Genomic DNA, 112500 nt, shown 5'->3' on the forward strand with positions numbered 1-112500 from the left:
GTGGACAGCCATACCTCTGAACTATGGCAGCAAATTCTATCCATTATACAAACCAAGCTGAGTAAGCCGAGTTACGACACTTGGTTTAAGGCTACCAAGGCAGCGAAACTAAATGACCACTCCATTGTGATTTCTGCACCGACAACTTTTGCCGTGGAATGGCTTGAAAGCCGCTATACCAAGTTAGTCGGGGCAACGGTTTATGAGATTTTGGGCAAGCATTTAGAGGTCAAGTTCGTTATTGAAGAGAACAAGCCCGCCGAGGTCGACCTTCAGCAACAACCTCAGCAGCAGCCGGTCGTTCAAGAAGAAGCTGTGTCCCATATGCTGAATCCCAAATATACATTCGATACATTTGTCATCGGATCGGGGAACCGTTTTGCCCATGCGGCATCGCTGGCCGTCGCCGAGGCGCCGGCCAAAGCTTACAATCCGCTGTTTCTATACGGTGGTGTAGGTCTGGGGAAAACGCATCTGATGCATGCTATCGGACACTATATTTTGGAGCACAATCCGACCAGCAAGGTCGTTTATTTATCGTCGGAGAAGTTTACGAACGAATTCATTAATGCCATCCGCGACAACCGTGGGGAAAGTTTTCGGAATAAATATCGCAACATTGATATTTTGCTCATTGATGATATTCAATTCATTGCGGGCAAGGAATCGACGCAAGAGGAATTTTTCCATACGTTCAATGCGCTTCATGAGGAACGCAAGCAGATTATAATCTCAAGCGATCGGCCGCCTAAAGAGATTCCAACGCTGGAAGAACGGCTGCGCTCTCGCTTCGAGTGGGGACTGATTACGGATATTCAACCGCCGGATCTGGAGACGAGAATTGCTATTCTTCGGAAAAAGGCGCGGGCGGAAAATCTGGATATTCCTAATGAGGCCATGATGTATATCGCGAATCAAATTGATACAAACATCCGTGAGCTGGAAGGAGCGCTCATTCGCGTTGTCGCTTATTCTTCCTTAACCAATCAGGATGTATCAAGCCATCTCGCGGCTGAGGCGTTAAAGGATATTATCCCATCCAGCCGTCCAAAAATGATCACGATTCAGGATATACAGCATCAAGTCGGGGAATTTTATAATCTACGACTGGAAGATTTCAAAGCACGTAAGCGGACGAAGGCTGTGGCTTTTCCACGGCAGATTGCCATGTATCTTTCCCGTGAGTTAACCGACTATTCTTTGCCGAAAATCGGCGAAGCTTTCGGCGGACGTGATCATACGACTGTCATTCATGCGCACGAAAAAATCTCCAAATCCATTCAAGTGGATCAGGATCTATTTAAAGTTATCAACAACCTAATAGAAAAAATCAAAAATCCAACCTGAACAAGTTCAGAGCCTATACACAATTTATACACATGTGGATAGGCTTGATTTTATTAGGGTTACAGATAGTTATCCACATATTCAGTGCGCCTATTACTATTACTAATATATTTTAAAGATATACATCACCTATATAAGGCCCGCGTCAACGCGTGCTTGAAGGATTAAAACCCGTAGGAGGAACTTATGAAGATTAGCATTCTGAAAAACGTTTTGAACGAGGCCATACAACATGTATCCAAAGCGATATCCAGTCGGACGACAATTCCAATTTTGAGTGGTATTAAGCTCGATGTGAATCACCAGGGAGTCACACTGACCGCCAGCGATACAGACATCTCTATTCAATCCTTTATTCCGATGGAGGATGGTGACCAAACGGTCGTTCAGATCGAACAACCCGGCAGTGTAGTGCTACCCGCTAAATTCTTTGTCGAAATTATCAAAAAGTTGCCGTCTCAGGAGATCCGTATGGAGGTAAAAGACCAATTCCAAACCTTCATCTCATCCGGTGCTACTGAAATTCAGATCGTTGGTTTGGACCCTGAAGAATTTCCGGTGCTTCCCAACATTGAGGAAAATCAAGTGATCTCTGTGCCAGGTGATTTGCTTAAAAATATGATTAAACAGACGGTATTCTCCATCTCTACCCATGAAACGACACCTATTTTGACTGGTGTATTGTGGAATCTGGCTGAGGGCGAATTGAAATTTGTCGCAACGGACCGCCACCGCCTTGCCACCCGTAGCGCTCATTTGGAGACGTCTGAAGGCTTGCGTTTTAGCAATGTTGTCATTGCAGGCAAAACGCTCAATGAGCTGAGCAGAATTATTCCGGATCAAAATATGCTTGTGGATATCGTCGTAGCGGACAATCAGGTATTATTTAAGGTGGATCGCGTGTTATTTTACTCCCGCATCTTGGACGGCACCTATCCTGATACTTCTAGAATTATTCCGACTTCCTACAAAACAGAACTGATTGTGGACACAAAAAGTTTGAGCGAGTCTATTGACCGTGCTTATTTGCTTTCTCGTGAGGAAAAAACGAATATTGTAAAAATGCAATCGTTGGAAAACGGTGATCTAGAGATTTCCTCCAGCTCATCTGAACTTGGTAAAGTGCGTGAGGAAGTAAATGTATCCAAATTTGAGGGAGAGCCACTCAAAATCTCGTTCAACTCCAAATATATGCTCGACGTGCTGAAGGTAATTGACAGCGAGCAGCTGACGATTGCTTTTACCGGCATTATGAGCCCCATTATTTTAAAACCGGCAGATTCCAGCAATGCGCTGTATATCATCCTGCCATATCGCACAACCAACTAGCGTCACCCACCCGAACAAGCGAAAGGATGAACAAGCCTTGAAAGCAATATCTATACAGACCGAATACATCAAGCTCGATCAATTTTTGAAATTAGCCGATTGTGTATCCACAGGAGGCATGGCTAAAGCCCTACTGCAGGAGGGGCAAGTTCGTGTTAATGGTGAGCCAGAAGAACGTCGCGGAAGAAAATTGTACCCAGGCGATACCGTAGAAGTAGAGGACATTGGACGTTTCGAGGTTACGGCAGGAGCATGATCGCCTGAACGGCAAGGACTCCTTTTAGGTGCGGAATAACAAGGGGGACCCTATGTGTTTGTGAACAACATTGTTTTGCAGCAGTACCGGAACTATGAACAGCTGGAGCTGAATGAATTCGGGCCCGTTAATTTGCTGATCGGACAAAATGCGCAAGGCAAAACGAATCTGGTTGAGGCGATTTTTGTATTGGCTTTAACTAAAAGTCACCGAACGTCCCGCGACAAGGAATTAATTTCTTTCGGGGCTACTTCCACCCATCTGGCTGCCGATGTGGATAAGAAATACGGGAAAATCAGATTGGATCTCTCGTTATCCACACAAGGCAAAAAAGCAAAGATCAACGGGCTAGAACAGCGAAAGCTGAGCGATTTTATCGGTTCGTTAAACGTGGTCATGTTTGCGCCCGAGGATCTGGAAATTGTCAAAGGAACACCGGGGGTTCGCCGCCGGTTTCTTGACATGGAAATTGGACAAGTTGCGCCAGGATATTTGTATCATTTGCAGCAATATCAGAAAGTGCTGGTTCAGCGGAATAACCTGCTCAAGCAAGCTTGGGGTAAAGATATGGCGTCCGTGCAGCTGATGCTGGAGGTATGGAATGAGCAACTTGTTGAGCATGGTGTTAAAATTGTAAAAAAGCGGAAACAATTTATAACAAAGCTACAAAAGTGGGCCCAGGCCATTCATGAAGGGATTGCAGGTGGGACAGAAGAGTTAAAATTAACCTATGTTCCCTCTTTCGGTGAGCCAGAGGAAGAAGATGAAGCTGTCTTATTGGAGCGATTTATGATAAAGTTATCCCAAATGAGGGAACAGGAAATCCGCCGTGGCATGACTTTGGCGGGACCCCATCGTGATGATTTGGCCTTTGCCATTAACGGCAGAGAAGTGCATACGTATGGCTCTCAGGGGCAGCAGCGGACGACGGCCCTGTCTTTGAAGCTGGCCGAAATAGAATTAATTCATGAGGAAATTGGGGAGTATCCTATCCTGCTGCTGGATGATGTATTGTCCGAGCTGGACCCCTATCGTCAGACTCAGCTGATCGAGACTTTCCAAAGCAAGGTACAGACCTTTATCACGGCAACCGGGATTGAGACGTTGAACGCAGAACGACTTAAGGGTGCCCATATTTATCACGTCCACGACGGGCATGTGGAACACTAAGGAGTGAGTGACCGGTATGTATATTCATCTGGGTGGAGAAAAGATCATCCGCTCGTCAGAGCTTGTGGCTATTTTCGATATCTCGATTGAAAAATCCTCTAAAATCTCCAAACAATACGTGAACCACGCTCAGCAGCAAAAGCATGTCGAGATGATTGGCGAAGAGGAAGCCAAGTCCATCGTAGTGACTCAGAATACGGTGTATTATTCCCCCATCTCCTCAACAACACTCAAAAAGCGGGCAAACCAGTTTGTTGCCAATGCTTAACCATAGAAATCTATAGAAGTAGGTGAAAGGCATGTCTATGAATCAACCGTCTTATGATGCGGGCGAGATTCAGGTCCTCGAAGGCCTGGAAGCGGTTCGGAAACGTCCCGGGATGTATATTGGCTCCACGAGCGTCAAGGGGCTCCATCATCTGGTCTGGGAAGTTGTGGACAACAGTATTGACGAAGCGCTGGCGGGTTATTGTAACAGCATTCAAGTTGTCGTTCACAAAGATAATAGCATTACCGTTACAGATAACGGCCGCGGTATTCCGGTAAGTGAACACGCCAAAATGAAAAAATCAGCGCTGGAAGTCGTAATGACCGTACTTCACGCAGGTGGTAAATTCGGAGGCGGAGGGTACAAGGTGTCTGGTGGTCTGCACGGGGTTGGTGTATCCGTGGTGAACGCTCTCTCCAGCAAAATGATCGTTCATGTCAAACGGGATGGACATGTATATGAGCAGGAATACCATCGTGGTGCTCCACAGTATGATGTCAGAGTCATCGGTGATACAGAAGAGACAGGTACCCAAACGACCTTCTATCCGGACGAACAAATCTTTACCGAAACGACCGTATATGACTATGATACGCTGCAGACGCGGATTCGTGAGCTGGCTTTCCTGAACAAGGGCATTGCAATTAGCTTGACCGATGAACGGACAGGCGCCAGCGATACATTTCACTATGAGGGTGGAATCAGTGAATATGTGCAGTTTCTGAATCAAAAAAGAGAAGCACTGCATGAACAGCCGATTTATGTCGAAGGCTCTCGTGACATGATTCAGGTCGAAGTTGCATTGCAATATAACGACAGCTATACCGAGAATATTTATTCTTTTGCCAACAATATCAACACCCATGAGGGCGGAACTCATGAATCAGGTTTCAAGAGTGCATTAACCCGGATTATTAACGATTATGCACGCAAAAATGGCTTGATTAAGGATAACAACGCCAATTTGACCGGTGACGATGTACGCGAAGGTTTGACAGCGATCATCTCCGTCAAAATCCCAGAACCACAGTTTGAGGGTCAGACTAAAACAAAGCTCGGCAACAGTGAAGTGCGAGGAATTGTCGAGTCTCTGTTCGCAGAGAAACTCCAGGAATTCCTGGAGGAAAACCCGTCCGTCTCCCGCCGTGTGGTTGATAAATCATTACAAGCAGCTCGAGCCCGGGAAGCAGCGCGCAAAGCGCGTGAACTTACACGTCGCAAAAGTGCGTTGGAAATTAGTTCGCTCCCAGGTAAGCTGGCGGATTGCTCCTCTAAGGACGCTTCGATCAGTGAATTGTACATCGTCGAAGGTGACTCAGCAGGGGGATCGGCCAAGCAGGGGCGTGATCGTCACTTTCAAGCGATTTTGCCAATTCGCGGTAAAATCCTGAATGTTGAAAAGGCACGCTTGGACCGTATTTTGTCCAGTGATGAAATACGTTCGATGGTAACAGCAATGGGTACAGGGATCGGAGATGATTTTGACATCACCAAAGCCCGTTACCACAAGGTCATTATCATGACAGATGCCGATGTCGATGGTGCTCATATTCGCACATTGTTGCTGACGTTCTTCTATCGCTACATGCGCAAAATCATTGATGCGGGCTATATATACATTGCTCAGCCACCACTATTCAAAGTCGAGCGTAACAAAGTTGTTCGTTATGCGAACTCTGAGGCGGAACGTGACGAGATCATTAAGGAATTTGGAGAAAATGCGAAGTACAATGTACAGCGTTATAAAGGTTTGGGTGAGATGAATGCGACCCAACTTTGGGAAACCACGATGGACCCAGAGAGCCGTACAATGCTGCAGGTAACTGTCAGTGACGCGATGCTGGCTGATACGCTGTTCAATACCTTAATGGGTGACAATGTAGAACCTCGCCGCGACTTTATCCAAGAACATGCGAAGTACGTGAAAAACCTAGATTTCTAATGTGTGTTATTCCATCCTGATGGCTATGTTATCTGTTCATTAGGATTGTATAGGAAAGAGTGCACAAGGGGCGCCCAAATGGGGCGTCCCTTTTCTTGTCATTAACCAGCCCGGATGGATTTGAATATTTAATTTCAATGTTTTAGGCCTTTTTCTTAGAGCGTACAGGTTTACCTGTGGATGCCGTATACCGGCCGTAGCCTACTGCATATCTGAATATTTTATGATAGAGGCTTTTGTTTGGGAGAGAAGCGAACACTTTGATGGCTGGTCTTGTATTGACCTCCAAAATCCACGGATAGTTTTGCTGGTCCAATCCTACATCTAACCCGATTTCCCTTAAACGAGGGTATCTTTTTTGTAGCTGCCAAGCTACTCGCTCGCCCATTTTCGATAATTTTTGCTCCAGTCGAACGGCTTCCTTTACATCCATGTATGGAGCCACCAATTCATTGAAAAAGCGCGTTGTCCCACCGCTGTGATGATTGGTGACGACTTTGTCAGGAGCAGCTACACGTCCTACAATAAGCGTTGTTTCCCATTGATGCCTCAAGTTCATCTGGGTTAATACCCTCAGATCGAAGGGACGGGCTTCATGCTGAAGAAGAGGAATTCCGCGCTGTATTAGATATGGACGTTTCTTTATACGAGAAGAAACCACCCTATGCAACTCATCCAGACTTTCAAAGGTGAGGATATCTACTTCATAGCGAAGCACATACCAAGTTCTCTCCTCGATGATTCCTTCTTCTGTCGGCGGAAGCTGCTCTGTCTGCCTTTCTGCGCGCATAACCCCTTTACCATAAGTACCATTATCCGGCTTAATATAGACAGTTCCATACACCGCCAACATTTCATTCAGGTGCTCAAACGTGTACAAACGTGTTTCCGGTATATAAGCGGCCAATGTCGGATGGGGAAGAATGGCATTTGTTTTGGCCCACTTACTGGATACTCGCTGAATTGACAAGTATTCTCATCCCTTTCTTTTCGAAATATGAGTCATGTACCTGGAATACACACCCTTTAACAAAACAAGGGAAACTAAAGGACAAGCGCGTAAAACAATGATATAATAGAGAAATACGGCGTTTTTCGGAATTTTGCTAAGTAGAACCCTGACCGTATACGTATTGTATGTGGAAAAGGCCCTTAGGGTGGGGGCTAATCCCCAGTTCAGGGGAATTTGTTATAATCAGGGCTTGTAAGTTGTACAAGAAAATAGCAATCTGCTACAGGCAGAAGGGGAATGACGAGGGTTTTACGCTGTAAAGAGGACAAATGCGTTTAATTGTGCTCTTTTTGTGAAAGTAATATAATTATACAGATGAGGATTTCAGCCAAAATCCTGCGCAAGGAGCGGAGTATATAGGCAGTGTCTTGTTAGGCTTTTCACATAGAGAGCGCTGTATTGAAGGATGAGAAGGAGGACCAGCATGGCGGATCAAAATAACTCGCAAATCATCAATAGGGATATCGGAGTGGAAATGCGCGAATCCTTTATGGATTATGCCATGAGTATTATTGTTAGCCGTGCCTTGCCTGATGTGCGGGACGGACTGAAGCCGGTACACCGTCGTATTTTGTACGCGATGTCCGAGCTAGGCATGTCGCCAGATAAGCCTTATAAAAAATCAGCAAGAATCGTCGGTGAAGTTATCGGTAAGTACCACCCTCATGGTGATACGGCTGTGTATGATACGATGGTGCGGATGGCGCAGGATTTTTCCTTGCGTTATATGTTGGTGGATGGACACGGTAACTTTGGCTCCGTGGATGGAGATATGGCAGCAGCAATGCGTTACACTGAAGCACGGCTGTCCAAGATAGCCATGGAAATGCTCCGTGATTTGAACAAAGAGACCGTTGATTTTATGCCTAACTACGATGGTGAAGAGAACGAGCCTGTCGTATTGCCTGCACGTTATCCTAACTTGCTGGTTAACGGTGTCGGCGGGATTGCAGTTGGTATGGCAACCAATATTCCTCCGCATAACTTGGGAGAGGTTATCGATGGTGTACAAGCGCTGATCGAAAACCCTGACATTACGCCGATGGAACTTATGGATTACATTCAAGGGCCGGATTTCCCGACAGCAGGTTATATCTTAGGTCGCTCAGGCATTCGCCAGGCGTATCAGACTGGCCGCGGATCTGTGACCATGCGTGCGAAGACCACCATAGAAGAGATTGGCAATAAAGCACGGATTATCGTGCATGAACTGCCTTACCAAGTGAACAAGGCTCGTCTGGTCGAGAAAATTGCTGAATTAGTACGTGACAAGCGTATTGAAGGCATTACGGATCTTCGAGATGAATCCGACCGTACGGGTATGCGTATCGTTATCGAGTTGCGTAGAGATGTGAACCCGAACGTCGTTCTGAATAATTTGTTTAAACATACAGCCATGCAGTCCAATTTTGGTATCAATATGCTTGCGATTGTAAACAATGAGCCGAAGATTTTGAACCTGAAAGATGTCTTGTATTATTATCTCAAGCATCAGATTGAGGTTATTCGTCGTCGGACAGAATTCGATCTGAAAAAAGCCGAAGCTAGAGCACACATTCTGGAAGGCTTGCGTATTGCTCTTGACCATCTGGACGAAGTTATTTCCTTGATTCGTTCTTCCCAAACTGCAGAAGCAGCCCGTGAAGGACTGATTGAGCGTTTCTCGCTGACTCTTGAGCAGGCTCAGGCTATTCTCGATATGCGTCTGCAACGCTTAACCGGTTTGGAACGTGAGAAGATCGAGAACGAATATAACGAGCTAATTCAAAAGATAATGGAATACCGTGAAATTTTGGCGAATGAGCATCTGGTACTCAACATCATTAGTGAAGAGCTGAATGAGCTGAAAGGACGCTTCGCCGATGATCGTCGCACTGAAATTACAGTGGGTGAAGAAAGTATTCTTGATGAGGATCTCATTCCGCGTGAAGACGTTATTATTACTGTAACCCATACTGGATATATCAAACGCCTTCCTGTTACTACGTATCGCAGTCAAAAACGCGGTGGTCGTGGTGTAGTAGGTATGGATACCAAAGATGAGGACTTCGTAGAGCATCTGTTCATTACGAATTCACATCATCATTTGTTATTCTTTACGGACAAGGGCAAGGTATACCGGATTAAGGCTTATGAGATTCCAGACTTAAGCCGGACAGCTCGGGGGACACCGATTATTAACCTGATTCAGATTGAACAGGGTGAGTCGATCAATGCGGTAATTCCAATTGAGGAATTTGTGGAGGACAGTTATCTATTCTTTGCGACCCAACATGGGATTATTAAGAAAACACCTCTTGATGACTATGCGAATATCCGCAAAGGCGGCCTGATTGCCATTAACTTGCGCGAAGATGACGCCCTGATCGAAGTGAAGCTGACTGATGGACAGCAGGAAATGATTATCGGCACAGCACAAGGGATGTCTATCCGTTTCCCTGAAAGTGATGTACGATCTATGGGACGTAGTGCTACAGGAGTTAAAGGGATTAGTCTTGATGAAAGTGATGCTGTAATCGGCATGGATATCGTCAATACCGACCTGGATATTCTGATCGTAACAGCCAAGGGTTATGGCAAACGTACCCCTGCTGTGGATTATCGTATCCAGAGCCGTGGGGGCAAGGGGATCAAGACGATTAACGTTACCGATAAAAATGGTCCAGTTGTCGGCCTCAAGGTTGTAAAAGCCGAAGAGGACTTGATGATTATTACAGCTAGTGGCACCTTGATCCGGACTAGCATGGGGGAAATCTCCACGATGGGTCGGAATACGCAAGGGGTAAGACTGATTAATATTCGCGATGATGATTCGGTTGCAACGGTTTGTCGTGCGAACAAGAATGAGGAGCAAGATGAACTGCTTGAGGATTTATTAGAGGATGGAGGAACTGGTGAGGAGCCAACTCTATCATCTGCTGAACCAACTCTTGAAGTGAATACAGAAGATACGGAAGGTAACGATTCAGAATCTTCTGAGGACGAATAAGCCCTGAATATAGAAACAACAAATGTAGATTGAAGAGACTCTCTGGCTATTTGGTCAAGAGAGTCTTTTTTTCTTGTTCAGGCTGACCAATTCAGACCAGTACGTTTTTAAATGGCATAAAATGAATGTACAGGATCATTTCCAAGTAATATAATGACATCATAACTGGCAGCTGGAGCAGCTGTTGTGAGAACAGAGAGGTTGACCATGACAACTGTACCCGTATCCGAATTAAAAGCAGGACTTAAATTGCAAAGCGACGTTTTTACTGAAATGGGCAGCTTGCTACTACCGAAAGGGCGAATTCTGCTACCACGTGACTTAGAGATTTTAGAGGCGTTCCTGATTCAACAAGTAGAGGTAGGGACGGATGATATTGCAAAATCCGGTAGCGAGCCTACCACTGTTCGATCTGGGACAGCTGAATCGCAGGGAGCTTCGTTAGATGGGCGAGATGAATCTGAACAATTCCAGGATGAGTATGACAAAATGGTGATGCTTGTTAAGAATGCGTTTCAATCAGTGCTCGTCTCTAATTTATCTATATATGAGTTGCGGGGACAACTAGAGTCCTTGCTGGCGCATATCCAACGCTATAATGTAATGACCTATACTCCGCCTGCTATGATCGAAGTGGACTATATTTTTCACAATGCCGTGCTAACCTCCCTTACCTCTTACTCCATTGCACAATGGATTGGGTTGCCTCAAAAGGATTGGATGCAGGTGGCTTTTGCCGGATTGCTTCATGATATAGGAAATGCTAAGATGGACCCGTCCATTCTGTACAAGCCTTCCCAACTAACGCAGGAAGAGCAAGAAGAAGTACGCCGCCATACATCACTAGGATACCAATTGCTTAAAAATGTGAAGGCTATTAACGAAGGTGTGCGTTTGGCAGCTCTTCAACATCACGAGAAAGTGGACGGTACTGGATATCCATTGCGTCTTAAAGGGGAGCAAATCCACATATACGCTAAAATCGTAGGGGTGGCTGATGTATTCCATGCCATGACTCTGGAGAAAACATACCGACCTGCCCAATCACCGTATCTGGTTCTAGAGCAAATCAAATCAGAATCATTTGGAAAGCTGGACCCAAGTGTCGTGCAAGTCTTCATTCAAAAGCTAACCCAATTTAATAATGGGACCAAGGTGCGTCTCAATGATAACCGTACAGGGGAAATTATATTTGCTGATCGAGACCACCCGACTCGTCCGTTGATTCAAGTAGATGGCGAGATCATTAACCTGATGCTTCAAAGAGAGATTTATATCGAGTGTATTGTTACTTAACTGAGTTTTTTTAAAAAAACAGTTGCACAATATAGTGGATTTATGATATATTCTTTCTTGTCGCTTCAAGTGTTGAAATAAAAGAAGCAGAAAACACTCTTTAAAAAAAAGTGTTGACACAAACCTGAATAACATGATATACTATAAAAGTTGCTGAGGGGAACGAAAGAAAACCTAAAGCAAACAAAGAATGTTTGATCTTTGAAAACTGAACAACGAGTGAGTAAACTGATTTTGTTCGCAAAATCAAACAAGAGATATTTTATCTCGTCAGTTTCAACATGAGCTAATCGCTCTTTCTATAAACCAACTTCGGTTGGTCTTTAATGGAGAGTTTGATCCTGGCTCAGGACGAACGCTGGCGGCGTGCCTAATACATGCAAGTCGAGCGGGGTTATGTAGAAGCTTGCTTCTACATAACCTAGCGGCGGACGGGTGAGTAACACGTAGGCAACCTGCCCACAAGACAGGGATAACTACCGGAAACGGTAGCTAATACCCGATACATCCTTTTCCTGCATGGGAGAAGGAGGAAAGGCGGAGCAATCTGTCACTTGTGGATGGGCCTGCGGCGCATTAGCTAGTTGGTGGGGTAAAGGCCTACCAAGGCGACGATGCGTAGCCGACCTGAGAGGGTGATCGGCCACACTGGGACTGAGACACGGCCCAGACTCCTACGGGAGGCAGCAGTAGGGAATCTTCCGCAATGGGCGAAAGCCTGACGGAGCAACGCCGCGTGAGTGATGAAGGTTTTCGGATCGTAAAGCTCTGTTGCCAGGGAAGAACGTCTTGTAGAGTAACTGCTATAAGAGTGACGGTACCTGAGAAGAAAGCCCCGGCTAACTACGTGCCAGCAGCCGCGGTAATACGTAGGGGGCAAGCGTTGTCCGGAATTATTGGGCGTAAAGCGCGCGCAGGCGGCTCTTTAAGTCTGGTGTTTAATCCCGAGGCTCAACTTCGGGTCGCACTGGAAACTGGAGAGCTTGAGTGCAGAAGAGGAGAGTGGAATTCCACGTGTAGCGGTGAAATGCGTAGAGATGTGGAGGAACACCAGTGGCGAAGGCGACTCTCTGGGCTGTAACTGACGCTGAGGCGCGAAAGCGTGGGGAGCAAACAGGATTAGATACCCTGGTAGTCCACGCCGTAAACGATGAATGCTAGGTGTTAGGGGTTTCGATACCCTTGGTGCCGAAGTTAACACATTAAGCATTCCGCCTGGGGAGTACGGTCGCAAGACTGAAACTCAAAGGAATTGACGGGGACCCGCACAAGCAGTGGAGTATGTGGTTTAATTCGAAGCAACGCGAAGAACCTTACCAGGTCTTGACATCCCTCTGACCGGTCTAGAGATAGGCCTTTCCTTCGGGACAGAGGAGACAGGTGGTGCATGGTTGTCGTCAGCTCGTGTCGTGAGATGTTGGGTTAAGTCCCGCAACGAGCGCAACCCTTATGCTTAGTTGCCAGCAGGTCAAGCTGGGCACTCTAAGCAGACTGCCGGTGACAAACCGGAGGAAGGTGGGGATGACGTCAAATCATCATGCCCCTTATGACCTGGGCTACACACGTACTACAATGGCCGGTACAACGGGAAGCGAAGCCGCGAGGTGGAGCCAATCCTAGAAAAGCCGGTCTCAGTTCGGATTGTAGGCTGCAACTCGCCTACATGAAGTCGGAATTGCTAGTAATCGCGGATCAGCATGCCGCGGTGAATACGTTCCCGGGTCTTGTACACACCGCCCGTCACACCACGAGAGTTTACAACACCCGAAGTCGGTGAGGTAACCGCAAGGAGCCAGCCGCCGAAGGTGGGGTAGATGATTGGGGTGAAGTCGTAACAAGGTAGCCGTATCGGAAGGTGCGGCTGGATCACCTCCTTTCTATGGAGAATCGTTTCCTGCAATGGAAACATTCAAATATGAAGCGTAAGCTTCAAAACTCAGGTTTCGGCCTGTTACTCACTCGTTGCTCAGTTTTGAGAGTTCAAACTCTCAAATTGCACCTTGAAAACTGGATACCGAAACGAAATTGCGTTTTAGAATATTCCTTTAAGCTGATCTTGTGTAAACAAGTGAAATAAAGGTAGCTAATAAGGAAAGATATTTTGCTTATAGCAAAAATCATTTTCTTATTGAACATCGACATTTTCTTTCTGCGAAAGAAAAGTCTAGGTTAAGCTACAAAGAGCACACGGAGGATGCCTAGGCGCCAGGAGCCGACGAAGGACGTGGCGAACAACGATAAGGCCTCGGGGAGCTGTAAGCAAGCTTTGATCCGGGGATGTCCGAATGGGGAAACCCGGCTGTCTTCATCGACAGTCACTACTCACTGAATTCATAGGTGAGTGAGAGGCAGACCAGGGGAACTGAAACATCTAAGTACCCTGAGGAAGAGAAAACAATAGTGATTCCGTCAGTAGCGGCGAGCGAACGCGGATTAGCCCAAACCAAGGAGCTTGCTCCTTGGGGTTGTGGGACGTCTCACATGGAGTTACAAAGGAACCGGTTAGATGAAGAGGTCTGGAAAGGCCCGCCAGAGAAGGTAAAAGCCCTGTAGTTCAAAACCTGTTCCCTCCGAGACGGATCCCGAGTAGTGCGGGGCACGTGAAACCCCGTATGAATCCGGCAGGACCATCTGCCAAGGCTAAATACTCCCTGGCGACCGATAGTGAAGCAGTACCGTGAGGGAAAGGTGAAAAGCACCCCGGAAGGGGAGTGAAATAGATCCTGAAACCGTGTGCTTACAAGAAGTCAGAGCCCGATCGATGGGTGATGGCGTGCCTTTTGTAGAATGAACCGGCGAGTTACGTTCCCGTGCAAGGTTAAGGTGAAGAGCTGAAGCCGCAGCGAAAGCGAGTCTGAATAGGGCGACTGAGTACGTGGACGTAGACCCGAAACCGGGTGATCTACCCCTGTCCAGGGTGAAGGTGCGGTAACACGCACTGGAGGCCCGAACCCACGCATGTTGAAAAATGCGGGGATGAGGTGGGGGTAGCGGAGAAATTCCAATCGAACCCGGAGATAGCTGGTTCTCCCCGAAATAGCTTTAGGGCTAGCCTCGGAAAAAAGAATCGTGGAGGTAGAGCACTGATTGGGTGCGGGGCCCGCAAGGGTTACCAAGCTCAGTCAAACTCCGAATGCCATGGATTTAGTTCCGGGAGTCAGACAGTGAGTGCTAAGATCCATTGTCGAAAGGGAAACAGCCCAGACCATCAGCTAAGGTCCCCAAGTGTGTGTTAAGTGGGAAAGGATGTGGAGTTGCACAGACAACCAGGATGTTGGCTTAGAAGCAGCCACCATTGAAAGAGTGCGTAATAGCTCACTGGTCGAGTGACTCTGCGCCGAAAATGTAACGGGGCTAAACACACCACCGAAGCTATGGCTTGATGCTTTGCATCAGGGGTAGGGGAGCGTTGAATGCGGGTTGAAGGTGTACCGGAAGGAGCGCTGGACTGCATTCAAGTGAGAATGCCGGTATGAGTAACGAAAAGATCTGTGAGAATCAGATCCGCCGAAAGCCTAAGGGTTCCTGAGGAAGGTTCGTCCGCTCAGGGTAAGTCGGGACCTAAGGCGAGGCCGATAGGCGTAGTCGAAGGACAACAGGTCGAAATTCCTGTACCACCGTAATCCGCTATGAGCGATGGGGTGACGCAGTAGGGTAGTGACGCGGACTGATGGATGTCCGTCTAAGCAGTGAGGCTGATGTGTAGGCAAATCCGCACATCGTTAAGGCTGGGCTGTGATGGGGAGCGAAAATTAGAGTAGCGAAGGTCATGATCTCAGACTGCCAAGAAAAGCCTCTAGCCAGGAGAAGGTGCCCGTACCGCAAACCGACACAGGTAGGCGAGAAGAGAATTCTAAGGCGCGCGGAAGAACTCTCGTTAAGGAACTCGGCAAAATGACCCCGTAACTTCGGGAGAAGGGGTGCCTCGGTAGGGTGAATAGCCCGAGGGGGCCGCAGTGAAAAGGCCCAAGCGACTGTTTAGCAAAAACACAGGTCTGTGCGAAGCCGCAAGGCGAAGTATACGGGCTGACGCCTGCCCGGTGCTGGAAGGTTAAGGGGAGTGGTAAGCCTTCGGGCGAAGCTATGAACCGAAGCCCCAGTAAACGGCGGCCGTAACTATAACGGTCCTAAGGTAGCGAAATTCCTTGTCAGGTAAATTCTGACCCGCACGAATGGCGTAACGACTTGGGCGCTGTCTCAACGAGAGATCCGGTGAAATTTTAATACCTGTGAAGATGCAGGTTACCCGCGACAAGACGGAAAGACCCCATGGAGCTTTACTGCAGCTTGATATTGAATTTGGGTACGATCTGTACAGGATAGGTGGGAGCCGTTGAACTTTGAGCGCCAGCTTGAGGGGAGGCATCCTTGGGATACCACCCTGATCGTATCTAGGTTCTAACTTGGTACCGTGATCCGGTACGAGGACAGTGTCAGGTGGGCAGTTTGACTGGGGCGGTCGCCTCCTAAAGAGTAACGGAGGCGCCCCAAGGTTCCCTCAGAATGGTTGGAAATCATTCGAAGAGTGCAAAGGCAGAAGGGAGCTTGACTGCGAGACCTACAAGTCGAGCAGGGACGAAAGTCGGGCTTAGTGATCCGGTGGTACCGCATGGAAGGGCCATCGCTCAACGGATAAAAGCTACCCTGGGGATAACAGGCTTATCTCCCCCAAGAGTCCACATCGACGGGGAGGTTTGGCACCTCGATGTCGGCTCATCGCATCCTGGGGCTGAAGTAGGTCCCAAGGGTTGGGCTGTTCGCCCATTAAAGCGGTACGCGAGCTGGGTTCAGAACGTCGTGAGACAGTTCGGTCCCTATCTGTCGTGGGCGTAGGAAATTTGAGAGGAGCTGTCCTTAGTACGAGAGGACCGGGATGGACGTACCGCTGGTGTACCAGTTGTTCCGCCAGGAGCACCGCTGGGTAGCTATGTACGGAAGGGATAAGCGCTGAAAGCATCTAAGCGTGAAGCCCCCCTCAAGATGAGATTTCCCAATACGTAAGACCCCTTGAAGACGACGAGGTAGATAGGTTGGGGGTGGAAGTGCAGTAATGCATGGAGCTGACCAATACTAATCGGTCGAGGGCTTATCCTAAAGATAAGACGCAATGAGTTTCGGATCCAGTTTTCAGGGTGTAAGTTCAGTATATCATCAGCTCAAGTAGCTGAAGTTACACGAACAAACACACAGCATTTGGCGATGCTGATTCCTGAAAAAGAATTTACGGTGTAAATTCATGTTTGGTGGCGATAGCGGAGGGGTTCCACACGTACCCATCCCGAACACGACCGTTAAGCCCTCCAGCGCCGATGGTACTTGGACCGCAGGGTCCTGGGAGAGTAGGACGTTGCCAAGCAACAAGTAGAGAACCATGATCTTATTAAGATTATGGTTCTTTTTTTGCATATAGATGTAATTTGGAAATATCCTTACAAAAGGAAGGTAACATTTTTGTTACGGAATGTAAGAGCAAACCCTGTATAATATAGGTATTGAATCCCATACACATACGCTGCTATATTGCAGAATTATGCAAACTCCATTATAGGATTTTGTATAGTCAATCAGGCTGGTAAGGAGGGAAGATCATGCGGCGAAATAAATGGCTTGCTCTATTGGTGCTATTCAGTGTCGCTGTCGCGATTCTTACCGGGTGCGTGGAAGAGGAGCCTTCTTGGACATCGTTTGAGGGTGCTGCTAACGAGAAGACGTTTCCGGTTCCCAAAGAAGCTAGTAAAACCGATCGGGCCAGCAGCAATTCGGACATGGACTATGTACGCTATGCATTGCCAGCGTTGAAGGAAAGCGATAGTCTACCTGCTCCTTATCTGGAGGAGATTGCAGCCTGGGGCTGGACTGAGGAACCGAATTTATCTACCTCGAATCAGAAGGTGTTCCAGAAAAATAAACACATGGTACATTTGTCTGTGCATGATGGTTCTTTTACCGTATTGGTTCCAAAAGACAGAAAAGCTACCGTGAAGAGTAAAAGTGTAGACCTTAATTAAGAGTGCGATTTTCACTTAAGTATGCAACACAAGATGTATTGAAGGGTCATAGTTAACTCATAGTGTATTGGTTGCTGTACGGATAATGATGAATGATAAGATGGGGAAGCACTTGAAACTGCCGTTGTGTAGAGAGTGGCTTCCTTTTATATATTTGTGTATAGATTGATTTACTAATTTAACGACATATATAATGTGGATAAAGTCTAAGTCTATTTAGTGAGAGAATAAAGGGATTATAATTGTTAAATTACAAAAAAGGAGCAACCCGGGTCGGGTTGCTCCTTTTTATTATTCTTAGGCTGAAGCGTTGGAGATACATTAGTTGAAGTTTCGATCTGTACAGATAGGAGGTGAATTGATTTACTGTTGATAGTAGGAGGCTTCTTCATCGGTGAACTTCAACATGCCATCTTTTCTCTCCCCTGTAAGCCGACTCAAGACGTATAAACGCGGTGCAATGAGCCATAAGTGCCAGAAGAGTAAGGATACGGTAAAGGCTGGTGGAGACCAGAGAATGAATACGGCAGATAAGCAGATACCAATCCAGAGTGTATGTATGTGCACACGACGAAAAATCCTATAGCCTATGTACTGGTCTGTCATATAGCCTAGCCAAGGCAACCTGCGCTGGAATGCCCAGCGTTTGCGGAAGGCTGTCCCACCACCTATATATAGGACAGATCGCGAGATTACGAAGTGTACCCATAAGGTTAGGAAAAAGGCAAGAGCAAACAAAAATACACTAGTCCAGGAAAAGGCAAGAAGCAGAAAGAGAAGCATAATAACAGGCAGTGTGAGGTGACTCCATATCAGCTGACGCGGTATATTGATTTTTTTGATGAGCTTGTAGTGATAGTAGGTAGCTTTGGTTCCGGTTTCCTCTGTCATGCGAACAGTCCTTTCATTAATCTACTGCATCACAAGTGGCTTCCCGTCCACAGCCGGAAAAAGGGACGGTACTTCGCTCATGCCGCTTTAATAAGCATCAATTATTTTTTGTAAGAGTATAGAACGACGACATCTAGCGTTAGCTAACCTATTCTATAATTACAGGAAAAGCTCTCACTGATGAAGTTTACAAAGGCTTCGATGAAAGGGCATCCATACATAGAAGCTTTTCTTATTATATCGGCATATGCGGCTGTTTTTTTAAACATACGGGGTACAAACACCATAATAGCCCAAGGAGAATATATATAGAGTATATCGTCGAACTGGGCTATGAAAAGGTTTAAAATAGTAGAAAGTGACCCATACTAATAGTAAAAGAAACAAGGTGGGATGGATATGCATGATCAAGGTGACCACCGCTGCATCATATGCGGACAACACAAACATGAAGGCATTTTTATCGTTTCCGAGTTTATCTGTGATACGTGTGAAGCGGAAATGGTGCACACGGATGCAACTGACGCCAAATATCATTTTTTTATTGATCAACTAAAGCAAATTTGGGTACAGAAAAATGCATAATATCCTTCGCTAGCTAGTGTTTGAAGGATAGGCATTCCAAGGTCTGTCGATACGGGCCTTTTTTTCTGTGAGTAAAAGTAGGATTCCGCTTGATTTTACGATAAAATAGGGTAGATATAAAGCTTTGTTTGGAAGGATTGCAGAATGATGGGGAAAAAGACGGTTCATGCACCATTAGTGGAAGCTCTAATACGTTACAGTTCTCAGGGAAATGCTTCTTTCCATGTACCCGGTCATAAAAATGGACAAGTCTATAGGCATGAAGAAATGGCGTCTCTGTTGCAAGAGGTGATGTCTATTGATGCGACGGAAATTACCGGATTGGACGATTTGCATCACCCAGAAGACGTAATCCGTGAAGGTCAGGAGCTGGCTGCGAAGTGCTTCGGTGCAGAAGAGAGCTTTTGGCTTATTGGAGGCAGCACAGTCGGTAATTTGGCTATGATTTTGACCGTATGCACGAAGCCAGGAGATGTACTATTGGTACAGCGAAATGTACACAAATCTGTACTGAACGGTCTAATGCTATCAGGGGCCGAGGCCGTATTCCTAGATCCAGAAATAGATACACTAAGCGGGCTGGCGGTTGCTCCATCGACAGACACGATAAAGGCTGCACTCAAGGACTATCCTTCGGCTAAAGGAGTGTTACTTACGTTGCCTAACTATTATGGGATGGGGCGTGATCTGACTGCTACAGCTAAAGCTTGTCATGCAGCCGATGTGCCGTTGATGGTAGATGAAGCACATGGTGCTCATTATGGGCTGCATCCTCGTTTGCCATTCTCTGCTCTTTCCTGTGGGGCTGATGTAGTCGTCCAATCAACACATAAAATGCTTCCAGCTATGACTATGGGCGCCATGCTACATGTGCAAGGACGGAGAATTCACCGGGAACTGCTCCGTCAGCGGCTGGCTATGGTGCAAAGCTCCAGCCCTTCGTATCCATTAATGGCCTCGCTGGATTTGGCAAGATGGTATATTGATGCTTATGGCACGGATGCCTTTACAGAGGGCTTAGCGGCAGCAGACGCTTTTAGAAAGGGCCTGGCGCAGCTCCCACGCTTTCGCTTGGTAGAGCCTACACAGCAGGCAAGTGAAAAGTGTGACGCTCAGAAGGGGATCTCTGAGGCCCTGGAAAGGGCTGAGGAGAGGACAAATGGGTACTCAACTCAGGACCCTTTTAAAATGGTGCTGTATGATACATGGGGTGTACTAGATGGGTTTGGATTAAAACGTGAGTTGGAGACTTACGGATGTATTCCAGAGATGAGTGACGAGAAACATGTGGTTTTATTGTTTACGTTAGGCTCTATAGCTAGGGATGTGAGTCACCTGTTGCAGGCTCTTGTGCATATAAATAATGATATAAGATTTAAGGGGACGGCGGAGGAGCCGGAGTTAGCGGGGAAAGAGCAGCAGAGGCTAGAATTAGATTTTTCCACGTGGAACAATGATGGAATGAAGGCTTACTCTAGTCCGGTGCAGTTTGGGCTTCAACCGATTGATCCGGATCAGATGGAGATCGTGCCTGTAGAGGAATCAGCTGGTAGGACAGCTGCTGAAATGATTATTCCGTATCCTCCAGGCATTCCACTGCTATATGCAGGGGAAATGATCACAGAAGCGATTGCTCTGCGGATGGTTCGTCTACGTGAGCTGGGAGCTAAATGGCAAGGGGTAGCAGATGAAAGTATGCTTACGATTCGGGTATTCCGTTTACAATAAAGATTAATACTAGAGAATTAACAAATACAGAAGACTGGATAAAAGAAGCATACGCAGCCTGTGGGTGACTTTTATTTTTCAGGCAGGAAAGCAGGGAATAACATGAATCGCAAAGGCATTTTTATTACGCTGGAGGGGGGAGACGGCTCCGGTAAAACAACCATGATCCAACGACTGGCAAAGTATATGGAGGAAGAAGGCCATCCAGTCGTCACGACGAGGGAACCGGGCGGCATCGAAATTTCTGAAAAGATTCGTTCTATCATTCTGGATCCTGCTCATACCAGTATGGATGCCCGAACAGAGGCACTTTTATATGCGGCGGCGCGGCGCCAACATTTGGTGGAGAAGGTAAAGCCGGCTATTGAACAAGGAGCTATCGTATTGTGTGACCGTTTTGTGGACAGTAGCCTGGTCTATCAAGGGTTTGCAAGAGGAATCGGAATTGAAGAGGTAGCTTCGATTAATCGCTTTGCGGTAGATGATTGGGAGCCAGATGCCACGTTCTATCTGGATATTGAGCCCGAATTGGGGTTGGCAAGAATTAATGCGTCACGGGGAGAGGAAATGGATCGCCTCGATATGGAGAGCATATCGTTTCATCATAAGGTACGAGAGGCTTATCTGGAGCTGGCTCGCAAATTTCCGGAACGAATTACGATTGTGGACGCATCTCCCGCACCAGAGCAGGTAGAGCAAGTATTGAAGGATTTGCTGAAAAAGCGGTTTATTCAGAATTTTAGCGTATAATTGTCGAAGGATATACGGTAAAATTGAGCTAGGGACAAGGTGTCCCTAGTATGACTTGAAGGAGGAATACAGGATGAAGCTGATTATTGCGATTGTACAGGATAAGGACAGTAATAGATTATCCAGCGGACTGGTGAAGGCTAACTTCCGTGCTACCAAATTGGCCAGTACAGGAGGATTTCTGCGTGCAGGCAATACGACATTTATGATTGGTGTTGATGACAATCAGGTAGACTCGTTGATGAATGTCATTCGCAGCAGTTGCAAGGTACGTGAACAGCTGGTCACACCCGTTACCCCTATGAGTGGGACGACGGACTCTTATCTGCCGTTGCCTGTTGAAGTGCAGGTGGGTGGAGCGACAGTTTTCGTGATGCCTGTAGACCGTTTCGAGCATTTCTGAATCTACACAATAGAACCTATTTTGCCGATATGATAGTGGAAATGCCTGTTTCTCGCTCATGATGGGAATGAGGAGCAGATCCACTAAAACGGCAGCGCTACAGCGCAGCCCCCGGAAAGCCGAAGAGACTCCCGAGTTCTCTATTGAACTGTTCGTTGAGGGAAAAGGGAAGCATCCGGGGAGAAAGCAGGTTTATATGAAAATAAATCCGGGCTACCGCCCTTTACACAGTACATTGTCTACAAATGAAACGAGTGCTAAGCCAATTCAACCGAAAAGCTTCTCCGATGTTATGCAGCAAAATGGGGAGCAGGCTTCGAAGGAGGAATTGAACCGGCGCTTTAAGGAAATTCAAATGCAGGGAGATCGTCTTGCTCGCTCAATGACGATTCGTGAGTTGAAGGCCTATAAGATGCTGGTCAAACGGTTTTTGGAAGATACAGTTCGGCGAGGCGTGTCTATGAAGGACACAAAGGGATGGGATCGTCGGGGACGCAGCAAGCGTTATAAGCTGATTGATGAAGTGGATGAGCTATTGCTCAAAATGGCAGATGAGCTGCTTGATACCGAGCAAGGGAAGATAGAGCTTTTGCAAGGAGTCGGTGAGATTAGAGGTTTATTGATTAATCTTTCATTTTAAAATGCAGTCTTATGTTATAAATGAATACAAACGGGCTGTTGCCACGATGAAATAATCTGCTTGCTGATCATGCTGGCAGATTATTTTTGACTATGTACATGTGGGCGAACATAGTATGCATACAGCAGTACATCTTATACTGAAGAACCATGATTTGAGGGTGAGATCATCGGAACAGCAACAAACTCGCCCGGGGAAACAACGATTAGCTGATGGTTCATCGTTGTTTTCAGTGGAGAAAGTGAGGAAATATGTCTTTCCAACATATATTGGGGCAGGATGTAGCCAAAAAAATGCTGCAGAGTGCATTGCGGAATCACACAGTCAGCCATGCTTATGTTTTTAGCGGACCGCAGGGAAGCGGACAGATGAACATGGCACAGACCTTTGCCAAGGCTTTATTCTGTGAGAAACAGACGGATGATGCATGTGGGGAGTGCTTGTCATGCCGCAAGGTAGAGCACGGGAATCACCCGGACTTGCACATTGTAGAGCCTGATGGGGCAACGATTAAAATTGATCAGATTCGTGGGCTTCAACGAATATTTTCATACAAATCTGAAAGCTCCAACCCTAAGGTATATATCATTCGGCAGGCGGATACCATGACAGTGCAAGCTGCTAACAGCCTGCTTAAATTTTTGGAGGAGCCTCAGATTCCTGTGGTCGGTATACTCATTTCTGAAAATGGACAGGCGTTGCTGCCTACGATTCAATCGCGGACACAGCAGGTACCTTTCCACGCTTTACAGCCGGAAATGATGATGCAGGCGTTAATTGGGGAAGGCTATACGGCAGGACTTGTCCGGTCAGTGGTTCATATGGCTTCCGGACTGGAATCATGTAGAGAAATTCTCCAGCAGAATTGGTTTGCAGAAATTAGAAACGTAGTGTTACAATTAGTGAAGGAGTCCATGAGCCGGGGGAGTTCGTCAATTATTCTGGCTCAACAGAAGATTTTTAAAACTGGACTTTCTGATCACCTGGATATTCTGTTTCATCTGTTTCATTTGTGGTTCAAAGATATGCTTCATTTCCGTTACGGAAGGCACGAAAGCATTGTTTTCATAGATCATTTGGAGTCCGTCTCCAAATTGGCAATCACCCGCAGCACGGAACAATGGGTCTCTTATATGGATTTGGCCGCGAATTGCAGGAAGAAGCTCCGTTTTCACGTCAACGGACAATTATGCGTGGAGCAGCTTCTGATTGGGTTGTCCGATACAAGCGGTTCTATCACCGGCTAACAGGAAGGCGCGCTTGTTCCACTCTGCACAATCCGCGACGCCAGGTTCCCGGTTTGTGCGACAGTGAGACTTCAATTGCGGCCATTCGTACAATGTCGGCTACAAATGAGGTTTAGTGGCATACAAGGGGGTTAATTTTTGTATAGTGTAGTGGGTGTCCGTTTCAAGAAGGCGGGCAAGACTTATTATTTTGATCCGCTGGACCTTCCAGTGGAGAAAGAAAACTGCGTCATAGTAGAGACCGCACGCGGGATTGAATATGGCAAGGTTGTGGTGGGCAAAAAAGAAGTAAATGATTCGGATGTTGTCCTACCCTTAAAAAAAGTCATTCGTATTGCCGGAGATGATGACGCTCTTGTTGTAGAAGAGAATAAATTGGCGGCCAAGGATGCATTCGGTACGTGTTTAAATAAAATTAAAGACCATAACCTTAAAATGAAGCTGGTAGATGTGGAATTTACATTTGACCGCAATAAGATCATTTTTTATTTTACGGCTGAGGGTCGAGTTGATTTTCGAGAGCTTGTAAAGGATTTGGCCAGCATTTTTCGTACACGAATTGAGCTGCGGCAGATCGGAGTACGGGATGAGGCTAAAATGCTTGGTGGAATCGGACCTTGCGGACGTATTCTGTGTTGTTCCTCATGGCTGGGGGATTTTGACCCGGTATCTATTAAGATGGCGAAGGATCAGAGCTTGTCGCTGAATCCGACGAAAATTTCCGGGTTGTGCGGAAGATTGATGTGCTGTCTCAAATTTGAACATGATAACTACGAGAGCATGCGAGAAGAGCTACCTCAGGTAGGTAAGATGGTTATCACTTCTCTGGGAGAAGGAAAAGTGGTAGGTGTCAATGCAGGCCATCGTACGGTACATGTTCAACTGTTTGAGATCAGTAAGGTCAAGGAACTTCCAATGGACGATGTAGTCGTCAAGTAAACCATTAGGTTGCTTCGGGGTGGAAACTTGGATAAATTAAATGTTTTTGCGCGTATTCACGAAATGGAAACCCAAATGGGACAGTTGCATAGCGATCTGGGTGAATTGAAACTGGCAGTAAAAGAGCTGCTGGAGGAAAATCAACGACTAACGATTGAAAACGAACAGGTGCGCAAGATGCTCAAACGTGAAACCTCTGGAGAAGAAAAGACGGCAAGCAAGCCGAAACTTCCTCCTCCGATCGTCGTTAAGGATGAAGAGGAAACGGGTGAGGTCGTGGGCGAAGGCTACGACAATCTGGCAAGGCTGTATCATGAAGGATTTCATATATGCAACGTGTATTACGGACATTTGCGAACAGAAGGCGATTGCCTCTTCTGTCTGTCATTTTTGAATAAATAAAAACAAGCCGTAGGAGCAAGATGCCTACGGCTTTTTTGTAAGGAAGTATGAGTAAAAAGCGATTTAGGTTATAGGATGGGAGAGCATTATGTACGAAAATGAAAAGAAGTCTGAACGAATTGATGATCTGCTTTCACATAATCTGCGTATTATCCAAAGTGATGAAGTGTTCAGCTTTTCGATGGATGCGGTCTTGCTGGCACGGTTTGCAGGTATTCCGCTTCAGCGTGGGAAGATTCTCGATTTGTGTACGGGCAATGGGGTTGTTCCCATACTGTTGACGACACGCACCAAAGCATCTATTGAAGGAATTGAGATTCAACCACGCCTGGCAGATATGGCTAGACGGAGCGTGAGTTTGAATGGATTAGAAGATGCGATTGAGATTCGGGAAGGAGACTTGCGTGAACTGGTTCAAATCACGGGACATGGCGCGTATGATGCAATTACTGTGAATCCTCCCTATATGCCGCTAAATGGTAGCGATATCAAGCTGAATCCTCACCAGGCTATTGCGCGTCATGAAGTGAACTGCACACTGGAAGAAGTTATTCAGGCATGTACCCGGCTTGTCCGTAATGGAGGGAAAGTATCGATGGTTCACCGCCCACAGCGGCTGGCTGAGATTATATCCTTGATGCGCAGTTATAGCCTGGAACCCAAGCGGATACGTTTTGTTCACCCACGGATTCATATGGAAGCGAATATGGTACTTGTTGAAGCGATGCGTGACGGCAAACCGGAGGTTCGCCTATTACCCCCACTCATTGTATATCAGGAAGATGGGAACTATACTCAGGAAATAAGAGAAATCTATGGAGAAGTAAGTAAGGAGGATTCAGTGTGACAGCAGCTGTACAAAAAAGCTTTAGTAACCGTGAAGAGGAACGGGGAAAGTTATATCTCGTTGCCACACCGATTGGCAATCTGGATGATATGACCTTTAGGGCAATTAACACCCTAAAGTCATGTAATATTATCGCTGCCGAGGATACGCGACAGACACGCAAACTGCTCACACATTTCGACATCACGCCGGATATGCTCTTCAGTTATCATGAACATAATAAGGCTGCCAGTGGGCCTGAACTGATACGTTATATAATAGAAGGAAAAAATTTGGCACTGGTTAGCGATGCAGGTCTACCGGCCATTTCTGATCCTGGTTCGGATCTGGTCAAGCTGGCACTTGAGGCAGAAATCAGTGTTATTCCTATCCCAGGGGCAAATGCGGCACTATCGGCTTTAATTGCCTCAGGACTGGATACAGAGAGGTTTACCTTCGCTGGTTTCCCACCAAGGGAAAAAAAGGATCTAGAGAAGTTATTGTTATCATTTCAGGTATCCCACGGCACGATTCTTTTTTATGAATCGCCTCACCGTATTGTAAGGACATTGACAGTATTAAAGGAAACATTAGGATCACGCAAAGTGGTGCTTGCCCGTGAGCTGACCAAGCTGCATGAGGAATGGGTGCGTGGAACGGTGGAGCAGTGTCTTGCAAAATTAGAGGAAAATCCGCCGCTTGGTGAATACTGTCTAATCGTTGAGGGGAAAAACGAAGAGGAAGAAGAACAGGAGCGGCAGGCATGGTGGCAGGACTTATCTTTGGAGTCTCATGTCGCGCATTACGAGTCAGAGGGGCTTACTCGCAAGGATGCCATGAAACGTACAGCCACAGACCGTTCAATTTCCAAGAGGGACGTGTACAACGCACTCTTATGAATATGTGTCTAAACAAAAAAGGGCCTTCCAACGGTTGGGTTCAAACCGTGGAAGGCAACAAGGAGTATATATGAAAAAGGTTAGAATTAACAATCTCTGATAAGTCTATTATATACTAAAATTCTCAGTTTGTCACAGGTGTTGGGATTTCAGAAATGCAATCTTGGCAAACAATTTTCCCTTTGAAGTAAATTACGTTCTCAGCATTGCCGCAGAAGATACAAGCAGGCTCGTATTTTTTAAGCATGATGCGCTCGCCATCAACGTAAATTTCCAAAGCGTCTTTCTCTCCGATTCCCAGGGTACGGCGCAATTCGATTGGAATAACAACACGTCCGAGCTCGTCAACTTTTCTTACAATACCAGTGGATTTCATCATAATAAATCAGGCTCCTCTCGCCGTTTAAAATAATATAAGTGTCATGATTCGACAAAATTTTCTCTTTTCTGATATTTACTATACCAACGATTCCCAAAACAGTCAACCTAAAAAAAGTAGTAACAGCCTAATTATGCAAAAGTATTTAGAACAAAGAGCTTTATCCATGTACCTTACCTTATTTTACGGATGATTTGTCTTATTGTAGATTTGGAAATGTCGAAAAGTGATAATTCGACAAAATACGACAAACGGTGTCGAATAAGGGAAGATGTTTAGGATTTTATTGTATTTTAATCCATTATTCCGAATATTAAAGGAGCTGATATCTTGCACCAGCCACTCAGTGAAGAAAAAGTTTTTAAGGACCCGGTACATAATTACATCCATGTTCAGGATACTGTGATATGGCGATTGATCAATACGCCGGAGTTCCAACGGTTACGACGCATTCGGCAGTTAGGCACATCTTATCTTACGTTTCATGGAGCGGAGCACAGCCGGTTTTCACATTCACTGGGCGTATATGAGATTACGAGACGTATTATTTCTCAATTTGAACGTGGAGATTTTCCCGACTGGCCCAAGGAAGAAAGACTGATTGCTCTGTGTGCCGCTTTGTTGCACGATGTGGGGCACGGTCCATTTTCTCATTCCATTGAAGAAGCCTTTCATATGAACCATGAGGATTGGACATGCCGCATTGTACTGGGGGACACGAAGATCAACGCTGTGCTACGGCAAGTTGATGAGATGTTGCCCCACAAGGTCGCGGCGGTTATAGCCAAAACGTATGATAAGCCGATTGTTGTCAACTTGGTAACAAGCCCGCTGGATGCTGACCGTATGGATTATTTGTTGCGGGATGCTCATTCAACAGGTGTTAACTACGGAACAATTGATTTGGATCGTATTTTACGTTTGCTGCGCCCTCACAATGGGAGAATTGTCGTAAAAGAGTCGGGTATGCATGCAGTAGAGGATTATCTAATGTCACGCTACCAGATGTACTGGCAAATTTATTTCCATCCTGTAACACGCAGCTCAGAAATCCTGTTACGTAAAATTTTCAAGAGAGCTAAGGAATTGTTCAAATACGGATATGAGTTTGGTTTTCTGCTAGATCCGCTGCCAGATCTATTAAAAGGAGAGCTAACAGTGGAGCAGTATTTGATGCTGGATGAGTCTTTGATTCAGACGGTATTTAGCCAATGGAAACGAGAAAAGGACGAAATTTTAAGTGATTTGAGCAGCCGTTTTATGGATCGTAGATTGTATAAATATGTAGAGATTGAAAATATGGATACAGATACCGTTGACCATATTCGAGAGGCTTTGGAAAAGGCTGGCTTGCATCCTGAATATGATCTTGAAATTGATTTTCCGACAGATCTTCCTTATGATGTGTTTCGGCAGGGCGGTTCAACGGACAACCAGATTTTACTGCTTGGACGTCAGGGCGAGGTGCGGGAAATATCCGAAGTTTCAGAAATTGTACGCTCAATAAGTGGCATTCACCGAGGAAAATATCACATGTATTTTCCCCAGAATAAATTGAACGGGGTAAAAGAAAGGCTTCCTGCCGAAATAGGGAATTATTTTGTCAAACAATAGACAAATATATAGAAATGTAAGTAAGAAAAGGAGATGAAAACCTTGGATTTATTCGACACTCATACTCACCTAGATGCGCCACAATTTGACGAAGACCGTGAAGAAGTTATAGCACGTGCTGTCGAATCAGGAGTAACACGGATGATCAATATCGGATTTAATCGTGAGACCATTCCATCCACCATGAAGCTGGCTGAGACGTATGATTTTATTTATGCAGCCGTTGGATGGCATCCGCAGGATGCCATTACAATGCAGGAGGGTGATTTAGAATGGATTGCATCGTTATGCAGTCATAAAAAGGTTGTAGCGATCGGAGAGATCGGTCTGGATTATTATTGGGATACATCACCAAAGGATGTGCAGCAGCGGGTACTTCGAAATCAAATTGGCCTGGCACGTGAGCTCAAGATGCCAATTGTTATCCATAACCGGGATGCACATGAAGATATTGTGAGGATTTTACGTGAGGAAAAGGCGGGCGAGATTGGCGGAGTCATGCACTCCTTTTCTGGGAGTTGGGAGACAGCTAAAATGGTGCTGGATATGGGTTTCCACCTTTCCTTCGGCGGGCCCATAACGTTCAAAAATGCCAAGCAGCCAAAAGAGGTGCTGGCCCAGGTACCGCTGAACCGTCTGCTTATTGAAACGGACGCGCCTTACTTGACGCCTCATCCGTTTCGCGGGAAGCGAAATGAGTCGGCACATGTGAGATTGGTGGCAGAAGCAGCCGCCCAAATTAAGGGAATTACAGTGGAGGAATTGGTATCCATTACGACCCAAAATGCCTTGGAACGATTTGACATTCAGTGAAAAAGCGAAGAAATCAATCAAAATAAAGAGATAGACGGAGCTAATTATGATTTTGTTGCAGGAAACTCAAGAATATTACAATTTTTTAACCGAATATTTTGAAAAATGTACTTGAAACCTGCTTTACAACATGCATGGAAACAGGATATCATCTTTTCAGTGAATTGTTGTTGAGTGTAAACATCAACAAATCATTTCATGAACCAGTCTCGCTGAGTCCCTTTTACAGGGAACGGGGGAACCGATATGGCTTACAGTACGTCCGGTGTATGTGCAAGAGATAATATCTCTCAGTATCCGGCTCGACCGAAATTCATTTCCCGGATGGGATTGAACAGGTAGAGAAGCCGTATTTCGATTTCTTTCTGGGTCTTCGGGGTGAATGTGAAGGCGACCGCCATGAGCGGTTGACCTAAGCTAGGGCGACTCTCTACGTCCGAACCCGACAGCTAACCCCGTAAGCGTAACAAGAGAGAAGCCATCTCGTGCATGAGTTTTCCCGCATATTCACACATGTCGGAAGCCACGAAAGAGCTCTCTAGTCTCTTTCTTTGGCTTTTTTTGTTGTGAATAAAAGAAAATCTGTCATCATACTGTGGTTAAACAGGGGAGGACAGCATGCCGCGAAGACGGGTACATGGTGCAGGACAGTCGCAGTACGGGCTTGTCTTGTAGAAAATCTGTTATAGTCACGTCAACGATCAACTATGTCTTACTCCAGACGGCGGGCTATGTAAGGAGGACGGAGGAAATGGGCATTTTCCGAAAAGAGGAGACCCATGAGTCACGCTCATCCAGCATGTCTTACGTATTACGTTGGAAGCAAGAGAATGTGCGCCAGGCTGCTTTGGTTGCTATTTTTCTAATCGCACTAACGATTATGATTTCAATTCTGATGTACACGCAATCTAAAAAACAAGTCTTTTTTGTCATCGATGGTAAGGCATCTGCGGTAGAAACCCGGGAATCCAAGCTCCAAGATTTGCTCAATGAGCATTCTATTTCACTTCAGCCGCATGATACAATTTCCATGCCGCTAAACGGGGCAGTACAGGATGGGGATCGCGTAGTCATTAAACGTGCCAATCAGGTTAAAGTATCCTCAGGCAATGAGACGAAAAAGCTGTACACAACAGAAAATACAGTAGAGGGTGCCATTCGCACTTCGGGCTATAAATTATCATCAACGGATAAAGTTTACCCTGCGTTGGATGCCTCTGTTTCAGCTAACATGGACATAAAAATCGTCCGTGTAAAGAAACAGCAGGTCGAACAGAAAAAACAAGTGCCTTATCAGGTCATCAAAACGGCAGATCCAAGTCTCTATAAAGGCGATAATCGAGTCATTCAAAGTGGCAAATCGGGTGTGGTAGTCCAGCATGTTCAAAAGGTATACCATGATGGAAAATTGGTGTCCAAACAGCTGGTCAACAAGGAAGTCGCACAAAATCGTGTGGATAAGGTAATTGCGGTAGGGACGAAGAAAAAACCGGTCGTTCTAGCTGCTTCCATCGGCCCTAAAGATGCGGTTAAGGCTACAAAGGTTAGTTCGGGCAGTGCTGTCCGTAAAGCAGGTATTAATTTTAATTATAAAAAAGTTTTACAAAATGTCTCCATGACGGCGTACTCTGCCCAGGAGCCAGGTATTGGTACACGTACCGCCTCCGGCACGCGTGTCACGGAAGGACGCACCATCGCTGTCGATCCGAATGTAATTCCCATCGGCTGGTGGGTGTATATTGAAGGGGTAGGCTTCCGCCGTGCGGAGGATACCGGTGGCGCGATTAAAGGCCACAAAATCGATGTGTATTATGAGAGTTTAAGCCGGGCTAACCAATTTGGTCGTAAGCACGGTAAAACCGTATATGTTATCGGACCTGTAAAGCCGGAAATCAACTAAAACAGGTTGTGTATGTTGAGGACAATGCGATAGTATTAACAACATAGTTATGCCATGCTAAGAAGAGGATATCCTCTTCTTATTTTGTTTTCAAAAGCAGGGAAAGATAATATATGTTGCTGTGTAGCAGTGGAGGGAAACGAAGATGATCAAGGAAGTGATCGTGGTGGAAGGCCGGGATGATACGGTAGCCATTCGCCGTGCTGTCGAAGCAGATACGATAGAAACTGGCGGTTCAGCCATTAATAAAATGACGCTGCGGAAAATTGCATTGGCGCAGGAACGGCGGGGGGTCATTATTTTAACTGATCCCGATCATGCAGGGGAGCGTATCCGTAAAATTATCGCCTCCAAGGTCCCCGGCTGCAAGCAGGCTTTTATACCTGAGGCAGAGGCGACACGCAAAGGGGATATTGGCGTGGAGAATGCCTCCCCGGAAGCCATCAGACACGCTCTCGCGCGGGTACATACGACAGTGGAAGGCGCCGAACCGCTGATTGAAATGGCGGACCTGATTGACGCTGGACTTATTACTCACCCCAATGCTGCTGCACGCCGTATGGCCTTGGGGAATGTACTGGGTATTGGCTATTGTAACGGAAAGCAGCTACATAAGCGGCTCTCTGTATTTCAGATCAGTCGTGAGGAATTTGCCAGTGCGCTGGCACAAATCGAAAGTGAAGGATTGTGATATCCGTATGACAGGGATTCAAGATATAGCAACACCGCGGCGTACGAAGGAAATTATTCAAAGGCACGGTTTTTCGTTCAAAAAGAGTCTGGGACAAAACTTTCTGATTGATCAAAATATTCTGAGCAAGATCGTAAATGCTGCCGGATTGGATGATACAAAGGGCGCACTTGAGATCGGTCCGGGCATTGGAGCTTTGACCGAGAAGTTGGCGCAATCCGCTAAGGCAGTTACCGCTGTTGAGATTGACCAGCGGCTGTTGCCCATTCTTGAAGAAGTGCTGGCCCCTTACGAGCATGTAAAGGTTCGCCATGGAGACGTGTTAAAGCTGGATTTGCGTGAAGTGTTTGCAGCTGACTTTGCAGACGTGAGCAAAGTGAGTGTCGTCGCTAATCTGCCGTATTACGTCACTACACCGATTCTGATGCGTCTACTGGAGGACAAGCTTCCTTTGGAGAATATCGTCGTTATGATTCAAAAGGAGGTGGCTGAGCGCATGGCTGCGTCTCCTGGTACGAAGGATTACGGCAGCTTAAGCATAGCCGTGCAATATTACAGCGAGCCTGAGTTAGTCTGTACGGTGCCGAATACAGTATTTATTCCTCAGCCGAATGTTGATTCGGCAGTTATTCGGCTGCGTGTACGAGAAGTCCCTCCGGTGGAAGTGGTGGACGAGAAGCACTTTTTTGAAGTGGTTCATGCCGCTTTTGCCCAACGTCGTAAAACCATTTCAAATAACCTAAAAAGCCGCTTCTTCACCAAAGAGAACAGGGACACGCTGGAGCCGCTGTTGCAACAAGCTGATATTGAGCCCTCCCGTCGAGGGGAAACGCTGAGTATCGAGGAATTTGCGCGTCTGAGCGCCGTGCTATTGGAGGCTGGTATATCCTAAGTTGGAACCAAACTGTGCATTCACCCATACGATATAGGAGGGGTGATACAGTGTGATGAGTTTAGGAGACTTGGTCGTTCGGAAATCGTACGGCGGTGATGTCACGTTTCGCGTTGAAGACATCCAGCGGGATAAAGCGATCATTAAGGGGACGGAATTTCGGCTACTGGCCGATTCCCCGGTGAACGATCTGGTCAGAGTGCCTGCAGACCAGATTAGCGGTAAGACTCAACAGGCCCACATTAAGGCCGGGGAGTCTCTTAATCTTTTGCAACGGGCACGCCAGCAGCAAGCTGCCCGTAGCCAGGCGGCTCTGATTGGAGAGTGGAGTGATCCGGTAGAGTCGACGTATTTTGAAATGCCAGGAAAGGTTCTTCATCTGGATGGAGATCCTGGCTATTTAAGAAAATGTCTCAGTTTATATGAACAGCTCCGTGTTCCCGCTGAGGGACATCACGTTCACGAATCGGCAATGGCGGATACGTTATATCGACTGCTTCCCCGCATTCGTCCTGATATTGTAGTCATCACCGGACATGATGGTGTGCTGAAGCAGCCGCAACCTTACGATTTGTACAGCTTGAAAAGCTACAAGAATTCGCAAAATTTTGTGGCAGCGATTCAGGTAGCCAGACAATATGAGCGTCATCTGGATTCACTGACAATTGTAGCGGGGGCATGCCAGTCCCATTTTGAGGCGCTGCTACGTGCGGGAGCCAATTTTGCCAGCTCCCCAGGGCGTATCCTGATTCACGCTCTGGACCCCGTTTACGTGGCTGCCAAGGCCGCATTTACTTCAATCCGTGATACAGTCAATATGGGAGACTTATTTCATCAGACCATCAGTGGCAGCCGCGGAGTGGGTGGAATTGAAACAAGGGGAAGCTACCGCATCGGTTTGCCGAAGCTTGAAAATTTGTCAACGCTTAAAGTAACGCCTTCAGCGATCTGAGATTCAAATGTGCCTGGGTATATCTGAACAAAAGCCTCTTTTTAGAGGTTTTTTGTCATTTTTTATGCATATTATTCCTGTTCGCAAAAAATTAAATTGACAACTTATTTTTCGTGTTGTTATAATATTTAGCTTGATTTGACAATCCCTCTAAAATTCGTTATAATGGACAAGGAAAGAGGTGGTCGTTAGGCAATGGCTAAAAATACGCTGTTGGAAATCAAACGCAGTCTCGACGCACATGTAGGGCAAAAAATTTTGCTGCGGGCTAACGGCGGACGCCGTAAGACCGTCGAACGAACTGGTGTCTTGGAAGAAACGTACCCTTCTGTTTTTATTGTCAAGCTGGATCAGGAGCAACAGACGTTTAAACGTGTCTCCTACAGCTATGCTGACATTCTTACCGAGTCGGTGGAGGTCAGTGTATATGATCCCGACTCCCACACAAGTGTAGTCGAATATTTCGAAACACCTTAATTCTTTTTTACGTGATTTATACCAGCTTTGCAGGTTTAACGGCGACCTCGTCATTTTTAATGGCGGGGTCGTTTTGTATTTACAGAGCAGGATGAAGCATGATATCTCTGCACATACTAAGGCGGGAATGATCTTCCTTATTCCATTGCCGAAGGAGGCGTATGCATGAGCCGAAGAAGACGGAGTGTTATGTCGGAAGAGCTGAAGTATGAACTGGCCAAAGATCTTGGGTTTTACGACACGGTTAAGGAAGAAGGCTGGGGAGGCATTAAAGCCAAGGATGCAGGCAATATGGTCAAGCGGGCCATTCAGCTTGCAGAGCAGGCGGCTTCTCGCAAATCGTAGCCATCGGTGGTGCTGATAAAAAGCGGGGATATCCGGGGTCATACCGGGGCATCTCCGCTTTTTTGAACCTCATGACTTGACAGGCTGAGTCTGATATAATATGTTAAGCTGTCTTGAGGGAAAAGTTGAAGGTGGGTGAACGCCTTGAAAATATATGAAAAAGCACCGGCGAAAATTAATTTAATGCTTGATGTTCTACGTAAGCGGGACGATGGTTATCACGAGGTCGAAATGATTATGACTATGGTCGATCTATCCGACCGATTGACGATGTCCGAGTTACCGCGTGATACCATTATTATTTCAAGCCAAGCCGGGTACATACCGTTAGATGAAAAGAACTTGGCTTTTCAGGCTGCGCGTCTGATCAAAGAACGTTATAACGTGTCTACAGGCGTCCATATCCATCTGGATAAGCATATCCCGGTGGCTGCAGGATTAGCAGGCGGAAGCAGCGATGCTGCCGCAGCATTGCGTGGGCTGAACAAGCTGTGGAAACTTGGTATCTCGGATGCGGAATTAAGGGTACTGGGTGCTGAATTGGGTTCAGACGTACCTTTCTGTATTACAGGGGGCACAGCTTTAGCGAGCGGACGTGGAGAACTGCTTAAACCACTGCCGAATCCGCCACAATGCTGGGTGATCCTCGCCAAGCCGCCGATTAATGTATCGACAGCTGAAGTGTATGGTCGTGTCAAAGCGGATCAGATTACGCACCACCCGTCTGCCCGGCAGATGGAGCAGGCGATTCGTAATGCTTCTTTTACCGATGTATGCAATACCCTGGGGAATGTACTGGAGGATGTGACATTAAAGCTGTATCCAGAAGTGGAGCATCTTAAAAACTCCATGATCCGTTTAGGAGCTGATGGGGTGCTGATGTCAGGTAGCGGACCTACAGTGTTCGGACTGGTATCGAAGGAAGCCAAAGTGCCACGGATCTATAACGGACTAAGAGGCTTTTGCAAAGATGTTTACGCAGTACGACTTTTGACCTGATTTTAGATATTTTTTTCATATTATAGTGGCAATTGTTGTACAAATACGTACGAAGATGATATATTTACTATTAAATATTCGGATTTTACTACATCACTTACATTCCGCCAGCAACCGGCCAGTCCGCCGGTGCTTTATTGTACGAAGCGGGCGGCAGGAGAATAGATCGCGAGGAATTGTTGTGAAAAAACTTAAAAGAAGCTCACGATTGGTGGAAATGACGCAATTTTTATTGTCACGGCCGCATACATTGGTGCCTCTTACTCATTTTGCAGATCGATACGGGGCAGCTAAGTCGTCGATAAGCGAGGATCTGGCTATTATCAAAGAAGTATTTGAGGACGAGGGTACTGGCGAGCTTCTGACACTGGCGGGAGCGGCAGGGGGCGTCAAGCTGATCCCTAGGCTCTCCAAGCAACATGCGCTTGCGTTTGCGAACGACTTGTGCGCGCAGCTGGAGCAGCCTGATCGCATATTACCGGGAGGGTACCTGTATCTGTCCGATTTGCTGGGCCAACCAGCGATGATGAACGAAGCGGGTAAAATATTTGCGACCGCTTTTGCCGATCGTCAGATTGATGTGGTTATGACCGTGGAGACGAAGGGCATTCCGCTCGCATATGCAACCGGAGCACAGCTTAATTTGCCAGTCGTGCTTGTACGGCGGGACCATCAGGTGACAGAAGGCTCAGCTGTAAGTATTAATTATGTTTCTGGATCACAAAAGAGCCTTCATACGATGTCTTTATCCAGACGTGCAATGCGTGAGAAATCGCGTGTGCTCATTGTAGATGACTTTATGAAGGCTGGCGGCACGATACAAGGAATGGTCGACTTGTTAGCAGAGTTTGATGCTGAGGTAGCTGGTGTCGGTGTGCTGGTAGAGTCGGGCGAGGTGGAGAATGAAGAGCGCCTGTTGCACGATTATATTTCACTGGCAAATCTGACTGCAGTCGATTCTCGAAGCAAGCAAATAACAGTCAAGCTAGGGAATTATTTTGATGAGTTAACGGGGCAGTAAATTGTCACAATTCATCATAAAATACCTAAATATGTCGAAAAGAAATCTTTTCAAAAAAATTACCTGAATTTAGGATACGAATTGTCCAAAAAAAGAAGGAATTCGAAATGCTGTGTGGAATGTATACACCAAGTCCTATTTGGAAAAAGGTGGTGAAACACACATGCAGATTACGGATGTTAGACTCCGCCGAGTGAACTCAGAAGGAAGAATGAAGGCGATTGCATCCATTACAATTGATAACGAGTTTGTTGTCCATGACATCCGAGTTATCGACGGTAATAACGGGATGTTCGTAGCTATGCCAAGCAAACGAACCCCTGACGGAGAGTTTCGCGATATCGCTCACCCGATATCTTCAGGAACCCGTGAAAAGATTCAAGCTGCTGTATTGACTGAGTACGAACGTGCAGCTGTTGATGAAGAAGTTGCTATTGAAGAAGGCGCTTAATTCGCCTAAAGCAGGATTGGGGTATAAAAGAAAAAGAGAGCCACTAACTGTGGCTCTCTTTTCTTTTTGTCTGGAATGAGATATATTCTTTAGTGAGTTAACAGTCAGTTTTAAGGCAACTTGGAGCCATCCGGGCTGCCGAAGCGGCTTTTTCATAAGACAGGGACTAGGCAGCGATGCGTCCCGGGGATGAACGTCCAGCACAAGCTGGCCTGAAAAAATAGCCATTAACCAAAGGTTCGCCGTTATTTTTCAGGAGGATTGTGAAAAGTTAAGCAAAATCTGATCTGGGAATTAACGTTTTAGCCAAGGGGTAACTGTTATTTTCAGGATAGGAGGTTGGACTTGTTGGAAAGGTTGGCAGTCATTCTTGCCGCAGGGCAGGGAAAACGTATGAAATCCAAATTATATAAAGTTCTGCATCCGGTGTGCGGAAAACCGATGGTCGGACATGTGCTCGACACGGTTCGTGAAATCGGTGTGTCCCGAAGTGTAGTCGTCGTGGGTCACGGAGCAGAGGCGGTACAGTCTTATTTGGGACCGTCGGCAGAATATGCGCTTCAGGCAGAGCAGCTGGGAACGGGTCATGCTGTCAAGCAAGCCAAGGACCTGCTCGGCCAGGAACAGGGCACCACAATTGTCATTTGTGGAGATACTCCGTTGATCACAGCGGAAACGCTGGAAGGTTTGGTGCAACTGCACGAAAGCCGCGGAGCGGCAGCAACAATTCTGACCGCTGAGTTGGACAACCCGAAAGGATATGGACGAGTTATCCGTGATACTTCCGGGGCCGTGCTTAAGATCGTGGAACAGAAGGATTGTTCACCTGAGGAAGATGCTGTCCGTGAGATTAACACAGGCACGTATTGCTTTGACAATGCCAAGTTATTTGCAGCGCTGGACAAGGTAACGAACACCAATGCACAGCAGGAATACTACCTGACCGATGTCATTGGTATTTTGCATGGCGAAGGTGAGCAGGTTGAGGCGTATTTGACCAATGACGTGTCGGAATCTATCGGTGTAAACGACAGAGTTGCTTTGTCGGTTGCTGAAGGTTATATGCGCGAGCGTATCGTTCGCAAACATATGCTGAATGGTGTCACCGTCATTGATCCGTCTTCTACCTACATCGGGAGCGATGTTGTCATTGGTTCCGATACAGTATTGCACCCAAATACATGGCTGCATGGTCAAACACAAATCGGAGAAGATTGTGTGATTGGCCCGCAGGCAGAGATCCAGAATACGGTTATCCACTCAGGGGCAACAGTGAAACATTCGGTGTTGAACGAAGCGGAAGTGGGAAGCAGTACATCTGTAGGGCCGTTTGCTTATCTGCGTCCAGGCGCGAAGCTTGGCGAACATGTGAAAATTGGTGATTTTGTAGAGGTGAAGAATGCGACTATTGGAGATCATTCCAAGGTGTCTCATTTGAGCTATGTCGGTGATGCCAAGGTGGGTACAAACGTAAATATTGGCTGCGGGGCAATAACGGTCAATTATGATGGATATAATAAATCCATTACAGAAATTGAAGATGATGCCTTTGTTGGCAGCAATGTGAATCTGATTGCCCCAATTAAGATTGGAAAAGGTGCCTATGTTGTCGCAGGCTCCACTGTAACACATGCTGTCCCTGATAACGATCTGGCCATTGCCAGACCACGTCAAGAGAACAAAGCCGGATATGCGGACAAAATCCGCGCGCGTGCCAAAGCAAAGAAAAAAAGATCGGAATGACCTTAATCAGCAAGCTGTTGAATCTGTAATGAATGAACCAGCACGGAGGGTTTCTATTAATGACTTATTGCGATTCCAAACTCAAAATATTTACTTGTAACTCCAATCCGAAGTTAGCCCACCAGATTGCGGACTACATCGGAATCCCAATGGGGGAATCCCATACCACATCGTTTAGTGACGGTGAAATTCAGGTTAAGCTGTCGGAAAGTGTTCGCGGCTGCCATGTGTATATTGTACAGTCCACTTGTCTGCCAGTTAACGACAACTTGATGGAGTTATTGGTTATGATTGATGCACTTAAACGTGCTTCTGCCAAAAGTATCAATGTTGTTATGCCATATTACGGTTATGCTCGTCAGGATCGTAAGGCTCGTTCACGTGATCCGATTACAGCGAAACTTGTCGCTAACTTGATTGAAAAAGCGGGAGCTCACCGCGTAATCAGTATGGATTTGCATGCGATGCAGATTCAGGGATTCTTTGATATTCCAGTGGATCATATGCTGGGAGCGCCAATTCTGGCCCAATATTTCCGTTCCAAACAAATTGAGAACCCGATTGTTGTTTCACCCGACCATGGTGGGGTTGTTCGCGCGCGCAAGCTGGCGGACTTCCTGAGTGCGCCGCTCGCTATTATTGATAAGCGTCGTCCAGAGCCAAATGTCAGTGAAGTGATGAATATCATCGGGAACATTGAGGGTAAGACGGCTATTTTAATTGATGATATCATTGATACAGCCGGAACGATTGTATTGGGTGCAAATGCGCTTAAAGAAGGCGGCGTAAAAGATGTGTATGCATGTTGCACACATGCCGTGCTGTCTGGTCCTGCGATGGAAAGACTGGAGAATTCGCCATTAAAAGAGGTGGTTGTGACGGATACAATCCCGATCGTTCACCCAAATCCGACAAGCAAGCTGAAGGTACTGTCTGTGGCTCCATTAATGGGAGAAGCCATCATCCGTGTGCATGAAGAATTGTCGATCAGCAAACTGTTTGAAATCGAATAAGCACTGGCTCATTAAAAAAGGGGTTGCTTTTTCCATATGGAAAAGGTAACCCCTATCAGCATGTCAGGCTAAAAGCCTGGCCGAGATATGAATGTGAAGCGTTGACGATTGTATAGTGTGTCCTCGATTTCGACGAAATGCTCATTAAAACGCGCAACGATGCCAATTTGAACATGTACATTCCCGTCATAAATTTGGACAGGAACGGAATGTTTTAAATGATATAGAAAATGGCTGTCATATAAGAGGATATCACCTTGATTGAGCATATCGGCACGCACCTTCCTGTTCACTACAACTATTTTACCAAAAAATCAAGACTTCGAAAGAGGGTGTCAAGGTTAATGAAGTGGATTGTAGGATTGGGCAACCCCGGTCCCCAATACGAGAAAACGAGACATAATGTCGGATTTATGGCCTTAGATGCACTTGCCTTACGCCATAATATCCAGATTACCCAAAGCAAATGTAAGGCGTTGATTGGTGAGGGGCACATTGGTGGCGTGAAAACGGTACTGATTAAGCCTATGACATATATGAATCTCTCAGGCGAGTCTCTACGTGCATATATGGACTACTATAAGGCAGATATGGAAGATCTGATTGTCGTGTACGATGATCTGGATACAGAGGTCGGTAAAATAAGACTGCGTTATCAAGGTAGCGCAGGCGGTCATAATGGCATTAAATCGATCATTCAGCATACAGGGACGCAGTCCTTCAACCGGATTCGTATGGGCATTTCCCGTCCAGAGCCTGGACATGCTATTGTCGATTATGTTCTGGGCACCTTTCCAAAGAAGGAAAAGGAACTATTGACCGGAATGATAGAAGATACGTGCAACGCTTTAGAATACAGCTTGAATCATCCGTTTGAGCGGACGATGGCTGAATTTAACAAGTAGGTTCTGACGTTAGGTAGACGGGCTTAAATGGAAGATTGTTGGACATACTGAAAGGTATAGAAAACTTTCAGGAGGCATATACATTACATGGTTGTTAATTATGTATGCAGACATTGTCGAACTTTCTTAGGGCGAATTGACTCCGCTGTAATAACCGAAGAAAGGTTAGGCTTCCATTCCTTGACCCCTGCTGAACGTAGAGATATAATAGCGTATAATTCGGGTGGTGAAGTGACTGTTAAAGTCATTTGCGAGCATTGCAGTCAGGCACTGGAGAATAATCCGGAGCTGAGTCTGCTCGTAAACCCGCTCCAATAACAGGTATTCAACTGGTCTGATGTACCAGCTTGAGAGGTGAAGCGGTAGTTCCGCTTATGGAGCCTTGGCAGCATTGCTGAGGCTTCTTTTTCGGTTTACATGTAACTATTTATAAGCATAAAGGGGTGCCTTTTTTGTTACAAGCACTTATTCAGGCTTTTACGAAGGATGCTGATTATGCATCCATTGCGGCAGGTATATCCTCAGGCATGAAGGAACAGCTGATATCAGGCTTGTCAGGCTCTTCAAGACAGGTACTGATGGCCGCACTTGCTGAAGATACTGGACGACCGTTAATGGTCATGACGCACAATATGTTTGCCGCTCAAAAAATAGCAGATGATTTGCAGGAAGCGCTTTCTCCTGATCAGGTTTTATTGTATCCAGCCAACGAGTTGGTAGCTGCTGAAGCTGCCATATCCAGTCCAGAGACATTATCCCAACGAATTGATGTATTGATACGATGCGCCCAGGGTTTTCGTGGGGTTGTTGTCGTGCCGTTTTCTGGGGTCCGGCGTCTACTACCAATCCCGGAAACATGGCGTGAGGCTCGTGTTGAGCTGAAAGAGGGAGAAACGATTCAGCTGGAAGCATTTTTGCTGCATATGGTTGAGATGGGATACCAGCGTGTAGAACGTGTTGAATCCCGCGGGGAGATGAGTGTACGCGGGGGAATTATCGACTTTTACCCAATGACAACCCGTTGGGGCTATCGTGTGGAGTTGTTTGACGATGAAATTGACTCCATCCGTATGTTTGATCCGCAAGATCAGCGTTCGGTGGAAAAGGTACAGGAAGTTACTGTAACGCCATGTAAGGAAGTTATTGCAAGCCACCAGCGTATGGACCAAGCTGCCGATGCCGCTGCTATGTTGTTGGAGGAACAGCTGGACAAAATGACAGATCGTCAGGCTAAGCAGCATCTGAAAGAGGAAATTCATCGTGAAATTGAGCTGTTGCGGGAGCATGTGTATTTTGACGAAATCTATAAATATATCTCCCTGCTATATCCTGAACGTAAAACCTTGGCTGATTATATGCCGGCAGATACGATTCTGATCATTGATGAACCAGCACGGATGCTAGAAACAGCCAGGCAGCTAGAGCGGGATGAGTCTGAGTGGAATCTGCATTTGCTTCAAAACGGTAAAACTCTACCACAACTGGAGCTATCGGATAACTCGGATAATCTGCTGTATAATCGGAGATTTCAAACCCTGTTCCTGTCGATCTTCCTTCGCCAGGTTCCGCATACGCAGCCGCAAAATATTTTGAACTTCATTTGCCGGGGCATGCAGGATTTCCACGGTCAAATGAATGTACTCAAGGCAGAGATGGATCGTTGGCGCAAGGCAGGCACACAGGTTATGATGCTGGCGAGTGGAGATGAACGTCTGGATCGGATGCGGCGAGTGCTTCAAGACTACGGTATTGATGAGCCGACTATGGCGATTGGTAATCTGCAAAGCGGTTTTGAGATGCCGTCTATTCATCTGGCGGTGATTACCGAGGGTGAGATGTTCTCCCAGAAGCAGCGGAAAGCACGTAAGCAGGGCCGACATGTAGACAATGCAGAGCGGATTAAGAGCTATAGCGAGCTGAAGGTGGGCGACTATGTCGTACACCAAAATCACGGAATCGGGAAGTATATGGGAATCGGTACGCTGGAGGTTGGCGGTATCCATAAGGATTACATGCATATCCTCTATGCAGGCGGAGATAAGCTGTCTGTACCGATTGAACAAATTGATCTGATTCAGAAGTATGTGGGCTCAGAGGACAAGGAGCCCAAAATTTACAAACTGGGCGGCAATGAGTGGACACGTGTTAAAAGTAAGGTGCGCAGCTCGGTTCAGGACATCGCAGATGACCTGATCAAGCTATATGCGGAAAGACAGTCAGCACCAGGCTTTGCTTTTGAAAAGGATTCGCCGGAGCAACAGGAATTTGAGGATATGTTCCCGTATGATGAGACACGTGACCAGGTTCGGGCTATTGAAGAAATTAAGAAGGACATGGAGCAGAGTCGTCCAATGGATCGTTTGCTGTGCGGTGACGTAGGCTACGGCAAGACTGAGGTGGCTATTCGTGCTGCTTTTAAGTCTGCTATTGAGGGCAAACAAGTGGCTGTGCTGGTACCGACGACGATTTTGGCGCAACAGCACTATGAGACATTCCGTGAGCGCTTTTCTGGGTATCCGTTCAATATTCAGGTATTGAGCCGTTTCCGCTCGCGCAAAGAGCAGAATGAGACGACCAAGGGAGTTCGACAAGGTACGGTTGATATTGTCATTGGTACTCACCGTCTACTTTCACAGGATCTGGTGTTTAAAGATCTGGGGCTGCTTATTGTCGATGAGGAGCAACGTTTTGGTGTCACGCACAAAGAAAAGCTGAAAAAACTGAAAACGAATGTAGATGTGTTGACGCTAACGGCTACACCTATTCCGCGTACGCTGCATATGTCCATGCTGGGTGTACGTGATTTGTCAGTCATTGAGACGCCACCGGAAAATCGTTTTCCAGTGCAAACTTATGTCGTTGAGCATAGCCAGACTCTAGTTCGTGAGGCCATTGAACGCGAGATGGCACGCGGAGGGCAGGTTTATTACCTGTATAATCGCGTGCAGGGTATTCAGGAGATGGCTGCCGAGATCAATGCACTTGTCCCAGACGCCAAGGTGGGCGTAGGCCACGGACAGATGTCTGAAACGGAACTGGAGAAAACCATTTTGGATTTCCTGGATGGTGAATATGATGTACTGGTTAGCACGAGCATTATCGAAACCGGTGTGGATATTCCCAATGTGAATACACTCATTGTGCATGATGCCGATAAAATGGGGCTCTCCCAGCTTTATCAGCTGCGTGGGCGTGTAGGTCGTTCCAACCGGATTGCCTATGCTTATTTCACGTACCAGCGAGATAAGGTGCTTACAGAGGTAGCGGAGAAGCGACTTCAGTCTATCAAAGAATTTACGGAGTTGGGCTCCGGGTTCAAGATTGCAATGCGTGATTTGTCCATCCGCGGAGCGGGTAACTTACTTGGCGCCGAGCAGCACGGATTCATCGCATCCGTCGGTTTTGATCTTTACTCACAAATGCTGGCTGAGGAAATCAATAAACGTAAAGTCAGTGTGCTTGGAGAAGAGGATCAATCCAACCGGAATTGGAGTACATCGATTGATTTGAGCGTCGATGCTTACCTGCCGGGAGACTATATTTATGACAGCATTCAGAAGATTGAGATTTATAAAAAGGTTGCGGCAGTCAGTACCTTTGACGAGGCTTCCGAGCTGGAGGACGAACTGGTCGACCGGTTTGGCGATCTGCCAGAGGCAGTGCGTCATTTGCTGGCCGTGGCCCGTCTCAAGGTGTATGGACGGATGTATGGCATCGAGTCCATTGTTCAACGGGATGACAATATGGTGTTGAAATTTCACGAGGGGCGCCAGCAGGCGCTGCAGACTGCCAAACTTGCCGAGATTGGCAATCGCTTTGAAAGACGTGTACAATTTGAACAGGGTACTTCTATGAGCGTACGCATAAAGGGTAAAGGTCTAAATGATGCACAACTGCTAGAACTGCTGGAGCAATTTTTGAGTGCATTGAAAGAAGCATTCACATTGAAGGAGGAACTGCAAAATGTCACAACTAAATAAAAGAAAACCTTGGAGAATGCTCTCCTTGGGCATGGCAGCGTTGCTAGCTATATCGGTGCTCGCAGCATGTACGAAGCAAGCGGATGAGAATAAGGTCAAGGATGAGCCGAAAGACAACAGCAAGGTTGTCGTGACCTATAAGGGTGGAACGATTACCGAAAATGAGTTCAACCAAGAAATCAGCATGATGAAATTTCTGTACCCAGAGTATGAGGCTGCTTTAGCTTCTGATCAGGTACGTGAGCAAATTGTAAAGCAGGAAGTAGTGTACAAGCTTTTGGCAGCCAAAGCGGACGACAAAGCCAAGGAAGAGGGCGCCAAACAAGGAAACGAGCAGTTGGAGCAGTATAAAAAGTCGGTCGGAGAAGATAAGTTTAAGACATTTCTAAGTGATCAGAAGCTGACCGAACAAGGTGTGAAAGATTACTTCACGCGTGTAATGACGGTAATCAACAGCGAAACCAATAAAGTAACGGATGATCAGCTGAAACAGGAATTTGAAAAAAATAAAGATCAGTTCACGACAGCAACTGTACGTCATGTATTGATTAATTTTGAAGATCCAAAAACAAAGAAACAGCGTACAAAAGAGGCTACTCTCAAGCTGGCCAAAGAGGTAAAGGCAAAATTGGATGGTGGAGCGGATTTTGCAACGATTGCTAAGAAGTATTCGGAAGACCCAGGTTCCGCATCTAATGGCGGGCTGTATGAGAATGCATCTGTAGCGCAATGGGTACCTGCTTTTAAAGAGGCTGCCGAGACTCAACCAATTAACAAAATTGGTGAACCCGTGGAAACAGAATACGGATATCACGTGATCAAAGTGGAGTCCCGCAATGAGCCGACATTTGATAAATTGAAGGACAACGAAAAGGCTGCCCTGAAAAATAAACTAGCTGGGGAAAGTATCCAAAACTTTACCGAAAATGATTTGACGAAGCTTGATTTGAAAATCAATCTGCCGAAGGCACCTGCTACGCAAGAGAAAAGTGGTGCAACGTCCGGTGCGGGCAGCACAACTACGCCGAGCGGAACAACAAGCGGTACGGGCGATAGCAAAGCTGGAACAACTAAAGATGGAGCTGCAAACGAAGGTAAATAACTGAACATGCATAAGGAATTGGGAACAGATGAATACTATGGTCAGATATCACCATAAACACCATGAACGCGACGTTCTTCGTGACCGCTTCTGGGGGAGTGGAAGCGTCTTTCGATACCGTCAGTAGTTTACTAAATTCTTCTTGAGAAAGTGGGGCAACATGTGAAATGAAAGCTACTGGTATAGTTCGCCGTATTGATGATCTTGGGCGGGTAGTTATTCCAAAGGAGATTCGCCGCACCTTGAGAATTCGTGAAGGAGATCCGCTTGAGATTTTTGTGGATCGTGACGGAGAAGTCATTTTGAAAAAGTATTCACCTATTGGTGAACTTGGTGATTTCGCCAAAGAGTATGCTGAGTCCCTGTTTGAAAGTACTGGCCATATTACGATGATTACCGATCGTGACACCATTATTACGGTGGCTGGAGGCTCGAAAAAAGAGTTTCTGGACAAGCAAATCGGTAGCATTATTGAAGGTAGCATGGATAATCGCAAGACTGTGCTGGAGACAGCCAGCGGCTCTTACGAGCTGACGCGAGACCACGAAGAAACACTCTCGTCCTTTGTGACGGCTCCCATTGTTTCGGGTGGTGATCCCATTGGTTCTGTTATATTGTTGAACAAGGATGAAAATGTAAAAATGTCCGAAATGGAGGTCAAGATGGCTGAAACAGCCGCTGGCTTCCTGGGCAAACAAATGGAACAGTAACACCCCGTTTCACCCCTGTGTGACGTACAGAATGGCTAAAGCCGTTCAACGTTGTACAGGGATTTTTTTCTTTCCGGAAGAAGAGACGGTATAATAGGACTCGTAAAAATGCTTATTCCAGGTGGGAGTGGAGACGGAGAATGCAGGAAAATCGCGCCGCTTCGCGGCTGCTACGAGGCGCTGTCATCTTAACACTGGCAGCTGTAGCAAGCAAGCTGATTGGCACATTGCAAAAAATCCCGCTGCAAAATATTGGCGGCGACGGCGTGTTTGGCATTTATAATACGGTTTATCCTTTTTATACGCTGTTCATTACCATTGCAGCTGCTGGATTCCCGGCGGCTGTATCCAAATTTGTAGCTGAGTATGAGGCTGTGGGAAATCAGGCAGCGGGGCAACGTGTTGCCCGGCTATCTTCGCTTGTACTAGGCATATTCGGATTGATTCTGGGGCTGCTGATGTATACGTGTGCGCCACTAATCGGCCAGTGGATCGACAATGCTCACGTCATTCCATCGGTGAGGGCGGCGGCGATTGCCTTCTTGTTCGTGCCAGTTATGGCGGGACTGAGAGGCTATTTTCAAGGCTTGCAAAATATGATCCCAACGGCGGTCTCACAAGTGACGGAGCAGGCGATAAGGGTAAGCGTGATGATCATATTGTTGCTGTTCATGCTGTCACAAGGAGCAGGGGCGGATATGATTGCCGCCGGAGCAGTGTTTGGTTCAGCAGCAGGCGGAGCAGCGGGCCTGGTGATCATGCTGCTGTATTGGCGAGGTCACAGAAAGAGACTTAGGCGGCAAGAGACGGTCATGACAACAGTGCAGGCACAGACTGGTGAGCTTCACCCAGCGGAAAGCAGTGGTGCTTTGCTAAAGGCACTGCTACGTTATGCTCTGCCTGTTTGCCTTGGAGCGCTAGCCGTTCCGTTAATAAACCTGGTAGATACATTTACCGTCCCTCGCCTGTTAAAGCAGGAGGGCTTGGATGATACGGCGGTTATGGTGGCCTTCGGCGTGTATAACCGGGGGCTTCCGCTAGTACAGCTGGTCATGATGTTTGCCACCACATTGTCGGCATTGTTCATACCCTCGCTGGCTGAGGCACGGGTGACCGGAGGTACGGAGCTGGCACGTCGTCAGTGCGAGCAATCGCTGCGCTGGTTTTGGCTGCTGGGACTAGCCGCTGCAACAGGTCTGATCGTGCTGGCCGTGCCCGTCAATGTGATGCTGTATGCAGACGACACTGGCAGCACGGTTATGCGCTGGATGGCGCTGACCGCCGTAGGCGGCACGCTCAGCATCATCTCGGCTGCGCTGTTGCAAGGGCTTGGCGCGGTTCGTGCGCCAGCCCTGGCGATGCTCGCGGCCGCTGCAGCCAAGGGGCTGCTAAACTGGCTGCTCGTGCCGCAGCTCGGCACGGCAGGCGCCGCCATTGCGGGGGCTGTCGCCTATTTGCTGGCGGCTGTGATCAACATCGCGCTGCTGGCCCGCTTGGTGGGGCTGCGCGGGAGCTGGTCCGCCAGTGTGCTCAAACCGGCGGCATTGCTTGTCGCCTTGGCTGGTGCAGCCGGGGCGGCGATGTGGGGCACCAGTGCTGTGCTGGGTGCCCTGGGCTGGGCGGCCGGAGGTCGTGCCACGGCAGCGGCGGAGAGCCTGCTGGGTGTAGCGGCAGGCGCCGTGGTGTTCGTGATCGGCCTCGCACGCCTGAGGTTGATCACGGAAGCCGAGCTTGTGGCAGTGCCCAAGCTCGGACGCCCGCTGGCAGCTGTGCTGCGCAGACTGCGTGTACTGGCTTAGCCCGGGGTTATACGGCTTGCCGCGTGAAAGCTGCACAAGCCATTTTATGAGCCTATACCACTTTGTGGTATAGTAAATGCCAAAGCAAAGGAAGCGGAAGCTGGGCTGTGCCGGGTGTTTTTTCGGAGCATGCATCCTGCTTTTGCGGAACGGAGGATTGGATATGAGCGTAACATTAACGATCGTAGGTCTGGGCTCGGGAGATCCTGATCAGCTTACGATAGGGATATTGAACAAAATGCGGGGCGCTTCAGCGCTCTATCTGCGAACCAAGGAACATCCGGCGGTTCGAGTGCTGGATGAGTTTGAGGTGGCTTTTGAGTCGTTTGATGCGGTATATGAGACAAAGGATTCTTTTCCAGAGGTATATGAGGAAATTACCAGTCAACTGATGGAAAAGGTTGCTAAGGCGGCAGACGGGAGTGAAATCGTCTATGCAGTTCCCGGTCACCCGATGGTGGCGGAAGCAGCGGTGCAGTTGCTCAAGGAGCGTTGCCCTGCGCAAGGGATTGAACTAAACATTTTGGGTGGAGAAAGTTTTCTGGATGAGGCTTTTGTGCGTCTTGGTTTTGATCCGATTGAGGGTTTTCAGCTGTTGGATGCAGGTACACTTGATGCCAGCTGGCTCCAGCCTCAGTTGCATACGCTGATCGGACAGGTATATGACACCTTTACGGCTTCCGATGTGAAGCTATGTTTGATGGAGCGGTATCCTGACGATTATGAGGTGTATGTCGGCCACGCGCTTGGGGTAGAAGGTGAGGAAGCAGTCCACAAGGTGCCGCTGTACGAGCTGGATCGAGTAGAGGGCTATGGGAACCTATCCTTGGTATACATACCTCGTAGTGAAGATGAGGCCCTGAAACGGCGTTCTTTTGACCGTCTACATGAGATTGTCGATATTTTGCGCAGTCCGGAAGGCTGTCCATGGGATCGTGAACAGACACATCAATCGATCCGCAAAAATCTGATCGAGGAAACGTATGAGGTCATTGAAACCATAGATGAGGATGATCCTGAGCATATGAAGGAAGAGCTTGGCGATCTGTTGTTGCAAATTTTGCTGCATGCCCAAATGGAGGAGGAAGTCGGAACCTTCAATGTGTATGATGTGATCCAGGGACTGAACGATAAGCTTATTTTCCGTCATCCGCATGTATTCGGTGACAATCAAGCCAATGATGCGGAAGAGGCGCTGCAAAATTGGGAACAGATGAAGGCAGAGGAAAAACGGCTAAAAGGTACGGCGGCAGCCAATCCTTCCGTACTGGATGGGGTTCCCCGTGATCTGCCTGCTCTTATGAAATCGTATAAGCTCCAGAAGAAGGCAGCTAAAGTAGGCTTTAACTGGGATAGCATTGAAGGCGTATTTGATAAATTGGACGAAGAAGTGGCTGAGTTGAAGGAAGCGGTTCGTGAAGGGCATTCCATGGAAGCTCAGTTGCTGGAGTTGGGGGATGTTCTATTTGTTGCCGTGAATGCGGCCCGGTTCATGGATGTAGATCCGGAGGAGGCGCTGTCAGCCACTAATCGCAAATTTGTGAGCCGCTTCCAGTATATTGAGCAGAAACTACGCGAGCAGGGGCGTCGTCCTGAGGACAGCAGTGTAGATGAAATGGAGACCTACTGGCAGGAAGCGAAAAAGCTTCTTGACAGAGATTGATTCCATAGATTTGATCTTTGGCTGTATTGGACAGTAAAATGAGTCATATGCAGGGTTGAAAATACGCCCGGCTTGAGCAGACTTGCCAATGGGCAGAGTTTTGTAGTAGGATGTTGGCTTAACTGGGGTCGAATAAAAAACGCCTGTCATTGCAGGATTTTTAAGGACAAGCCAGAATAACTTGTAGTAATTCTGAAAATAACTGTAGCTAATAGTTGAACACGTTACAGTGGTATTCAGGAAGGGCTTCGGCCACAGTTGGACCTCACGTATGCTCCATTTAAGGACATGTAGCGTGATGATTATTTTTTGACATTTAGGAGGCTTTTATCTTATGAACAAGACAGATCTGATCAACAATATTTCCAGCAAAAGCGGTTTGAGCAAACGTGACGTTGAAGCTGTATTGAATGGCGTTCTTGGTGAAATTACAGATGCACTTGCTAGTGGTGACAAAGTACAACTGATCGGCTTTGGTACTTTCGAAACGCGCAAACGTTCCAGCCGTACAGGCCGCAATCCACAAACCGGCAACACGATTGAAATTCCAGAATCGACCGTTCCTGCTTTTAAAGCTGGTAATAAGCTTAAAGAAGCCGTTAACTAATGCGTCTTGATAAATTCTTGAAAGTCTCGCGGCTGATTAAGCGTCGTACAGTAGCTAAGGACGTCTCTGAACAAGGGAGAGTCGTGGTGAATGGACGCGAAGCCAAGCCGAGCAGTGCGGTCAAAGTAGGCGATGAAATTACCGTCCAATTTGGCCAGAAGCTGGTGACCGTGCGAGTGGAACGGCTCGCCGACACTACACGCAAGGACGAGGCTGCAAGTATGTACACTTTGGTAAAGGAAGAGCCTATTGCCAGGGACAACGGTTTGAACTGGTAAGCAGACATCTGATTTTCTCATAACGTTGTACATAGAAGCATTCCTTCATATTGTACGAAGGAATGCTTTTTTTTTATATGAGGAGCTTTTGTCTAATTGTCTAATATATGCTCGTGAATAGCCAAAGCGGTTCTAAATCATGCCCATCCCTTCATAAGCTAAGAACAGAAGGAGGGGTACATGCCATGATTGAACAAGGGAAGTCCAAGCACCATGATCTGCGCATGCAAAGCCGTAAGCAGCTCGACATTTCAGGCGTCAGCAATGTGGAGAGCTTTGACAGTGAAGAGTTTTTGCTTCAGACCGAGCTGGGCCATCTCACCATTCGCGGACAACATTTACATATCAAAAACCTCAGTCTGGAAGAGGGGCTACTGTCCATTGAAGGTCTGATTACTTCCCTCGTCTACCTGGAGCCTGGGGCCCCGGCCAAAAACGGAAAAAGCCTATTCGGCAAGCTCTTCAAATGAACCCTTACACACAATGGCTGACATTGACGTGGATGCTATTGTCGGGCATAACCATGGGAGTGGTATTTGACAGCTACCGGGTGCTGTCAATCCGCTTTCATTTTGCCCGTTGGAGTGTTCATTTGTTGGACGTGCTGTATTGGGTGGCCTCGGCTTTGTTTATTTTCCGTGTGCTGTACGCGAGTAATCGCGGTGAGCTGCGGTTTTATGTCTTTTTAGGACTACTTTTGGGGGTTTGGCTCTATTTTTGGGCCTTTAGTGTTACAACCCAACGTTTTGTGGTAATGTTAATAGAGATCGTTCGCAGACTGACGTTGATCGTGAACAGCATACTGCGCATCCTGATTGTTCTTCCGGTGTTAGCGCTGTATCGGCTGTTACGCAAGCTGGTCGGATGGACATGGGCACTTATTGTGCTCCTAGGAAGGATGCTGATATACATCCTGATGCCGGTTTGGAAGCCGATCCTTTGGTCGATCCGTCCGCTTATAGCGCGTTGGAAGACGCCAGATCCGCTCGTAAAGCTGGGTATCAGACTGAAAAATACAGCAAAAAGATGGTTTGGAAGGGGGTAGTATCATGCGTAATTCGTCTGTAGATCGCCATTCATCTCCTACGTCCAAGTCCAATGCGGGCGGGCGCAGGCGAATCATGATTTGGTTGCTATCGCTTGCCGCCTTTGGTAGTTGGGCCATATTCACCTTTTTTTCTCAAGGTATGATCATGGCCGATCGAAGTGAACAGCTCACCCAGAAGGAAAAACAGAAGCAAGCTGCTACACAAACGGAACAACAGCTTCAAACCGAAGTGAATCGTCTCAAGGACCCTGAGTACATTGGAGAGATTGCTAGAAGCAAGTACGGTCTTTACAAACCGGAAGAGACACCAATCATCGGAGATCAAAAATAGAATCATTATCGGGCCAATGCTTAGTTGACCTTGGTTCCGCCATTTTGTATAATCAAATCACCACAGCGGGATTTTTTTGCAAAAAAATCGGTTGTATATTTTAAGGGAGGATCATTTTATTCTATGGCAATTGAAGTGGGCACCAAGTTAGAGGGCAAAGTGACAGGCATCACGCATTTTGGAGCATTTGTGGATTTGTCTGGAGGTGTCACGGGTCTCGTTCACATCTCGGAAATCGCCGATAATTATGTTAAGGATGTTAACGACCACCTGAAGATTAATGATGTTGTGACGGTGAAAGTCATTAATGTTGACAAAGATGGCAAAATCGGACTTTCCATTAAGCAAACGATTGATAAGCCGGCAAGTGAAGCCCGTCCCCCAAGAGCTCCAAGACCGGAGCGTACAGGAGGACCAGGCGGAGGAGACCGTTTTGGCGGCGGAGGTTCAGGTCCAAGTCAGGGACGCGGTGGTGGTTTCAACCGCGATCGTGGAGGCCGTTCTTTCAAGCCTGCACCGGGTAAACCTTCATTTGAGGATAAAATGTCACGCTTCCTGAAAGATAGTGAGGAACGCATTTCGTCGCTGAAAAAGAACACCGAAGGTAAACGCGGAGGACGCGGCGCGAAGCGTGTTTAATTCACTTTGACAACCGTATCAACCATACACGGAAAACCGTACAGTCGAAAGACTGCTACGGTTTTTTTGCGTTCTACCGACAAGAGATGCGACAAGCCGTGGCTACGGGCAATATGTTTGGGTGGAGTTGTACGGGCACATTTTTAAGACTAGTAGTTTTATGAAGAAGAGAAGAAGCATCTACTGAAATGTTGGATGTTTTTTTTGTCGTGTGGACATAATCGTCCGACAAACTCCAACGGTTTTCCGTCTATCTTCTGTGCAAATCGCTAGATTTGGTATCAGGATGACTGACATAGAGAGGTCGCCCAAAGCGTAGAGAGAGACAACTTCCATCTGCTTCCATACGGGCGTAGCTTGAAGTACAGGGGAATGCTCTGTCCTTTCGCGCGGCACGTTTTTTTGTCGGAAATTTCTTGGAATAAGACGTGAGGTTCTGACAAACTTTCTCAATCGTTCCGGTTTAAGATGGGAACATCAAATTGATGAATGGGGTGCCTGACGCATGATGGAGAAATGGAACGTGGTACATTTTCCGGGGTTAAAATCTAGAAAGTCCAAATCCAAAGAGCGTACGGAAGGTTGGCCTTCCAGACTCAAGAAACGGCTCAATTCACATAAAGTAGTGCAATGGGTAACCGCGCAAAGATGGATGCTGCTATTGTCAGCTATGGGAGTTTTATTGGGACGCGCCACTATTTTGGACGAGCTTTCTCCTTTTGCCCTCGCTTATTTTGCGGTCATTACGTTCCTTCGGCGTGATCTGATGCTGCCTGTAGCTGTATCCGTTGTGCTAGGCAGCCTGTTAGCTCCTTACCCATCGTTATTCATGATTGGTGGTGAGTTAATCGTATTTTATCTCCTGTATCGCGGGCTACGCACCTTCGATCGTCTGGAATTATCCTATGCCCCGCTTATGGTCTTCTTGTCTGTGTTTATGGTCAATTTATTTAACGCCGTGATGGCTCCGGCTTTTACATGGTATGAGCTTGTCATTGTGGGAACGGATGCGGTACTCAGTTTTATGCTTACATTGGTGTTCACCCAGGCCATACCGCTGTTTACGTACCGCAAGAAGGCAAGCCAGCTCAAAAATGAAGAAATTTTGTGTCTTATTATTCTATTAGCCTCTGTGATGACGGGAGCAGTAGGATGGACCGTTCATTCACTGTCTGTCGATCATGTACTTTCACGATACTTGGTCTTGGTGTTTGCTTTGGTGGGAGGTGCTTCCCTGGGTGCTTCGGTCGGTGTGATTACCGGTTTAATTTTGAGCCTGGCCAATATGTCTGCAATTGTGCAGATGAGTCTACTTGCTTTTGCAGGTTTGCTGGCAGGGATGCTGCGTGAAGGGAGAAAAGGTGCAGTAGCCCTTGGTATGCTGCTAGGCTCTTCCATTTTGACGATCTATCTGGATGGGACTGGAGACGTGCTGACATCAACCTGGGAGAGCTGCGCGGCAATCCTATTATTTTTAATGACTCCAAAAAGTTTCTTTAAAGCGGTTTCTACCTATGTCCCTGGTACGCAGGATCACGCCAAGTCACAGCATGAATATGCCAAAAGGGTTCGTGATCTCACCGCCGAGCGGGTGACGAAATTTTCCCGTGTATTCAGCCAGCTGTCCCGCAGTTTCCATCAGATATCTGCGAGTGAGGGAGCAAAATCGGACGGAGAAATCGAACACTTTATGAATGCGGTGGCGGAAGGAACATGTGCCTCTTGCTTTAAGTGCGAGCAGTGTTGGGACGGCAAGTTTATGCAAACCCATCAGTATATGACGGAAATGATGAGTGCCATTGAGGACAATCCTGATTTAGAGCCAGAGCAGATGCCGCCGCAATGGAGCAAGGCATGTGCCAAAACGGGCGCTGTCCTGCAGGTAATGAAACAGCAGTATAGTCTCTACCAGCATAATATGCAGTGGAAGCGCCAAGTATACGATAGTCGTCAGCTTGTTGCTGACCAGCTATCCGGTGTATCGCAAATTATGGAGGATTTAGCGCGGGAAATTCAGCGGGAAGGGCAGACCATGCATCGGCAGGAAGAGCAAATCCGAGAGGCTCTTGATAGACTGGGCTTGTCCATCCAATCCATCGAAATTATTAGCCTGGATGCAGGCCAGGTTGAAATTGAGATTGTCCACGCCTATACAAGGGGATTTGATGAATGTCGGAAAATTATTGCTCCACTGCTGTCGGACATACTAGACGAGCATATAGCTGTCATGCGCGAAACGGCGGCAGATCGCCGCCAAGGCTTGGCTACAGTCATGTTCGGCTCTGCTAAAACATATGAGATTGCTACAGGAGTAGCTAGTGCCGCCAAAGGAGGCGATTTCTTCTCAGGAGACAGCTACAGCATGATGGAGCTAGGGAATGGGACTTTCGCAGTCTCTTTAAGCGATGGTATGGGGAACGGAGAGCGTGCGCAGCAAGAGAGCAGTGCAGCACTTAACATTTTGGAAGAACTACTGCAATCGGGTATGGACGAAAAATTGGCGATCAAGTCGGTTAACTCTGTCCTGATGCTGCGATCACCTGAGGAAATGTATGCTACGGTGGATATGGCGCTGATTGATCAGTATACGGCCCGGACAACCTTTATGAAGATTGGATCTACACCGAGCTTTATTAAAAGAGGGGAGGAGGTCATTCCCGTATCTGCCAGCAATTTACCGATTGGCATTATACAGGATATCGAAGTTGATTTGGTTTCGCTGCAACTCCAGCCGGGGGATATTCTCATTATGATTACAGACGGTATATACGATTCACCGGGTTATGCAGTCAATAAAGAGATATGGATGAAACGCATGATTCAGGAAATTGAAAGTGAAGATCCACAGCAATTGGCTGACTGTTTGCTAGAACGGGTTATTCGATACCAACAAAATCAAATCTATGATGATATGACTGTAGTTGTTAGTAAAATAGACCACTTTCACCCAGAGTGGGCAACTCTCCATGTACCCGGCATGAGGTGGTTAGAACGTCCACGGACGGTGAGCTAGACTGACATTGCCCGGGAAATTCCTTATACATTTTTAAAAATCCGCATCCTTCGTTTGAATCGTTCCGGATTAGGCAAAGATAGAATCTATCGGAATAGATTAAGAGGAAGCGGAGGTCAAAAAGCGATGAAGCAAATTTTGATCATTACAGATGGATGCTCTAACGTAGGTGTTAGCCCAGTTATGGCGGCTGCCCAAGCTTTACGGGAGGGAATTACAGTGAACGTCGCTGGAGTCATAGACTACGGAACCATCGGCGAGCTTGGGAGCGCAGAGATTCAGGAAATTGCTAAAGCAGGGGGAGGGTTTAGCCAAATCGTCGGTACGAAGCAGTTAGCGCAAACCATGCAGATGATGACGCGCAAAACAGTGGTTCAAACGATTCAGCAGGCGGTTAATAGAGAGTTAACGCACATTTTGGGTGAGGGCGGTGCCCGGCATATCGGTGAACTGCCTCCGGCCAAACGAGCCCAGGTAGTTGAGGTAATGGATGAATTGACAGAAACAAGCCCTCTGGAAATTGCTTTACTCATTGATGCAAGTGCAAGCATGAAGCCCAAGCTACCTGCTGTAGAGGACAGTATCCGCGATTTGCTGCTCAGCTTACAGTCCAGAAGCGGACTCAGCCGTATATCTGTATTTCATTTCCCGGGCGGACGAATGGGAGAAGACGCAGTCATGGATATCGGGTGGACCTCTGAGCTTGACCAGATCAAATCGATATTCGGACGCTTGCGGATGAAAGGAGCGACACCGACAGGACCGGCCATTTTACAAGTGATTGATTATTACCGATATGTTACACTAGGGGAACAGAAAGATCTGGAAGAATCCTATAGCAAAGGAGAAGGGATGCTCGGTGACTACGTCGTCTGATCCCGTTCTTGCACCCGGAACGGTCATCAAGGGCAAGTGGAAGCGGAGTAGCTATGTCATCCAGCGCTTGCTGGGCCGGGGAGCGAACGGAACTGTATATTTGGTAAAAGAAGCACAGGCCGATCGGCAATTTGCTCTCAAAATGGGAAAGAACACGCTTGATCTGCAATCGGAGATTAATGTGCTGACCACATTACAGTCTCAAGGGACTCAGGCTGCCCTCCAGCGTAATGGAAATCCTTCCTTCTTGTTTGAGGTGGATGATGTAGTGTTACGTAGTGGGGAGATCCCCTTTTATGTTATGCGATACGTCAAAGGAGATCCGCTTCATAAATTTGTGGCAGCCAAAGGGTCTGAGTGGTATGGTGTGGCTGGAACCGGCATACTGAATCGTTTGGCCGATCTCCATCAGGCAGGATGGGTGTTTGGCGACCTGAAGCCTCAAAATATATTGGTCAATGCCTATGGAGAGGCTGAGTTGATTGATTATGGCGGGGTGTCCCTTGCAGGTCGGAGTGTTAAACAATTTACAGAATGGTACGACAGGGGATTCTGGAATGCTGGTAGCCGAAATGCTGATCCCCAGTATGACCTGTTTGCCTTTGCTCTTCTAACGATTCATATATTAGAGAGCGAATCGTTAAAGGCAGCTGCGAGCAGGCTACCACAGCTACGTAATACGGCAGAATTGACAGTCATTATTCGTCGCAGCCGTATATTGCGCCCCTACGCCGAATGGCTGCTGGGTGCAGTGCGTGGAGAATATTCCGATACTCGTGCAGCGGCCCGAGCTTGGTCGCGTCTGGCTTCCGCACATGTCAGGCAATCATCTGTCAAAAGGGGAAATCCACGCTGGCTGGGATATGCTTTTACGGTATCGCTTTTGCTGCTTGCCGGAGCGCTCTGGATTGCGTTAAGGTAGCAGCATGACTTACATAAGATAACAGAGGATCATCATTTTTACGGTCGGGAGAAAAGAGGGTCGTAAATGGGAACAACAAAACCGACCGGTGTTGTACAGGAAGTACTCGCTTTGGCGCGAGAACATTCACTGTGGAGCCCCGGAGACCGCATTGTGGTTGCTGTATCCGGTGGACCGGATTCGGTGGCCCTTTTGCACATTTTACATGAAATATCCGTTATACATATGCCATTACAACTCGTCTGCGCTCATGTTCATCATGGCTTCAGGCCAGAGGAATCGGATGCGGAGGCTGAAGAGGTACACAATATTGCCCGAAAGCTCAAGCTTCCATTTGAAATGATTCGGGTGGATGCACCCGCTTATATGAAGGAGAGCGGTAAGGGTCCACAGGAAGCCGCCCGTGAGCTACGGTACAGCTTTTTACATGATACGGCTACGAAGTGGAAGGCACAACATATTGCTATGGCTCACCATGGCGATGATCAAGCGGAAACAGTTCTCTTGCACTTGCTGCGCGGTAGCGGACCGGCGGGTTTGGCGGGTATGCGTTTAGCACGAAATGAAAAAAATGTGCAACTCATTCGCCCGCTACTTCGTATGTACAAGGCTGACTTGATTGAGTACTGCAACTTTCATGGTTTTTCCTATGTGACAGACAGCACTAATTTATCGTCTAAATACCGTCGTAATGCTATCCGCATGGATGTGCTCCCTTTTTTGGGGCAATATAATGAGCAACTGACACCATCCCTGAATCGGCTGGCCGAAACGATGGCTGACGAAAATGATTTTATGGAGGCAGCTACACTGTCAGCATATGAGAAAATGGTGCACTTCAATAATGGCAGGTACATGTTTTCCATCGCTTCATATCGTAAGCTATCCGTTGCTTTACAACGGAGGTTGATTAAACTAATATTAAATTATCTGCCTTCGGGCAGTGAAAATTTTGATTTTCGTAAAATTGAGACCGTTCGACTAAGACTTCTCCAAGAGACATCTTCTACGTGGAGCTTGGACTTGGGCGGCGGTGCGGTTGGAGTCCGCGAATATGACCAGGCGGTTTTGTTTGACCGTACGCAAGTCGTTATGGGTGAATGGAGCTATGGACTGAGCGTATTGCCTATTTCCGGTGAGCTGGAGTTGCCTGAAGCGGGTGGTATACTTCGGTGGCGAAGAGCTTCCTATTGGGATGGACACCATCCGGCGAATGAGGAAGAAGCATGGTTCGACGCAGACGAATTGACTTTGCCGTTGACTGTACGTTCGCGATTACCTGGAGATACCATGTATGTAATGGGATTAAACGGAAGAAAAAAGGTTAAAGATATTTTTATTGATGAAAAAATACCTCCTTTAATGCGTTCCGTTATTCCGATCGTCTGCGACCACTCTGGAGTTGTTCTCTGGATTCCGGGCGTACGACGTTCTGTACATGCTGCGGTGCAAAAGCACACGTCTTCGGTTATATATATGTCATGGCAAAGACGAGAGAGTCCGGGGCACCAGTAATTGCGCAGGAACGGCTTTCATAGTATAAACTTAGGAGGTTTACACCGTTGCAAAATGATATTCAGGAAGTATTGATCAGTGAAGAAGAGATTCAGAGTAAAATCAAGGAATTGGGCGCACAGCTTAGCGTGAAATATGAAGGAAAAAATCCATTGGTGATTTGCGTGCTGAAGGGTGCGTTTATCTTTATGGCGGATTTGGTTAAATCCATTACAGTGCCGTTGGAACTTGATTTCATGGCTGTATCTAGTTATGGAGTATCCACCAAATCATCAGGCGTTGTTAAAATCATCAAAGATTTGGACGCTTCAGTGGAAGGACGCGATGTTCTGATTGTCGAAGATATTATCGACAGTGGTCTGACGCTGACACATTTGATTGAATTGCTTAAGAATCGTAATGCCAATTCGGTATGTGTCGTAACTTTGTTCGACAAGCCTGCACGCCGGACCGTTAATCTTGAAGCTGATTACACCGGATTTACACTTCCGGATGCGTTTGTTGTCGGCTATGGTCTGGACTATGCCGAGCATTACCGGAACCTCCCATACATAGGGATTTTGAAGCCGGAAATCTACACCAGCTAATCTCAGCCTCCAGTCCTAGGACTAAATAGGGTCCTTTGTTGAGAAGGGCTTACAGGCTATGGTAAAATAACTTAAGTGTCTCGAGAGGAGGTAGGGGATGAATCGGTTCATCCGGAATTCTGGTTTTTATTTGATTCTTTTTTTAGTTGTGGTGGGTATCGTTCAGTTTGTTAGCAACAGTAACGAAGCCTCCGATCTCCCTAGATATGACCAATTACGGCAAGAGGTTAAAGCTAATAACATCTCTAAAGTAACGGTCCAATTTGACGGTTACGCCTATCTTGTAACCGGTGCATATAAGAAGCAGCCGGCTAATGCTAAATCAACCAATTTTTCCGTATACGTTCCGCCAACGGATCAAGCACTAAGTGAACTGGTGAATGCCAGCGAAACGAACGGGTTTGAATACGTGCAGAAGAAAATGGAAGGCGAAAGCATTTGGCTGACATTTTTGACTTCTATCATTCCTTTGGTGATCATGTTCCTGTTGTTCTTCTTCCTGTTTAATCAGGCACAGGGCGGTGGCGGCAAAGTAATGAACTTCGGCAAGAGCAAAGCCCGTCTGTATAACGAAGAGAAGAAGAAAGTTACCTTCGAAGACGTAGCAGGGGCTGACGAAGAGAAACAGGAGCTTGTCGAAGTCGTAGAATTCTTGAAGGACCCACGCAAGTTCGCAGCTGTGGGTGCTCGTATTCCAAAAGGGGTTTTGTTAGTAGGCCCTCCAGGTACGGGTAAAACACTCTTGGCGAGAGCTGTTGCAGGTGAGGCCGGAGTGCCGTTTTTCAGTATCTCGGGTTCTGATTTTGTAGAAATGTTCGTAGGGGTCGGTGCTTCCCGTGTTCGTGACTTGTTCGAGAATGCGAAGAAGAACGCACCTTGTATCATTTTCATTGATGAAATTGATGCCGTTGGACGTCAACGTGGCGCCGGATTGGGTGGCGGACATGATGAACGTGAGCAAACGCTCAACCAATTGCTCGTAGAGATGGATGGATTCGGCGCAAACGAAGGCATCATTATCGTTGCTGCTACTAACCGTCCGGATATTCTAGATCCGGCCTTGCTTCGTCCAGGGCGTTTTGACCGTCAAATTACGGTTGACCGTCCAGATGTTAAAGGTCGCGAAGCAGTATTGCATGTACATGCACGCAACAAACCATTAACGAAGGATGTTAAATTGGACGTTATCGCGAAGCGTACAACAGGCTTTACGGGCGCTGATCTGGAAAACCTGTTGAACGAGGCTGCCTTGCTGGCCGCTCGTCGCAACCGCAGAGATATTTCGATGCGAGAAGTAGATGAGGCGATCGACCGCGTTATCGTAGGTACTGAAAAACGCAGCCGCGTAATCAGTGACCGCGAGAAACGAATTGTTGCTTATCATGAAGCAGGGCATACGATTATCGGTTACTTCCTAGAGAATGCCGATATGGTTCACAAGGTAACTATTATTCCACGTGGACGTGCAGGCGGATATGTCATCATGCTTCCGAAGGAAGACCGCATGCTGACAACCAAGCAGGAATTGCTGGACAAAATCACTGGATTGCTGGGTGGACGTGTTTCCGAGGAGCTGTTTATTGGTGAGATCGGAACAGGGGCTTATAGTGACTTCCAGCAAGCGACAAGCATTGCGCGTAGTATGATCGTGGAATACGGTATGAGTGAGAAGCTTGGCCCGATGCAGTTTGGAACTTCCCAAGGTCAAGTATTCCTTGGACGCGATATCGGTCATGAGCAGAACTACAGTGATCAGATCGCTTATCAGATTGACCAGGAGATGAATCGCTTCATCACTGACTCTTATGAGCGTGCTAGAGAACTCTTGACGAAGTATTCCAAAGAGGTTCATTTGATCGCTCAAACATTGCTGGAAGAAGAAACCCTGGAACTTGAACAAATCAAACGTTTGATCGAGACAGGTTCTTTGGACGGCAATACGAATGAGGGAGAAGGAACACCAGAAAACGGTGAACCTGTGATCGATAATATCGGAGATGTTCGTGTACGTATTCAAGGTAAGGATGACGAACCTAAGAATACAACGGATCAACCAAACGATATCCCTAATCTGAAAAAGCCAGAGGATGATAACAATTCAGGCAATTCCGGTGGTACTCCACCGACAACAACCTGATCATCTGATGGATAGTTGAATAAGCATATATGTAAGCTTCGGGGAACCAGATCCTATTGGTTTTCCGGAGCTTTTTTAAATATGGAAGATTATTGCTAACGTGATTTGACAGACAAAGGAACGTTGTGTACATTTATTGTTAAATAAACGGCTGTCGCCTTTTTAGCTTAAAAGGCCAACAGTCGTTGCAATCGACTTACTATCATTTTGAACATATTCCGTGAGCGCATACTGTACAATCTATGGTGTGCGCTATTCTTCTGTGAAATCAGGTGAAGGCATGATTCCAAGATATCTAGTTGATTTTGATGTAGCGGAATTGACCCAATACGAAGCCGACGTCTTGATTATCGGCTCCGGCATTGCGGGCTTATATACGGCGATTAAGGCTGCGGAGAATCGGAAAGTGTTGCTGATTACCAAGAAAACTTTAATGGAAAGCAACACACGTTATGCTCAAGGCGGCATTGCTGCTGTCACATCGGACGAGGATACACCGGCTTATCACATGCAAGATACTCTGATTGCTGGTGCAGGTCTGTGTGAACCCGAGGCGGTCAGAACGCTTGTTCATGAAGGCCCAGATGGCATTAAAGAGTTAATACGATTGGGGACAGCCTTTGACCGTGTGGATGGTGAACTAGCGCTGACCCGAGAAGGGGCGCATAGTCATCGTCGCATTTTGCATGCAAATGGAGATGCCACCGGTTATGAAATCGTGCGTGCCTTATCACAGCAGGTTGCTGCCCATCCCGGTATCGAGGTGTGGGAAGAGTGTATGGTCATTGACCTGCTGACTGAGCATGGTGAGTGTATTGGGGCCCTCGTCCAAATGCCAGATGGAGAAAGGTCGTATATCACTGCCAATGCAACAATTGTGTGTTCAGGAGGTAGCGGGCAATTATACCGTTATACAACTAACCCGGATATCGCAACTGGGGACGGTATTGCTATGGCATATCGTGCTGGGGCGGTTGTACGGGATATGGAGTTCGTACAGTTTCATCCTACGGCATTGTGCCATCCGGGCGCTCCAAGGTTTCTAATTTCTGAAGCCGTGCGGGGAGAAGGTGCCGTGTTACGCAACATTCATGGAGAACGCTTCATGGACAAGTATGATTCCCGGCAGGAGCTTGCACCCAGAGATATCGTAGCTCGTGCGATCATCCATGAGATGGAACGCACCCAGGCTACGTTTGTATACCTGGATATTACACACGAGCCGCCTGAGCGGGTAAAGCAACGCTTTCCAACGATTTATCGGACGTGTCTGTCATATGGTTTGGATATGACGACAGGCAGGATTCCCATTGCTCCTGCTGCCCATTATATGATGGGTGGTATCCAGACTAATCTATACGGGGAAAGCTCCATTAGGCGTTTGTTCGCCTGTGGTGAGACCTCTTCCACAGGTGTTCACGGCGCTAATCGTCTGGCGAGCAATTCGTTATCTGAAGCTATTGTGTTCGCCAGCAGGATTATCGAGCGGCTGCATTCATTGCCACCGCTGGTTGGCCATACTTTGATATCTTACAATGATAACCGTGCAGAGTTTCAGGCTTCATCCGTCGCGGAACAGCGGTATAAGCTGCAAGAAACGATGGTTCATTATGCTGGAGTTCGTCGGCATAGTGAAGGGCTACAAGCAGCTTTAGAAGAGCTGCGCGGGCTAGTGACTGCCTTTCAGGCTGTGATCACCAGTCGGGAAGAGATCGAATTCGCCAATTTGCTCACCTGTGCTTTATTAGTAGCAGATGGTGCGTTGCTGCGTGAGGAGAGTCGGGGGGCACACTATCGTGAGGACTTCCCTGAGACAGATGATTGCAAGTGGCGAAAGCATGTTCAGCAGCGACGTGAGCAAGGCATAACGGAGGAGAGCGTTCATGACATCTAACAGCGAGCTTTATGGTGAGTTTAGCGGATATCAGGAGGAACTGACGGCACAAATTCGCAGCTGGCTGCGAGAAGATACAGGTTCTGGCGATGTGACCACACGTTGGACGATTGAGCCGGGCCACCAATCCAAGGCTGTCATTCATGCCAAGGAGAGCGGCGTGATTGCGGGTTTACCTGTGGCGGAAATTGTATTTCGGGTAGTGGACCCTTCCTTGTCGTTCACTCCGTTGGTGACCGATGGTCAGTGGATTGAAAAGGGGAGCGTTTTGGCAGAAGTGAGTGGAAGTACTCATGCGATTTTGACCGGGGAGCGATTGGCGTTAAATTTACTCCAGCGGATGTCCGGTATTGCAACGCGGACGCGAACTTTTATAGATCAATTGCACGGACTTTCCACGCGCTTGGTGGACACACGTAAAACAACACCAGGGCATCGACTGTTGGAGAAGTATGCTGTGCGTGTAGGTGGCGGCTCGAATCATCGCTTTGGTCTATACGATGCTGTTATGATTAAGGATAATCATATTAAGGGCGCGGGTGGGATTGCACAGGCGGTGAGCCGAGCGCGCGCGCACATACCGCATACAATGACGATTGAAGTAGAGACGGAAAACATGACGCAAGTCCGGGAAGCCCTGGAGGCTGGGGCGGATATTATTATGCTGGATAACATGTCCGTCCCAGATATGAAGGAAGCCGTTCGCTTCATTCGTGAACAGGCCCCACACGTCAAGACAGAAGCCTCAGGCAATGTATCGCTGGATACAGTGCGTGAGATGGCTGAGAGCGGCGTAGATGTGATTTCTGTAGGCAGGCTGACATACTCTTTTCATAATCTGGATATCAGCCTTGACCTTAACGCTAAGAAAGATAGGTGACACCCATTGATTCTTGTAGTGGATGTAGGTAATACCAATATTGTTCTGGGGATCTATGAAGGGCGCGAGCTGTTGCATCACTACCGGATCAGCACCTCCAGACAGGCAACCGCAGATGAATACGGCGTACTCATACATAATCTTTTTAGTATGGGCGGCGTGTTAAAGGATGACATTCAGGGAGTTATTATTTCCTCTGTCGTTCCGCCATTGGTCCGTGTATTAGAGGAAATGTGCGATAAATATATAGGCAAAACGCCGTTAATCGTCGGACCGGGAATCAAGACCGGTCTTAATCTGCGTTATGAGAATCCGCGTGAAGTAGGCGCGGATCGGATCGTGAACGCTGTTGCGGCTGTAGAACGATTCGGTGGACCTCTCGTTGTGGTGGATTTTGGAACAGCGACCACGTTTGATTGTATTGATGATAAGGGAAACTACCTGGGTGGAGTCATTGTGCCCGGTATCGGCATTTCGACGGAGGCACTGTATCAACGGGCTTCCAAGCTCCCTCGTATTGAGTTGGAAAAACCCAAAAAGGTTATTGGTCGGAATACAGTCCACGCCATGCAAGCCGGGATTATTTTCGGTTATGCTGGACAAGTGGATGGCATTGTGAGGCGTATTAAGGAAGAAATGCAGGTGGAACCTACGGTTATTGCCACCGGAGGTCTTGCAGAGCTAATCGCATCAGAGACAGAGAGCATTCAGAAAGTGTTGCCGATGTTGACGCTCGAAGGATTACGCATCATTTACCAACGTAACGCCGAATAAAAAGTAGATATAAGTTGCCGCTGAGTCAAGCCGACGATCTTATCGGTTTGGATTAGCGGCGTTTTTCGTCTATACTGAAATATGTTACGTTTTTGAACAATTCGCGTGATCTGTCGATGCAGGTTGTTTATATAGTAGGAAATGATGCTTCAAGGATGAGGGAATACTAACGAAAATAAGCAGCATGGCTGCCTTGGATAATAGGGGAGGATATCAATATGGAAAATAAACAGGATCGACTTATTCGCGGCACAGCCATGGATGGAAGGGTCAGAGCTTTTGCAGTTCGGACAACTCAATTGGTAGAGGAGTTGCGGAGAAGACATGATACTTATCCTACGGCAACCGCTGCTTTGGGACGAACCCTCACAGCGGGTGCAATTATGGGTTCTATGCTAAAAGGCAAAGAACGATTGACCATTCAAGTCAAAGGCGAAGGACCGATTGGGCAAATTGTCGTTGATGCCAATGCTGTAGGAGAAGTGCGGGGTTATGTTACTGAACCACACGTGCATTTGCCGAGCAATAGTATGGGCAAACTGGATGTAGCGGGTGCCGTAGGTACAGAGGGATTCATTCATATTATCAAGGATTTGGGGTTAAAAGAACCGTACCGCGGTAGTATCCCGATTATTTCCGGTGAGCTCGGTGAGGACTTTACCTATTATTTTGCCAAATCCGAACAGACTCCGTCAGCGGTGGGTTTGGGTGTGCTGGTAGATACGGATAACTCCGTTATTGTGGCCGGCGGATTTATTATTCAATTGCTTCCAGGTCTGAATGATGATGAGATTACTGCTATCGAAAATGCAGTTGGCTCAATTCCACCCGTTACCGCTCTGCTGGATCAAGGGCTAGAGCTTGATGAAATGCTGCGTTGGATGCTGCCGGACGTTAGAGTTCTGGATGAAATGGATATCCATTTTCAATGTGAGTGCTCACGCGAGCGCGTGGAAAAAACATTGATCAGTCTGGGAGAAAGTGAATTAAAGCAATTAATTGAGGAAGAAGGACAGGCTGAGGTCGTGTGTCACTTTTGTAATGAGGCTTATCAGTTTAATAAGGATGAATTGCAAAATCTGTTAGATCAAGCCAAGGCCTAACCGGATAGGCGGTGCAAGCGATGACTACACGGGAAAAGGGATTATGGACAGCAGTCATTATTCTGACCGTTAGCGTCGCCGCTTTAGGTGGTCTTATCATGCTTCGGGGGCTGTTAAAGCCGGGTGATGTAAGCAAGGATGACGGCGATCATACTGTGGCGGAGATGGGTCAGGAAGGCATATCGGAGGAACAGTGGGTAGCGGAACTGAAAAAGCGATATGGAACTAATACGCTGTTGCAAATGTTGAATCGTAAAGCCGTGCAGGCTGAAGCCAAGCGTCTCGGTATTAAGATCACCCAAGAGGATTTACAGCAAGTGCTGGAGCAGGATAGTAAAGGGTACGACTCAGAACATGCCTACTTTGAGGAAATGCAGCGACAGTTTGGCTTAAATCCGGTTGACTTGCGGAATGAAGCGGAGTACCGGATTGGCTTGGAGAAAATAGCCACCCAAGGTATTCAGGTTGAAGAAACGGAGATTGACGAGTATTGGGAACAGCACCCCGAAGAGTTTGCCGTTGGTAAGCAGATCAAACTGGCAGCTATTTATGTGGCTAAAGCAGAGGAAGCAGAGACGTTGCTCGATCGGGTCAAGCAAGGAGAAAGCTTCGACATGCTGCTTCGGGAGCATTCAGTCTCAGGTAACCCTCTTGGCGAGGATCACAGCGGACAGTTGGGATGGTTGGATGAATATGATCCATTTCAACCAGAGGCAGTCATGAAGGCGGCGAGAGAACTAAGCTCCGGGGATGTTGCAGGTCCCATCTCTGTTAATGATGGCTATGCGGTCATTTATGTACAGGATGTCAGACTAAAGAATTCTCCCGATAAGCAGCAAATTCGTCAGCAAATCCGCCGCTCTCTTGCGCTTGCACAAGCCGCTCCTTTGGACGAGGTCGAAAAGAGTCTGCGTGATAAATATGGAGCTCGTATTTTATCTGGGAAAGAGGCGCCCTCTGCTTCTCTTTAGCATAGTGAGAGGATCTTGCTTTTGATGAAGATACGGTGCCGATAACGCGGGAGAACAGCCTATTGGCTTATTTACTTGTATTGACATTGGAATTGAAGATTGTTATGATTAGCGTATAAAACCAACTATTTTTATCGGAAATTAAATGAACGGCATAAAACTAAAATAGATTTACCTAGAATCATCTACAATATGTTTTCGCAATTTTTAATATATCATCACAGTCAGGGAGGAATTATCATGGCTAAAGTTGTTAATAACATCACCGACCTTATCGGGGAGACTCCCCTCGTTCGCCTCAACCGGATCGTACCGGAAGATAGCGCCGAAATTTATTTGAAACTGGAATATCAGAACCCGGGCTCCAGTGTAAAAGACCGTATTGCGATTAGTATGGTGGAAGAAGCTGAGCGTGAAGGTCTGCTTAAGCCGGGGGGTACCATTATTGAAGCAACTAGCGGTAACACAGGAATCGGCCTGGCTATGGTTGCTGCTGCGAAGGGATATAAAGCAGTAATTGTTATGCCAGAAACGATGAGTATAGAGCGTCGTAATTTGTTGCGTGCTTATGGAGCCGAGCTTGTGTTAACACCTGGCTCAGAGGGTATGAACGGATCTGTTAAAAAAATGGAAGAGCTATTGAGCGAAAACCCGGATTATTTCGCTGCCGAGCAGTTCAAGAACAAAGCCAATATCAAAATTCACCGTGAAACGACGGGTCCTGAGATCGTAGAAGCGATTCGCTCCATTGGTGGCACGCTGGATGCTTTTATAGCAGGTATAGGGACTGGTGGAACCATTTCCGGTGCTGGAGAAGTGCTTAAAAAAGAATTCCCTGATATTAAAATCGTGGCTGTAGAGCCCGCTTCTTCCCCATTGCTAGCAGGCGGCAAGCCAGGACCTCACAAAATTCAAGGGCTGGGTGCAAACTTTATTCCTGAAATTCTAAATCGTGATATCTATGATGAAATTATTCATGTAGAAAACGATGAAGCTTTCGAGGTAGCGCGTAGAGTGGCCAAGGAAGAGGGCATTTTGTCCGGTATTTCTTCTGGTGCGGCTGTTCATGCGGCCTTGAAGCTTGCTAAGCAATTGGGCAAGGGTAAGCGGATTGTTGTCATTATTCCAAGTAATGGCGAACGTTACCTGAGTACACCACTATACAATTTCGAGCTGTAATTATGTCGTAATTGTGTATACTATACGTAAGGAAACCCTCATTTCCCTGTAACCGGGGGGGATGAGGGTTTCTTTGTAGGGAGAAAATGCAGACTTTTGGCATAGTAAGGGAAGGGGTAGCACACACAGATGAAATGGACAGCTAGAGTGACGGAGGCGCAGTGGCAAACCTGGCAAAAGGAAGGCTGGAATGTACTTCCCTATATTGCTGAGTACCCTTTGCCCGTAGGCGGTTTACCTTCATCGTGGCGGAGGGCCTGGGAGGATTCGTCGCCATATGCCTTCTTGCTGGAGAGCGCTAAAGGTGGAAGGTATACCTATCTGGCCTTGAATCCGGTTGCTATATTAGAAGGCAAGGGAGAACAAGCAGTTTGGACTGATTTGCAAAGCGGGGAGCATGGTGATATACATGGACAACCTTTGACAATCATGAACGATTGGATCGCTTCTTACCGTGCGCCGCGTGTGCCTGGCATGCCTTTTTTCTCTGGGGGATTTGCGGGTTATCTGGGCTACGATGTAGCTCGCTCGCTGGAGCGTTTGCCAACTCAAGCTGCAGACGACACGGATATACCTGATTATGTGTGGATGCGGGTGAATGAGCTATGGATTTATGATCACGAAACATCATGCCTATATTGTGCTGTTCATATCCCCAATCCTGCCCGCTCCGGTGAATTCAGTGGCCAGACTGATTTGGCAAATGAGCTTATGGTGGATGAGACCACATCGATACTTGGCAAGCTTTATGCGGAAGCGGTCCAACGTGCAGAACGCATGCTGACTCAGTGGAAGGACATCATACATGCGGGAGAGACTGATCCAGCTCATCCTCGTCGTTGTGCTCGGTTGTCTGAAAAAGGATTAGAGGCTGCTCATCAAGAATCTGAAGGCTGGAAAATGGCATTCAGTCAACAAGATTTTGAACATGCCGTGAAACGTGTGCAGGAATATATTGCCCAAGGAGATGTATTTCAGGTTAACTTGTCGATTCGCCAGCAACGTACGCTTGCAGCCCTTCCTGAGAATATATATGAATGGCTTCGTCTGCTAAATCCATCTCCTTATATGGGGATGCTGCGTATGCCAGATTTACGGATCGTCAGTGGCTCACCGGAATTGCTGGTGAAGCTGGAGGATGGACGTGTGAGCGCTCGACCTATTGCAGGTACGAGAAGAAGGGGGCTAACACCTGATGAAGACGCCGCTATGGCTGCAGAGCTTCTATCAAGTGAAAAAGAACGCGCAGAGCATATTATGCTCGTTGATCTGGAGCGTAACGATATCGGACGAATTGCTGAATACGGATCGGTGCATGTTCCTGAATTGCTGACTGTCGAATACTATTCGCACGTTATGCATTTGGTTTCTCAGGTTGAGGGGAAGTTAGCCTCGGGTCGTACAGCTATAGACGTAATTGCTGCTACCTTCCCGGGCGGGACTATTACCGGAGCGCCCAAGGTGCGCACCATGGAAATCATTGAAGAATTGGAGCCTGTCCGGCGGGGTCCTTATACGGGGTCCCTTGGATGGATTGACTATAATGGTAATATGGAATTAAATATTATAATAAGAACACTAGCTGTTCAGGGCAATACTGCCTATTTACAGACAGGTGCGGGTATCGTCATTGATTCAGACCCGTACAGGGAATATCGGGAGTGTCGGAACAAGGCCAGAGCTGTCATGAAGGCGGTACAATGTGGCGAAGAAGAAGCCGCTTTGAACAGGAGCGGTATCACAGGAGGGTGAGTCAAATGATTTTGGTGATTGATAATTATGATTCATTTACGTACAATCTTGTTCAATATCTGGGTGAACTTGGCGAAGAAGTAACCGTAAAACGGAATGATGAGATTGATGTGAAAGGCATAGAAGAGCTGGCACCAGAGCATATTTTGATCTCGCCAGGTCCATGCACACCGAATGAGGCGGGAATATCGCTGGATGTAATCAGCCATTTTAAAGGCCGGATTCCGATTTTTGGCGTGTGTCTCGGTCACCAGGCCATCGGACAGGCTTTTGGCGGTAAGGTTATCCGCGCTGATCGGCTCATGCATGGCAAAACATCACCGATTCTCCATCACAATACCTCAGTATTCGAAGGCCTGCCTTCTCCATTTACAGCCACCCGGTATCATTCATTGTTGGTAGAGCGTGAGAGCCTGCCTGAATGTCTAGAGATTACAGCTGAAACCGCAGAGGGTGAAATTATGGGTTTGCGGCATAAAGAGTTTGCCGTAGAAGGAGTTCAGTTCCATCCCGAATCCATTATTACGGACTACGGGCATCAACTGTTGCGCAATTTCCTAAAACGCAAGGTAGGCGTCTGATTTATGAGATATATTGGAGTCAATGGCGTCCTCACGGAAGCCGCAAAAGCCGTGATTCACGTAAGTGATCACGGCTTTTTATACGGTATGGGCTTGTTTGAAACATTCCGAACTTATAAGGGTGTTCCATTTTTGCTGGATCGGCATCTACATCGACTGGAGGAAGGCTGCCGAATGCTCGGCATTCCTTTTCAACCGGATGAAGAGCAGCTTACAAAACACATCCAGCATCTGATGGCGGCAAATGGATTGAATGAAGCCTATATTCGCTACACTGTATCCGCAGGTGAAGAGGCTCTGGGCTTGCCATCTGGTGACTACACGCGGCCCAACCATATTTTGTTCGCCAAGCCGTTGCCCTCTATAAATACACAACCCGGGCAATCATCGGCGCTTCAGTTGCTGCGAACCCCCAGAAACACTCCGGAGGGTGAGGTTCGATTAAAATCGCTCCATTATATGAATAATGTTCTTGCGAAGCGGGAACTTCAGCAATATGCTGAGGCTGTTCGTTATAAGGCTGAAGGAATAATGCTTACAGCCAACGGTTTTCTAGCAGAGGGAATAGTTAGCAATCTGTTTTTTGTGCGGAATAATACGCTGTATACCCCTGACTTGTCTACAGGAATTCTGCCAGGCATTACACGTGAGTTCATTTTGGAGTTGGCGGACTTGCGGGGCATTCCATGGGAGCAAGGGCTATACCACTGGTACGAGCTGAAACAGGCTGATGAAATTTTTATGACCAACTCTATACAAGAAATACGACCTGTGGATTTATTGTTGGAGCCGGGAGAAGTGGCAAGCCATTTATCGGTTCCTTTGGCGCAGACCGAGTCCATAACAGCTTTGCTGTTGCACGATTATAGGCAGAAAGCAGGGATGAAGTGAATATACCAACTCTTTATCAACGTAGCTACCAAATGGGGGATGCCAAGCTTACACTCGGACACTCCACCCAGATTATGGGCATCCTCAATGTGACCCCGGATTCTTTTTCTGATGGAGGATTACATTATAATCCAGAGATAGCTGTTTTACATGCATTGAAACTAGTGGAAGATGGAGCGAATATCATTGACATTGGCGGGGAGTCTACTCGTCCGGGCCATGAACCAGTAGGTGTGGAAGAGGAACTGGCTCGGGTCATTCCGGTCGTCCAGGCGATCCATCGTATTGCACCGGACATCCCATTATCTGTGGATACTTACAAAGCAGAAGTAGCCAGGCAGGCGCTTGAAGCAGGCGCACACATCATTAATGATGTGTGGGGCTTTAAGGCAGATCCCGATATGGCACGTGTAGCTGCGGAATTCGATTGTCCGGTCATTTTGATGCATAATCGTCACGACCGTAACTATAGCGATTTGGTTTCTGATATGCTGTCCGATTTAAAAGAAAGTATCCAATTGGCGCTGGATGCAGGGGTTCGTAAGGAGCAGATTATTTTAGACCCAGGCATCGGTTTTGCCAAGGATTACGATGAAAATATCCATGCTATGACTTCTCTCGATACATTGAGTCAGCTGGGGTTTCCGCTGTTATTGGCTACATCGCGCAAAAGATTTATCCGTACAGCACTGGATTTGCCTGTGGATGATGTGGTGGAGGGAACTGCGGCTACCGTGGCCTTTGGCATTGCTCAAGGGTGCCAAATTGTACGTGTGCACGATGTGGCACAGATCAAGCGCACTGTACGTATGTGTGATGCGATGGTGTACGGGGCTAAAAATCCACTGAGTTATGGTGGGTGAAGCCCGCTTCACGAATCCTTTGATTCTACGATCGCTGTTGCAACGGGATTCTTTGAATTGATAAATTATATATCTGTAAGAATCTCGTTGCAAAGGCGAGCGCTACGCTTCTTCGAATTCAAATGATTCGCTCCGCTACCACCAGCATAAAGTCACTGTATTTTTAGGGAGAAGTATATGTAGGATGAAGGAAAAAACCATCTGACTGCGCAGTGGCACGATATTGAATTTTTAAGTGGAGCTTATATAGATAAAATCAAAAAAAAGGGGACTTACCTACAATGGATAAAATGAAATTGCATCGCATGGAGTATTACGGATATCACGGTGTTTTTCCAGAGGAGCGTAAGCTGGGACAGCGTTACTATATTGATTTGGAACTGGAGCTTGATCTGCGTGAAGCAGGGGAGCAGGATGCTTTGGACAAAACGGTTAATTATGCTGAGGTGCATTACACCGTGAAAGATATCGTAGAAAAGGAATCTTACCAATTGATTGAAGCTTTGGGCGAACGTATTGCATCTTCCCTACTGGACACTTATACTAGTGTCAATGCACTGACTGTCAAAGTGACGAAGCCACATCCGCCGTTTGATATTCATTTTCAGGGTGTGACGGTTGAGCTTTATCGCGCAAGAAAGTAGGAACGATACATGAATGCACATTCGACCTCTGAGGCATCAGAGGCTTATATTGCTTTAGGGGCTAATTTGGGGGAGCGTGAGCATACCCTGTATGAAGCCATTACCGCACTGGACGAACATCCGGCGATACGAGTGGTGCGCTGCTCCAGTCTGTACGAAACCGAGCCTGTTGGATATCTGGATCAGCCTTCTTTTTTGAATATGACAGTAGCCGTCTCTACAACACTTGCTCCAGAGGAGCTTTTGTTTTATATGCTGGAGGTGGAGAGTCGTCTGGGGAGGGTAAGACATATTCCTAACGGTCCACGAACCATTGATCTGGACTTGTTGTGGATGGAAGCGGCACAACTGGCTACGCCAGATTTGGAACTTCCTCATCCTCGTATGCTGGAGCGTGCTTTTGTGCTGGTTCCTTTGGCTGACATTGTTCCGAGCCAAGATTCGTCCGGTCTGTACAGTATCGTGCATACAGCATTGAATTCTGTGGATGGAAAGGACGGCATACAGCTTTGGAAAACTTGCAGCTGGCGCAACGACTCCGCGCCTTTCGGAAGCTAAAAGGGTTCACCCAGCAGGAGTTGGCAAACCGAACCGGCATATCTTTGACTGTATTAGGTGCTGTGGAGCGAGGTAATCGTACAGTAGAAGCAGACATGCTGAACATCATCGCCCAAACGCTAGAGATTGAAGTCCGGGAATTGACGGATTGACGATAAGTATACGATATAAAAGAAGGAATAAAGGGGTGAACAGATATGTTGAAAATCGGCGATATTGAAATGAAAAACCAAGTCGTCTTGGCACCCATGGCAGGCGTGTGCAATCCTGCTTTTCGCTTGATCGCCAAGGAATTTGGTACAGGCTTGGTATGTGCAGAGATGGTTAGTGATAAAGCCATCATTCACGGCAACAAGCGTACACGTGAGATGCTGTTTGTAGATGAGCGCGAGAAGCCGCTTAGCTTGCAAATTTTCGGAGGCGATCGTGAATCTTTGGTGAAAGCGGCGAAGGTCGTAGACCAAGAAACGAATGCAGATATTATTGACATTAATATGGGCTGCCCGGTTCCCAAAGTGACCAAATGTGATGCAGGTGCTCGGTGGTTGCTTGATCCAAATAAGATTTATGAGATGGTATCGGCAGTAGTAGAATCGGTGAGCAAGCCAGTTACCGTGAAAATGCGTATCGGTTGGGATAGCGAGCATATTTACGCTGTAGAGAACGCTCGCGCTGTTGAACGTGCCGGAGGTCAGGCCGTCAGCGTACATGGCCGTACACGGGAGCAACTGTATACGGGGCATGCGAATTGGGATATTATAAAAGAAGTTAAAGAAGCAGTATCCATTCCTGTCATTGGAAATGGTGATGTTGTAACACCGGAAGATGCTCGGCGGATGTTGGATTTGACCCATTGTGATGGCGTTATGATTGGACGCGGCGCGCTGGGGAATCCATGGATGCTGTACCGTACGATTGAGTATTTGCAGACGGGTAAGCTGTTGCCTGATCCATCACCGGAGGAAAAAATCCGTATTGCCATTCTGCATATGGATCGGCTGGTGGCGCTGAAGGGCGAAGCAGTAGCTGTTCGTGAAATGCGCAAGCATCTGGCTTGGTACCTCAAGGGCCTTAAAGATTCTGCACGTATTAAGGATGTAATTATGGAAGAAACAAAGCGCGACGATATGGTACGTATTTTGGATCAATTTGTATCTCAATTGCACATGGTAGAAAACGAAGGGCCTTCTACAAATGCTGCTTCTCTTGCTACTGTTGCGCAATAAGGAAGCTGTTCCGGCCTGCGCACGCGATTGACTTTTCCAATTGCTTGCCCTATAATCGTTCAGTATAAAATCTTGATGTATACTACAAATTGTATGCAGCTCTCAAGACAACAGCAGGAAATGTTCTCATTCCCTCAGAGTGGCATATTATGTTTTGAAAGCGTGCATTCCGATGCACTTTTAAACTTTTCCCATGACAGGAGAATCGGTTGAGATGAGCGATAAAGAAGTCATTCTGACACAGGAAGGCCTTAGAAAGCTCGAAGATGAGCTTGAAAACTTAAAGTCTGTCAAACGCCGCGAAGTGGCTGAACGGATTAAAGTAGCCATCGGATACGGAGATATTAGTGAAAACTCCGAATACGAGGATGCGAAGAATGAGCAGGCCTTTATTGAAGGCCGTGTAATTACGCTGGAAAAGATGCTACGCAATGCCCGTATTATCAATAGTGATGAAATTGACACCGATGTTGTGGGAGTAGGGGCAACTGTAACCGTTGAAGACTTGGAATTCGGGGATATTACAGAGTATGCTATCGTAGGTTCTGCCGAATCCGACCCGCTCCAAAACAAGATCTCCAATGAAAGCCCGGTTGGCAAGGCCATTCTCGGTAAGAAAAAAGGAACTGTTGTAGATGTAACCGTTCCAGCAGGAGTTATTCAATATAAAATCGTGGATATCAAGAAATAAAAACACGGACTTTGGAATTTAATGTAAAAGCTTCCTTGTGGAAGCTTTTTTTCTCTACACCCGAGACGGACCCCGGCCCGTCTATTCATATTGAAGGAGCTGATTTAGCACCATGTCGGATGAAACTACTAACCAGGAATTACAAGAAAATCGCGAGGAATTAAGTGAATTATTGCAAATTCGTCGTGCCAAATTGGACGAGCTTCGCTCATTGGGCATTGATCCTTTTGGACGCAAATACATACGCACGGCTGAAGCGGGCGTACTACTGAGCAAGTATGACAGCTTGACCAAAGAAGAATTGGAAGAAAAGAATATTGAAGTTAGCATAGCAGGCCGCATTATGGCTAAACGAGTTATGGGGAAAGCCAGCTTTGCTCATATACAGGATCTTAGCGGACGGATCCAAATTTATGTTCGTCAAGACACTGTACCTGAAGCAAATTATAAAGCATTTGGTATTTTGGATCTCGGCGATATTGTTGGTGTTAAGGGCGTGCTCTTTAAAACCAAGACAGGCGAAACGACGATCAAAGTGCTGGATATTGAGGTTTTGTCCAAATCCTTGTACCCATTACCGGAGAAATACCACGGTCTGAAAGATGTTGAATTGCGCTACCGTCAGCGTTATGTTGATCTGGTTATGAACCCTGAAGTACAAAAAACGTTCATTACACGGTCCCGTATTATTCAATCCATGCGTCGTTATCTGGATTCGCTCGGCTATTTGGAAGTTGAAACTCCAACATTGCATTCTATTGCTGGCGGGGCGGCAGCGAAGCCATTTGTTACGCACCATAATGCATTGGACATGCAGCTTTATATGCGTATTGCTATTGAACTCCATTTGAAACGACTAATTGTCGGCGGAATGGAGAAAGTATATGAGATCGGTCGTGTTTACCGTAATGAAGGTATTTCGACCCGCCATAACCCTGAGTTTACGATGATTGAGCTGTATGAAGCGTATGCTGATTATAAAGATATCATGCAATTGACGGAAAACATGGTTGCACATATTGCGCAGGAAGTACTGGGCACACAGCACATTCAGTATCAAGGTCAGGAAGTGGATCTGACGCCGCAATGGCGCAGAGTTTCCATGGTCGATGCTGTTAAAGAAGTAACAGGTGTGGACTTTAGTGCGCAAATGAGTAATGAAGAAGCTCATCGCCTTGCGAAAGAGCATAAGGTTCCGGTTGAACCGCACATGACATTTGGTCATATCCTGAATGCATTCTTTGAGCATTTTGTAGAGGAAACGCTCATTCAGCCAACCTTTATTACAGGACATCCAGTTGAAATCTCACCATTGGCTAAGAAAAACGAACAGGACCCGCGTTTTACGGATCGCTTCGAGCTGTTTGTGGTCGCTCGCGAGCATGCGAATGCGTTCACTGAGCTGAATGATCCAATTGACCAGCGTCAACGTTTTGAAGCACAATTGCTAGAACGTGAGCATGGTAATGATGAGGCTCATCAAATGGATGATGACTTTATCCGCGCCTTGGAATACGGTATGCCGCCAACAGGCGGGCTGGGCATCGGCATCGATCGTTTGGTGATGTTGCTGACAGATGCACCTTCCATTCGCGATGTGCTGCTTTTCCCGCATATGCGTAACCGTACCGTAGAATAACATATCATTATGAATATAGAGGATCAGCCGGGGTTCCCGTGTCTTGTTCCTCTTTTTCATAAGAACGGATGGAGAGGAATAGTTCTGATGAAACGCAGCGTCAAGCTTAGTCGGTTCGCATCGCCTCCTTTTATATTGGTCATCGGATATGTATTGATTATTGCATTGGGTACTTTACTGCTGATGCTTCCTATTGCCAATCATGGTGGACATGCTCCGCATTGGATTGATTCGCTTTTTACGTCCGTCTCTGCTGCTTGTGTCACAGGATTGGTCGTTGTTGACGTCGATTCGACCTATACGGTATTTGGAGAAACCGTCATTTTGGTGCTGATGCAGCTAGGCGGGTTGGGGTTTATGACCTTAGCGACCTTGTTTGCGCTGTTATTGGGACGACGACTATCGTTGAAGGATCGGCTGCTGCTTAAGGAGGCGATCAACGCCGATAGCATGGAAGGGATCGTGCGCATTATTCGCAAGGTGCTGATCTTTTCTTTTACCATTGAAGCGATTGCGGCTGTCGTCTTAGCTTTGCGGTGGATGCGAGAGATGCCGGTCGGACAGGCGATATATTATGGGATTTTTCATTCCGTATCCCTCTTTAATAACGGGGGATTCGATCTGTTTGGGACCAGCTTTCAACAATACGCTGGAGATTTTGTTTTCAATATGATTGCATCTGTGCTTGTGCTTTCAGGAGGATTGGGTTTCCTTGTACTAAGCGACTTGTTCGATTTTCGTCGTACCCGGAGACTGACTTTACACTCTAAAATGGTGCTAAGCGTGTCGGGAGCGCTCATTGTCATTGGTGCGCTGGTTATATTTATTTTTGAGTTTACCAATGCACGAACCTTGGGTGGACTGAACTGGGAAGGCAAAGTATATGCCGCTGTCTTCCAATCCGTCTCCACGAGATCATCGGGTACAAGCACAGTCGACATCAGCGGGTTAAGGCAGGCCAGTCAATTTTTTATTATGCTGCTGATGATTATCGGTGCTTCTCCAGGCTCTACTGGAGGAGGAATTAAAACAACTACGTTTCTGCTTATGGTAGGTGCGTTAATCGCCGTCATGCGAGGACAGAAGGAGATTGTGTTTTTCCGTCATAGGGTTCCTCAAGATATCATGATGCGGGCGTTGACCATCATTGTAATGGCGCTATTTATATTCTCGATTGTGGTTATACTGCTCTTAATGACAGAGGATGCTCCATTTCTCTCTCTTGCCTTTGAGGCGGCTTCTGCAATCGGAACGGTAGGGTTGTCTGTCGGAGTGACGCCAGGATTGTCTGACGCAGGCAAGCTGATTATTTGTGTGACCATGTTTATTGGTCGAATCGGTCCTCTTACGATCGCCTATGCCATTCGCCCACGTTCGACCAAGACGTTGTACCGTCGTCCTGAAGGACATATTGTAATTGGATAGCTTATCTATATAAAAGATACACCCGTGCTGATGACAGGGGTGCATCTTTTTTTATTACACATATCATAATCCTTTATTTGCAGCATATTATGAAAAATGCCCAATTTGAGAATAAGAGGAAATGGACTAAATAACCAAAATTCTTTTGTAAAAAAACGGCTATTTGTTTCCTTTTATGTAATTATAGACAAAATACTAGGAATATTATGTATAATATTGTATGATAGTGGGCATGAAGGGGGGGACTTAGGGGAATACCAATTTCAAATTTGAAAGGAATCGTCCATTATGTATTTATTTATTATTAGTGCTGAGGTTTTGTTTTGGGTTTTTGTTGTTGCAGGGTTAGTCGCAAGGTATATGTTTGGGTTGAAGAAATTAGGGGGCCTTCTTTTACTCTTTACCCCAATTATTGATATCCTGTTACTGATTGCGGTGTTCATCACGGTGAGAAGTGGCATGGAGATTACGACTGCTACTGGCCTGGCAGCCTGTTATTTTGGTATTACCGTAGCGTTTGGTCATAGGTTAATTAAGTGGGCGGATGTACGGTTCTCTCATTGGTTTGGTAAAGGACCTAAGCCTGAACGCAAGTATGGTGCTGCGCATGCAAAAGAGGAACGGATAGGTTGGCTGCTTCACCTCTTGGGCTGGGCTATAGGCAACGCTTTGTTGCTCGCCATCATTGTATATGTAGGTGATCCGCAGCGTACGGCGGCATTGGAGGGCATTATGCAAACATGGGCGATCGTTCTGGCAATCGACTTTGTTGTCTCCTTTAGCTATACGGTAGCTCCTAAAAAACATAAACATAAGGCTTAGCGAAGAAGAATAGAGCCTCAAGCTTGAACCGAATCAGGCTGGTCACTCAGAATGTTCAAATCGGGAGAGTCATTGCTGGTGAAAATGAAGTGGTTACTTTCGATAATGGGATGAGTCTATCGCTGGAATGGAAATATTTATAATAGTATGATATTTTTATGTTACAATCACTTTGACAGTCACCTTATTGTTGCCTCTCTACTTTTTTCACACGCATGGACTCCTTTCGATTTGGACACAGACCAATAAAAACAGCATTCACAATTTTTAAAATATTCTTGGCATCTGCCTAAAACGGCGCCTATATAAGTTTGGCAACTGACGAGATAATATTCCAGGAAAGATTATATATGTCTATATATGTAGACAAACGCAATTAAGTTGTTATTATGTTTAAAAATGTAAAAAAGAAAGGTGGTTTCTGTGGCAGTACTACTGAGTGGAAAAAACATTTTGATTATGGGTGTAGCTAATAACAGGAGTATTGCCTGGGGGACAGCCCAATCTTTAGCTGCGGAAGGAGCAAATCTCATTTTTACTTACGAAAATGAGAGGGTTGCAGAACGGGTGCTAAAGCTCGCTGAAACCATTCCGGGTTCAATTGTCTGTCCTTGCAATGTACAGAGCGATGAAGAATTGGACGCGCTGACGGATTTTCTTAAGGAGAAGGTAGGCGTCTTACACGGATATTTCCACAGTGTTGCTTTTGCTAAGGCTGAGGATTTGGAGGGCTTGTTCGTCGACACTTCTCGCGAGGGATTCGCAATTGCTCAAGAAATCAGTGCCTATTCTCTGGCTGCCGTATCCCGTCGCGTATATCCGCTGATGACTGAGGGTGGGAGTATCGTCACCATGACGTATATCGGTGCAGAACGAGCCATCAAGAATTACAACATTATGGGTGTAGCAAAGGCTTCACTAGAAGCCAGCATGCGCTATCTGTCGAATGATCTGGGTACTTATGGCATTCGTGTAAATGCAATTTCGGCTGGTCCTATACGTACTTTGGCCGCCTATGGCATTAAAGATTTTAACACAATGCTAAAGCATATTGAAGAAACTACGCCCCTACGCAAGACGGTCGATACGTCCGAAGTCGGAGATACGGCGTTATTCCTATTTTCCCATTTATCGAGAGGCATTACGGGTGAAGTGATCCATGTAGATGCTGGATACCATATTACGGGGATGTAAGGAGGGAACGTTGTGCTTATTACGCATACGGATTGCCGTATTATCTCACCTGAAGGAATTATGAGCAGGGAGCGCCTGGAACGGGACGTGGCGATCTTCTCACGGATGTTGACTCTCAGAGGAATTCCTGAAGACGGTAGAGTGATTCTAAAAGCGGCCAATTCCTATTGGTTTGTTGTATCTCTGTTCTCCCTGTGTCATCTCGCAGTCTCGGTAACTGTGGTGGACGAGCAGACTGTAATTGATGAGGTGGCCCAAATCTATGATGAAGCGGGTGCCTGTTGCATCCTGACGGATTCCGATTTAGAACTTCCTCATGCTCTCGTTATTCTGATTCAAGATCTCATTCAAGAAGAAGCAGTACACCCGTATTGGGTGGGAGAGCCAAAGTCCGAAGCCCTCGACTTTAACAAGTGGTGCGAGAGATCTGATGCGCTCATTCTGTATTCTTCAGGTACGACGGGAAAACCCAAGGGAATCGTGAAAGCTGGTTCAGCTTTTATGGAGAATATCAGGCATTCTATACACGCTATGAACTACATACCGTCTGACCATATGCTCCCCGTGGTGCCTTTCTCTCATTTTTATGGAGTTTCACTTATCTTCTCCTGGTGGTTAACCTCATGTTCTCTCATCATCTGCAATCCAAAAAACCTCTGGAGCGTCATTGCAAGTATTACGAAAGACCGGGCGACGGTCGTAGACGCTAACCCCTCTGCTTTTTACACCTTGTTGCGTATGCTAAGCCGAAAACCCGAACAGCTGGAATTGATCAAGCAATCTCCAGTCCGCATGTGGTGCGTAGGCGGTTCTCCACTTACCCAAGACCTCGAAGAGAAATTTAACAACATATTTGGACAGCCCCTGCTGAATGGTTATGGCCTTTCTGAACTGGGCAACGTTACGCTGGGGACGCTGGATTGTCCGAAGGGTTGTGGCAAACCATTACCCGGTGTGGATTTGAAAATACTTGATTCTACAGGCAACCAGCAGGCAGACGGTATCGTAGGCGAAGTGTGGATACGAAGTGCCGGATGTATGGAAGGTTATCTGAATCGTCCAGACCTGACACAATCTGTTCTACAGGATGGCTGGTTCAAGACGGGAGATCTAGGCTATCTGGATGACGGAATGCTGTATGTTATTGGTCGCAGCGGTAAGACGGTCAATCGGATGGGCTACATGGTTTCTCCAGTCTATATCGAAGACCGAATTGGTTCGCTAGGTTACCGATCCTGCGTGATTACTTTGGAGGATGAGGCAAAAGGGACTTTGCTTGTTGCATTCATCGAAAGTGAATCCCCACAGGTCTTACCTGTGCTCCGCAAAGAGATGAATCGGGTGCTCCCTTCTTACATGTTTCCCGATCTTTTGCTTCCACTCGATCATTTTCCTTTAAATCGCAATGGAAAAGTAGATCGTCTGGAGATGGAGCGGACTGCTCTAGAGAAAGCTGCTTCTCGCAAAGCATAACAAGATATTTATCAAAATCGCATATAGGAAAGGGAGAATGTGCCATGAGTATAAATCCAGAACTGGCAGAAAACACGCTGTTTTTGAAAAGGCATGAATCTATTCTGAAATGCCTCAATTATTTGATTGAAAATCGGCAAGAAGTGATGGATATTCTCACGCAGTTTTCATCCTATCGGGCCGCCAATGCAGAAATTGACTCCACGATCCTCACACTTCAAGGTGCATTGCAAGAAGTGCAGACCCATCAGCCAAGCTGGCAACGATCTATGGCTGTATTCATGCCCTCCAACGTCATTTTGTACTCCTATGCATTATACCTCTTGATTCCATCCCTGTACGTTGAAAATATAGACTTTCGCCCTTCTTCTCACGTAAACGAGTACGTCAATATGCTGCATGAAAAGCTTCAGGCTGTACATGAATTACCCATCTATATTCGTAAAGTTAGCCAGAAGGTGTTCATGGAAAACTCCGTGATGCCGGCTGATATTGTGGTGTTTACCGGAAGCTACACCAATGCGGAGAAGATCAAAAAGCAGATCCGCAAAGATCAGCTCTACATTTTTTATGGGCAAGGGATCAATCCTTTCATCATTGGGCCAGATGCCGATCTGGAGCTGGCGGTTACTGATGTGATCCGCATGAGATTGTTCAACTCCGGACAGGACTGCCTGGGACCTGACATCATCCTGGTACATCAAGAGGTGAGCGAGCCATTCAAAAACTTGCTGATTCAACGGCTTGACGAACTCGTATTTGGAGCCAACAATGACCCGAATGCGAACTACTCCCCTATATTCTATAAAGACACGCTATATTCGGTTTCTGAATATTTTAATACAAACGATAAGTTTATTATTTATGGCGGCGGCATTGATTTCCGTACGAAAAAGATGGAGCCAACGGTTGTATATAGCGAATTGGATCAGAACTTGGAGATTATTGAGTATTTTTCACCAGTGTTCAATGTAGTTAGCTACCAAGACGACGAGCAATTGATCAAACGCATTTCCTCCAGTTATTTCAGCGAACGGGCAATGGGTTGCAGCTTATACGGGTCGGAGCATCTGACTGATGTTCTACGAAAGAAGCACACATTGACCATTAATCAAACACTTGAGGATGTGGATCAGGGCAATAAGCCTTTTGGTGGCTATGGCACGATGTCGAACTATATTTTTTATGATTATAAGCTCGTTTCGAAGCCGATCTTGATCTCGGAAATTGTCGCAGAATATTTGTCAGAAAAGAGGAGTTTGGTATGACCGCAAGTATATCCCCCTGGGATGCCATCATTGGCTACTTACAGTCGGCTGGGGTTCAGCACCTCTTTGGATTACCAAGTGACGATCTCAATATCGTAGCGTCACTCCCCTCATCCGGTATGGATTTTATTCTCTGCAAAGATCAGCGTAATGCTGTATTTATGTCCGCAGGCTATGCGCTCACAACTAACCAGATGTCCGTGTGTGTTGTGGGGAAAGGCCCTGCGCTTAGCAATACACTTACGGGGCTGCTGGAAGCCAAGAACCTGGGTGCCCCGCTACTGCTTTTGGCGCTTGGCACCGGAGGAGACAAGCTGGGTACCCGATCCTTTCAAGAAGCCGATCAAATCTCACTCGTGAAGCCACTCGTAAAATGGGCTTACCGTGTCGAGCATGTGGATCGGCTTGTATGGGCAATGGAGCGGGCTGCCTTTTTGACTATCAATGGAGCACCGGGACCTGTCTATATCGAACTACCCGAAAACCTGATGGACCAGCCTGTGCCCACAGAGCTTCAGTTTGCCCCGCCAGAAAAGCTGTCGTGCTCTCCATCACTTCGGGAGTTGGATGCGGCATGGAGCATTATTGAGACAGCCCGCAAGCCACTTATTCTAGTGGGAGGCGGAATGAAGTCAGGAACAGGTGATGCCATTGAGCGGTTCGCCAGCCAACATGGAGCAGCCTTGTTCGCGACTGCCTCGGGAAGAAGCGTAATTAATGAAGATCATGCACTTTTCTGTGGTGTTGCCGGGCTTTATACCGATCTGAGTCTGAGGCAAATCTGGAATGAATCTGATGTAGTTATTACCCTGGGCAGCCGATTGGAAGAAACGGCTACATTCGAGTGGGATATTTTGCTGCAGGATACGCCTTTGATTCAAGTCAATGTAGAGCTGGAGGATTTCGCTCACGAATTCAGGGGCATTAAGTTGCTTGGTGACGGATATGCGGCAGTGGAGCAATGGCTTGAACGACGCGGGCAAGAGCCTGATGAGGCATGGCTTGAAACGATCGGGAGATGCAAACAGAAGGCTTTTTCTCAGAGGGCTAATTATCTGGAAGAGCTGAAAAGGGCCCCCGGCATCCACGTTCCAGAGCTGTTGGACATGATTCAGGCAGAGTTCCCTGAAGACCTGGTGCTTTTACAAGAGAACGGATTGCAGGATATGTGGTCTTACTTTTATCCATATTTCCGTTTTGCCTCAGGCTCACTTTCGATTGTTCCCAGTGATCAAACGAGTCTCGGCTTCGGTGCGGCCGCTGCTCTGGGGGCAAGTGTGGCGACAGAACGCCCGGTAGTAGCGCTTGTAGGTGACGGTGCATTCAATCTATTTTGTTCAGATTTTATGACGGCGGTACAGTATCAAATACCAGTAATTTATCTTGTACTTAATAATGGCGGCTACGGTTGGCTGCAAAATCAGATGAATTATAAGCATATCTCAGGACAGGACTTCCCATTTGTTTCGGAGGCGGTCAAAACAGGTATCCAAATTCCCCAGTATGAGTTTGTCGAAAGTCTGGCGATCCGGAGCAAGGGGGAGGCTCGGGAACAGCTTCAGCTTGCTTGGCAAAAGTACAAGGAGAACAAGCTTGTGGTCGTCGAGGTATTTGCTGATCTTGCAGATGTGCATGAGAAAATTAGTCATGTATATGGCGACTTTCCTCTCTACGAGCAACAGGCTTCCAAGAATTAATTTCAGCGAAGGACGTGGGTATGGTGAGAAGACGTGTTGTAGTGACAGGACAGGGAGTCGTAACGCCGGTCGGGCTTCATCTTACAGATTTCTGGAATTCATTGCTGGAAGGAAAAAGTGGAATCGGACCTGTCACTGTTTTCGATACAGCAAATATACCAACAAAAATTGGTGCGCAGGTTACGGGCTTTGACCCGTTGGAGTATATGAGCAAAAAGGAAGCGCAAAAGGTTGCGCAGTTCACTCAATTTGCCTTGGCGGCTGCCCGCCAGGCAGTCGAGCAATCGAAGTTAGTCATTGATGAACGGAATGCAGGTCGTGTGGGTGTTATCGTCGGTTCTGGGGCAGGCGGTCTTGATGTCATAGAGGAGAACTACCGGAAACTAACAGAGCTGGGTCCTAAAAGGGTTTCGCCTTATTTTGTTTCCTCAATGATGATTAATTCTGCGCCTGGCGAAATCTCTATTGCTATTGGAGCAAAGGGACCCTCGTTTGCCGTAGTTACAGCTTGTGCTACAGGAAGCAATGCCATCGGCGAAGCATTACGTACGATCCAGTATGGCACGGCTGATGTCGTAGTAGCTGGAGGAGCAGAGGCCAACTTTAGTCAGCTTGATTTGGCATCTTTTGCGAATATTCACGCTCTCTCCAGACGTAATGAAGAGCCACAGAAGGCCAGTCGCCCGTTTGATACGGATCGCGATGGCTTTGTCATCGGTGGAGGAGCAGGGGTTCTAGTGTTGGAGGAGTTGGAACATGCCTTGAACCGGGGGGCCACCATTTTGGCTGAAGTGGCGGGTTACGGATGCACAACAGATGCATATCATATCACGGCTCCAGATCCCTCAGGCTCCGGCCCGGCAGAAGCGATTAATATAGCACTGCAAGATGGCGGCTTGACACCGCAGGAGATTGACTATGTCAATGCCCACGGTACGAGTACGCCGTTTAATGACCGAATGGAGATTAACGCTATTCAAAAAGTATTTGGAGAGCATGCTCCCCGTTTGGCGATATCGTCTATTAAATCCATGACAGGCCATTTAATGGGCGGTGCAGGGGCAGTCGAATTAATTGCAACGGTACAGAGTATGATCCACAGCAAAGTACCACCGACACTCAATTGCGACAATCCCGAAGCCCCTGAACTGAATTTTGTACCGCATGTATATCAGGAACGTGAAGTCCGTGCGGCGATTAGTAACTCTTTTGGCTTTGGAGGGCACAACGTTTGTCTTGCCGTTCGTAAGTGGGAGGGGGTATAAGCCTGTGAGCGAAGAGCTAATCCGTATTGAGGATGTGCTTCCGCACAGGTACCCATTTCTTCTGCTCGATGGCGTGACCGGGTACGAAACGTCGCAATGGGCGAAGGGGTACAAGCTTGTTACCCGGAGTGAGTGGTTTATTACAGAGGCTAATCCATACATGCCTCCTATGCTGATCGTGGAGTCGCTTGCACAATTAGCGGCATTCGCTGCGATTGACAAAAGGGGTATTTCATATCTGACCAACCTCAATGGCGTTCGTTTCCATAGCTTCGCGAAGCCTGGGGACCGAATTGACCTCTATTTTGAAGTGGTCAAGCGTCGGCGTGGTTATATTCTCGGAAGTGGTCGGGCTACCGTAGGCGATCGACTGGTGGCTGAGGCGGAGGAAATTGTTTCACTTGATCAATGACGGAGTGGAAGCGCGCGTTAAACTGTCTTTTTGTCCTCCTGACTGCCAAGGTGCAGCGGGAGGATTTCACATCACGGATATAGGAGTGAAATGAGATGAATAACATGCAGTTATTTGATTTAACGAATGCGCAAAAGCGTATATGGTATACCGAATTACTCTACCCGGATACGTCCGTGTCACAGCTATCTGGTACAGCCAAGATGAAGGGTCATATTCATATCGCTGCCTTCATGCAGTCTATCAATTTGATTATCAAACAGTATGATGCGTTCCGCATTCGTATTACCTCAGTGGATGGAGTACCTAAGCAGTATGTCGTTCCTTATGAAGAGAGACAGTTGGAGTGTCTGGATCTTACCCACATCGAAAGCATTTCCGAGGTCGAAGCCTTGCTTGAGCAGCACAAAAGCAAACCTTTGCCATTATTGGACTCTGAACTCTTCCAGTTTTTAATTGTAAAGATTAGTGAGGAAGAATATTGGATTAATATCAAAATGCACCATATCATTTCTGACGGGATTTCTATGGTGGTCTATGGCAATCAACTGATAGCCTTTTATATGGATTTAATTCAAGGAAATGAACCTAAGCTGAGCGATGATTGCTCTTATATTGAATATATTGCAGATGAGAACGCCTATGAGCTTTCTGATAGATACCAGAAGGATAAAGCGTACTGGCTGGACAAATTTTCTGATTTGCCTGAACTGACAGGTTGGAAATCATATAATCCGTTATCGCTAAGTACCCAAGCTGTTCGGGAGCATTTTACTGTGCCAGAGGCGCTATATCGTGAGCTACAGGCATTTTGCCAGCAAAACAGGATTTCTCTCTTCCAATTCTTCATGGGTGCGATGTATATCTACATACACAAAGTGACGAATCAGCCGGATGTGGTGATCGGCACCTCGTTCGCTAACCGGGGGAACAAGAAAGAGAAGCAAAAGATCGGTATGTTTGTCAGCACGGCCGCAGCCAGAACATATGTTGACAAGGATGTAGAGGTGTTGAGCTTCCTGCAGGACGTAGCTAGGGATCAAATGTCAGTCTTGCGGCATCAGAAATATCCGTACAATCAGTTAATTCAGGATCTTAGAGAAATGCACGGCAACAAGGATATTCAGCGGCTTTTTGGTGTTTCCATGGAATACCGCCTTATCAACTGGGTCGATTTGGATGACGTGCGCATTTTGACGGATTATGATTTTTGCGGCGATGAAGTGAATGATTTTGTGCTTCATATCGTGGAGATCTTGGATGAAGGCGAGCTGGTACTGGATGTCGATTATCGGACGAAGCTGTTTGAGCGCAGTGAAGTAACGGACATGGTGTCCCAGCTGCTTACGATCGCCGAGCAGATCATTCATACACCGCAGCTTTCCATCGCAGAGGTAAACCTATTGGGAGAAGCAGAAGAGCAATCCATTCTGGCTCTTTCAGAAGGTGATGTAGTGGATTACCCGCGTGAGAAAACGATTCATGGCTTATTCGAGGAACAAGCCGCGCGCACGCCGGACCACGTAGCTGTGCAGATGGGCGAGCAGAGTATTACATACCTAGCTCTAAATGAGCAGGCTAACCAGCTTGCGAGATATTTACGCACCGAAGGTGTGGGTGCAGATGTACTCGTGGGGATTATGGCTGATCGTTCCCTAGAGATGGTCATCGGCATGTTGGCGGTTTTGAAGGCAGGAGGGGCCTATGTGCCAATTGATCCTGACTATCCTGAAGAACGTATTCGTTACATGCTAGAGGATTCAGGAGTCCGCTTATTGCTCACCCAAAGCCATCTATGGGAGAGTACCACGTTTGACGGGAAGCTTGTGAGTCTGGACGAAGCCGCAACGTATACAGGAGATGCTTCCAATCTGGAGAGCATTTCGGGACCAAACCATTTGGCCTATGTTATTTACACATCGGGTACAACTGGCAAACCAAAGGGAACGCTGATCGAGCATAAAAATGTAGTTCGTCTGCTCTTTAACGATAGCAATTTATTTGATTTCAGTTCCCAGGATACATGGACGCTGTTCCATTCGTTCTGCTTCGATTTCTCTGTATGGGAGATGTATGGAGCGCTTCTTTACGGAGGGAAACTGGTAATTGTCCCAGCCCTTACAGCCAAGAGCCCGGCAGCTTTCCTGGAGCTGTTGAAAGACAATCAAGTTACTATTTTGAATCAAACGCCGACCTATTTTTATCAGGTGATACAAGAAGAGTTAGCACACTCATCCACAGAGCTCAGTCTTAGAAAAATTATTTTTGGCGGAGAGGCCTTGAGCCCATCTCTTCTGAAAAACTGGCGGGCAAAGTATCCTGGTGTGCAATTGATTAACATGTACGGAATTACAGAAACGACGGTCCATGTCACCTACAAGGAAATCACAGAACATGAGATTGAAGCAGGCAAAAGCAATATTGGTAGAACCATTCCAACGCTTAGCGCTTATATTTTTGATGAACACAGACGCCTGCAGCCTGTCGGGGTTCCGGGGGAGCTATACATTGCGGGGGACGGTCTGGCCCGTGGGTATTTGAACCGACCAGATTTGACGGCTGAAAAATTTGTAGAACATCCGTATCGGGCGGGTGAACGCTTGTATCGAACCGGGGACCTGGCTCGCTGGTTGCCTGACGGCAATATTGAATATTTGGGCCGGATCGACCATCAGGTCAAAATTCGCGGCTACCGAATTGAGCTGGGCGAGGTCGAAGCCCAAATTCTCAAGGCTCCGAACGTACGGGAAACAATTGTCCTTGCGCGAGACGACGAACAGGGACAAAAATTGCTGTGCGCCTACTATGTAGCCTCCAGCGATCTTTCGCCAGGGGAATTGCGGTCTCAGCTGGCAACGGAATTACCAGCGTACATGATTCCCACTTATTTTGTCCGGCTGGAGCAAATGCCGCTTACACCTAACGGCAAGCTGGATCGCCGTGCGTTGCCGGCTCCTGAGGGCAGCGTGCAATCTGGTGAGGATTATCTGGCTCCAAGAACTGCAGTGGAAGCACAGCTGGTGCTCATCTGGCAGGATATCCTGGGAGCTGCCCGCGTGGGCGTCCGCGATAATTTCTTTGAGATCGGTGGTCACTCTTTGCGGGCGACATTGCTCGTTACGCGGATTCGCAAAGAGCTGGGATGCAGCATTTCGCTGCGTGAAGTATTCCAGTCGCCTACGGTTGAATCCTTGGCACGATTGGTGAAAGAACGCATTCCAACCGTGTACGAGTCTATTCCACAGGCTGAGAAAAGCGAAGCATACCCAGTGTCCTCAGCGCAAAAGCGGTTATACGTGCTGAGACAGATGGACGGGGGAGAGCTCAGCTACAATATGCCGGGGGCCTTCACCGTGGACGGACCGTTGGATCGCGTGCGGCTGGAGTCTGCGTTCAAAGCACTGATCCAGCGTCATGAATCGCTGAGAACCGGCTTTTATATGCAGGATGGAGAGCTTGTTCAACGTGTGCATAAGAATGTTCCGTTTGCGTTGGACTACACCGAGGCGTCGGTGGAGGAAACGGATACGCTCATTCACAGCTTTACCCGTGCCTTTGATCTGAGTCAGGCTCCATTATTGCGTGTTGGCTTAGTGAAGCTGCAGGAGGAGCGTCATCTGTTGCTGTTTGATATGCATCATATCATTTCAGATGGTGTTTCCATTCAAATACTGGTGGAGGAACTCACGCAATTGTATCAAGGAGAACACCTACCAGAACTGCATATTCAATATAAGGATTATGCAGTATGGCAACGGGAACAGTCTGAGAGAGAGTGGCAAGACCTTGAAGCGTATTGGCTGCAAGCCTTTGAAGGAGAGTTGCCGGTATTGGAGTTGCCTACCGACTTCCAGCGCCCTTCTGTTCGGAGTTTCGAGGGAAGCCGAATTGATTTTACATTGGACGAGTCTGGCAATAAGGCGATACAAGAGCTTGCATCCCGTACTGGCACTACACTGTATATGGTATTGCTGGCGGCTTATTCGGTGCTGCTGCACAAATATACGGGGCAGAAGGACATCGTCGTAGGATCTCCAGTAGCCGGCAGACCACGGGCGGAGCTTGAGGGCATCATTGGGATGTTTGTCAATACACTGGCCTTGCGCAGTTACCCGGCAGGAGAGAAAACCTTTCAGGATTATCTTCTGGAAGTCAAGGAAACAGCACTCAAGGCGTTCGAGCATCAGGATTACCCTTTTGAAAAATTGGTCGAAAAACTGGGCGTAGGACGTGATGTGAGCCGCAACCCGCTCTTTGACACCCTGTTGGTATTACAAAATACGGAGCAAGAAGAGCAGGACATGGATGGAGTGCACTTTACTCCTTACCCAATGGACACCGTCACAGCCAAGTTTGATTTGTCTCTTAATGTAGAGGAGAAGGGTGCTGAACTAGCCTTTGGCCTTGAGTATAGTACGGCTTTGTATCGGCGGGAAACTGTAGAGCGATTGGCAACGCACTTGCTTCGGGTTCTGCATGCAGTCGCGACTAATCCTCAGTTGCAACTGGCCGAGATTGAGATGATCACACCAGAGGAGAAAGTACAAATCATTGAAGTATTCAACGCGACAGCTACTCCTTATCCAAGGGATAAGGCTATTCATGAGTTGTTCGCTGAACAAGTCAAGCGTACGCCGGAGCAGACGGCACTGGTATTCGGCGATGTCCGATTAACGTACCTTGAATTGGAAGATAAAGCACGCCGATTGGCTCAAACACTGCGTCGTTTGGGGACACTAAGGGAGCAACCAGTGGCTATTATGGGCGGACGGAGTATCGAGATGGTGGTTGGTATGCTCGCAGTGCTTCAGGCTGGTGGAGCCTATGTGCCGATCGATCCTGATTACCCGGAAGATCGGGTTCGTTATATGCTCGAAGATTCCAATGCCAAGCTACTACTGGTACAAAAGGGCGAGCTTATAAATGTAGACTACGGTCTACCGATTGTTGACCTCAGCAGTGCAGAGGCTTATGCGTCTGAGCCTGTCCAAGCTGAGGAGGTAGTTCAGGGACCAGAGGGACTCGCTTATGTTATCTATACATCGGGTACGACAGGTAGACCGAAGGGCGTTATGGTTGAACACCGGAACGTGGTCCGTCTGGTCAAAGAAACCAATTATGTGGAACTAAACGAATCCACGCGAATTTTGCAGACAGGAGCCGTGGCCTTCGATGCATCGACCTTTGAGATATGGGGGGCATTGCTTAACGGCGGACAGCTTTATTTTGTGGAGAACGATGACATCCTGATTGCCGATCGGCTCAAAGCAGCTATTGCCAAGTACGGGATTACAACCATGTGGCTTACTTCACCGCTTTTTAATCAGCTTTCACTGCAGGATGAGTACCTGTTCAGAGGACTGAAAGCATTGCTGGTAGGTGGTGACGTACTGTCCATATCTCATATAAACCGTGTCATCGAGGCTAATCCTGATCTTGTCCCTATCAATGGCTATGGTCCGACAGAGAATACGACCTTCTCCACCACCTACAAGATTCCGGGTCGTGTTGAAGGGGGCGTGCCGATTGGTCGCCCGATTAGTAACTCGACCGCTTATGTAGTCAATGAATCGCTGCAATTACAGCCCATTGGTGCTTGGGGCGAGTTGATTGTCGGCGGTGAAGGTGTAGCGCGCGGATATCTCAATCGTCCTGACCTCACAGCAGAAAAATTTGTCCCTAGTCCTGTTAAGGAAGGGGAACGCTGCTACCGAACTGGTGATTTGGTTCGCTGGCTTCCAGATGGGAACCTGGAGTTTAAGGGAAGAATTGATGAGCAGGTCAAAATACGCGGTTACCGTATCGAACTCCCCGAAATCGAGGCTCAATTAGCCAAGGTGGAGTCAGTAGTTGAAGCCGTAGTCGTCGTTCGTGCAGATGAGCTTGGAGAGAAGCAGCTTTGCGCTTATTATGTGGCGGACCGTGCGCTCACGGCAGGCGAAGTACGCCTTGCCCTATCGCAGGTACTTCCGGGCTATATGATGCCATCCTACTTTATCCAGATGGATCGTATGCCATTAACATCAAACGGAAAAGTAGACCGCAGGTCTCTGCCAGCTCCGCAAGTAGGTGCGCATACAGGACGGAAGTATACAGCTCCTCGTACACCGGCTGAAGAAGCTTTGGCGTCTGTCTGGCAAGGGGTGCTGGGTGCTGAACAGGTGGGTATCCATGACAATTTCTTTGAATTGGGCGGAGATTCCATCAAGGCCATTCAGGTGTCGTCACGGTTACTGCAGGCTGGCTATCGGTTAGAGATGAAGCAACTGTTCAAATCCCCAACCATTGCCGAGCTAGGTGCAGAAATACAAACGGCTGTGCATATGGCTGAACAGGGAGTTGTGCGTGGAGCGACTCGCTTGACTCCAGTCCAGCAGTGGTTCTTTGGGCGGAATCAGGCAGAGCCTCATCACTTTAATCAAGCGGTCATGCTGTATCGTGAACAGGGATTTGAGGAAAAGGCTTTGCATCATGTGCTGAGAAAATTGGCCGAGCACCATGACGCCCTTCGTATGGTTTTCCGTCAGACCGAGCATGGCTACGAGGCTTGGAACCGTGATCTTGAAGAAGGAGAGCTGTATAGTCTGTTCACTGCTGATTTACGGAACGAATCCAATCCAGTTGCAGCCATTACAACGCTGTCGGACGACATCCAGCGCAGCATCAATCTGGCAGAAGGTCCGCTGATGAAGTTAGGGCTTTTCCATTGTCAGGATGGAGACCACCTGCTGATTGTGATCCATCATTTAGTGGTGGACGGAGTATCTTGGCGGATTTTGTTCGAGGATATCGCAGCAGGCTATGAGCAGGTGATTCAAGGACAAGCACTGACATTCCCGCAGAAGACGGATTCCTTCCGTGACTGGGGAGATGCCCTTGCCCGTTATTCGGAAAGCCCAGAAATCGAGATTCATCGGGCATATTGGAGAGAACTAGGGGATCAGCCGCTCGAGCAGTTGCCGAAGGATGAGGCTGTGGAAAGCCTTTTACTGAAGGATAGCGAAATGGTGACAGCAGAGTGGACTGTGGAAGAAACCGATCAACTGTTGAGAAAAGCCCATCGTGCTTACCAAACGGAAACGAACGATCTGCTATTGGCCGCTCTGGGCATGGCGGTATCTAAGTGGTCTGGCATTGGCAAGATTGCTGTGAATCTTGAAGGGCATGGTCGTGAACCGATTGTGCCGAATATCGATATTACCCGTACTGTCGGCTGGTTTACAAGTCAGTACCCAGTCATTTTAGACATGGGAAATAATACTGAATTGTCAGCCTTGATCAAGTCTGTGAAAGAGGGGCTACGCCGTATTCCGAATAAAGGTATCGGGTATGGGTTGCTCAAAACGATGGCCAGTCAGGAGGACGCAGACAGTTTCAACTTGCAGCCTGAGATTTCTTTTAACTATCTGGGGCAGTTTGATCAGGATTTGCAAGGAAGCTCGTTGCAGGTTTCTCCTTATCCAACCGGAAGCGCGCAAAGCTTGCTGGGAGAGTCAGCCTATACGCTAGATATCAATGGTATGGTGACAGACGGAGCCTTGACTCTGACGATGAGTTATAACGGAAAACAGTATAAGTCATCCACAATGAAACAGCTCGCTGGATATATCGAAGAAAGCCTACGGCTGCTGCTTCAGCATTGTGTAACCCAGGAAAGAACTGTATTGACGCCAAGTGACGTGCTTGCCAAGGGACTGAGTATTGCTGATCTGGAGGAGCTTTCTAAGCAGACCAATCACATAGGCGATATTGAGAATGTATACAGTCTGACGCCGATGCAGAAGGGCATGCTGTTTCATGATATGTTCGAGCCGCATACAGGGGCTTATTTTGAACAGGCCGCCTTTGACTTTAAGGGTAGCTTTGATCCGACCGCTTTCGGACACAGTCTGGATGCAGTGGTGGAGCGCCATGCTATCCTGCGTACGAACTTCTACAGCGGATGGGGCGGTGAGCCTTTACAGGTTGTATTCCGGCATAGAGGCGCCAAATTGGTGTATGAAGACCTGCGTGAGATGAATGCATCGCAGCGTGAAGCTTACCTGAAGACATTTGCGGCTAAGGATAAAGCGCAGGGCTTCAACCTGGCTGAAGATGAGCTTCTGCGTGTATCGATTCTGCACACAGATGAAGAGAGCTTCCGTCTCTTGTGGAGCTTTCACCACATCGTCATGGATGGGTGGTGTGTTCCATTAATTACACAGGAGGTGTTTGAACACTATTTTGCCCTCCTGGAAGGAAGAGAGCCTCAGCTGGCAGAGGTTCAGCCGTATAGCCGGTATATTGAATGGCTGGAACAGCAGGATGAGGCAGCTGCGGCCGACTATTGGAGCCGATATCTGGCCGGTTACGAACAACAGACGCTTTTACCTCAAGTCGATGGAGCAGCTAAAAGAGAAGGTTATGTAGCAGAGAAGCTGAATTATCCTGTCAGCAGGGAATTGACTGAACGCCTGGAAAAGGTGGCCAGAGATGCTCATGTTACGATGAATATATTGCTGCAGTCTATCTGGGGCGTTGCGCTTCAACGCTATAACGGTAGTCGGGATGTTGTATACGGAAGTGTGGTATCAGGCAGACCAGCTGAAATCCCAGGTATTGACCGGATGATCGGTCTGTTCATTAATACCATTCCAGTTCGTGTGAAGACGGAAGAAAATCTCCCCTTCACAGTTCTGATGAAGCGACAGCAGGAGCAGTATATGGCTTCTCATATGTACGATACCTACCCGTTGTTTGAAATCCAGGCTCAGACGGACCAAAAGCAGGATCTCATCTCTCATATTATGGTATTTGAGAACTATCCTGTGGAAGAGGAAGTAGAACGTCTGGGAGGTGGCGAGGCTGCCTTTGAGATTGAGGAAGCGGAGCTTCTTGAACAAACGAATTACGATTTTAACTTAATTGTTCTACCGGGCAAAGAGATGAGATTGTTGTTCCAATACAATGCGCTCGTCTATGATCCAGCCACGATCGAACAAATCAAGGGCCACTTGTTCCACCTGATGGAACAAATTGTGGAGAATCCTGCAATTTCCGTGGATGCTCTGGAATTGGTTACACCACAGGAGAGAGAGCAGATTCTGAACGTATGGGGAGACACGGGGGCCAGTTCCAAACACCGTACTACGTTTCACGGGCTGTTGGAGGAGCAGGCAGGTCGAACGCCGGACGCCACGGCCATTGTATTTGAGAACGAGGTACTGACCTACGCCGAGCTGAACGCAAAAGCCAATGGATTGGCGAGAAGACTGCGCGCTGAAGGAATCAAAACGGGAGACCTGGTGGGGCTGATTGTTGAACGGTCAACCGATATGATCGTTGGGATGTACGGCATTATGAAAGCCGGAGGCGCCTACGTTCCTATTGATCCAGAGTATCCGAAAGAGCGGATCAACTACATGCTTGAGGATTCGGGGACGAAGATGATCCTTGCTCAAGCTCATCTGCTGGAGCATAGAGGCTGGACGGGGAATGTCCTGTTGCTGGATGAACCGTCGACCTATGATGCCGACACTTCGAATTTGAAGGATACGGCCGACCCTGATGATTTGGCTTACGTGATCTATACCTCAGGCACGACAGGTCGGCCTAAGGGCGTATTAGTGGAACACCGGGGACTACAAAATCTGTCGGACGTATACCGCGGACTCTTCGAAGTTACACCGCAGGATCGGATTGTTCAGTTTGCAAGCCTGTCGTTCGATGCATCGGTTTCGGAAATTTTAACGACATTGAGCCACGGAGCTACTCTGTGTATTCCTTCTACACAAGAGATTTTGGATCATGCTTTGTTCGAGCAGTTCATGAACGATAAGGGGATTACGGTAGCGACTTTGCCACCAGCCTACGCTATCCATCTCGAGCCAGAGCGTCTGCCGACACTGCGATGCCTGCTAACAGCTGGGTCAGCCACATCGGTCGAATTGATCGAAAAGTGGAGAAAGCATGTACAATACTTCAATGCATATGGTCCAACTGAGGACTCCGTATGCACTACCATATGGAATGCCCAGAACAGTGAAGAAACCGTAGGAATCGTATCCATTGGACAACCAATTGCCAACCATCGTGTGTATATCTTGGATGAGCATTTCAGATTGCTGCCTGTCGGCGTAGCTGGAGAACTGTGCATTTCGGGTATCGGGTTAGCACGGGGGTACCATAACCGCCCTGAGTTAATGGATGAGAAATTTGTGGACAATCCGTATGCTCCAGGAGAGCGTATGTATCGGACAGGCGACCTAGTTCGCTGGTTATCGAATGGAACCATCGAGTACCTAGGTCGAATAGATCACCAAGTCAAAATCCGTGGCTATCGGATCGAGCTGGGCGAGGTCGAAGCACACATGCTCAGAGTGCCGTCCGTTCAGGAAGTCGTGGTTTTGGCTGTGGAGAGTGATGACGGCTACAAGGATCTAGTCGCTTACTTCGTAGCTGCTCAGAAACTTGAGGTATCCGAGCTCCGAGCAGATCTGTCGGAGATGCTGCCTGGATATATGATCCCTTCTCGCTTCATACAACTGGAGGACATGCCTTTAACGTCGAACGGAAAAATAGATCGAAAAGCGCTGCAAGGCGAGCGTGGATGGGCAGTGACTTCATCTGAGGCTCCAAAGACACCTATAGAAATCCAATTAGCCGAAATCTGGCAAGAGGTGCTCGGTGTAGAGAGCGCGGGAGTAAAGGATAATTTCTTCCATTTTGGAGGCCATTCACTGCGTGCAGCTCTGCTAGTCTCACGAATTCGTAAGGAGATGAATCGCGAGATTAGTCTAAGAGAAGTGTTCGAGTCGCCTACCATTGAAGGATTGGCTCGGGCCATTGAAGGCTATACACCGCTGAATTTCGAAGAAATTCCTACAGCCGAAGCACGCGAGCACTATCCATTGTCCTCAGCCCAAAAACGGCTGTTTATCCTTAGTCAGCTGGAAGGTGGAGAGCTGAGCTACAATATGCCAGGTATCCTTACGGTTGAGGGAGACCTGAATCGGGAACGGCTGGAGCAGGCATTCCGTCGTCTGATTCGTCGTCATGGTTCACTGCGCACCCGTTTTGTGACCGTTAACGGTGAACCTGTACAGCAAATCCTACCGGATGTTCCGTTTACGGTGGAATATGCGGAGTTGAGCGAGTCAGAGGCAGAAGCTACCCTTCAGCAATTTGTCCGTCCTTTCGATCTTGGTGAAGCTCCATTGCTGCGGGTGGGTCTGATTCGTATTGCACATGAGCGCCATTTACTATTGTTTGACATGCATCATATTGTCTCAGATGGGGTTTCTATGAATATTCTCATAGAGGAGTTTCTCCGTTTCTACCAAGAAGAGGACGTATTGCCTGCGCTACAAATCCAGTACGCGGATTATGCGGTATGGCAGCAAGAGCAGCTCGGAAGAGAGCGTCTCAAAGCCCAGGAAGCTTACTGGCTGGATGCATTCCGCGGGAGCTTGCCGGTGCTGGATTTGCCAGTGGACGAAGTTCGTCCTGCGGTACGAAGCTTTGCGGGAGATCGGATTGACTTCCAGATTGATGCTTCTCTGAGCGCTTCACTTCAGGAGCTGGCTACCCGAACAGGTTCTACGCTGTTTATGGTGCTGCTGGCAGCCTATACGACGCTCTTGCATAAGTACACGGGTCAGGAAGATGTCATTGTCGGTTCACCAGTGGCGGGAAGATCCCATGCCACACTCGAAGGTCTCATCGGTATGTTCGTAGGCACAGTGGCAATGCGTACTTATCCAGAGGGCGAAAAGTCCTTCGAGGCTTACTTGCAGGAAGTGAAGGAAACAGCCCTGCGGGCCTATGAAAACCAGGACTATCCGTTCGAGGAGCTGGTAGAGAAGCTGCAGCTTCAGCGTGACCTGAGTCGTAACCCACTATTTGATACTATGTTTGTTCTGCAAAATATCGAGCAGGGAGAACAAGAAATCGAGGGATTGCGTTTCACTCCTTACGATCATGTACATCCTGCTGCCAAGTTCGACCTCACACTGACGGTGAGCGAAGCGGATGGGACATTGAACTGCACGCTGGAATACGCGACTGCAATCTACAAGCGGGAGACCGCTGAGCGGATGGCAGGCCACTTTGTACAGCTTATTCAGGAAGCTATCGCCAATCCGGGAATGTCGTTGTCATCCCTGGATATCGTGACACCGCAGGAAAAATCGATGTTGATGAAGGATGCGGACGAAGCCAAAGCAGATTATCCTCGTGACAAAACGATTCATGCACTGTTCGAGGAACAGGCTGTTCGTAATCCGGATGCAGTAGCAGTCGTATGTGAAGAGGCAACCCTGTCTTATAGCGAGCTGAATGAGCGGGCCAACGGACTTGCCAGAACACTGCGCGAGCGTGGTCTGCAACCAGATGGTCTGGTTGGAATCATGGCAGATCGTTCCCTTGAAATGGTCGTTGGGATTTTAGCCATTTTGAAGGCGGGCGGAGCTTATGTCCCTGTGGACCCTGAATATCCAGAGGATCGCATTCGTTTTATGCTTGAGGATTCGGGAGCCAAGCTTCTGCTGACACAAGCACATCTGGAGACACGTGTCTCCTTTACCGGGGACGTCATCAATCTGGATGAGCCGGCTTCCTACAAGGAAGATATCTCAAATCTGGAGCCTGCAGCTGGACCGAATCATCTTGCCTACGTCATCTACACATCGGGTACGACAGGCAAGCCTAAGGGAACACTGATCGAGCATAAAAATGTAGTCCGCTTGCTCTTTAATGATAAAAATATGTTTGACTTCGGTTCTCAGGATACGTGGACGCTGTTCCATTCGTTCTGTTTCGACTTCTCTGTATGGGAAATGTACGGGGCATTGCTGAACGGAGGTCGTCTGGTCATCGTTCCGTCGTTGACCGCGAAGGGCCCTGAGCGTTTCCTGCAATTGCTTAAGGATCAGAAGGTTACCGTGTTGAACCAGACGCCAACATACTTCTACCAGTTGCTACAGGAAGAACTTAGTCATCGCGCGGCAGAGTTGAGCCTCCGCATGATTATCTTTGGTGGAGAGGCATTAAGCCCGGCCTTGCTCAAGGACTGGAGAGCGAAATATCCGCAAGTGCAGCTCATCAACATGTATGGCATCACGGAAACGACCGTGCATGTGACCTATAAGGAAATTACAGAACTGGAAATTGAGCAGGGCCGCAGTAATATCGGTATCCCGATTCCGACACTACGTGCGTACATTCTGGATGAACAACGCCGTCCACAACCGATTGGCATTCCGGGTGAACTCTACGTTGCGGGCGAAGGGCTGGCGCGTGGCTACCTAAATAGACCGGAATTGACGGAAGAGAAGTTTGTAGCTCATCCGTTTGAAGCGGGCGAGCGTATGTACCGCTCAGGTGACTTGGCACGCTGGCTGCCGGATGGCAGCATGGAGTATCTCGGACGGATTGACCATCAGGTTAAAATTCGGGGTTACCGCATTGAGCTGGGCGAAGTGGAGGCGAAGCTGCTCCATGCTCCGTCTGTAAGGGAGGCCGTTGTGCTTGCCCGAGAGGATGGAAGTGGACAAAAAGTGCTGGTCGGCTATTTCACTGCGGATCAGATGCTGACGGTAGGCGAATTGAGAAAAGCCTTGGCTGCTGAACTGCCGGCTTATATGATTCCGTCTTACTTTATGCAATTAGAACAGATGCCGTTGACGCCAAATGGCAAGCTGGATCGCAAAGCGCTTCCGGCTCCAGAGGCCAATGTGCAGACTGGAGCGGTGTATGAAGCGCCGAGGAACGCAGCTGAGGAAGCTTTGGCTTCCGTATGGCAAGGTGTGCTGGGAGCACAGCAGATCGGTATCCATGATCATTTCTTCGATCTGGGCGGTGACTCTATTAAGGCGATTCAGGTATCCTCCAGATTGTTCCAGTCCGGATATAAATTAGAGATGAAGGATCTCTTCAAATATCCGACCATTGCCGAGCTAAGCCCGTATCTTCAGGTAGCCGGACGCACAGCAGAGCAAGGTGAGATCAAGGGTGCAGCGGAGTTAATGCCAATTCAGCGTTGGTTCTTTGAACGCCACACAGCAGAGCCGCATCATTACAATCATGCTGTCATGCTCCATCGGAAAGACGGCTTTGATGAGGCTGCACTCCGGTTGACAATGGACCAAATTGCGATCCATCATGACGTGCTTCGTATGGTTTTCCGACCTACAGAAGCGGGATACACGGCTTGGAATCGGGGAGTTGACGAAGGTGAACTCTACACATTGGACATCGCCGATATGCGGCAGGCAGATGACGAGGTAGCTGCTGTTCAAGCCCAGGCCGATGCCATTCAGGCAAGCTTCCACTTGGAAGACGGCCCGCTGTTCAAGCTAGGCTTGTTCCATTGTAAGGATGGCGATCATTTGTTGATTGTCATTCATCACCTCTTGGTTGACGGCGTGTCCTGGCGCATCCTGTTTGAGGACATTGCAACAGGATACGAGCAGGCGTTGAACGGACAAGCGATTGTTCTTCCGCAAAAGACTGATTCGTATCTTGTATGGTCCGAGCAAGCGGCGAAGTATGCAGCAGGCCCTGCTCTGGACAAGGAACGTTCATACTGGCAGCAGATTGAGGAGACGGTTCTGACTCCACTGCCAAAGGATCAGGATCAGGAGCCGGGCACCATTCGGGATACCGAGTCGGTTACGGTAACTTGGTCTACTGAAGAAACCGACCTGCTGTTGCGACAAGCAAACCGGGCTTATCATACGGAGACGAATGATTTGCTCTTGACTGCTCTGGGAGCAGCTATTCAGCGCTGGACAGGCATGGAGCAGGTTCTGGTTAACCTTGAAGGGCATGGCCGGGAAATGATCATACCAGATCTGGATATTACCCGTACCGTGGGCTGGTTCACAACTCAGTACCCTGTTCTGCTGAACCTGCAAGATGGGCAGGAAGTATCTATCCGGATCAAGCGCATCAAGGAGAATTTGCGTGAGGTTCCGCACAAAGGTATCGGCTACGGTCTGCTGAAATATATGGCACCGGAAAAAGACACTCGATTCAGCGTAGAACCAGAAGTTTCCTTCAACTACCTTGGACAGTTTGACCAGGATTTGGAGGGGAATGCTCTTAGCTTGTCTACACATTCAGTCGGTAAGGCGCTCAGCGATTACACACCACAGCAATATGCTCTGGATGTGAATGGCATGGTTGCCGAAGGCCAGCTATCACTGACGATTACGTATAGCAATAGGCAGTACCGTAAGGAGACGGTAAGCCATTTTGCTGAATTATTACAGTCAAGCCTTAGCGAGGTTATCCGGCATTGTGTGGCTCAGGAGCGTGTACAGCTTACTCCAAGTGATGTTCTGTTCCAAGGTCTGACCCTGGAGCAGCTTGATCGACTCACAGCCCAGACGGCCCATATTGGAGAGATTGAGGATGTGTACAAGCTAACGGCAATGCAGAAGGGCATGCTCTTCCACAGCTTGCTGGAGCCGGACTCCTCTTCCTACTTTGAGCAGGCAAGTTTTGAGCTACGTGGCAGCTTCGATGTAGATACCTTCTTCGAGAGCTTCCAGGCTTTGGCGCAACGACATGCCATACTGCGTACCGGTTTTTACAACAATATTACTGATGTACCGCTGCAAGTTGTCTTTAAGCAACGGCCTATCCCTCTGAACTACGTAGATTTGCGTGCCGCTACGTTGGAGGAGCAAGAAGCCCAGATTCAGGCTTACACTACTGAAGATATGGCTAAGGGATTCAGCTTGTCAGAAGATCCGCTGATGCGAGTGACTGTCTTGCAAAAAGAACAAAGCCACCTTGTATTGTGGAGCTTCCATCATATTGTCATGGACGGCTGGTGCATCCCGATTATTACACAGGAGCTGTTCGATTATTATTCTGCCCTGCGTCAGCAAGTACAGCCTGTACTGCCGCCGGCTCAGCCCTACAGCCGTTATATTGAATGGCTTGATGCACAGGACGATCAAGAGGCTTCAACATATTGGAGTCAATATCTCGAAGACTATGACGGCAATACGGTATTGCCAGAAGCTAAAACGAAATCTCAAGCTAAAGAAGAGGGCTACGTTCTGAATGAGCATGTTCTCCATTTGGGTACAGCCTTGACCCGCAAAATGGACGTTGTCGCGAAGCGCAATCATGTGACGGTCAACACACTCATGCAGACAGCCTGGGGACTGATTCTCCAGCGTTACAATGCCAGCTCGGATGTAGTTTTCGGCGGTGTTGTATCGGGTAGACCTGCTGAGATTGCAGGGATCGAGAATATGGTGGGTCTGTTTATTAATACAGTACCTATCCGTGTACAGTCATCCAAAGACGAGGCCTTCGTCGAGGTGATGAAACGTACACAGGCACATTCGTTGGCTGGTCGTGCCTACGACACTTATCCGCTGTATGAGATTCAGGGGAAAACAACTCAAAAGCAAGACCTGATTTCTCATATTATGATCTTTGAAAATTATCCGCTCGACGAACAGGTAGAACAGTCGGGTAACCACACAGAGGACAATCTCGAAGTCGCCAACTTCGCCATGTTTGAGCAAACCAACTATGACTTTAACCTGGTTGTCATTCCAGGCGAGGACATTAAGGTCTGCATTCGCTACAATGCTTCGGTCTACGAGCAAGAAAGTATTGCGCGAATCGGAGGACATTTGTTGCAAATGCTCGATCAGGTAGCTACTCGTCCGCAAGCAACGATACAGGAGCTGGAGATTGTAACAACAGAGGAACGGACGAACCTGCTAGACTGGGGTGGCAAGGCTCATGTCTATCCAAGTGATCAGGGTCTGCACACCTTGTTTGAAGAACAGGTTGCCCGTACGCCGGATAAGATCGCGGCAATAAGCGGTGACATCCAGATCACGTATCGGGAGCTGAACGAGTGGGCAAACAGACTGGCTTCGACCTTGATAGCCCAAGGACTGCGGAGCGAACAAGTAGTGGGTCTATTGGCGGATCGATCAGTGGAACTGCTGGTTGCCATTATGGGCGTGCTCAAAGCGGGCGGAGCCTATGTACCGATTGATCCTGAATATCCGCAGGAGCGGATACAGTATATTCTGAAGGACTCTGGCGCTGAGATTCTGCTCACACAGAGCCACCTGACGAAGCTAGCGTCCTTTGAGGGAATGGTTATGGAATTGGATTCTCCGCACATCTACGGAACTGGAGTGAATAATCCTAATATTCCTGTGAGAGGAAACGATTTGGTGTATTTAATCTATACTTCGGGTACAACAGGAAATCCGAAGGGAACCATGATTAACCATAAAGGAATCGTGAACTACATCTGGTGGGCCAATAAAGTCTATTGTGCAGGGCAACCAACGGACTTCCCGCTGTATTCATCCATTTCGTTTGACTTGACGATGACATCAATGTTTACTCCGTTAATAAACGGAGGAATAGTACGGATTTATGATGGTATAGATAAAGCGGAGGTTGTTCAGCATATTTTGCGCGAAAATGCGGTCGATATTCTCAAGCTGACGCCGACACATCTCAGTCTCATAAAAGACATGACCATTCCAGCGGAAAGTCGCATTCAGCAGCTCATTGTGGGTGGAGAGAATCTGACCACGCATTTGTCAAAAACGATTACCGACCTCTTTGGTGGCAACATCAAGATTTACAATGAATACGGTCCAACCGAAACCGTCGTCGGCTGCATGATTCACCTGTACGATCCTGCGAAGGATACACGGGAATCCGTACCGATTGGATTGCCGTCCGATAACATATACATTCATATCTTGGATGAACAGCTTCGTCTCGTACCGTTAGGTGTGGAGGGCGAAATGTACATCGCCGGGGACGGAGTAGCCCGTGGATACCTGAACCGTCCGGATCTTACCGCCGAAAAATTCATTAGGAATCCGTTCGCCGCGGAAGGAAATATGTATCGGACCGGAGATTTAGCTCGTCGCCTTCCTAATGGAGACATTGAGTACATTGGGCGTATTGACCATCAAGTCAAAATCCGGGGCTATCGTATTGAGCTTGGTGAGATTGAGGCCAAGTTGCTGGATATGCCACTTGTTGAGGAAGCTCTCGTTGTTGCGTGGGCAGATGCCAATGGACAGAAGTCTCTATGTGCTTACTTTGTAGCGGATCGGGAAATGTCTGTCAGCGAGCTGAGAAATGAACTGTCTGCTGAACTGCCTGCATATATGATTCCGTCTTACTTTGTCCAAATGGACGTAATGCCTTTGACACCGAATGGCAAGCTGGATCGCAAGGCACTGCCTGAACCAAACGTGGGTGTGAAGGCAGGAGCCGCCTTTGCTGCTCCTCGGACGGATGTGGAGAACATTTTGGCTTCGATTTGGCAAGGTGTGCTCGGCGTGCCGCTTGTTGGTATACATGATAATTTCTTCGAACTTGGAGGCGACTCGATCAAATCGATTCAGGTTTCATCAAGACTTCTCCATGCAGGCTACAAGCTGGAAATGAAGGACTTGTTCAGCTATCCAACAATTGCTGAACTGGCTCAGCGCGTTAGCGCAGTCAGCCGAATTGCGGATCAGAGCGAGGTACACGGAACAGTAAAACTGGGACCTGCCCAGCGCAGATTTCTCGAAGAGCAGTCAACGGATCTTCATCACTTTAATCAGTCGGTTATGCTGTACCGACGTGAAGGCTTTAATACCGATGCGCTCGCCAAGGTTATTCAAAAAATTGCAGAGCACCATGATGCGCTGCGACTGGTGTTCCGCCAAGGAGAGCACGGAGTAGAAGCCTGGAACCGTAGCTTGGGAGAAGGTGAACTGTACAGCCTCCAAATCCACGATTTGCGGGATGAAAAGGATCCGGCTTTGGCAATAGAAGCAGGTGCAGAAGCCATTCAGCGCAGCATCTCTCTGGAGGATGGACCTCTCTTTAGACTAGGTCTGTTCCGCTGTACGGAAGGCGAACATTTGTTGATCATTATTCATCACTTGGCTGTGGATGGCGTATCCTGGCGTATTCTCTTTGAGGACCTACAGGAAGGCTACGAGCAGGCAGCACGTGGAGAAGCGGTCAAACTTCCACAGAAGACGGATTCGTACCGTGCATGGGTTGATGGAATCACGCAATACGCCAACAGCCCGGCGGCTGAACAAGAACGCAGCTTTTGGGCAGAGGTGGAAGGAGAGGGATTTGCCCTTCTTCCAAAAGACAAGGTGGACGGCGCTCTTCTTATAAAAGACAGCGAGGCTGTTACGGTAACATGGTCGGCAGAAGAGACAGAGCAGTTCTTGAAAGAGGCGAATCGCACTTACAATACGGAAGTTAACGATCTGCTCTTGACGGCCCTCGGTATGGCAGTTCAAGAGTGGACAGGGATCGAACGTGTAGGCATCCTGCTGGAAGGACATGGACGGGAGCCTGTAGTACCAGAATTGGATATCACTCGCACGATAGGCTGGTTTACAAGTCAGTATCCTGTCGCCCTTGAGATGGGAGGCGAAATGGAGATCGGCGCCAGAATCAAGCGTATTAAGGAAGATCTGCGTCGTATCCCGAACAAAGGTGTAGGATATGGTATTTTGAAATATTTGAGCGACGTATCGGATGGCTCCTCCTTCTCGGCAGAACCGGAGATTACCTTCAACTACCTGGGGCAGTTTGATCAGGATCTTGCAGAGGGAACGATGGAGGTATCACCTTACTCGGCAGGATCTGAGGTCAGTGAGCAGATGGTGCAGCATCAGGCATTGAACATCAATGGGCTGATTACCGAAGGACAGCTTCAGCTTTCGGTCAGCTATAACCATCAGCAGTTCCATGCAGATTCGGTAGAGAATTTTGTCGGTATCCTGAAGGAGCGTCTCAGTGAAGTTATTGGGCACTGTGTGCGCAAGGAAAGAACCGAACTTACACCAAGCGATGTACTCCTCAAAGATATCAGCTTGGAGGAAATCGAGGAGCTGGAAGAGCAGACACGGCACATCGGTAGCATTGAAAATATGTATAAACTGACACCAATGCAAAAGGGAATGTTGTTCCACAGCTTGCTGGAGCCTCATTCAGAGGTCTACTTTGAGCAGGCCACATTTGAAATTCAGGGAGTGTTCTATCCTGAGGATTTCAAACGCAGCTTACAGCATCTGATGAAACGGCATGCCATATTGAGAACGAATTTCCATGCCGGATGGGGCGATTTCCCCATACAGATTGTGTTCAAAGAAAGAGCATGCGATTTCGTATACGAGGATTTGCATGAGCTGGAATCCAGTGAAATAGAAGCGCGTCTTGTAGCTTACATTGCCCAAGACAAAGCAAGAGGCTTTGATCTTGCGAACGAAGCCTTGCTGCGTGTTGCTATTCTACGTACTGCAAAAGAGCATTACCATCTGTTGTGGAGCTCTCATCACATCATTTTGGATGGCTGGTGTATGCCGCTTGTACTTCAGGAAGTGTTTGAAACATACGGAGCTCTACGTGAGCAAAAGGAACCTGAGCTTCCTGCAGCAGCATCGTACAGCCAGTACATTCAATGGTTGGAGAAACAAGGCGAGGAAGAGGCATCCTCTTACTGGAGAGGATATCTGGAAGGCTACGAGCAGCAGACGAAGCTGCCACAGGCTTTTACACAGCCATCGGCCAAAGCAGAAGCCTACTTGTCAGAGAAGCTGGTATTCACGTTGGATGCGGAATTGACCGAGCGCCTGGAACAAGTGGCCAAGCAGCACCAGGTGACGATGAACACACTGATGCAAGCAGCCTGGGGAATCGTGTTGCAACGCTATAATAGAAGCCAGGATGTCGTCTTCGGAAGTGTGGTATCGGGCAGACCTGCCGAGATTCCGGGTATCGAAAGCATGATCGGTCTCTTCATTAATACAGTTCCAGTTCGAGTTCAAGCCGAAGGAAGCGAATCGTTCTCGCATGTAATGAAGAGACAGCAGGAATTATATTTGGCAGGACATGCTTATGATTCCTATCCGCTCTATGAGATTCAGGCACAGAGTGAGCAAAAGCAAGATTTAATTTCTCATATTATGGTATTTGAAAATTACCCGGTAGAAGAGCACCTGGAAGAGAAAATTGCCAATGATGAGGCTGAATACAAAATTACGGATGTTCAGATGTTTGAACAGACGAATTATGATTTTAACCTCATTGTGCTGCCGGGACGTAGTCTAGAGTTCTTGTATCGTTATAATGCTCGTGTCTATGACCGGGAGAGCGTGGAACGGATTCAAGGACACTTGACGAAAATTCTGACAAGCGTATCTGTACAACCTGCTATCCGTATTGATGAGCTGGAGCTGATTACGCCAGAAGAGAAATCACAAATTATAGAGGTATGGGGAGACACAGCAGCTCCTTATCCGCGTGAGAAGACCCTTCACGGTATATTTGAGGAAAAAGCTGCGCTCACACCGGATCATACAGCACTTATTTTCGGCGAAACGGAGCTTACCTACGGAGAACTTCATCAGCAGGCCAACCGCCTTGCACGTACGCTGCGTGCGCAAGGGGTCAGACCGGATCAGCCAGTCGGCATCATGGTCGAGCGTTCGCTTGAGATGATCATTGGCATCCATGCCATTCTAAAAGCGGGCGGCGCCTATGTACCGATTGATCCGGAGTTTCCGGAAGACCGTATCCGCCACATGCTGGAGGATTCGGGAGCGAAGCTTCTGCTGACGAAGAGTCATCTCATAGATCGTTTCCCATTCACTGGCACGATCCTGGCACTGGATGATCCGCAGGCGTATCATGCGGATGACTCCAATCTGGAGCCAATTGCAGGGCCAGAGCATCTGGCGTATATCATTTACACGTCGGGTTCAACCGGCAAGCCGAAAGGTGTAATGATTGAGCATCGCTCCGCCGTCCATACACTGAGCCAGTTGGAAGCTGAATATCCGATGTTGGCAGGTGATCGATTCCTGCTCAAAACGACATTCACCTTTGACTTCTCCGTGCCAGAGCTGTTCTGCTGGTTCTTTGGACAGGGGACGCTTGTGATCCTGCCGCAGGGCGTGGACAAAGACCCGGTGGCACTGCTGGAAGCTGTGGATACAAACCGAATCACGCATCTTAATTTGGTACCTTCGATGCTCAGCGTGCTCGTTCAATATTTGAAAGAAAGCAGTACCCAAGGATTCCCTACTCTGAAATATCTGTTTGCCTGCGGCGAGACGCTGCCTGCCAAACTTGTGGAAGAGTACTATAAAGTATCTCCTTATGCAGTACTGGAGAACATCTACGGTCCTACGGAAGCGGCTGTATATGCGACTCGATATACAACGAGTCCTGAGACCGCAGCTCTAACGCATGTGCCTATCGGCAAACCGTACGCTAACGTCCAAGTATGGATGATGGATAGCGCTGCTCAGTTATCACCAGTAGGTGTGCCGGGGGAACTCTGCATTGCAGGTGAAGGGGTAGCGAGAGGGTACTTCAACCAGCCGGACCTGACGGCAGAGAAGTTCATTCCTCATCCATACAAGCCAGGAGAACGGATTTACCGAACAGGCGATTTGGCCCGGTGGTTGCCAGACGGGAATATTGAGTATTTAGGGCGGATCGATCACCAGGTAAAAATCCGCGGTTACCGCATTGAGCTGGGAGAAGTGGAAGCACAAATCCTGAAGGTGCCGTCGGTGCAGGAAGCGGTTGTTCTAGCACTGGCTGACTCCAGCGGAAGTACTCAGCTTTGCGCATACTTTGTGGCCGAGGAAGGGCTCGCAGCGGGCGTCCTACGCGAGGCACTGGCCAGCGAGCTGCCAAGCTACATGATTCCATCTGCTTTCATACAGCTGGGACAAATGCCACTGAATCCGAATGGCAAATTGGATCGCAAAGCGCTACCAGCACCGGAAACCCTTCTGCGGAGTACGGCGGAGTATATCGCGCCGCGTACGCAGACAGAAGTAGAGCTCGCTCAGATTTGGTCCGAGGTGCTCGGTGTACAGGAAATCGGAATCAGGGATCATTTCTTCGAGCTTGGGGGCCATTCCCTGAAAGTATTGGGCTTGATTCAAAGGATCTCGTCCAGTATGGGCGTCCATCTCCCGCTCCAGGCCGTGTTTAATCTGCCGACAGTGGAAGAAATGGCACATGAAATTTTCAAGCTGCAGGCAACAGCTGCTGCGGATGAACAAGAAATGGAGATTATCCGCTTCCCAGGGAAAGGAACACTTAAAGTATTTTGCTTCCCTCCACGGGTAGGCCACTCTTTGGGGTACTATGAGATGGCCAAGGAGCTGGAAGGGCTTTGCGAGGTGTACGGGATGGAATTTATCGGCGATCGGTACCAGGGTCAGGATATGCTGGATCGATACATCGATGCCATCGTGGATATTCAAGCAGAGGGTCCATATGTATTCCTGGGATACTCACTTGGAGGAAATCTGGCCTTCGAGGTAGCTAAAGCCATGGAAATGCGAGGGTACCATGTTGGCGACATTATTATGGTAGATGCTATGAGAAAGATGTCCAAGGATGAATCGACACCAGAGGAGCTTGAAGAGATTGTCGAGACAGTGTTGGACAGCATTAGAGAGCAGTACAAAGCATTCCTCGCAGATCCAGCGGACAGGGAGCGAGTCATGGAAAAAATGCTAGTTTACTCCACCTACCGCGATGAACTTATTAACGCAGGTGAAGTTCATGCAAATATCCATGCTCTGATTGCAGAGGATGATAGTATTGGGCCGGATACATCATTAGATAAATTGTTATGGCAACAGGCAACACTTGGCCAATACAAAGAATACGAAGTCATCGGAACGCATGATGTGCTGCTTGATTCCGGTTTTGTCGGGGAAAATGCTAAAGTACTGAGACAAATACTTGGTAAAATTGCAGAAGCCTCATCTAAAAACAAGCCTATTTTGTCCTAAGATCAAACAACGAGAGTAGTAGTGAGCAGCAAAGACGCCCGGGTTCCTTTATGTAGGAGGGACCCGGGCGTCTTTTTTATTTTATGAAATCCTCAATATGCAGAGAGTAGTGCCTCTAATGATCAGTGTTTGTTTTAGCAACGGTTGACCGAGAATAATGGATATTGGAGATGAGCTCACGGATGACTTGAATGACAAGCTCTGGTTGATCATGAATAATCATATGCTCGCTCTTCTTGGCAACAATAAATTTACTATTGGTAGAGATATTGAGCATCTCGCGTTGCCCAATTTGCCAGCTTTGTTCGATCTGATCATTTCCACGCTTGCTAATACCAAACTGAGTCAAATCTTGCTGAATGCCTCGGGCTATCACACGCACAGGGAGGTTACCCAAATGCTGGCCGCGTATGGCATCTTCGGTAGTGCTCGCCAGATCACCCTCCTCGGCAACAGAGCGGAAGTACTTAGGGGAAGCAACAATATTCACAAAAGATTTTCTATCTCGATACTCCACCCGTCCGTTTAGCATAAAATTGGGAAACAGACGGAAAGCCCCTGCTTTTTCTAGGAGAATGGATATGAGTGGCGAGGGATTGCCCTTAGGTCGTTCTTTGGCATAGATCTTATTGGTCCGGCGAGCATCATTCTCAGGCCTAGCATCCACTAGAACCAGTCCTGCTACTTCGTTTCTGTATGTTTGTGCATAAAGCCTTGAGTACATCCCCCCGAGAGAATGACCTACAAAGATATAAGGAGGTTGGATGTCTGCATTCTTTAGAGCAGTATGAAGCTCCCGAACGATGTTTTCACCGGTGCGTGGTGTATTTGCCTCCTCGCTCCATGCATAGCCTGCCCGATCATAAGATACAACGGTGGCGAAGGATGACAGCTTCTCGGGAATATCCCTCCAGGACAGGCTACTTTCCCCGCTTCCTGATTCAAGCACGATCGTCGGAGAGCCAGCACCTATTTTATGAATATGGAGACGATAGCCTCCGGCGTCGACCATTCTCCCCAGAGGAGGATATTGCGACTTATCGTGTTTGGATGCAATCGACTCATACACAAATCCAGAGATAACGACAAGCAGTAAGCAAGAGATAACTCCAAATACGACTCTCGTCCAGGTTCGCCTTCGTTG

Annotated in this window: 81 protein-coding genes, 3 rRNA genes and 1 riboswitch (1 of these 85 only partly in view); of the genes, 79 read left to right on the forward strand and 5 right to left on the reverse strand. The window is 47.6% G+C overall.

Features of this window, described 5'->3' with window-relative positions; translation table 11 throughout:
* The 6 genes from dnaA to gyrB all read left to right on the forward strand — a co-directional run bounded on the left by dnaA (position 1) and on the right by gyrB (position 6312).
* Positions 1 to 1347 carry a chromosomal replication initiator protein DnaA gene (dnaA, locus tag PPM_RS00005; protein ID WP_013368644.1) on the forward strand — a complete coding sequence of 449 codons (1347 nt, stop codon included), beginning with the start codon at positions 1 to 3 and terminating at the stop codon, positions 1345 to 1347.
* Positions 1348 to 1533: 186 nt separating this feature from the next.
* Entirely contained in the window at positions 1534 to 2676 is a 1143-nt protein-coding gene (gene dnaN, locus PPM_RS00010) for a DNA polymerase III subunit beta (protein ID WP_013368645.1), read from the forward strand.
* Positions 2677 to 2713: 37 nt separating this feature from the next.
* Complete coding sequence (yaaA, locus tag PPM_RS00015) at positions 2714 to 2932, forward strand: S4 domain-containing protein YaaA (protein WP_013368646.1); 219 nt, start codon at positions 2714 to 2716, stop codon at positions 2930 to 2932.
* A gap of 54 nt (positions 2933 to 2986) precedes the next feature.
* Complete coding sequence (gene recF / locus PPM_RS00020) at positions 2987 to 4102, forward strand: DNA replication/repair protein RecF (RefSeq protein ID WP_013368647.1); 1116 nt, start codon at positions 2987 to 2989, stop codon at positions 4100 to 4102.
* A gap of 16 nt (positions 4103 to 4118) precedes the next feature.
* Entirely contained in the window at positions 4119 to 4370 is a 252-nt protein-coding gene (gene remB, locus PPM_RS00025; RefSeq protein WP_007433255.1) for an extracellular matrix regulator RemB, read from the forward strand.
* A 31-nt stretch (positions 4371 to 4401) separates the two neighbouring features.
* Positions 4402 to 6312 carry a DNA topoisomerase (ATP-hydrolyzing) subunit B gene (gene gyrB / locus PPM_RS00030; protein ID WP_013368648.1) on the forward strand — a complete coding sequence of 637 codons (1911 nt, stop codon included), beginning with the start codon at positions 4402 to 4404 and terminating at the stop codon, positions 6310 to 6312.
* A 142-nt stretch (positions 6313 to 6454) separates the two neighbouring features.
* On the opposite strand, the gene PPM_RS00035 is transcribed toward gyrB, so the two are convergent.
* A complete protein-coding gene (locus PPM_RS00035; RefSeq protein WP_013368649.1) occupies positions 6455 to 7282 on the reverse strand; it encodes a YheC/YheD family protein in 828 nt (275 codons plus the stop codon).
* Positions 7283 to 7748: 466 nt separating this feature from the next.
* Here PPM_RS00035 and gyrA point away from each other — a divergent pair, with 466 nt between their 5' ends.
* The 6 genes from gyrA (at position 7749) to PPM_RS00065 (ending at position 17617) form a co-directional block, all read left to right on the forward strand.
* Positions 7749 to 10313 (forward strand): DNA gyrase subunit A, encoded by a 2565-nt coding sequence (gene gyrA, locus PPM_RS00040; protein WP_013368650.1) that lies wholly within the window; start codon positions 7749 to 7751, stop codon positions 10311 to 10313.
* Positions 10314 to 10520: 207 nt separating this feature from the next.
* Positions 10521 to 11609, forward strand: a complete 1089-nt coding sequence (locus tag PPM_RS00045) for an HD-GYP domain-containing protein (protein WP_013368652.1) — start codon at positions 10521 to 10523, stop codon at positions 11607 to 11609.
* Positions 11610 to 11932: 323 nt separating this feature from the next.
* Positions 11933 to 13486, forward strand: a 16S ribosomal RNA gene (locus tag PPM_RS00050).
* 290 nt (positions 13487 to 13776) lie between these two features.
* Positions 13777 to 16703: ribosomal RNA gene (locus tag PPM_RS00055) — 23S ribosomal RNA — on the forward strand.
* Between the two features lie 145 nt (positions 16704 to 16848).
* Positions 16849 to 16965 (forward strand): 5S ribosomal RNA (gene rrf, locus PPM_RS00060).
* The 16S, 23S and 5S rRNA genes sit together here, the layout of an rRNA operon.
* 232 nt (positions 16966 to 17197) lie before the next feature.
* Positions 17198 to 17617, forward strand: coding sequence for a hypothetical protein (locus PPM_RS00065; RefSeq protein WP_013368653.1), 420 nt, complete (start codon positions 17198 to 17200; stop codon positions 17615 to 17617).
* Positions 17618 to 17980: 363 nt separating this feature from the next.
* Here the strand turns inward: PPM_RS00065 and PPM_RS00070 are convergent, their stop codons facing one another.
* A complete protein-coding gene (locus PPM_RS00070; RefSeq protein WP_013368654.1) occupies positions 17981 to 18508 on the reverse strand; it encodes a hypothetical protein in 528 nt (175 codons plus the stop codon).
* A gap of 399 nt (positions 18509 to 18907) precedes the next feature.
* On the opposite strand from PPM_RS00070, the gene PPM_RS00075 reads away from it, so the two are divergent.
* The 10 genes from PPM_RS00075 (at position 18908) to rsmI (ending at position 26927) form a co-directional block, all read left to right on the forward strand.
* Complete coding sequence (locus tag PPM_RS00075; protein ID WP_013368656.1) at positions 18908 to 19093, forward strand: sigma factor G inhibitor Gin; 186 nt, start codon at positions 18908 to 18910, stop codon at positions 19091 to 19093.
* A gap of 144 nt (positions 19094 to 19237) precedes the next feature.
* Complete coding sequence (locus tag PPM_RS00080) at positions 19238 to 20821, forward strand: aminotransferase class I/II-fold pyridoxal phosphate-dependent enzyme (RefSeq protein WP_013368657.1); 1584 nt, start codon at positions 19238 to 19240, stop codon at positions 20819 to 20821.
* A gap of 102 nt (positions 20822 to 20923) precedes the next feature.
* Positions 20924 to 21571, forward strand: a complete 648-nt coding sequence (gene tmk / locus PPM_RS00085; protein ID WP_013368658.1) for a dTMP kinase — start codon at positions 20924 to 20926, stop codon at positions 21569 to 21571.
* 73 nt (positions 21572 to 21644) lie between these two features.
* Positions 21645 to 21974 (forward strand): cyclic-di-AMP receptor, encoded by a 330-nt coding sequence (locus tag PPM_RS00090; protein ID WP_007427998.1) that lies wholly within the window; start codon positions 21645 to 21647, stop codon positions 21972 to 21974.
* Between the two features lie 196 nt (positions 21975 to 22170).
* Positions 22171 to 22614 carry a YaaR family protein gene (locus tag PPM_RS00095; protein WP_013368659.1) on the forward strand — a complete coding sequence of 148 codons (444 nt, stop codon included), beginning with the start codon at positions 22171 to 22173 and terminating at the stop codon, positions 22612 to 22614.
* A gap of 251 nt (positions 22615 to 22865) precedes the next feature.
* Positions 22866 to 23861, forward strand: coding sequence for a DNA polymerase III subunit delta' (gene holB / locus PPM_RS00100; RefSeq protein WP_013368661.1), 996 nt, complete (start codon positions 22866 to 22868; stop codon positions 23859 to 23861).
* A gap of 138 nt (positions 23862 to 23999) precedes the next feature.
* Complete coding sequence (locus PPM_RS00105) at positions 24000 to 24800, forward strand: PSP1 domain-containing protein (RefSeq protein WP_013368662.1); 801 nt, start codon at positions 24000 to 24002, stop codon at positions 24798 to 24800.
* Between the two features lie 27 nt (positions 24801 to 24827).
* Positions 24828 to 25202 carry a DNA replication initiation control protein YabA gene (gene yabA / locus PPM_RS00110; protein WP_013368663.1) on the forward strand — a complete coding sequence of 125 codons (375 nt, stop codon included), beginning with the start codon at positions 24828 to 24830 and terminating at the stop codon, positions 25200 to 25202.
* 88 nt (positions 25203 to 25290) lie between these two features.
* Complete coding sequence (locus PPM_RS00115; protein WP_013368664.1) at positions 25291 to 26049, forward strand: tRNA1(Val) (adenine(37)-N6)-methyltransferase; 759 nt, start codon at positions 25291 to 25293, stop codon at positions 26047 to 26049.
* Positions 26046 to 26927 (forward strand): 16S rRNA (cytidine(1402)-2'-O)-methyltransferase, encoded by an 882-nt coding sequence (gene rsmI, locus PPM_RS00120; RefSeq protein WP_013368665.1) that lies wholly within the window; start codon positions 26046 to 26048, stop codon positions 26925 to 26927. The genes PPM_RS00115 and rsmI overlap by 4 nt, the downstream gene beginning before the upstream one ends.
* Positions 26928 to 27051: 124 nt before the next feature.
* Here rsmI and PPM_RS00125 read toward each other — a convergent pair whose 3' ends face one another.
* Positions 27052 to 27306, reverse strand: a complete 255-nt coding sequence (locus tag PPM_RS00125) for an AbrB/MazE/SpoVT family DNA-binding domain-containing protein (protein ID WP_007428005.1) — start codon at positions 27304 to 27306, stop codon at positions 27052 to 27054.
* Between the two features lie 330 nt (positions 27307 to 27636).
* Between PPM_RS00125 and PPM_RS00130 the strand changes: the two genes are divergently transcribed.
* The 13 genes from PPM_RS00130 (at position 27637) to PPM_RS00190 (ending at position 40217) form a co-directional block, all read left to right on the forward strand.
* Positions 27637 to 28920, forward strand: coding sequence for an HD domain-containing protein (locus tag PPM_RS00130; RefSeq protein WP_013368666.1), 1284 nt, complete (start codon positions 27637 to 27639; stop codon positions 28918 to 28920).
* Between the two features lie 42 nt (positions 28921 to 28962).
* Positions 28963 to 29733 carry a TatD family hydrolase gene (locus PPM_RS00135; RefSeq protein WP_013368667.1) on the forward strand — a complete coding sequence of 257 codons (771 nt, stop codon included), beginning with the start codon at positions 28963 to 28965 and terminating at the stop codon, positions 29731 to 29733.
* Between the two features lie 200 nt (positions 29734 to 29933).
* A riboswitch (cyclic di-AMP (ydaO/yuaA leader) is annotated at positions 29934 to 30213 on the forward strand.
* 271 nt (positions 30214 to 30484) lie between these two features.
* Positions 30485 to 31633, forward strand: coding sequence for a 3D domain-containing protein (locus PPM_RS00140; protein WP_013368668.1), 1149 nt, complete (start codon positions 30485 to 30487; stop codon positions 31631 to 31633).
* A gap of 145 nt (positions 31634 to 31778) precedes the next feature.
* Positions 31779 to 32324 (forward strand): ribonuclease M5, encoded by a 546-nt coding sequence (gene rnmV / locus PPM_RS00145; protein WP_013368669.1) that lies wholly within the window; start codon positions 31779 to 31781, stop codon positions 32322 to 32324.
* A gap of 7 nt (positions 32325 to 32331) precedes the next feature.
* Positions 32332 to 33216: a 16S rRNA (adenine(1518)-N(6)/adenine(1519)-N(6))-dimethyltransferase RsmA gene (rsmA, locus tag PPM_RS00150; RefSeq protein WP_013368670.1), complete on the forward strand. Its 885-nt coding sequence runs from the start codon at positions 32332 to 32334 to the stop codon at positions 33214 to 33216.
* A 55-nt stretch (positions 33217 to 33271) separates the two neighbouring features.
* Positions 33272 to 34168: a sporulation peptidase YabG gene (gene yabG / locus PPM_RS00155; RefSeq protein WP_014599339.1), complete on the forward strand. Its 897-nt coding sequence runs from the start codon at positions 33272 to 33274 to the stop codon at positions 34166 to 34168.
* Positions 34169 to 34363: 195 nt separating this feature from the next.
* Positions 34364 to 34645 (forward strand): biofilm formation stimulator Veg, encoded by a 282-nt coding sequence (gene veg, locus PPM_RS00160; protein ID WP_013308120.1) that lies wholly within the window; start codon positions 34364 to 34366, stop codon positions 34643 to 34645.
* Positions 34646 to 34810: 165 nt separating this feature from the next.
* A complete protein-coding gene (locus PPM_RS00165; protein WP_007428013.1) occupies positions 34811 to 34990 on the forward strand; it encodes a small, acid-soluble spore protein, alpha/beta type in 180 nt (59 codons plus the stop codon).
* 144 nt (positions 34991 to 35134) lie between these two features.
* Entirely contained in the window at positions 35135 to 35989 is an 855-nt protein-coding gene (ispE, locus tag PPM_RS00170) for a 4-(cytidine 5'-diphospho)-2-C-methyl-D-erythritol kinase (protein WP_013368672.1), read from the forward strand.
* 181 nt (positions 35990 to 36170) lie between these two features.
* Positions 36171 to 37010, forward strand: a complete 840-nt coding sequence (gene purR, locus PPM_RS00175) for a pur operon repressor (RefSeq protein ID WP_013368673.1) — start codon at positions 36171 to 36173, stop codon at positions 37008 to 37010.
* A 163-nt stretch (positions 37011 to 37173) separates the two neighbouring features.
* Positions 37174 to 37461, forward strand: coding sequence for a septation regulator SpoVG (gene spoVG, locus PPM_RS00180; RefSeq protein WP_007428016.1), 288 nt, complete (start codon positions 37174 to 37176; stop codon positions 37459 to 37461).
* Positions 37462 to 37806: 345 nt separating this feature from the next.
* A complete protein-coding gene (glmU, locus tag PPM_RS00185; protein ID WP_013368675.1) occupies positions 37807 to 39204 on the forward strand; it encodes a bifunctional UDP-N-acetylglucosamine diphosphorylase/glucosamine-1-phosphate N-acetyltransferase GlmU in 1398 nt (465 codons plus the stop codon).
* A 59-nt stretch (positions 39205 to 39263) separates the two neighbouring features.
* Entirely contained in the window at positions 39264 to 40217 is a 954-nt protein-coding gene (locus PPM_RS00190) for a ribose-phosphate diphosphokinase (RefSeq protein ID WP_013308125.1), read from the forward strand.
* A gap of 68 nt (positions 40218 to 40285) precedes the next feature.
* Here the strand turns inward: PPM_RS00190 and PPM_RS30470 are convergent, their stop codons facing one another.
* Complete coding sequence (locus PPM_RS30470) at positions 40286 to 40486, reverse strand: hypothetical protein (protein ID WP_013368676.1); 201 nt, start codon at positions 40484 to 40486, stop codon at positions 40286 to 40288.
* Between the two features lie 75 nt (positions 40487 to 40561).
* Here PPM_RS30470 and pth point away from each other — a divergent pair, with 75 nt between their 5' ends.
* The 44 genes from pth to PPM_RS00415 all read left to right on the forward strand — a co-directional run bounded on the left by pth (position 40562) and on the right by PPM_RS00415 (position 111356).
* Positions 40562 to 41122, forward strand: coding sequence for an aminoacyl-tRNA hydrolase (pth, locus tag PPM_RS00200; protein WP_013368677.1), 561 nt, complete (start codon positions 40562 to 40564; stop codon positions 41120 to 41122).
* An 87-nt stretch (positions 41123 to 41209) separates the two neighbouring features.
* A complete protein-coding gene (locus PPM_RS00205; RefSeq protein ID WP_014599341.1) occupies positions 41210 to 41440 on the forward strand; it encodes an anti-sigma-F factor Fin family protein in 231 nt (76 codons plus the stop codon).
* Positions 41441 to 41574: 134 nt separating this feature from the next.
* Positions 41575 to 45102: a transcription-repair coupling factor gene (mfd, locus tag PPM_RS00210; protein WP_013368679.1), complete on the forward strand. Its 3528-nt coding sequence runs from the start codon at positions 41575 to 41577 to the stop codon at positions 45100 to 45102.
* The gene (locus PPM_RS00215; RefSeq protein ID WP_013368680.1) at positions 45086 to 46204 is read left to right on the forward strand and encodes a peptidylprolyl isomerase; all 1119 of its coding nucleotides are present in this window, start codon (positions 45086 to 45088) and stop codon (positions 46202 to 46204) included. Before mfd ends, PPM_RS00215 begins: the two co-directional genes overlap by 17 nt.
* Before the next feature lie 167 nt (positions 46205 to 46371).
* A complete protein-coding gene (gene spoVT, locus PPM_RS00220; protein ID WP_013368681.1) occupies positions 46372 to 46914 on the forward strand; it encodes a stage V sporulation protein T in 543 nt (180 codons plus the stop codon).
* Between the two features lie 140 nt (positions 46915 to 47054).
* Positions 47055 to 48713 carry a putative polysaccharide biosynthesis protein gene (locus PPM_RS00225; RefSeq protein ID WP_013368682.1) on the forward strand — a complete coding sequence of 553 codons (1659 nt, stop codon included), beginning with the start codon at positions 47055 to 47057 and terminating at the stop codon, positions 48711 to 48713.
* A 163-nt stretch (positions 48714 to 48876) separates the two neighbouring features.
* Entirely contained in the window at positions 48877 to 50376 is a 1500-nt protein-coding gene (gene mazG / locus PPM_RS00230; protein WP_013368683.1) for a nucleoside triphosphate pyrophosphohydrolase, read from the forward strand.
* Between the two features lie 334 nt (positions 50377 to 50710).
* The gene (locus PPM_RS00235; protein WP_007428028.1) at positions 50711 to 50983 is read left to right on the forward strand and encodes an HU family DNA-binding protein; all 273 of its coding nucleotides are present in this window, start codon (positions 50711 to 50713) and stop codon (positions 50981 to 50983) included.
* Positions 50983 to 51261 (forward strand): RNA-binding S4 domain-containing protein, encoded by a 279-nt coding sequence (locus PPM_RS00240; protein WP_014599342.1) that lies wholly within the window; start codon positions 50983 to 50985, stop codon positions 51259 to 51261. Before PPM_RS00235 ends, PPM_RS00240 begins: the two co-directional genes overlap by 1 nt.
* 185 nt (positions 51262 to 51446) lie before the next feature.
* A complete protein-coding gene (yabP, locus tag PPM_RS00245; RefSeq protein WP_013368685.1) occupies positions 51447 to 51731 on the forward strand; it encodes a sporulation protein YabP in 285 nt (94 codons plus the stop codon).
* Complete coding sequence (gene yabQ / locus PPM_RS00250; protein ID WP_013368686.1) at positions 51728 to 52306, forward strand: spore cortex biosynthesis protein YabQ; 579 nt, start codon at positions 51728 to 51730, stop codon at positions 52304 to 52306. Before yabP ends, yabQ begins: the two co-directional genes overlap by 4 nt.
* Positions 52307 to 52310: 4 nt before the next feature.
* Positions 52311 to 52640: an FtsB family cell division protein gene (locus PPM_RS00255; protein WP_013368687.1), complete on the forward strand. Its 330-nt coding sequence runs from the start codon at positions 52311 to 52313 to the stop codon at positions 52638 to 52640.
* A gap of 123 nt (positions 52641 to 52763) precedes the next feature.
* Positions 52764 to 53279 (forward strand): S1 domain-containing RNA-binding protein, encoded by a 516-nt coding sequence (locus PPM_RS00260; protein ID WP_013368688.1) that lies wholly within the window; start codon positions 52764 to 52766, stop codon positions 53277 to 53279.
* Positions 53280 to 53784: 505 nt separating this feature from the next.
* On the forward strand, positions 53785 to 56292 hold the full coding sequence (gene spoIIE, locus PPM_RS00265; RefSeq protein ID WP_013368689.1) for a stage II sporulation protein E: 2508 nt from the start codon (positions 53785 to 53787) through the stop codon (positions 56290 to 56292).
* A gap of 126 nt (positions 56293 to 56418) precedes the next feature.
* Positions 56419 to 57168, forward strand: coding sequence for a vWA domain-containing protein (locus tag PPM_RS00270; RefSeq protein ID WP_013368690.1), 750 nt, complete (start codon positions 56419 to 56421; stop codon positions 57166 to 57168).
* Positions 57152 to 58090, forward strand: a complete 939-nt coding sequence (locus PPM_RS00275; RefSeq protein ID WP_013368691.1) for a protein kinase domain-containing protein — start codon at positions 57152 to 57154, stop codon at positions 58088 to 58090. The genes PPM_RS00270 and PPM_RS00275 overlap by 17 nt, the downstream gene beginning before the upstream one ends.
* Positions 58091 to 58156: 66 nt before the next feature.
* Positions 58157 to 59605, forward strand: a complete 1449-nt coding sequence (tilS, locus tag PPM_RS00280; protein WP_013368692.1) for a tRNA lysidine(34) synthetase TilS — start codon at positions 58157 to 58159, stop codon at positions 59603 to 59605.
* Between the two features lie 47 nt (positions 59606 to 59652).
* Positions 59653 to 60192, forward strand: coding sequence for a hypoxanthine phosphoribosyltransferase (hpt, locus tag PPM_RS00285; protein ID WP_013368693.1), 540 nt, complete (start codon positions 59653 to 59655; stop codon positions 60190 to 60192).
* A gap of 97 nt (positions 60193 to 60289) precedes the next feature.
* Entirely contained in the window at positions 60290 to 62329 is a 2040-nt protein-coding gene (ftsH, locus tag PPM_RS00290) for an ATP-dependent zinc metalloprotease FtsH (RefSeq protein ID WP_013368694.1), read from the forward strand.
* 280 nt (positions 62330 to 62609) lie between these two features.
* Positions 62610 to 64223, forward strand: a complete 1614-nt coding sequence (gene nadB / locus PPM_RS00295; protein WP_013368695.1) for an L-aspartate oxidase — start codon at positions 62610 to 62612, stop codon at positions 64221 to 64223.
* Complete coding sequence (nadC, locus tag PPM_RS00300; RefSeq protein WP_013368696.1) at positions 64213 to 65103, forward strand: carboxylating nicotinate-nucleotide diphosphorylase; 891 nt, start codon at positions 64213 to 64215, stop codon at positions 65101 to 65103. The genes nadB and nadC overlap by 11 nt, the downstream gene beginning before the upstream one ends.
* 6 nt (positions 65104 to 65109) lie before the next feature.
* Positions 65110 to 65877 carry a type III pantothenate kinase gene (locus PPM_RS00305; RefSeq protein ID WP_013368697.1) on the forward strand — a complete coding sequence of 256 codons (768 nt, stop codon included), beginning with the start codon at positions 65110 to 65112 and terminating at the stop codon, positions 65875 to 65877.
* 218 nt (positions 65878 to 66095) lie between these two features.
* Positions 66096 to 66980: an Hsp33 family molecular chaperone HslO gene (hslO, locus tag PPM_RS00310; protein WP_013368698.1), complete on the forward strand. Its 885-nt coding sequence runs from the start codon at positions 66096 to 66098 to the stop codon at positions 66978 to 66980.
* A 20-nt stretch (positions 66981 to 67000) separates the two neighbouring features.
* A complete protein-coding gene (locus PPM_RS00315; RefSeq protein WP_013368699.1) occupies positions 67001 to 67951 on the forward strand; it encodes a peptidyl-prolyl cis-trans isomerase in 951 nt (316 codons plus the stop codon).
* Positions 67952 to 68191: 240 nt separating this feature from the next.
* Positions 68192 to 69130: a cysteine synthase A gene (gene cysK / locus PPM_RS00320; protein ID WP_013368700.1), complete on the forward strand. Its 939-nt coding sequence runs from the start codon at positions 68192 to 68194 to the stop codon at positions 69128 to 69130.
* A 129-nt stretch (positions 69131 to 69259) separates the two neighbouring features.
* On the forward strand, positions 69260 to 70882 hold the full coding sequence (locus PPM_RS00325) for an anthranilate synthase component I family protein (protein ID WP_013368701.1): 1623 nt from the start codon (positions 69260 to 69262) through the stop codon (positions 70880 to 70882).
* Positions 70883 to 70887: 5 nt separating this feature from the next.
* Positions 70888 to 71463, forward strand: a complete 576-nt coding sequence (gene pabA / locus PPM_RS00330) for an aminodeoxychorismate/anthranilate synthase component II (RefSeq protein ID WP_013368702.1) — start codon at positions 70888 to 70890, stop codon at positions 71461 to 71463.
* A gap of 3 nt (positions 71464 to 71466) precedes the next feature.
* Entirely contained in the window at positions 71467 to 72354 is an 888-nt protein-coding gene (locus tag PPM_RS00335) for an aminotransferase class IV (RefSeq protein WP_013368703.1), read from the forward strand.
* Complete coding sequence (gene folP, locus PPM_RS00340) at positions 72351 to 73217, forward strand: dihydropteroate synthase (RefSeq protein ID WP_013368704.1); 867 nt, start codon at positions 72351 to 72353, stop codon at positions 73215 to 73217. Before PPM_RS00335 ends, folP begins: the two co-directional genes overlap by 4 nt.
* Before the next feature lie 281 nt (positions 73218 to 73498).
* A complete protein-coding gene (folB, locus tag PPM_RS00345; protein WP_013368705.1) occupies positions 73499 to 73861 on the forward strand; it encodes a dihydroneopterin aldolase in 363 nt (120 codons plus the stop codon).
* 9 nt (positions 73862 to 73870) lie between these two features.
* Positions 73871 to 74419 carry a 2-amino-4-hydroxy-6-hydroxymethyldihydropteridine diphosphokinase gene (folK, locus tag PPM_RS00350; RefSeq protein ID WP_014599343.1) on the forward strand — a complete coding sequence of 183 codons (549 nt, stop codon included), beginning with the start codon at positions 73871 to 73873 and terminating at the stop codon, positions 74417 to 74419.
* Positions 74371 to 74571 (forward strand): helix-turn-helix domain-containing protein, encoded by a 201-nt coding sequence (locus PPM_RS00355; RefSeq protein ID WP_013368707.1) that lies wholly within the window; start codon positions 74371 to 74373, stop codon positions 74569 to 74571. Before folK ends, PPM_RS00355 begins: the two co-directional genes overlap by 49 nt.
* A 45-nt stretch (positions 74572 to 74616) precedes the next feature.
* Positions 74617 to 75645 carry a tRNA dihydrouridine synthase DusB gene (dusB, locus tag PPM_RS00360; protein WP_014599344.1) on the forward strand — a complete coding sequence of 343 codons (1029 nt, stop codon included), beginning with the start codon at positions 74617 to 74619 and terminating at the stop codon, positions 75643 to 75645.
* A gap of 214 nt (positions 75646 to 75859) precedes the next feature.
* The gene (gene greA / locus PPM_RS00365; protein WP_013308160.1) at positions 75860 to 76336 is read left to right on the forward strand and encodes a transcription elongation factor GreA; all 477 of its coding nucleotides are present in this window, start codon (positions 75860 to 75862) and stop codon (positions 76334 to 76336) included.
* Between the two features lie 112 nt (positions 76337 to 76448).
* Positions 76449 to 77975, forward strand: a complete 1527-nt coding sequence (lysS, locus tag PPM_RS00370) for a lysine--tRNA ligase (RefSeq protein WP_014599345.1) — start codon at positions 76449 to 76451, stop codon at positions 77973 to 77975.
* 87 nt (positions 77976 to 78062) lie between these two features.
* A complete protein-coding gene (locus tag PPM_RS00375) occupies positions 78063 to 79400 on the forward strand; it encodes a TrkH family potassium uptake protein (RefSeq protein WP_014599346.1) in 1338 nt (445 codons plus the stop codon).
* Positions 79401 to 79688: 288 nt separating this feature from the next.
* Positions 79689 to 80222, forward strand: coding sequence for a hypothetical protein (locus PPM_RS00380; RefSeq protein WP_013368711.1), 534 nt, complete (start codon positions 79689 to 79691; stop codon positions 80220 to 80222).
* Positions 80223 to 80645: 423 nt separating this feature from the next.
* Entirely contained in the window at positions 80646 to 81416 is a 771-nt protein-coding gene (gene fabI / locus PPM_RS00385) for an enoyl-ACP reductase FabI (protein ID WP_013368713.1), read from the forward strand.
* Positions 81417 to 81428: 12 nt separating this feature from the next.
* Entirely contained in the window at positions 81429 to 82889 is a 1461-nt protein-coding gene (locus PPM_RS00390; RefSeq protein WP_013368714.1) for a class I adenylate-forming enzyme family protein, read from the forward strand.
* 44 nt (positions 82890 to 82933) lie between these two features.
* The gene (locus PPM_RS00395) at positions 82934 to 84157 is read left to right on the forward strand and encodes an aldehyde dehydrogenase family protein (RefSeq protein WP_013368715.1); all 1224 of its coding nucleotides are present in this window, start codon (positions 82934 to 82936) and stop codon (positions 84155 to 84157) included.
* Positions 84154 to 85854 carry a thiamine pyrophosphate-binding protein gene (locus PPM_RS00400; protein WP_013368716.1) on the forward strand — a complete coding sequence of 567 codons (1701 nt, stop codon included), beginning with the start codon at positions 84154 to 84156 and terminating at the stop codon, positions 85852 to 85854. Before PPM_RS00395 ends, PPM_RS00400 begins: the two co-directional genes overlap by 4 nt.
* A gap of 20 nt (positions 85855 to 85874) precedes the next feature.
* Positions 85875 to 87119: a beta-ketoacyl-ACP synthase II gene (fabF, locus tag PPM_RS00405; RefSeq protein ID WP_013368717.1), complete on the forward strand. Its 1245-nt coding sequence runs from the start codon at positions 85875 to 85877 to the stop codon at positions 87117 to 87119.
* A 4-nt stretch (positions 87120 to 87123) separates the two neighbouring features.
* Positions 87124 to 87531 (forward strand): 3-hydroxyacyl-ACP dehydratase FabZ family protein, encoded by a 408-nt coding sequence (locus PPM_RS00410; protein ID WP_013368718.1) that lies wholly within the window; start codon positions 87124 to 87126, stop codon positions 87529 to 87531.
* 95 nt (positions 87532 to 87626) lie between these two features.
* Positions 87627 to 111356 carry a non-ribosomal peptide synthase/polyketide synthase gene (locus PPM_RS00415; protein WP_013368719.1) on the forward strand — a complete coding sequence of 7910 codons (23730 nt, stop codon included), beginning with the start codon at positions 87627 to 87629 and terminating at the stop codon, positions 111354 to 111356.
* A gap of 115 nt (positions 111357 to 111471) precedes the next feature.
* On the opposite strand, the gene PPM_RS00420 is transcribed toward PPM_RS00415, so the two are convergent.
* On the reverse strand, positions 111472 to 112500 hold the 3' portion of the coding sequence (locus tag PPM_RS00420) for an alpha/beta hydrolase (protein ID WP_013368720.1). The gene runs 6 nt beyond the window's last position; the window shows 1029 of its 1035 coding nt (coding positions 7–1035); the start codon falls outside the window, past its right edge; its stop codon occupies positions 111472 to 111474.

The organism is Paenibacillus polymyxa M1 (assembly GCF_000237325.1).
In the GTDB taxonomy this organism is placed as follows: domain Bacteria; phylum Bacillota; class Bacilli; order Paenibacillales; family Paenibacillaceae; genus Paenibacillus; species Paenibacillus polymyxa_C.

Bases quoted from the DNA above. Each gene is read 5' to 3' on its own strand.
- dnaN (WP_013368645.1), top strand. From the start codon at position 1,534: ATGAAGATTAGCATTCTGAAAAACGTTTTGAACGAGGCCATACAACAT.
- remB (WP_007433255.1), top strand. From the start codon at position 4,119: ATGTATATTCATCTGGGTGGAGAAAAGATCATCCGCTCGTCAGAGCTT.
- gyrB (WP_013368648.1), top strand. From the start codon at position 4,402: ATGTCTATGAATCAACCGTCTTATGATGCGGGCGAGATTCAGGTCCTC.
- gyrA (WP_013368650.1), top strand. From the start codon at position 7,749: ATGGCGGATCAAAATAACTCGCAAATCATCAATAGGGATATCGGAGTG.
- PPM_RS00045 (WP_013368652.1), top strand. From the start codon at position 10,521: ATGACAACTGTACCCGTATCCGAATTAAAAGCAGGACTTAAATTGCAA.
- PPM_RS00065 (WP_013368653.1), top strand. From the start codon at position 17,198: ATGCGGCGAAATAAATGGCTTGCTCTATTGGTGCTATTCAGTGTCGCT.
- PPM_RS00070 (WP_013368654.1), bottom strand. From the start codon at position 18,508: ATGACAGAGGAAACCGGAACCAAAGCTACCTACTATCACTACAAGCTC.
- PPM_RS00075 (WP_013368656.1), top strand. From the start codon at position 18,908: ATGCATGATCAAGGTGACCACCGCTGCATCATATGCGGACAACACAAA.
- PPM_RS00080 (WP_013368657.1), top strand. From the start codon at position 19,238: ATGATGGGGAAAAAGACGGTTCATGCACCATTAGTGGAAGCTCTAATA.
- tmk (WP_013368658.1), top strand. From the start codon at position 20,924: ATGAATCGCAAAGGCATTTTTATTACGCTGGAGGGGGGAGACGGCTCC.
- PPM_RS00090 (WP_007427998.1), top strand. From the start codon at position 21,645: ATGAAGCTGATTATTGCGATTGTACAGGATAAGGACAGTAATAGATTA.
- PPM_RS00095 (WP_013368659.1), top strand. From the start codon at position 22,171: ATGAAAATAAATCCGGGCTACCGCCCTTTACACAGTACATTGTCTACA.
- holB (WP_013368661.1), top strand. From the start codon at position 22,866: ATGTCTTTCCAACATATATTGGGGCAGGATGTAGCCAAAAAAATGCTG.
- PPM_RS00115 (WP_013368664.1), top strand. From the start codon at position 25,291: ATGTACGAAAATGAAAAGAAGTCTGAACGAATTGATGATCTGCTTTCA.
- PPM_RS00125 (WP_007428005.1), bottom strand. From the start codon at position 27,306: ATGATGAAATCCACTGGTATTGTAAGAAAAGTTGACGAGCTCGGACGT.
- PPM_RS00140 (WP_013368668.1), top strand. From the start codon at position 30,485: ATGGGCATTTTCCGAAAAGAGGAGACCCATGAGTCACGCTCATCCAGC.
- rnmV (WP_013368669.1), top strand. From the start codon at position 31,779: ATGATCAAGGAAGTGATCGTGGTGGAAGGCCGGGATGATACGGTAGCC.
- rsmA (WP_013368670.1), top strand. From the start codon at position 32,332: ATGACAGGGATTCAAGATATAGCAACACCGCGGCGTACGAAGGAAATT.
- yabG (WP_014599339.1), top strand. From the start codon at position 33,272: ATGAGTTTAGGAGACTTGGTCGTTCGGAAATCGTACGGCGGTGATGTC.
- veg (WP_013308120.1), top strand. From the start codon at position 34,364: ATGGCTAAAAATACGCTGTTGGAAATCAAACGCAGTCTCGACGCACAT.
- PPM_RS00165 (WP_007428013.1), top strand. From the start codon at position 34,811: ATGAGCCGAAGAAGACGGAGTGTTATGTCGGAAGAGCTGAAGTATGAA.
- spoVG (WP_007428016.1), top strand. From the start codon at position 37,174: ATGCAGATTACGGATGTTAGACTCCGCCGAGTGAACTCAGAAGGAAGA.
- PPM_RS00190 (WP_013308125.1), top strand. From the start codon at position 39,264: ATGACTTATTGCGATTCCAAACTCAAAATATTTACTTGTAACTCCAAT.
- PPM_RS30470 (WP_013368676.1), bottom strand. From the start codon at position 40,486: ATGCTCAATCAAGGTGATATCCTCTTATATGACAGCCATTTTCTATAT.
- pth (WP_013368677.1), top strand. From the start codon at position 40,562: ATGAAGTGGATTGTAGGATTGGGCAACCCCGGTCCCCAATACGAGAAA.
- PPM_RS00205 (WP_014599341.1), top strand. From the start codon at position 41,210: ATGGTTGTTAATTATGTATGCAGACATTGTCGAACTTTCTTAGGGCGA.
- PPM_RS00215 (WP_013368680.1), top strand. From the start codon at position 45,086: ATGTCACAACTAAATAAAAGAAAACCTTGGAGAATGCTCTCCTTGGGC.
- spoVT (WP_013368681.1), top strand. From the start codon at position 46,372: ATGAAAGCTACTGGTATAGTTCGCCGTATTGATGATCTTGGGCGGGTA.
- PPM_RS00225 (WP_013368682.1), top strand. From the start codon at position 47,055: ATGCAGGAAAATCGCGCCGCTTCGCGGCTGCTACGAGGCGCTGTCATC.
- mazG (WP_013368683.1), top strand. From the start codon at position 48,877: ATGAGCGTAACATTAACGATCGTAGGTCTGGGCTCGGGAGATCCTGAT.
- PPM_RS00235 (WP_007428028.1), top strand. From the start codon at position 50,711: ATGAACAAGACAGATCTGATCAACAATATTTCCAGCAAAAGCGGTTTG.
- PPM_RS00240 (WP_014599342.1), top strand. From the start codon at position 50,983: ATGCGTCTTGATAAATTCTTGAAAGTCTCGCGGCTGATTAAGCGTCGT.
- yabP (WP_013368685.1), top strand. From the start codon at position 51,447: ATGATTGAACAAGGGAAGTCCAAGCACCATGATCTGCGCATGCAAAGC.
- yabQ (WP_013368686.1), top strand. From the start codon at position 51,728: ATGAACCCTTACACACAATGGCTGACATTGACGTGGATGCTATTGTCG.
- PPM_RS00255 (WP_013368687.1), top strand. From the start codon at position 52,311: ATGCGTAATTCGTCTGTAGATCGCCATTCATCTCCTACGTCCAAGTCC.
- PPM_RS00260 (WP_013368688.1), top strand. From the start codon at position 52,764: ATGGCAATTGAAGTGGGCACCAAGTTAGAGGGCAAAGTGACAGGCATC.
- spoIIE (WP_013368689.1), top strand. From the start codon at position 53,785: ATGATGGAGAAATGGAACGTGGTACATTTTCCGGGGTTAAAATCTAGA.
- PPM_RS00270 (WP_013368690.1), top strand. From the start codon at position 56,419: ATGAAGCAAATTTTGATCATTACAGATGGATGCTCTAACGTAGGTGTT.
- tilS (WP_013368692.1), top strand. From the start codon at position 58,157: ATGGGAACAACAAAACCGACCGGTGTTGTACAGGAAGTACTCGCTTTG.
- ftsH (WP_013368694.1), top strand. From the start codon at position 60,290: ATGAATCGGTTCATCCGGAATTCTGGTTTTTATTTGATTCTTTTTTTA.
- nadB (WP_013368695.1), top strand. From the start codon at position 62,610: ATGATTCCAAGATATCTAGTTGATTTTGATGTAGCGGAATTGACCCAA.
- nadC (WP_013368696.1), top strand. From the start codon at position 64,213: ATGACATCTAACAGCGAGCTTTATGGTGAGTTTAGCGGATATCAGGAG.
- hslO (WP_013368698.1), top strand. From the start codon at position 66,096: ATGGAAAATAAACAGGATCGACTTATTCGCGGCACAGCCATGGATGGA.
- PPM_RS00315 (WP_013368699.1), top strand. From the start codon at position 67,001: ATGACTACACGGGAAAAGGGATTATGGACAGCAGTCATTATTCTGACC.
- cysK (WP_013368700.1), top strand. From the start codon at position 68,192: ATGGCTAAAGTTGTTAATAACATCACCGACCTTATCGGGGAGACTCCC.
- PPM_RS00325 (WP_013368701.1), top strand. From the start codon at position 69,260: ATGAAATGGACAGCTAGAGTGACGGAGGCGCAGTGGCAAACCTGGCAA.
- pabA (WP_013368702.1), top strand. From the start codon at position 70,888: ATGATTTTGGTGATTGATAATTATGATTCATTTACGTACAATCTTGTT.
- PPM_RS00335 (WP_013368703.1), top strand. From the start codon at position 71,467: ATGAGATATATTGGAGTCAATGGCGTCCTCACGGAAGCCGCAAAAGCC.
- folB (WP_013368705.1), top strand. From the start codon at position 73,499: ATGGATAAAATGAAATTGCATCGCATGGAGTATTACGGATATCACGGT.
- folK (WP_014599343.1), top strand. From the start codon at position 73,871: ATGAATGCACATTCGACCTCTGAGGCATCAGAGGCTTATATTGCTTTA.
- dusB (WP_014599344.1), top strand. From the start codon at position 74,617: ATGTTGAAAATCGGCGATATTGAAATGAAAAACCAAGTCGTCTTGGCA.
- greA (WP_013308160.1), top strand. From the start codon at position 75,860: ATGAGCGATAAAGAAGTCATTCTGACACAGGAAGGCCTTAGAAAGCTC.
- lysS (WP_014599345.1), top strand. From the start codon at position 76,449: ATGTCGGATGAAACTACTAACCAGGAATTACAAGAAAATCGCGAGGAA.
- PPM_RS00375 (WP_014599346.1), top strand. From the start codon at position 78,063: ATGAAACGCAGCGTCAAGCTTAGTCGGTTCGCATCGCCTCCTTTTATA.
- PPM_RS00380 (WP_013368711.1), top strand. From the start codon at position 79,689: ATGTATTTATTTATTATTAGTGCTGAGGTTTTGTTTTGGGTTTTTGTT.
- PPM_RS00395 (WP_013368715.1), top strand. From the start codon at position 82,934: ATGAGTATAAATCCAGAACTGGCAGAAAACACGCTGTTTTTGAAAAGG.
- PPM_RS00400 (WP_013368716.1), top strand. From the start codon at position 84,154: ATGACCGCAAGTATATCCCCCTGGGATGCCATCATTGGCTACTTACAG.
- fabF (WP_013368717.1), top strand. From the start codon at position 85,875: ATGGTGAGAAGACGTGTTGTAGTGACAGGACAGGGAGTCGTAACGCCG.
- PPM_RS00415 (WP_013368719.1), top strand. From the start codon at position 87,627: ATGAATAACATGCAGTTATTTGATTTAACGAATGCGCAAAAGCGTATA.